The sequence below is a fragment of the Sphingopyxis sp. genome (assembly GCF_035686825.1).
Taxonomy (GTDB): Bacteria; Pseudomonadota; Alphaproteobacteria; order Sphingomonadales; family Sphingomonadaceae; genus Sphingopyxis.
The window spans coordinates 56158-166213 of the sequence record NZ_DASRYZ010000003.1; the positions used below are offsets into that span (position 1 = coordinate 56158).

Sequence of the window (110056 nt, forward strand, 5' to 3'; positions counted from 1 at the left end):
ATGGGCTTCGCTGCCCTTGCCGCCATGGTTGCCATCCTCGATATATTTCTTCGCATTGTCCCACGCGCCGCCGCCCGAGGTCATCGAGATGGCGACGAACAGCCCGCCGACGATCACGCCGAGTAGCAGCGCGCCCAGCGCTTCGAGCGCGGCCGCCGGACCGGCAACCGCGCGGATCACGAAGAACACCAGGATCGGCGCAAGCACCGGCAGCAGGCTGGGCACGATCATTTCCTTGATCGCCGCCTTGGTGACGAGGTCGACGGTTCGGGCATAGTCGGGGCGGCTGGTGCCGTCCATGATGCCCTTGTTGTTCGCGAACTGGTCGCGAACATCCTTCACCACGTCGCCCGCCGCGCGGCCGACCGCGGTCATGCCCATCGCACCGAACAGATACGGCAGGAGCGCGCCAAGCAGCAGCCCGACGATGACGTAGGGCGACGACAGCGAGAAGGTTAGCGGGGCGTCGAGCCCGAGCACCGCCGAATATTCGGTGATGTCGGCGGTGTAGGTGCCGAACAGCACCAGCGCCGCAAGGCCTGCCGAACCGATGGCATAGCCCTTGGTTACCGCCTTGGTCGTGTTGCCCACCGCGTCGAGCAGGTCGGTCTTTTCGCGCACGCTGTCGTCGAGGCCCGCCATTTCGGCGATGCCGCCGGCGTTGTCGGTGACGGGGCCATAGGCGTCGAGCGCGACGACCATGCCCGCGAGCGCGAGCATCGCGGTGGCGCCGAAGGCGATGCCGATGATGCCCGCGGTCTGATAGGCGACGATGATGCCGACGCAGATGACGAGCGTCGGCAGTGCGGTCGATTCAAGGCTGATGGCGAGGCCCTGGATCACATTGGTGCCATGGCCCGTTTCCGAAGCCTTGGCGATCGAACGAACCGGCCGATAGTTGGTGCCGGTATAATATTCGGTGATCCAGATGATCAGCCCGGTGATGACGAGACCGAGCAGCGAGCAATAGAAGAGGTCGCTACCGTTGAAGTCAGTGCCCGCGATATTGGTGTTCATGTCGCCGCCCAGCGCATAGCTGGTCGAGAACCAGATCGCCGGGATCGAGAGGACCGCCGTGACGAGGAAGCCCTTGTACATAGCGCCCATGACGTTCGTCCCGCTGCCGAGACGCACGAAGTAGGTGCCGATAATCGAGGTGACGATGCAGACGCCGCCCATCAGCAGCGGCAGCGTCATCAGCGGCAACAGCATGTCGCCGGTGCCCTTTAGCAGCAACGCGATCAGCACCATTGTCGCGCCGACCGTGACGACATAGGTTTCGAACAGGTCGGCCGCCATTCCCGCGCAGTCGCCGACATTGTCGCCGACGTTATCGGCAATCACCGCCGGGTTGCGCGGATCGTCCTCGGGAATTCCAGCCTCGACCTTGCCGACGAGGTCGGCGCCGACGTCGGCGGCCTTGGTGAAGATGCCGCCACCGAGGCGCGCGAAGATCGAGATCAGCGAGGCGCCGAACGCGAGCGCGACAAGCGCGTCGACGACGGTGCGATCCTCACCGCCGACGGTGAAACCGCCGGGGCCGATCAGATACCAGAAGAAGACCGAGATCGCGAGCAGCGCGAGGCCGGCCACGAGCATGCCGGTGATCGCGCCGGCGCGGAACGCCATGGTGAGGCCCGCCTGCAGCCCGGTCTGCGCCGCCGCCGCGGTGCGGACGTTGGCTTTCACCGAGATGTTCATGCCGACGAAGCCGGCGACGCCCGACAGGACGGCGCCGATCACGAAGCCGGTCGCCGAGATCGGGCCGAGGAACAGCCCGACCAGAATGGCGACGACGACGCCGACGATGGCGATGGTGCGATATTGGCGGCCCAGATAGGCCTTGGCGCCTTCCTGGATGGCGCCGGCGATTTCCTGCATCTTCTCATTACCCGCCGATGCACTGAGCACCTGCCGCGAGGTAATGAACCCATAGAGCACAGCCAAAAGGCCGCACGCTATCGCGATCAAAACCGGATTCATGCGTGTTGCTTCCTTCCCATGAGAAGGGCGACGCAGAAGATAGCAGTCGAGCACGTCCGACTTATTGATGCCGGTTCGCTCTCTCCCCTGATGCGACCGCCCCAAATTTGGACGCCGAGTTATGGGAAGAAAGAATGCGGCGCGCAACCCCGGTTATTCGGTGCTTTTGCGCGCTTTCGGATCAGTGCATGAAGCCCAGGTGCTCGGGCGGTGCGATGCGTTGGGCGCGGTGGGTCAGCATGATTCCCTCGCCGACGCCGGCGTGACCGAGCGGGGTCACCGCCACATTCAGCCCCGCCGCAACCTCGCGGATCGTCCCCGCCACGCCCGGATCGGCCGCGAACAGGAGCTGATAGTCGTCGCCCGCCGTCGCGGCCGCGAGCCTTGTGTCGAGTACGTCGGGCCGGACTGCGAGCAGCGCCGCCGAGAGCGGGATCGATTCGAGCATGATGCCGATCTCGCACCCGCTCGCCTCCGCCATGCGCTGCGCGTCGATCAGCAAGCCGTCGGACACGTCCATCATCGCATGGACATGATTGGCAACCGCCCGTCCGAACGCCAGTTGCGGCTGCGGCCGATTATAGGCTTCGAGGCAGGTCTCGTTCGGATCGACCTGCCCCAGCCGCATCGCAAGGCCGAGCCCCGCGTTGCCGATCGTGCCGGTGACCCAGATCTGGTCGCCGGGGCGAACACCGCTCCGCATCGGCGCGCCCGTCGCGGGAGCTTTGCCGATGGCGGTCAGCCCGAAGCTGCGCGGCGCGCCGGCGGGAATGCCGACCGTATCGCCGCCGAGCAGCGGCACCTCGTAACGGCGCAGCACTTCGCCCAGGCCGCGCACGAAGGCCGCGTCCCAATGTTCGTCGCCGGTCAGGCTGTAGCCGACCAGCACGCCGAGCGGCGCCGCGCCCTTCGCAGCGAGATCGGAGAGGTTGACCGCGACGAGCTTCCACGCGACATCCTGCGGCCGTTCGTCGGGAAGGAAATGAATGCCCTCGACGATCATGTCGTGGGTGAGGACGAGGTCGCCCAGCACGGCCGCATCGTCGGCAAGCCCGCGCGCGGCGGGGTCGGTCGCGATGGCGCGCAGGCGGGCGATGAAATCGGCTTCGCTCATACGGAAATCGTAGCGAATACCGTTGCGGTATAAAAGATACCGATCCTCTCTGTCGCGAAGCGATGGGGAGGTGGCAGCGCGAAGCGCTGACGGAGGGGCGATAACGCGGCCCCTCCACCATCCGCTTCGCGGACGGTCCCCCTCCCCACCGCTTCGCGGCAGAGAGGATTTAGTTATTTCGCCCGCACATCCTTGCCGATCGCATCGAGCAGGCCGTTCGCGAACCCCGCCTCGCGCGCGTCGAAGAAAGCCTTCGCGACATCGACATATTCGCTGACCACCGCGCCGATCGGGACATCGCCGCGCGCGATCAGCTCATAAGTCCCGGCCCGCAGGATCGCCTTCATCGTGCGGTCTAGCCGCTCCATCGACCAGCCGCTTGCAAGCCGCGCGACGATCGCGGCGTCGATCTCTTCGCTCCGCGCGAGCGTACCCTTTACGATATCGTCGAAAAAGGCGGTGTCGGCGTCGGCATATTCGGCGTCCTCGATCGTCGCGCCGATGCGGTGCTGGTGAAATTCGTGGATCAGCCTGGCGACCGGCGTCGCCTCCATCTCGTGCTGATAGAGCGCCTGGACGGCAGCGAGACGGGCGGCGGAGCGGGATTGGGCGCGTTTGTTCATCGTTCTTTTCTTAGCTGAGACGCTGGCTGACCGAAAGCGCATGCGCGGGAAGCCCCTCGGCGCCCGCAAGCGCGACCGCGGCGGGGCCGATCGCGGCGAGGCTCGCTTCGTCGAGCGCGAGGAAGCTGGTGCGCTTCATGAAGTCGGTGACCGACAGCCCGCTCGAAAAACGCGCGCGGCGGCCGGTCGGCAGCACATGGTTGGGGCCGGCGACATAATCGCCGATGGCTTCGGGGGTCTGGCGGCCGAGGAAGACCGAGCCCGCATGACGCACCTTGGCAAAGAGCGCGTCGGCCTCGGCGGCATCGACCGCGAGTTCGAGATGTTCGGGTGCGAGCCGGTCGCAGAGCGGGATCGCGTCGGCGAGGCGCGGCACGACGATCACGGCGCCATTGTCGGCCCAACTCGCCTGCATCGTCGGCGCCGTCGACAGCGTCGGAATGACATGCGCAACCGCCGCGGCCACCGCATCGGCGAAATCGCCGTCGTCGGTGAACAGGATCGACTGGCTGGTCGGGTCATGCTCGGCCTGGCTGAGCAGGTCGGCCGCAATGATGGGCGGTTCGTTCTTCGCGTCGGCGACGACGACAATCTCGCTCGGCCCCGCGACCATGTCGATCCCGACGACACCGTAAAGCTGGCGCTTCGCCTCCGCGACCCACGCATTGCCCGGACCGGTGACGACATCGACCGGCGCGATGCGGGCCGTGCCGTAGGCGAGCGCCGCGACCGCCTGCGCGCCGCCGACGCGCCAGATCTCGTCGACCCCGCCGATATGCGCCGCCGCCATCACCACCGGATTGGTCTCGCCGCCCGGGGTCGGGGTCATCATCACGATCCGTTCGACCCCCGCGACCTTGGCGGGGATGATGTTCATCAGCACCGACGAGGGATAGGCCGCGCGCCCGCCGGGCACATAGACTCCCGCGGCATCGACCCCGCGCCAGCGCGCGCCGAGGCGGGCGCCGGTGCTGTCACGATAGTCGCGGTCTTCGGGAAGCTGCGCCGCGTGATAGGCGCGGATGCGGTCGGCGGCGAGGTTCAACGCATCGCGGAGCTCGGGCGCCAGCGCATCATAGGCCGCGGCGCATTCCTCTTTCGAGATGCTCCACCCGCTCGCATCGAGATCGAAGCGGTCGAATTTTGCCGTATAATCGGCGAGCGCCGTATCGCCCTCGGCCTTCACCCGCGCGATGATCGCCGCGACGTCGGCCGAGACGTCGGACGCGCTCTCGCGCCGATCATTGACCAGCGTGTCGAACTCGGCCGCAAAGCCGGGCGCGGAAGCGTCAAGCCGCCGCATCGCCAACCGCCTGCCGGAATTTCTCGACCAGCGCCGGCACTTCGGCCGAACGCAGCTTGAACGCGGCGCGGTTGACGATCAGCCGCGCCGACACCTCGCTGATGACCGTCTGCTCGGCGAGCGCATTTTCGACGAGCGTGCGCCCGGTCGAGACGAGGTCGACGATGTGCGAGGCAAGCCCGAGCTTCGGTGCGATTTCCATCGCACCATTGAGCTTGATGCATTCGGCCTGGATACCCTGCGCCTCGAACCAGCGGCGCGTCGTGCCGGGATATTTGGTCGCGACGCGGATGTGGCTTTCGCCCCCAAGTTCATTGGCGCCCGGCGGCGCGCTGCCCTCCGGTCCGGCGAGCGACAGCCGGCAATGGCCGATGCCGAGGTCGACGGGCGCGTAAAGTTCGCTGTAGTCGAATTCGTCGACGACGTCCGAACCGACGATGCCGAGTTGCGCCGCGCCGTGCGCGACGAAGGTCGCGACGTCGAATGCGCGCACGCGGATCAGCGAGATATGCGGCTGGTTGGTCCCGAACACCAGCGCGCGGCTCTTCTTGTCGAAGAAATCCGCCGCGGGCTCGATGCCGACGCGGGCAAGCAGCGGCAGCGCCTCGTCGAGAATGCGTCCCTTGGGGATGGCAAAGATGATCGGTTCGGGCATAAGCGCGCCAGCCCATAAGCGGCGACGGGAGAAAGGGCAATGAGCGAGCGCTATCAACAGGTCGACATGGCGCAGACCGGTCCGCGCGCCGTGCGCACCGCCTTTTCGAACCAGATCGCCTATTGCCGTGCCAACGATGCCCGCGTCACCGCGCGCGTCGTCGCCGCGCTCGCCACACTGCTCGATAAACCGGAAAGCGAATTCGCACGCCGCATCGCCGGCTGGGGCGGCGCGCCGCTCGCCGATGCCCTGCCGCTGCGCGCCGCGGGCGGCATCCATGCGCTTCACCTGTCGGGGACGGCGCACGAACTCGCGCCCATCTACGCCGATGCCGAGGATATCAACGACAATGCGGTCATCGCGGGAGTCGTGGCGCGGCACGAAGCGGCGCTGCTGCCCTGGCTCGACGGCCCGCCGCAGACCAATGAGGCGGGGCGTTCGTCGAACTTCATCGCCGCGATGCTGTGGCTGGCCGATCAGGGCCTGCCCCCGCGTTTCGACTGCCTCGAGATCGGCTCGAGCGCGGGAATCAACCTGATGATCGACCGCTATCATTATGACCTTGGCGGAGTGCATGTCGGTCCGCAGCCGGGCGCGATGACCTTTACCCCCGAATGGCGCGGCCGCCATCCCCCGATGCACGCCATCGAGATCGCGAGCCCCAAGGGCTGCGACGTCGCGCCGGTCGATCTGACCGACGCCGCGCAGGCATTGCGGCTCAAGGCCTATATCTGGCCCGAGCATGAAATCCGCTTCGCGCGCATCGAGGCCGCGATCGCCGAGGCGCATGAGGCAAAGCCGAATCTGGTGCGCGCCAACGCCGCCGATTTCGTCGAGGCCGAACTCGCGAAGCCGCAGGCCGCGGGCACGACCCGTCTGCTGATGCACTCGATCGTCTGGCAATATGTCCCCGCCGACCAGCAGGCGCGCGTCACCGCCGCGATGGAGGCGGCGGCCGCGCGGGCGACCGCCGAGCGTCCTCTGGCGTGGGTCGCGCTGGAGGCGAACCGGACGGTGCACCATCATGAGTTGGTGGTGCGCTATTGGCCGGGTGGAGAGACGCCAAAGAAGCTGGCGCACGCGCATGCGCATGGCGCGTGGGTGGAGTGGCTGGGGTAGGCCGATACCTTCCGCCCTATGCGATCAAAGCCGCGCTTCCAGCCGCGCGAGCAGCGCCTGCACCGGCGTAACCGCCGGCGCTGCCCAGCCCGCCTCAAGCACCGCGACCCGCTCGAACAGCCGCTCGCTCGCGGCGATGATCCGCCGGATCGACGCGTCGAACCCTTCGCAGACATTCCAGTCGGCAGCGACCGGCGCCCCGATCCGCGCCGCGCTGTCGTTCGGCCCGGCGCCCGGATCGCCCGCGAACATCGCGCGGCGGTGAAGCAGCCAGGCGATGACGTGCATCAGCCGCGTCGTCGTCTTCAGCGATTCGCAGGCGAGACCGATCTGCGCCGCGGCATTGCCGCGAACGCTGCCGAGGTCGCGCTGCGCGGCAAAGGCCGCATGCGCCTCGTCGGCGAGCAGCATCGCCTCGACATAGAGATTTTCGACCTGCGCACGCTGCACCGGCACATCGATCGCCATCATGTTTATGTCCCCGCCGACCATGACCGAAGCGATGCCACGCAACGCGCCGGGTCCGCAATCGCGGTAACCATCATTTGCCGTGGCTGTCCCGTTTTGATTCAGACGGTTGGTTCAGGCGATGATCTCGGGCAGCAGCTGATCCTCACACCATGCGATCTCGTCGCGCAGCTTGAGCTTGCGCTTTTTCAGTCGCGCGATCTGCAACTGGTCGGTCGTCGTCCCTTCGCCGAGCGCGATGATCGCGGCGTCGAGGTCGCGATGCTCGATGCGAAGCAGTTCCAGGCGCTGGGTAATTTCCTCGGGGCTCACACGGCCTCCCTGCCACGTTCACCATTGGTCCGCAACGGGGACCGGCTGAGCGAATCGTCACGACATCGGGGCGGTTTCATGTTTTACTTCGCCTTGCCCATCGAGTCGAAAAGGAGAATGCCAATGAGCACGTCGCACCTTTCCACCCTGAAGTCCCGCCACGCGGACCTCGATGCGAAAATTGCGAATGAAGAGCGCCGTCCCGCCCCCGATACCGGAGTCGTCGCGCAGCTCAAGAAGCAGAAACTGAAACTCAAGGAAGAGATGCTCGCGATCGGCTGATCGCTAGCGCTATCGCCCCGCTGATGCAGCCCTACAGGGCCATCAGCGCCGGCGGTAGAGGGGGCCCTTCTCAAGGCCCGTGCGCCGCAGATGCGGCGGCAAATCGGACTGCGAAACCACCTTACGACGAACCGCCTGCGGATCGATCGCGCGGTCGAAGGCGATACCGAACTTGCCTTCACCGACCCAGATCACGCGCCCCGCGACCGACCCGACGTTGCGCAGGTCGACCTCGACCGCCGCCCCTTGCGCGACCGTCACCTTCGCTTCTGCGAGCATGCCGCCGGGCGACAGGTTGCGCACGCGCACGGTGACGGACCCGCCGCCGGGCAGCGCCAACTGCGCCTGCATGAACAGGCTGTCGCGATCGGCACCGCGCGACAGTGCCGCGACTTCCTCGTCCACCGATGTCGGTCTTTGCGAATCCATTTGCGCCCCGTTTCTTTCGTATCGAGGCGTGGAATCTAGGGTCCAGCGGTTGCCGAATCGTAAATGGGCGCGGGCGCCCCGCGATCAATCTTCGCGTGAAATCCGTTCGTTACGCTCGTGGCGCTCCTGCGCCTCCAGCGTCATCGTCGCGATCGGTCGCGCCTGCAACCGCGCAAGCGAGATCGGCTCGCCGGTCACCGCGCAATAGCCATATTCGCCCTCTTCGATGCGACGGATCGCCGAATCGATCTTGGCGATCAACTTCCGCTGACGATCGCGCGTGCGGAGCTCGATCGCCCAGTCGGTCTCGCTCGACGCGCGGTCGGCGAGGTCGGGTTCGCGCAGCGGGCCATCCTGAAGATGTGCGAGCGTCGATTCCGATTCGGACAGGATCGATTTTTTCCAGGCCAGGAGCAGACCGCGGAAATAATCCTGCTGTCGGTCATTCATGAACTCTTCGTCGTCGCTGGGGACATAATCCGAATCGAGATTGGATTTGGCTTCGCGAAGCGCGTCTGCGCCAACATCGGCAATCTTGGTCGGCATGAGGGGCTCTCGCGTCCTTTCCTGTCACCCGGCGGGCCGCAAGCGGCTCGGGGAGTGGCGCGCCTATACCCAGCCACCGGCCGCGACACAAGCGCCGAAGCTGCCGATAGCGGCCGGGCGTGAAGCGGCGATGAACCGTCCGCACCTTGAGGGCGATTCCGATGCCCCGTCCGGTCGCATCGACCTCCGCAAGGAGACGGCAATTTAGGTCCGAAGGTTAACCAATCGCATAGAATTGCTGCATAATCCGTTCTGTTTTGGGACATATATGGCGTTTTTTGTTGATTCCGCGGTCCTTTTCCCGCTCTCGGACAGGCAAACGCGGTTAACAGAATTGCCGCGTTCACAAAGCTTTGCCCTTTTGGGTTATAGCGAAGGTGAATGGGGGGTGTCGGTCGATGGCGCTTCGCACCTGCAATGGGAAAGAAAGAGAAGCCTATGTCTGTCCGAATGGCTCTTGCGAAGCTTTGCGCGTGCACCTGTGGCGGGGCGATCATCGGTAGCGGCGCGATGCAGATCACGGACGTTCCAAAAGCGCGGGCGCAGGTCCAGTCTTGCTCGCCGTGCGTCGCCAAGAAAAAGGTCGTGCGCAAACGCCACGCGGCGCGCAAGCCGGTGAAGCGCGTCCGCCGCGTGGTCACGACGAAGAAGGTGATCCGCACCGCGACCCCGCAGACGCAGGTGGTGACGCAGACGATTCCCCTGCCCCCGATCCCCTACGCGCCCTTCCCGCAATCGGGCTGGGAAGGCGGCGGCGGCAGCGGCGGCGGCGTGACGGTCGTCGGAGGCGGCTTTGGCGGCGGGTTCGGCGGCGGCTTCTTTGGCGGTTTCTTCGGCGGCAGCTCGGGCGGCGGCAGCAGCGGCAGCATCGTCGTTACCTCGACGACGACGGGAGGCGTGTCGACCTCGTCCAGCACCTCGTCGGGGGTCTCGACCTCGACGGGCAGCGTTTCGACCTCGACCGGCGGCGTGTCGACTTCCACCGGCGGCGTGTCGACATCGACCGGCAGCGTCAGCACCTCCTCGGGCAACGTCTCGACCTCGACGGGCAGCGTCAGCACCTCGACTTCGTCGGGCAATGTGTCGACCTCGACGGGCAGCGTCAGCACATCCTCGTCGAGCAGCAGTTCGTCGTCGAGTTCCTCTTCGTCGTCCTCATCCTCCTCGTCGAGCTCCTCTTCGTCGGGCGGCTCGTCAAAGGGCAGCTCGGGCTGGGGCGGCTCATCGCACGGCACGTCGGGGGGGTCGGGCGGTTCGGGCAGCAGCTCGTCGTCGAGCAGTTCCTCGTCGTCCTCCTCGTCGAGCAGCAGCACGTCGAGCGGCGCGACCGGCGGCAGCAGCAGCTTCGGCTCGACCGGCAGCACCAGTTCCTCGTCTTCTTCGTCGAGCAGCAGTTCGTCGTCGAGCTCCTCGTCGAGCTCGGGCGGCAGCACCAGCAGCTCGTCGGGCGATCCGACCCCTGTTCCTGCGCCGCCGATGATGCTATTGTTCGGTGCAGCAGCAGCCGCGCTTGTCGCGCGCCGCCGCGCGGCGAATCGCAACGACGACGACGCTAACGCGGCTTGAGAGATCCACTGGCGGTCAGGGGGGCTATCCCGGACCACCGAACTAAGGGCTGCCCCCTCGGGGCGGCCCTTTTTTGGGCCTACGCAAATCAGTTTGCCAAATAGAGAACCATCTCTATAGTTCACCATATGGCGAACCAACAAACAGCCCTCGATACCGTTTTCCATGCGCTTGCCGACCCGACGCGCCGCGCCGTCGTCAGCCGGCTGCTCAAAGGCGCCGCCCCGGTAAAGCGGCTGTCCGAACCGTTCGAGATGGGCCTTCCGGCCTTCATGAAACATCTCTCCGTTCTTGAGGCGTCGGGGCTGATCCGCACCGAAAAGCAGGGCCGCGTCCGCACCTGCCGCGTCGATGCCGCGCGGCTCGCGGCGGCCGAGGGCTGGCTCGCGGAGCAACGCGCCATCTGGCAGGGACGCGCCGACCGCCTCGCCGCTTTCGTCGAATCGCAAAATCCTTCGGAGGAAAAATCATGAGCAAAAGCGAACTCACCATCGCGCGCCACATCACCGCGCCGCCGTCGGCCGTGTGGGACGCGTGGAGCGACCCGGCAAAGCTGGCGCAATGGTGGATACCGGCGCCGATCGAATGCCGCGTCGACAAGCTCGACCTGTGCCCCGGCGGTGGTTTCGTGACGCGGATGCGCGAGGGCGACGGCGATTTCGGGCCGCATGTCGACGGCTGTTTCCTCGAAGCGGTGCCGAACGAACGCCTCGTCTTTACGACGGTGCTGACCGAAGGTTGGCAGCCCGTCGATCCGTGGCTCGCGTTGACCGCGATCCTGACCTTCGAGGCGAAGGACGGCGGCACGCTCTATTCCGCCCGCGTGCTGCACAAGACGCCCGAAGACAGCGCGAAGCACGAAGAAATGGGTTTTTACGAAGGCTGGCGCACGGCGATCGGCCAACTCGCGGCGATGCTGGAGCGGTAAGACGGGCTTGCACCGCGCGGGCGGCAACGCCATAGCGCCGCCATGCACGATATCCGCCTGATCCGAGATGACCCGCAAGCCTTCGACGCCGGCCTCGCGCGCCGCGGTCTCGAACCCTTGTCCGCCGAGATTCTTGCCGCCGACGCATCGCTCCGTGCGCTCCAGACCGAGATCCAGGCCGCGCTCGCGCGCCGCAACGAGGCGTCGAAGCTGATCGGCCAGGCGATGGCCGGGGGCGACAAGGACAAGGCCGAGGCGCTGAAGGCCGAAGTCGCCGAATTGAAGACCGCGCTTCCCGCGAAAGAAGAGGCCGAGCGCGAGCAGCTCGCCGCGCTGCAGGACAGACTCGCCGCGCTGCCCAATCTGCCCGCCGCCGACGTTCCCGATGGCGAGGACGAGGAGAGCAATGTCGAAATATCGCGCTGGGGCACGCCGCGCAGCTTCGATTTCGCGCCGCAGGAACATGCCGATTTCGCCCCCGCGCTCGGCCTCGATTTCGAGACCGCGGCGAAGATGTCGGGCGCGCGCTTCGCCTTCCTGAAAGGCCAGATGGCGCGGCTCGAACGCGCGCTCGGCCAGTTCATGATCGACCGGCAGACGAACGAGGCGGGCTATACCGAATGCGCAACCCCGCTGATGGTGCGCGACGAGGCGGCGTTCGGCACGACGCAGCTCCCGAAGTTCCGCGAGGATCTGTTCCAGACCACCGACGGCCGCTGGCTGATCTCGACCTCCGAAATGAGCCTCACCAACGCGGTGCGCGAGGAAATCCTGCCCGAGGCCGACCTACCGGTCCGCATGACCGCCCTCACCCCCTGCTTCCGCTCCGAGGCGGGATCGGCGGGACGCGACACGCGCGGCTATATTCGTCAGCATCAGTTCTGGAAGGTCGAACTCGTCTCGATCGTCCGCCCCGAGGACAGCGACGCGGAACTCGAACGCAAGACGCGCGCCGCCGAGGAAATCCTCGAGGCGCTCGAACTGCCGTATCGCAAGATGCTGCTGTGCAGCGGCGACATGGGCTTCGCGGCACGCAAGACCTACGACCTCGAAGTGTGGCTGCCAGGGCAGGACAGCTACCGCGAGATTTCGAGCTGCTCGAACTGCGGCGATTTCCAGGCGCGCCGCATGAATACGCGCTTCCGCCGCGAGGACGTGAAGGGCAACGAGTTCGTCCATACCCTCAACGGCTCGGGTCTTGCGGTCGGCCGGACGCTCGTTGCGATCCTCGAAAATTATCAGCAGGCCGACGGCAGCGTCGATATTCCGGAGGCGTTGCTGCCCTATATGGGCGGGATCACCCGCCTGACCCCCTAAACCCGTTTGTGCTGAGCTTGTCGAAGCACCGTCCTTCTCTTGCTTGAAGAAAAGAACGGCCCCTTCGACAAGCTCAGGGGAACGGGAATCAAAGGATAATATTGTGCGCATCCTCCTCACCAACGACGACGGCTATCACGCGCCCGGCATGGCGGTGCTCGAAGCGATCGCGCGCCAGCTTTCGGACGATATCTGGGTCTGCGCGCCCGCCGAGGAACAGTCGGGCGCGGGCCACTCGCTCACCCTCTCGCGCCCGGTGCGCATCCGCGAACATGACGAACGGCGCTGGTCGTGCAGCGGCACCCCGACCGATTCGGTAATGATGGCGATCGGCAAGCTGATGCCCGAAAAGCCCGACCTGATCCTGTCCGGCGTCAATCGCGGCGCGAACCTCGGCGACGACGTCACCTATTCGGGCACCGTATCGGCGGCGATCGAGGGCGCGCTGGCGGGTATTCCGGCGATCGCGCTCAGCCAGGTTTATGCGCGCGAGGGCATGGGCGACAGCGTGCCGTTCGAGGCGGCCGAAGTCTGGGGCGCAAAGGTTCTGCGCCCGCTGCTCGATTTCGACATGGCGCCGCGCACGCTGATCAATGTCAACTTCCCCGCGATTCCCGCGGCGGAGGTCAAGGGCATTCGCGTTACAAGGCAGGGTTTCCACGATTACGGCCGCGGTTCGATCGTCGAGGGCACGGACCCGCGCGGCTATCGCTATTACTGGTTCGGCCTCCACGGCATCGAACACAGCCTCGGCCACGACAGCGATCTCGAGGCGATCGACGACCTGTATATTTCGGTCACGCCGCTCCAGCTCGACCTGACCCACGACGCCTCGCTCGCCGCGCTGCGCGGCGCTTATGGCGGCTAGCGTTACGCGCGCCGCTTTGGCACAAGGGCCGCGATGAGCAAGCGCCCCGCGTCCAAGCTGAAGCTCCAGCACCGGTTCCAGCCGCTCCGCCGCATGAGCCGATGGCCGATCTGGGCCGACGTCATCACGCGCCTCGGCGTGGCCTTTCTGCTCATCGCCATCGTCGTGCTCGTCCACTGGATCGATCGCGCCGGGCTCAAGGACAGCCACGACGGCCAGATCAGCTTTCTCGACGTCGTCTATTTCACGATGATCTCGGTCACCACCACCGGATTCGGCGACATCACCCCGGTATCCGACCGCTCGCGATTGATCGAGGCGGTGATCGTCACCCCGATCCGCATCGCGGTGCTCTTCATCTTCATCGGCACCGCCTATCAGTTCGCGATCAAGCAAATATGGGAAAAATGGCGTATGGCCCGCATCCAGGAAAAGCTCACCGACCATATCGTCGTCCTCGGCTTCGGCGTCAGCGGCAGCGAGGCGGTTCGCGAACTGATCGCGCGCGGCACCGACCCCGCGTGCATCGTCGTGATCGACAGCAACCGCGGCCGCGTCAACGCCGCCGAGGCGATGGGCTGCAACGTGCTCGAAGGCGACGCATCGAGCGACGAGACGCTGATCGACGTCCGGATCGCGCAGGCACAGTCGGTGCTCGTCTCGGCGGGCCGCGACGACACGTCGATCCTGATGGTCCTCACCGTCCGCCACCTCGCGCCGCGCGTGCCGATCAGCGTCGTCATCCGGACCCAGGACAATGAGTTGCTCGCGCGGCAGGCGGGCGCGAACAACGTCATCAACCCGGTCAGCTTCACCGGCCTGCTGCTCGCGGGATCGGCGCAGGGTGCGCATGTCGCCGACTATATGGCCGACCTCGCGAGCGTCGGCGGGCGTGTTCAGCTCCGCGAGCGCCCCGTCGCCGCCGAGGAAGTCGGCCGCAGCATCGACACGCTTGCCAGCGCCGGCCGCGGCCTGCGCATCTATCGCGGCGGCAAACCCTATGGCTTTTGGGAAGACGAGGCGCAGAGCCTCCAGCACGGCGACCTGATCGTCGAGGTCATCCGCTGCGAGGAAGCCGAAGCGAGCGTGCCGGGCGGCTGACCGCAGCGGCTAGCCCCGCCAGTAGAGCCAGCCGGCCCAGAGCCAGCCGATGATCAGCAAGCCGCCGCCGATCGGCGTCACCGCGCCGAGCCAGCGCGGCGCCCCCAGCGCCATCGCATAGAGGGTAATCGCAAAGATCGCCGCGCCGCCGAGCAGCATGATCGCCGGTCCGCGCGCGAACCCCATGATAGCGAGCGCCGCGACCGCATGGACCAGTTGATAGACGCCGCCGGTGCGCAGCCACTCGGCCTCCTGCGGCCCCGAAGCGCCATGCGCGCCGAACGCGCCCGCCGCGACCGCCATCGCCGCCGAAATCGCCGCAAATGCACCGATCGCCATATGCTCTGCCCTTTCATCTCGAACCGCGCCGTCCATGCCCGCGTGCGCGGCGCGTGACAAGGGCCACGAAATCGACTATGGGCGCCGCCAATCATGACAGTCAAAACGCTCCCCACCCAGCCGAAGGTCGGCATGGTTTCGCTCGGCTGCCCCAAGGCGCTCGTCGACAGCGAACGGATTCTGACCAAGCTCCGCGCCGACGGTTACGGCTTGTCGCCCGACTATGCGGGCGCCGACGTCGTGCTGGTCAACACCTGCGGCTTCCTCGATTCGGCGAAGGAAGAAAGCCTCGAGGCGATCGGCGAAGCGATGGCAGAGAACGGCCGCGTCATCGTCACCGGCTGCATGGGCAACGAGGCCGAAGTCATCCGCGCGCGTTTCCCCAAGGTGCTCGCAGTCACCGGCGCGCATCAATATGAGCAGGTGGTCGACGCGGTCCACGACGCCGCGCCGCCGACGCAGGGCCCCTTCATCGATCTGGTACCCGAAGGCGGGCTGAAGCTGACCCCGCGGCACTATAGCTATCTGAAGATTTCCGAAGGCTGCAACCACAGCTGCTCCTTCTGCATCATCCCCGATCTTCGTGGCAAACTCGTCAGCCGCCGCATCGACGCGGTGCTGCGCGAGGCCGAAAAGCTTGTCGCGGCGGGGACGAAAGAGCTGCTGGTCATCAGCCAGGACACCTCGGCTTACGGCGTCGACATCCGCCACGATCCGCGCCAATGGCACGGCCGCGAAGTGCGCGCGCACATGACCGACCTCGCGCGCGAACTCGGCCAGCTTCGCACCAGCGAAGGCAACGCCCCATGGGTGCGCCTCCACTATGTCTATCCCTATCCGCACGTCGACGCGGTCATCCCGCTGATGGCCGAAGGGCTGCTGACGCCCTATCTGGACATCCCCTTCCAGCACGCGGCGCCGAGCGTGCTCAAGCGGATGAAGCGCCCCGCGAACGAGGCGAAGGTGCTCGAGCGCCTGAAGGCGTGGCGCGCGATCGCCCCCGACATCTCGATCCGGTCGAGCTTTGTCGTCGGCTTCCCCGGCGAGACCGAGGCCGATTTCCAGTATCTCCTCGACTGGCTCGACGAAGCGCAGCTCGACCGCGTCGGCGCCTTCCGCTTCGAACCCGTCGCGGGCGCGCAGGCGAACGCGCTCGACGATCCGGTGCCCGAAGAGGTCAAGGAAGAGCGCTACCAGCGCATCATGGCCAAGACCGCCGCGATCAGCGCCGCGAAGCTCGAAGCCAAGATCGGCCGCACGCTTCCCGTGATCATCGACGAAGTCGGCGAGGCCGATGAAGACGGCAGCATCGGCGCGACGGGCCGCAGCCAAGCCGACGCACCCGAAATCGACGGCCATGTCTATCTCCGCGACGTCGCGGCGGCGCTCAAGCCCGGCGACATCGTCGACGTCGTCATCGAAGATGCCGACGAGCATGATCTGTTCGGGGCGACCGCCGGCTAACGGATAATATTGGAACGGCTTTACTTGTTCGATGTTACCTATGCGACATCGAACAGGGGCCGCACCATGCATGCCAAGGCGTTTGCCGCACTGCTATTGATCGGGTCGCTCACCGGCTGCGACCGCGAGACAGCGGTCGAACCGCCGCCCCGCGCGACCGATAAAGCCCCCTCCCCGAAGCAGACATCGCTGATCGCGGTGCCGATCGACGCCAGCACCGCGTCGCTCAGGCAGGCGCTCGAACGCGCTGTGCCGAAGACGCTATGGACGATCAACCAGCGCGAGCCCGCGTGCGTCAAACCGCAGCGGGTCAAGCTCTTCGGGAAGAAGGTCAAGGTCACGCCGCCGATCGCCTGCACGATCGTCGGACAGGTAACGCGCGGGGCCCTGCGGCTGCGCGGCGAAGGCAAGGAGTTCGTGGTCGACGTGCCGCTCCATGCCCGGATCAGCGCGCGCGACGTCGGCGGGGTGCTGAAGGGCGAGACCGCGACCGGCGCGGCGATGGCGCATGCGCGCGTCCGCATCGACCTGACCCCCGACTGGCGCATGCAGGGCAAGGCGCGAATCACCTATGGGTGGACCAAGGCGCCGGGGATCGATTTCCTTGGGCGTCGCATCATTTTCACCGACGAAGCCGACGCGAAGCTCAAACCCGTGGTGGCGAGCGTCGAGCGCGAAGTGAATCGCGAGGTCGCGAAAATCGATATTCGCAAACAGGCGGCCGAGATCTGGCGGCAGACCTTTACCTCGCTCGAACTCAACCGCGAAAACCCGCCGGTGTGGATGCGCGTCACGCCGCAGCGCATTCTCTATGGCGGCTACCGGCTCGACGGGCAGCGGATCAACCTCAATCTCGGACTCGAGGCCATCACCGAAAGCTTTGTTTCGGGACGCCCGGCCGATCCCGCGCCGACGCCGCTCCCCCGCCTCGTGCGCGAAACGCCGAAACCACATTTCGACGTGCGCGTGCCCGTGATCGCCGACTATGCGCAGTTGCAGCCGGTCGTCGACCGCGCGCTCGCCAAGCGGGCGGCGCGGCCTTTCGTGCTGCCGAAAGTCGGTCCGATGATGGTCGAATTCGGCAAGTCGACGATCTATGGCGCGCCCGGCGGACGGATCGCGGTCGGCGTCGACGTCGATGCAAAGCTGGAAGCGCGGACCGGCGCGCCGACGCGCGGCCGCATCTGGATGACCGCGATTCCCGTCAACGAGCCGGGTTCGGCCGAGGTTCGCCTCACCGGCCTCGTGATCAACGGCGACACCGACGGGGTCGGCGGCGACCTGCTCATCCTGCTCGGCCGCAGCCCCGAATTCGCGCCGCTGATCGCCGCGGCGCTGACGCAGAACTTCACGCACGATCTGGAAGAGGTGCAGGGAAAGATCAAACGCGCGGTCGATCAGCGCCGCGAGGGCGCCTTCGTCATTCGCACGCGCGTCGACCGCTTCGAAACCGGCGCGATCAAGGCCTATGGCAACGGGCTGTACCTGCCGGTGCGGATGGTCGGCGGCGCGAGCGTCGATTACCGTCCGGCGAAATGATCAGAAAAGGCGCGTGATCGCATAGAAAACCGCGGCCACCGCCGCGCTTGCGGGAATGGTGATGAACCACGCCGCGACGACATTACCCGCGACGCCCCAGCGCACCGCGCTCGCGCGGCGCGCGACGCCCGCGCCGATGATGCTGCCGGTGATCGTGTGCGTCGTCGACACCGGAATGCCGAGCAAGCTCGCGGTGAACACCATGATCGAACCGCCGGTCGAGGCGGCGAAACCCTGATGATGCGACAGCTTGGTGATGCGGCCGCCCATCGTTTCGATGATCTTCCACCCGCCCGACAGCGTGCCCAATGCGATCGCCACATAGCAGCTGAACGCCACCCAGTGCGGGATGTGGAACTCCCCGCCCAGATAGCCGGTCGAATAGAGGAGCACGGTGATGATCCCCATCGTCTTTTGCGCATCGTTGAGCCCGTGGCTGATCGAATAGGCGGCCGAAGACAGAAGGTGGAGACGGCGGAAGGTCTTTTCCGCGAAACTGGCGGTCGACCGCCTTAGCGCCCAGCTGCTGACGAGCATCACCAGCATGGCGAGGAGCATGCCGAGCAGCGGCGAAAGGAAGATCGCGATGACGGTCTTGTTGAGCCCCGTCCACTCGATGCCCTCGAACCCCGCATGCGCGACGCCCGCGCCGACGATGCCGCCGACGAGCGCGTGGCTCGACGAGGAGGGGATGCCCTTCAGCCAGGTCACGACGTTCCAGAACATCGCGCCGACGAGCGCGCCGAACACGACGGCGGGCGTCACCAGATCCTTGTCGATGATCCCCTTGCCGATCGTCTCGGCGACCTTGTGCAGCTCCGGAAAGATGATCGACAGGAAATAAGCGGCGAAGTTGAAGAAGGCGGCGAACAGCACCGCCTGCACCGGCCGCAAGAGCCGCGTCGCGACGACGGTCGCGATGCTGTTCGCGGCGTCGTGCAGGCCGTTCAGAAAGTCGAACGCCAGCGCAAGGATGACGAGGCCGACAAGAAGGGGGAAAGCGAGTTCGTGCATAGTTAGTCTTTGTTTCCGGCTGCGCCGGAACGCGCCGCGCCGGCCCGCTCCCCCACCCAGCCTCCGATTTCAGGATAGGCTGTTGGGAGGCTGGGTGGGGGAGCGGGCTGGTGCGGCGCCATCGACATCACGCGTGGTCGATGACCAAGCCGTCGATTTCGTTCGCAACATCCTCGAAACTGTCGGTGACGCGTTCGAGATGACGGTAGAGTTCGCGCCCGATCAGGAAACGGACGCTATTCGACTGCCCATGCTCCTTGAAGAGGCGTTTGAGGCCCGCAGCGTGGATTTCGTCGGCATGACCTTCCATCCGCACGAGCCGTTCGGTCAGCTCATGAAGGCGCACGGCATTGGCCGAAATGTTGCGGAGCAGCGGCAGTGCTTCCGCCGTCAGCCGCGCGGCGTCGACGATGATGCCGGCGATGTCGCGCATTTCGGGCTCGAACTCGGTGACATCGTAGAGGTCGACGGCGCCCGCGGTCTTCTGCATCTCGTCGATCGCATCGTCCATCGAGGCGATGAGGTCGGTGATCGCGCTGCGATCGAACGGTGTCAGGAAGGTACGACGGACGGTCTGCAGCACTTCGCGGGTGATCGCGTCGGCGTCATGCTCGCGCTCGATGATTTCCTGGACATGGTCGGCCATGCCCTCGCCGCCCTGCAGCATCCGCGACAGCGCGTTGGCGCCGGCGACGAGCGTCGCGGCGTGGCTTTCGAACAATTCGAAGAAATTTCCCTGTCGCGGCAGCAAACGCTGAAACCATGCGAACATCCGGCTTACCCCTGTCCTGTCACTTATATTCTGGACCACGTCGCGCGGCTGCGCGACGGCGCGGAAACCGCCGTCGCCGAACGACCGGATCAGCGCCTGCAGATCGGTCTCGTCGACCGCCGATGCCGCATCGCGGAACGAGAACCATTTGCGTTCCCGCTCGTCCATTTCCTTCCATTCGTCGAGTTCATTGGTCACCGCGAGCGGAAAGACCTCGACATTATACATGATCGACGCGCCGTTCGCCCGGCGCTTACGATATTCATAGCTGCCGATCGGCGTCGGGCAGACCGCGCCAATGACGCCCGCCTCTTCCTCGGCCTCGACCGCGGCGGCGGCGTGGCGCGTCATCCCGTTCAGCGGATTGCCCTTCGGCACCACCCAGCGCTTCGTCTCGCGCGAGGTGATGAGCAGGATTTCGGTTGGACCATCCTGCGCGGGGCCACCGAATCGATAGGGAAGGACCGCGATCTGACGCATTTAGATCAATCCTTTCCTGTAGTTGATACGGCGCGATGCCAAAATGATGACAATTGGGTTTCGCCCCTATGACAATAATGTGACAGCCACAAGGGACGGCGCCTCCCGCTCCCCTACTTTCAGGCCTGTCAATTCGATTGCAAAATGCAACGCGGTGCGTAAGCTGCCACCCAAAAGCAGACGGGAGACGAGATGATGGCAGGCACGGCGACGATGGAACGCCCCGTGGACGCAAAGGCTGCACCGGTCGATCAGGATGTGCTGATCGTCGGCGCCGGCATTTCGGGCATCGGCATGGCCGTGCATCTGCAGATGAATTGCCCCGACCGCAGCTTCGCGCTCGTCGAACGCCGCGAACAGCTTGGCGGCACCTGGGATCTCTTCCGCTATCCCGGCATCCGTTCGGACAGCGACATGCACACCCTCGGCTTCATCTTCGAGCCGTGGAAGCATGAAAAGTCGATCGCCGACGGCCCGGCGATCCTCGAATATCTCAACCGCATCGTCGACGAGCGCCATATCCGCGAGCGCATCCGCTTCGACCGCAAGGTGATCGGCGCCGATTGGGACAGCGCCGCCGCGCGCTGGACGGTGACGATGGAAGACGGCAAGGGCGCGACCTCGACGACGACGGCGCGCTGGCTCTACCTCGGGTCGGGCTATTACGACTATGACGAGCCCTTCGACGCGCAGTTCGCGGGGCGCGAGGATTTCCAGGGTCAGATCATCCACCCCCAATTCTGGCCGAAGGATCTCGATTACCAAGGCAAGAAGGTCGTCGTGATCGGGTCGGGGGCGACCGCGGTGACGATCGTCCCCTCGATGAAGGGCGCGGCGCACGTCACGATGCTCCAGCGCACGCCGACCTGGTATTTCATCCGCCCCGCCAAGGACGGCTTTGCCAACTTCCTGCGCAAATTCCTGCCCGAAAAGCTCGCCTACAAGATCACGCGCTTCAAGAATGTCCGGCTGCAGGACATCGCCTTCCGCCGCGCGCGCGAAAAGCCCGAAAAGGTCAAGGAGTTCCTGACCAAGAAGCTGAAGGCGAGCCTCGGCGATCATTATGACGCCGAGGCGTTCACCCCACCCTACAACCCTTGGGAACAGCGGCTGTGCCTCGTCCCCGACGCCGATTTTTTCGAAGCGATGAAGGCGGGCGAGGCATCGGTCGTGACCGATCATATCGAGAAGTTCGACGCGGCGGGTATCCAGCTCAAGTCGGGCAAGCACCTCGATGCCGACATCATCATCACCGCGACGGGCCTGAAGCTTGCCGTCGCGGGCAAAATTCCGGTGCGGGTCGACGGCGCGCCCGTCGATTGGCACGATCATTATTATTACAAGGCGTGCATGTTCTCGAACGTCCCGAATTTCTCGGCGGTGTTCGGCTATCTGAACGCGAGTTGGACGCTGCGCGCCGACATCGTGTCAGAATATGTCTGCCGCGTGCTCAACCATATGCGCGATACCGGAACGACGGTCGCGACCCCCGCCCTCGCCGATCCGGCAAGCCTCGAAGAGGAAAATGTCTTCGACTTCTCGTCGGGCTATATCCAGCGTTCGCTGCACATCATGCCCAAGAGCACGGCCACGCTGCCGTGGCGGCTCAGCCAGAATTATGTGCAGGACCGCATCGACATGCGCACCGGCGCGATTGCCGATGGCGTGCTGACCTTCAGCAACGCCAACGCAAAGGTGGCGGCTGCTCCCGCGGAGCTCGAAGCCGCCGAATAATCGCTAGTCGGCGTGCTCGGGCTTGCCCTTGGTCGAGCCCTTGGCGAAATCCTCGAGCTGTTTTTCGGTCATACTGTCGGCCATCTGCTTCGACGCGCCCTTGAGTTTCGATTTGGGCGTATCGCCGCGCTTGGCGCTCAATGCGGCGCCGGCGGCTTTCTGCTGGGCTTTCGATTTGGCTGGCATGGTGTTTCTCCTTGCCCGCCCCGCTAACCATTAACGATCGTGCCGCCGTTGGGATGCAGCACCTGACCCGACATATAGCTGCTGTCGTCGCAGGCGAGGAACAGGAAGCAGGGCGCGACCTCATTGGGTTCGCCCGGCCGTTTCATCGGCGTGCTCTCGCCAAAGGTGGCGACCTTTTCGGCCGGCGCACCGCCGCGCGGGTTGAGCGGGGTCCAGATCGGGCCGGGCGCGACGCCGTTCACGCGAATGCCCTTTTCGATCAGATTTTCGCTCAAGGAACGGGTGAAGGCGGTGATCGCGCCCTTGGTGGCGCTGTAGTCGAGCAACCCCTTCGACCCCTGATACATCGTCACGCTGGTGCAATTGACGATCGCCGCGCCCTTCCTGAGGTGCGGCAGCGCCGCCTGCACGAGATAGAACATGCCGAAGATATTGGTCGCGAAGGTCTGTTGCAGCTGATCCTCGCTGATGTCGCGGATATCCGCCGCCGGATGCTGTTCGCCCGCGTTGTTGACGAGGATGTCGAGACGGCCGAGTTTTTCGACCGTCTGCGCGACGATCTTCTCGCCCGCCTTCGGCTTGCCGACGTCGGCCTTGATCGCGATCGCGCGGCGCCCCTCGGCCTCGATGATCGCGGCGGTTTCGACGGCATCGGCCCGATTCTCGAGATAGACGACCGCGATGTCGGCGCCCTCACGCGCAAAGAGCGCGCAAACCGCGCGGCCGATACCGCTGTCGCCGCCCGTCACGATCGCCACCTTGCCTTCGAGGCGGCCCGACCCCGCATAGCGCGGCTGCCATTTCGGCGCGCGATCGAGGTCGGCTTCGCGGTCGGACGGCGGCTTGGCGATCGTCTTGCCGCCCCCCACTTCGCTGCGCAGCTTGGCCGCCGCGCTGCGCTTGCCCTTCTTTTCCTTCGCGCTTTCGCCGACCTTGCCGGCTTTGGGCAGCTTCGCCATGACCTGTCCTTGCTCAGTTGATGGGAAGAAAGTCGCGCGCGAATTCGCGCCTAACGACCTTGACGAGCGCGCCGGTCATCGGGAGGTTGATCTTGTAGCTTCCCTCGGCGTAAGCGCCGATCTCATAAGGCGCGATGGCGATCGTGAGGCGGTCGAGATAGCGCCCGTCCGACGAGCCGAGCCACACCGTCTGCGCCGACGCCGGCGGGCATTCGGCAAAGACGCTGTCGGGCGCTTCCTCGATCCCCTTTGCCGCCTTGGCGCGCTTGATCCCGGCGCAGAAGGCGTCGCGGATCGCCGCGTCGAACGCCGCGCTGCTCTCGAACAGGTCGACCGGCTTCATCCGCTTGCGCCGGTTGCGGTCCCAGATCAGCGTATCGAAGGTCTGCATGCCGTGCGCGCCGCCCGAATAGGTCCCGATCTCCGCCGACAGGCTCAGGAAGCGCGGGGTGCTGGTGACGCGCTGCCACGTCTGGCGGTGGCTGTGCTTGCGATAGGGGAAACCCTCATTCTCCGCCGCGTCCTTGTCGCGCTGCGCCGCCGCGATCAAAGCCTCGCGCTTCGTCGCCCGATCCTCGTCGAGCGCCTTCGCAAGCTCGGCGATCCGCGCGGCGTCGGCAGGATAGCTATAGGCGAACTCGATCAGTCCGTTGTTTTCGCTGACATTCGACGCGGGCGCCTGCTTTGCGGCTTCATCGGCGGCGCCCTCGGGCGGCGCGCCGGGCACCGAGGCCGCGGCGACTTTTTCCGCCTTGGTCGGCTTGTCTTCGGAACAGCCCGCCAGCAACAGCGCGCCGGCAAGGATCGGGATGGCATTTCGCCAGTGGGTGTCGATCATCATGCGGACATAACGCCGGGAATCGACAAAATATCCCGGGCGGCCTAGCTACCACCGCATGACCGACTATTCCGACCTGATCCAGCCCGACAAGGGGCAGGACGCCCGCCCCATTCATCTCGTGGACAAAAAGGGCTATGACGAATGGCTGAAGGGCCGCAGCGCACGCGAACGCGCGCATCTGGCGGCGGTCGGTTTCAAGCCCGACGCCTTCGTCCACGCGATCCTGCCGGGCGACGATCCCGAAAAATGGGCGGTCGTCACCACGGTTGCCAAGGTCGACAGCTTGTCGGCCTGGTGCCTCGCCAAGCTGGGGCAGATTTTGCCCGAGGGCCGCTACCGGCTCGAAGGCCAGCAGCCCGGCAAGGCACTGTTCGGCTGGATGAGCGCGCAATATCGCTTCGACGCCTATAAATCGAACGCGCCCACCAAAGGTCCGCGCGTCCTGCTGACGACCGACGTCGGCACGATCGCGCCGATGGTCGCCGAAATGCGCGCGGTCGCGCTCGTCCGCGACCTCGTCAACACGCCCGCCGCCGACATGGGGCCCGGCGCGATCGAGAAAGCGGCCGAGCGCATCGCCAAAGCGCATGGCGGCAAGCTCACCGTCACCAAGGGCGAGGCGCTCGAACAGGGCTATCCGATGATCCACGCGGTCGGCCGCGCTGCGGCGAAGCATCACGCGCCGCGGCTGATCGAAATCGAGTGGGGCAAGGAGGATCATCCCCGCATCGCGCTTGTCGGCAAGGGGATCAGCTTCGACAGCGGCGGGCTCGACATCAAGCCCGCGGCGGGAATGCGGCTGATGAAGAAGGATATGGGCGGCGCCGCGCATGTGCTCGCGCTCGCCGAACTGGTGATGGCGAGCGGGCTGCCGGTGCGCCTCCACTGCCTCGTCGCGGCCGCCGAAAATGCGATCTCGTCCGACGCCTTCCGCCCGGGCGACGTGCTGAAGAGCCGCCTTGGCCTGACGGTCGAGATCGGCAACACCGATGCCGAAGGCCGGTTGGTGCTCGGCGATGCACTCGCGAAGGCGGGCGAAGCCAAGCCCGAACTGATCGTCGATTTCGCGACGCTGACCGGCGCCGCGCGCGTCGCGCTCGGCCCCGACCTGCCGCCACTGTTCGCCAACGACGATAATCTTGCCGAAGCGATGCTCGCGGGCGGGATCGAGCGCGACGATCCCCTGTGGCGCATGCCGCTCTGGGACGGCTATGCCGACCTGCTCGAAACCGACATCGCCGACTTGGGTAATGCGGGCAGTTCGCCGTTCGCGGGGTCGATCACTGCGGCGCTGTTCCTCAAACGCTTCGTCCCCGAGAGTGTTCTATGGGCGCATCTCGACACCTTCGCCTGGCGCCCCTTGGCCAAGCCCGGCCGGCCCAAGGGCGGCGCGGCGCTGGGATTGCGTGCGGCGTGGGCAATGTTGCAGGCGCGCTACGACCGGCGTGCGAAAAGCTGATCATTCTTGATAATGCAGCCCCTGCTGGTCTAATGGCCCGCGATTGTCCGCGCCCGGCGGACCCCGGGTTTCAACAGGACGGCAAGTGACAGCAGACAGCGGCGAACATTCAGCGGCCAATCGCGTGCGTATGGGACGTCCCGGCGCCGCCGGCGCAGGCCGTGATCGGTTCGGCTTGACCGGAACGTCGCAGGATTTCGATCCGCGCGTCGTCGCGATCCGTCCCGACCTAGCCGATATTGCGGTCGCCGGCACGCATTTCGCCCCGCATTATGCCGCGCCGATGATGCGCAGCGGCGTCCTCCCGGCGGCGGCGCTGCGCGCATCGCCGTCGGTCGACGCTGACCAGACGAGCGAACTGCTGTTCGGCGAGGGTTTTGCCCTGCTCGACCTCACCGGCGGCTGGGCGTGGGGTTATTGCCTCGCTGACCATTATGTCGGCTATCTCGCCGCCGAAGCGCTTGCCGCGCCGATCGCTCCGACGCACCGCGTCGAAATGATCGAAGCGATGCTCCACAGTGCCCCCGATGCCGCGAGCGGCGGCCCCGCCGTGCTGCCGCGCGGGGCGCTGGTGATGGGCGACGTCGAGGGCGAATGGCTCGCGACCTCGCACGGCTATCTGCCGCTCGCCGCGCTCGCCGACGTATCGACCGCGGACAGCGACCCCGCCGAACTGGCGGAGCAAATGATCGGCACCCCCTATCTTTGGGGCGGACGCACCGCGAAGGGAATCGACTGCTCGGGTCTCGTCCAGCTCGTGTGGGGCGCGGCGGGAGTGCAATTGCCGCGCGACAGCGACCTTCAGCTTGCCGCGCTCGGTGCCGACAAAGATGTCGATCCGGCAGCACTCGCGCGCGGCGACCTCGTCTTCTTTCCCGGCCATGTCGGCATCATGGCCGACGAAAAGAATATCATCCATGCCAGCCGACGATGGATGGCGGTAAAGGCCGAGCCGCTGGCCGACGTCATCACGCGTTCGGCCGCGAAGGATCATGATCCGCCGGTGAGCGGATATAAAAGACTGCGATAATCATCATGACACAGACGGTTTTCATCGACGGCGCGGCGGGAACGACGGGCCTCGAAATCGCCGAGCGCCTCGCCGGGCGGAGCGAGTTTTCGCTGATCACGCTGAACGAGGCGCGCCGCAAGGATGCCGCGGCGCGGCGCGAGGCGCTGAACGATGCCGATTTTGTCATCCTCTGCCTGCCCGACGACGCGGCGCGCGACGCGGTCGCGATGATTGGCAATGATCGCACGCGCGTCATCGATGCCTCGACCGCGCATCGCGTCGCGCCGGGCTGGGTCTATGGCTTCCCCGAAGTCAGCGGCCATGACGCCGTCGCGGACGCGGCGCGCGTGTCGAACCCCGGCTGCTATTCCACCGGCTTCATCGCGCTCGTCGCGCCGCTGGTGCGCGCGGGACTGCTGCCCGCCGACTGGCCCTATATCTGCCACGCGGTCAGCGGCTATTCGGGCGGCGGCAAGGCGCTGATCGAACGGTTCGAGCGGGATCCCGACATCGCATGGCGCGGCTATGCGCTGGCGCTCGGTCATAAGCATGTTCCCGAAATGCAGATGCGTTGCGGCCTGTCGATCGGACCGCTTTTCTCGCCGGCCGTGATCGCGGCGCATCGCGGCATGATCGTAGAGGTGCCGTTGCCGCTGAACGCGATGCCGACCGCCGCTTCGCCCGACAAGCTGCGCGCCGCGCTCGCGGACTTTTACGCGGGCAGCCCGATCGTGGTGATGGACGAAGCGCCGGCGGACGGCGAAATATTGCTCCGCGCTTCGGACGCGGGCGACGACCGGATCGCGCTGTCGGTGTTCGCCAATGCTGAAGCCAGCCAGGCACGCCTCGTCGCGCGGCTCGACAATCTGGGCAAGGGCGCGAGCGGCGCCTGCGTCCAGAACCTCAACATCATGGCGGGACTGCCCGAAACCGCGGGCTTGCGTCTGTAGCGCCTAGTGCACGGTGTCGAGAACATCCTCGACCGACAAATAGGTGATCAGCCGCTCGATCTGGCGCCAGCGCGCGAAATGGAGATGATTGCCGAGCGCGCGATATTGTTCGGCGCGCGCGGCGGCCGCGAACCCGGCTTCCTCGCCATGCAAAGTGATCAGCGCATGGGCATCCTCGACCGCGGCGCGATCGGCAAGAAAGGGGGCTGGCAGGTGCATCGGTTCCTGGTCCGTTACTCGGAACACTCCCCTATGCCCCCGCGTCTCACCGCGCCGTTCCCAACCGTGATAAACGGGCAGGTAAGGTTAATTGCAAGACCTTGCCGGTTAACCCTTCGTCCACGCTCGCTATCCCTTTGACGCCGCGCGCCGCCCGTGTAGACAAGACGCCATGCGCAAGATCCTGAAATATGCCGCCCTCGCCCTGCTGGTCCTGCTGATCGCCGGCGGCATCACGCTCTATGTCATGTCGCGGCCCGATGTGGCGCGCTTCTCGACCGCCGAACTCAGCGGCCGGGTGCCGGTGATGGCGTCGCAGCGCACCGAGACATTTCCGACGGTGAATGTGCCCGAGGCGACGAGCTGGCCCGCGGGCCAGGCCCCCCGCGCCGCGCAGGGGCTGACCGTCGCGCGCTTTGCCGAGGGTCTCGACCATCCGCGCACCCTGTTCGTGCTGCCCAATGGCGATGTGCTCGCCGCCGAATCGCAGAGCCCGCCGCGCAAGGACGGCGGCGTGCAGGGCGCGGTGATGAAAAGCCTGATGGGCAAGGGCGGCGCGGGGCGCCGTCCGTCGGCGAACCGCATCACCTTGCTCCGCGATGCCGACGGCGACGGCAAGGCCGAGGTGAAGACCCCTTATATTACCGGCCTCAACTCGCCCTATGGCATGGCGCTGGTCGGCGATACGCTCTACGTCGCCAACACCGACGCTCTGCTCGCATTCCCCTATGTCGAGGGCGAAACCAAGATGAGCGGCAACCCGGTGAAGGTCGTCGATCTGCCCGCGAAGGGCACCAACCGCCACTGGACCAAGAGCCTCGTCGCCGCGCCCAATGGCTGGCTCTATATCGGCGTCGGCGCCGACTCGAACATCGGCGAGGCGGGCATGAACCGCGAGTTCCGCCGCGCGAGCGTGCTCGAGGTGCGGCCCGAGAATAAATATATGCGCACCTTCGCCGCGGGCATCCGCAACCCCGTCGGCCTCGCCTTCTACCCCGGCTCCGACCGGCTGTGGACGGTCGTCAACGAACGCGACATGCTCGGCAGCGACCTCGTCCCGGACTATCTGACCGACCTCGACGAGGGCGATTTCTATGGTTGGCCCTGGTATTATTGGGGCGGCTTCATCGACCCGCGCGTCGAGCCCGAGGCCGAAGATCGCCGGCAATATGTGAAGCGTCCCGAATATGGCCTCGGCGCGCACACCGCGCCGCTCGGTTTCACCTTTACCGACGGTCTCGACCTCGGCGAACGCTGGGCTAACGGCGCGCTGATCGCGCGCCACGGGTCGTGGAACCGCGAGCCCGTCACAGGCTATGACGTGGTGTTCGTCAAGTTCGGCGCGAATGGCAAGCCGGTCAACGCTCTGCCGGTCACCCTGCTCGACCAGTTCCTCGGCAAGGAGGGCGAGACCACCCGTGGCCGCCCGGCCGATGTCAAGGTCGCAAAGGATGGCAGCGCGCTCGTCGCCGACGACACCGGCGGCGTGATCTGGCGGATCGCGAAGGCCGGATAAGAAAAGGCCCCGCAGTCGCGGGGCCTTATTCGTTTCACGCGATGGCGGGCCGTCAGACCCGCATCGGCATCAGCACATAGAGCGCCGGGCTCTTTTCACTCTCGCGGATCAGCGTTGGCGCGTTGGCGTCGGCGAGGTGGAGTTCGACGCTGTCGCCGTCGACCTGACCCAATATGTCGCTGAGATAGCGGGCGTTGAAGCCGATCTCCATCGCGTCGCTGTCATAACCCGCCGCCAGTTCCTCGGCGGCGGTGCCGTTTTCGGGGCTGGTCACCGACAGGGTGATGCGATCCTTGTCGAGCCCGACCTTGACCGCGCGCGTCTTTTCGCTCGCGATCGTCGACACGCGGTCGACGCCCTGGAACAGGCTCTTCGGATCGACCTTCAGCAGCTTGTCGTTCGCGGTCGGGATCACGCGGCTGTAATCGGGGAAGGTGCCGTCGATCAGCTTCGAAGTCAGCACCGCATGGCCGAGCTGGAACCGGATCTTGCTGGCCGAGAGGCTGATTTCGACATTGCCCTCGGCCTCGTCGAGCAGCTTGCGGATCTCACCGACGCATTTGCGCGGCACGATGACGTCGGGCATCGACGCGGCGCCGTCGGGGCGCGTGACGGTATAGCGCGCGAGGCGGTGGCCGTCGGTCGCCGCGGCCTTCAGCACCGGCCCCGTCGCATCCTCGGCGACGTGGAAGAAGATGCCGTTCAGATAATAGCGCGTTTCCTCGGTCGAGATGGCGAAGCGCGTCTTGTCGATGATCTGGATGAGCTCGGCGACCGGCAGTTCGAAATTCGTCGGCAGGTCGCCCTCGGCGATCACCGGGAAATCGTCGCGCGGCAGCGTCGGCAGATTGAAGTTCGAACGGCCCGCCTTGATCTGCATCTTGCCCTCGGCAGCGGCGAGGCTGACTTCCGACCCTTCGGGCAGCTTGCGCGCGATTTCGAACAGCGTGTGCGCCGACACGGTCGTCGTGCCCGGCGTTTCGACCTTCGCCGCGATCGTTTCGACCACCTGCAGGTCGAGATCCGTCGCCATCAGTTTCAATTGGCCCGACGCGTCGGCTTCGATCAGGACGTTCGAGAGGATCGGAATCGTGTTGCGCCGTTCGACCACCGACTGGACGTGGCCGAGGCTCTTCAACAACACTGCGCGTTCGATCGTCGCTTTCATTCTAAATCGCCATCCCTGTGCTTTCCGCGGGAAAAGTCCCTGAGGGACAGACCATCGGAGGCGATTCGCGCCCCGATTCTGGCCCCTGAAAATGTCCACCTTCCTTAACGCACGCGTCGGCGGGCGCAAGCCATGCTTGCAAAGCGGCCCCAATCGCGCGAACGAAGCGCGATGCGGCGGTGGGGCATTCTTTTCCTGATGGCGATGGCGACGCCCGTCGCGGCGCTCGCCGCGCCCCCGGTCGCGCTCGGCATTTTCGACGGCTGGGGCGCGTTTCGTGATCCCGCAACGCCGCGCTGCTATGCCCTCGCCGCGCCCGCCGCGACGATCGGCACGCCGCGCGTGAAACCCTATGCCAGCGTCGGTTACTGGCCCAAGTCGCGCATCCGCGGCCAATTCTATGTCCGCCTGTCGAAAGCGCGCGCGCCCGATCGCGAGTTGCGGCTGACGATCGGCAGCCGCCGTTTCATCCTGACCGGCAACGGCGCGCACGGCTGGGCAAGCGACGCGCGCATGGACGCCGCGATCGTCGCGGCGATGCGGTCGGCGCCGAGCATGAGCGTTGAGAGCGGCACGCCCGACGGCCGCGCGATCGCCGACACCTATCGCCTGCGCGGCGCCGCGACCGCGATCGACGCGGCGGCGCTGGGATGCGCGCGGCTACGCTGAGGCGCCCTAGGCCCGCCCCAGCTTCGCGAGTTCGGTTGCAAGAAAGTCGAGGACCAGCCGCACCCGCGGGACGTGGCGCAGCCGTTCGTGGGTCAGCAGCCACAGCCCCGTGGTGTCCTCGCTTTTCGGCGGAATGCAGCGGATCAGGTCGGGTTCGCGGTCGGCGAGGAAGGCGGGCAAAATGGTCAGCCCCATTCCCGCCCGCGCCCCCGCAAGCAACCCCGAGCCGCTATCATATTGCATGACCACCGACTCCTCGAGCCGATATTGCTTGAGCCATGCCTGATAGGGCTCCCACACCGACCCGCCGCCGCCGATGAAGGGGTGCGTCGCCAGCTGTTCGCGGCTGTGCGGGACGCCGTGACGGTCGGCATAGTCGCGGCTGCAATAGAGCGTCCACGGATTGTCAGCGATGCGCCGGCCGACGAGGCCCGCGCCGGTCGGCTGCTTGCTGCTGCGGATCGCGATGTCGGCGGCCCCGGCGGCGAGATCGCGCGGCTCGTCCGAGGTGTCGAGATGGATATGGATGGCGGGATGCGCGGCGCGCAGGTCGCGGAGGATCGGCGGCAGGATCGTCACCGCAAAGATCTCCATCGTCGTCACGCTGACCGTCCCGCCCGCATCGCGCGACCGCGCGCCCGCCGCTTCGCCGAAGCGGTTGGCGGCATCGCGCACGGCGATCGCGCTCGCCAGCATCGCCTCGCCGACAGGGGTCAGCGCGTAACCCGCCTGCCGCCGCTCGAACAGGTTGAGGTTCGTCGCCGCCTCCAGCGCGGCGATGCGCCGGGCCACGGTCGTCTGGCTGACGCGCAGCGCCTGCGCGGCGGACAGGGTGCTGCCCGTTTCCGCCACCGCCAGAAAGGCCTTGAGGTCGTTCCAATCATACATGACGCCTTGTGCGTCATAACCGCCCCGGCCTCATTCTGCAATTTTGCAGAATGCCCCGGCAACATCGTTGCTCCTGCCGCGCGGCGCGATCGCTTATTTTCGCCTCACCGGCTTACTCCCCTCCTCCCCGAGCCGGACGATGGAGATACAAGATGCAAAAGCTTCTGATCCTCGCCGCCCTCGCTGCCGTATCGGCGGGCCAGCCCGTAGCGGCGCAAACCACCCCTGCGAACCCCAGCGTCGCCGTGGCGCACCGCGACCTCGACCTCAGGACCGAGGCGGGCGCCAAGGCGCTCGACCGCCGCATCTGGCGCGCCGTGGTGACGGTGTGCGGCAGCGCGCCCGATTATGACATCGAAGGAAAGAATGAGGTGCGCGAATGCCGCCGCGACACCCGCCGCATCGCCTCCGCGCAGGCCGATCTGGCGATCGTCGGCGCTTCGCGCGACCAGAAAATCCAGGTCAGTTCGATCCGCAAATAGCTGCGAGCCCCTGTTGCAGGGTTCGTAAGAGCCGGGGCGGCGATCCGGGCACGATCGCCGTCCCAGTGTGCTGTCCGGTTCAGCGGCGGCGCCCGCGCCCGCGCGGACAGCATGGCTGCTTTGGGGTGGAAAGCGGAAGTTGGCCTCGTAGTTGGCCCGTGAGCATGATGACCAGGTATTGCGCGCGAGCGAACGCTTAGTCTTCAGTTCGACGTTCTCAGTGCCACCGGATAAGGTCCCTGCCAGCTGAAATTGCTGATCTCGACCAATCCGTTTCTCACTCGCAAAACCGCTGCGGCTCCTTCGAGCGGAGAACCCTCGGTTTCATCGCGATATTTGCACCACCAGTTAACTGTATAGTTAAGCGACCCAACGCCGCGCATTACTGCCCCTACATCACAATCCTTCGTTTTCTCTATGACCGCATTAGCGGTGGTTTCTAACCGTCCCGGCGTGTGCCGAGCGCGAAATTCGGCATCGTATCGCAACTCAACATGCGCTTTCTTTTCAAGATAGACCGAATTGCCAGCGACAAGTGCGGCGAGGAAAGTACGCATCACCGCTTCGTCGTCATGGCGTTCCGAAACTGGAACCACCGTCGCCACAGCGGCCACTAGAATTGAACCAATCATCGGTCACACACTCCAAATCTGCATTGAGTCGAAGTTGGCACGTTGTTTGGATGTCGGCAATCGGTCGTTTCCCGTCGCTCCCAAACCCGTTCAAACCACTTGACTCATAATCTCTTATATCCGATATTTCTGTTATGACAGAAATTCAAGAATATGCTTTAAAACCATCCCCCGCCGCGACGGAGTTCATTCTCCACTGGGGCAATCTCGGCGGGCAATGGGGCGTCAACCGCTCGGTGGCGCAGATTCATGCGCTGCTCTTCATTTCCGACCGTCCGCTCCACGCCGAGGAGATTGCCGAGATGCTTGGGCTCGCACGCTCGAACGTCTCCAATTCGATCAAGGAACTCATCGGCTGGCGGCTGATCGAGCGCGTCCCGCTGCTCGGCGACCGGCGCGACCATTTCACGGCCGAGAAGGACATATGGGAAATGGTCACGCGCATCGCCGCGGGGCGCAAGGCGCGCGAGGTCGATCCCGCCGAGGCGGCGCTCAAGGCCTGCGTCACGCGCGCCGCACACGACCCGCAATTGAGCAGCGATGCCAAGGCGCGGCTCGCGGACATGCTCGATTTCGTGACGACGATGAGCCGCTGGCACGACCAGATGCTGGAGGTGCCCAAACCGGCGCTGATGCGGCTGATCAAATTGGGCGCGGGCGTGACGAAGCTGATCAACTGGCGTCCGGGCAAGGGCAAGGACGCCGGGTAGGAGGCAGACGATGCGGGGCACAGCGAAAAGACCCGTCGAAGCGCCTGCCGTGCGCGACGAGAACGATGCGCTCTACGACTACCGCTTCCGCCGCCTCGTCCCGCGCGCCGCATGGGACGCGCTCCCCGAGGACGTTCGCCGCCGTTTCAGCAAGCGCCTGACGGGCGCCGCGGCCGCGACCTACAGCGGCGAGATCGTCTGGACGCGCCTCTCGCGCGCCGGCTGGCTGCTCGCCCAGCTCTGCCGCCCGATCGGCGCGCCGCTGCCGCTCGCACCGAGCGGCCCCGCTCCCGCAGCGGTCGCGGTGAGCGAGGACCGGGGGAACGGCGGCCAATGCTGGTCGCGCCTCTATGGCCGCGCGAGCGGGCATCCGCAGGTGATCCACAGCGCCAAAAGCTTCGCCGGGCCGACGGGGCTCGAGGAGCATATTGGCGGCGGTTTCGGCATGGCGCTGACCGTGCGTGCCGAGGCCGACGCGTTGATCTTCACTTCCGACCATTATTTCTGGCAGCTCGGCCGCGTCCGTTTCCGCCTTCCGCGCTGGTTGACGCCGGGGACCACGATCGTGACGCACCAGCATCTGGGCGCCGGCCGCTTCGCCTTCGACCTCAGGGTCACCCACCCGCGCCTGGGTGAACTCGTCAATCAGCACGCCTTGTTTCGCGATGGCTGACGGTCCGGTCATCCTGTTCGACGCCGAATGCGTCCTCTGCTCGGCGAATGCCCGCTTCATCCTGCGCCGCGACAGGGCGGCGTATTTCCGGCTCGCTTCGATCCAGAGCGTCGCCGGCGCCGCGACCTGCCGCCGCCACGGCGTCGACCCCGAGGATCCGTCGACGCTCCTCCTCGTCGAAGGCGCACGGGTACGGCGCGACAGCGACGCCATCCTCGCCATCTATCAGGGGCTCGGCTTTCCATGGGCGCTCGCCGGCGTCTTCCGCCTGATCCCCGCCGCGCTGCGCGATCCCGTCTATCGCTGGATCGCGCGCAACCGATACCGCTTCTTCGGCAAGCGCGAGAGCTGCTGGGTCGCCCCGCCCGAATATAGGGACCGCATCTTGTGACGATGAGGATATTGATTCTCGGCGGCTATGGCGTTTTCGGCGGACGGCTGGCCGAATTGCTGGCCGATCTCCCCGACCTCGAACTGCTGATCTGCGGCCGCGACCTCGCCCGCGCCGAGGCCTTCTGCGCCCGCTACCAAGGCAAGCCGCGCGCGGTTCCTTGCGCACTTGACCGGCGCGACATCGCCGACGCCCTGCGACGCTTGAAACCCGATCTCGTCGTCGACGCCTCGGGCCCGTTTCAGGATTATGGCGCCGGTCGCTACCATGTCGTCGAAGCGTGCATCGCGGCGGGTATCGACTATCTCGACTTTGCCGATGGTGCCGATTTCGTCTTCGGCATCGATCGCTTCGACGCCGCGGCCAGGGCGGCGGGCGTCTTTGTTCTGTCGGGGGTCAGCAGCTTCCCCGCGCTGACCGGCGCGGTGCTGCGCGAAATGGCGCGGACGATGGACATTCGCAGCATCGAGGGCGGCATCGCGCCTTCCCCCTTTGCCGGCATCGGCCTCAACGTCATGCGCGCGGTCGTCGGCTACGCCGGCGCGCCGGTGAAGCTGCGGCGCGGCGGAGCGGATTCGCACGGCATCGGCCTCGCGGAAAGCATGCGCTTCACCGTCGCGGTGCCCGGCCGTTTGCCGCTGCACAATATTCACTTCTCGCTCGTCGATGTTCCCGACCTCCAGCTTTTGCCGCGCGCCTATCCGGCGATGACCGACATCTGGATGGGCGCGGGGCCCGTGCCCGAGATTCTGCATCGCATTCTCAACCTGCTCGCCAAGGCCCGCAGGCGCTTCCGCCTGCCGTCGTTCGAGCCATTCTCGCGCCTCTTCTATGCCGTGCTCAACCGGATGCGCTTCGGCGAGCATCGCGGCGGCATGTTCGTTCGCGCACGCGGGCTGGCCGACGGCCGGACGGTCGAGCGAAGCTGGCATCTTTTGGCCGAGGGCGATGACGGCCCCTATATTCCGTCGATGGCGATCGAGGCGATCGTCCGCAAATCGCTCGCCGGCGACCCTCCCCCCGCCGGCGCGCGGTCGAGCGTCGATGCGCTGACCTTGGCGGATTATGACGCGCTGTTCGAGGGCCGCTCGATCCACACCGGCTTTCGCGGCGAAGAGCCCGACGCCCCGCTCTATCGCCGGATTCTCGGCTCCGCCTTCGACACGCTACCGCCGCGACTGAAGAAGCTTCACGGCGACAAGGCCGCGCGCCGGTGGCGGGGTCATGCCGAAGTCCGCCGCGGCCCGGGCCTGCTCGCACGGATCGCGGCCGCGACGATGCGCTTTCCGAAAGCGGCCGAGCGCGCGCCCCTCAGCGTCGCGTTCGACCCCGAATGCGGCGGCGAACGCTGGACCCGCGATTTCGCCGGCAAGCGTTTCTCGTCGCACCAATCGCGCGGCGTCGGCCGGAACGAATATCTGCTGGTCGAACAGTTCGGGGTGCTGTCGTTTGCGATGGCGCTGGTCGTCGAGCGGGACCGGCTCCATCTGATCCCGCGGCGCTGGTCGGCTTTCGGCCTCCCGATGCCGCGCTGGCTGATGCCCTATGGGGCGAGCTTCGAAACCGAGACCGGCGGCCGGTTTCATTTCGATGTCGAAATCGCCACGCCGCTCACCGGGTTGATCGTCGCCTATCGCGGATCGCTCGAACCGGCGTGACGCGCACTTAATTCCTTGCTCGCCCCTTGCCGATCCTTACATACAGGCGCACGATAATTTCCTTAAACGCAATGAGGTCGCCTTGCCATGTCCCGTAAAACTCTTTCCGCACCGCTCGCTCTCGCGGCTCTCGCGATGACCCCGGCGGCGGCACAGGCAGCCGAGGCGGCGGCAGCGGCGGCCCCCGCTCCGGCGCTCGCCTATCCCGACACCTTGCGCGGCGATACGGTCGACCCGCAGTTCGGCGTCGACGTCGCCGACCCCTATCGCTGGCTCGAGGATGACGTCCGCGTCAATCCGAAGGTCGCCGACTGGGTCGCGGCGCAGAACGAGGTGACCGACGCCTATCTCGACACGCTGCCCGGCCGCGACGCGTTCAAGGCGCGGATGACCGAGCTTTACAATTATGAACGCTTCGGCCTGCCGACCAAGGCGGGGACGCGCTATTTCTACAGCCGCAACGACGGGCTCCAGCCGCAGTCGGTGCTCTATGTCCGCGAGGGGTTGAAGGGCGAAGGCCGCATCCTCATCGATCCCAACCTCTGGGCCAAGGACGGCGCAACCGCGCTCGCCGAATGGAATCCGTCTGAGGACGGCAAGCATCTCCTCTATTCGGTGCAGGACGGCGGCACCGACTGGCGCATCGTGCGCGTCAAGGACGTCGCGACCGGACAGGACCTGTCCGACGAGGTGCGCTGGGTCAAATTCTCCGCGCTCGATTGGGCCAAGGACGGCAGCGGTTTTTATTATTCGCGCTTCCCCGAACCCGAAGCCGGCGAGGCCTTCCAGTCCTTGAACGAAAATCATAGCGTCTATTTCCACAAGCTCGGCACGCCGCAGAGCGAGGACGTGCTGATCCACGCGACCCCCGACAAGCCCAAGCTCAACAACAGCGCGATCGTCACCGACGACGGCAAATATCTGCTCGTCGTCTCGTCCGAAGGGACCGACGAACGCTATGGCCTTACGCTTCACCCCATCGGCAAGCCCGGCGCAAAGCCGATCACCCTCGTCGACGATTATGCGAATAACTGGGAATATGTGACCAACGCGGGCACGCGCTTCACCTTCCTCACCAACAAGGGCGCGCCGCGCGCGCGGATCGTGTCGTTCGACATCAAGAAGCCCGGCGAGCTGACCCAGATCGTCGGCGAAAATGACGCAACGCTGGTCGGCGCGTCGCGCGTCGGCAATCGCATCATCCTCTCCTACCTCGGCGATGCGAAGTCGGAGGCGCGGATGGTCGCGCTCGACGGCAAGCCGGTCGCCAACATCAACCTCGCCGACATCGGTTCGGCATCGGGCTTCGGCGGCAAGTCGAGCGATCCCGAAACCTTCTATGCCTTTTCAAGCTATGCGCGGCCGACGACGATCTACCGCTTCGACACGCAGACCGGAAAGAGCGAGATTTTCGCCGAGCCCAAGCTGACCTTCAAGCCCGCCGATTTCACCGTCGAGCAGCGTTTCTACAAGTCGAAGGACGGCACCGAGGTGCCGATGTTCGTCGTGATGAAAAAGGGGCTCGACCGCAGCAAGGGATCGCCGACGCTTCTTTATGGCTATGGCGGCTTCAACGTGTCGATGACCCCCGCCTTCTCGCCGACGCGGCTCGCCTGGGTCGACAAGGGCGGCGTGCTCGCGATCGCGAACCTGCGCGGCGGCGGCGAATATGGCAAGGCCTGGCACGACGCCGGCCGCCTCGACAAGAAGCAGAATGTCTTCGACGACTTCATCGCCGCGGGCGAATATCTGATCGCGCAGGGCATCGCGGGCAAGGGCCAGATCGCGATCGAGGGCGGGTCGAACGGCGGCCTGCTCGTCGGCGCGGTGACCAACCAGCGCCCCGACCTGTTCGCCGCGGCGCTGCCCGCGGTCGGGGTGATGGACATGCTGCGCTTCGACCGCTTCACCGCCGGCCGCTATTGGGTCGACGATTATGGCTATCCGTCGAAGGAAGGTGATTTCAAGAATCTGCTCGCCTATTCGCCCTATCACAATATCAAGGACGGCGTGTCCTACCCTGCGGTGCTGGTGACGACCGCCGACACCGACGACCGCGTGGTTCCGGGGCACAGCTTCAAATATACCGCCGCACTCCAGCATGCCGACGCGGGCGACAAGCCGCATCTGATCCGCGTCGAAACCCGCGCCGGCCATGGCAGCGGCAAGCCGACCGACAAGATCATCGCCGAAGCCGCCGACAAATATGCCTTCGCGGCGAAGTGGACCGGGCTGAACGTCGAATAATGTCCTACGCCCTCACCTTCTCGGCGACCGATCCCGCCGAATTATGGGCCGAGGCGGGCGACGCCGCCGCGGCGCTCGTCGCGGGCGAGCGCGACGGCATCGCCAATATGGCGAACGTCGCGGCGCTGATCTGGCAGGCGATTCCCGACCTCAACTGGGCGGGCTTCTACCGCTTCGACGGGAGCGAGCTCGTGCTCGGTCCGTTTCAGGGCAAGGCGGCGTGCATCCGCATCGCGCTCGACAAGGGCGTGTGCGGTGCCGCCGCGCGGCTGCGCGCCACGCAGCGGGTCGACGACGTCCACGCCTTCCCCGGCCATATCGCGTGCGACGCCGACAGCCGCAGCGAGCTCGTCGTCCCGGTGATCGCGAACGACCGGCTGGTCGGCGTGCTCGATCTCGACAGCCCGCGCCCCGCGCGCTTCGCCGCAGCCGACCAGGCGGGCGCCGAGGCTCTGGTCGCGCGCATCGCGGCTTCGCTCGCCTCCTGATGTGCGTCAAATCGGGACATAAACTTCACGGTTAACGGAATCGCGAACGAGCGCTAATTTTGCTAACAAACTGTTAACCAATCGGTTCGGGCCGAGGGAGCAGGGAGCTAGTCATGCGCACGTTCGTGTTGTTGGGGATGGCCGCAGGGTCGTTGTTGCTGGCGGGCCATGCGCGCGCCGAACAGCCTGCGCTCGATTATGGCGTTCCCGCTGATCCCGATACGCGCGTCTACACCGGCTATCCCGACCGCGTGCCGAGCGAGGTCGACTATCGCACCGTGGACGGCACCTACGACGCCGAGGGCCGCTGGACCGGCACGTGGGACGGTACATATGAAGCGCCCGACGGCCGCGTCTACGAAGGCCGCTACGAGGGCACGGTCGAGGGCCATGGCGCCGGCTATCCGCCGCCGCCCGCCTATGATCCATATTATAGCGGCGGGTACGACCCGCGTTACGAAGCGGAAATGGAACGCCGCTGTGGCCGGGGGGGCACAGTGGGCGGCGCGGTTGTCGGCGGGCTCGTGGGGGGTATCGCCGGCAACCGCATTGCCGGCCGCGGCGACCGCACCGCGGGCACGCTGATCGGCGCCGGGGTGGGCGCGCTCGCTGGCTCGGCGATCGGCAGCGCCGCGGACAGGCGGAAATGCGAACAATGGTGGTCGAGCCGTAGCACCCGCTATCAGGGTGGCTATTATCAGGGCGGTTATTACCCCGGCGGCACTTCGACGACCTATCATCATGGCGGTTATGGCTATGGCTACGGCTATTACACGCCCGGCGTCGTCGTCACGACGATCATCAACGGCGCCCCGGTCGTGACCGAGACGGTCGAGACGTCGACGCGCACCTATTATGAAAATGTGCCGGTGCGGAAACGCTATGTCGCGAAGAAGAAATGGAAACCGAAACGCAAGCCTGTGCCGCGCTGCGTCTGCTGAAGCGTCGTGAGATAGGTCTGGTCACCTATTATCTGGTCTCAAGGCCCGTCATCGATCCGATGGCGGGCCTTTCCTTTTACCGCCCGCGCTTTGTCACTCCGCGCAAAGGCTCGCCAGATGAACGCCAGCAAAACCAAGGCTGAACGCCAGATAAGCGCCGGGTTCAGCGCCGCGTCACGGCCGGCCCGCTAAACCATCCTCAACAGGCCGCCGCATGCCGCCTGCGCTTGTTTGAGGAGACCGAACCATGGCTATCAAGACCAACCTGACCAGGGCCGCAATTGGTGCGGCCACCGCCGGCGCGATGCTGATGAGCGCCGCCCCCGCCGCCGCGCGCGACCGCTATGACCGCGACGGGATCAGCGCGGGCGAAATCATCGCCGGCGCCGTCGTCCTCGGCGGTCTCGCCGCGATCCTGTCGAGCGGCGACAACGACCGCTACGACCGTTATGACGACCGCTATCGTTATGACGATCCGCGCTACGGCTATGGCTATAATTACAACCGCTATGGCAACAGCCGCAGCGCGATCAGTCAGTGCGTCAACGCCGTCGAACGCGGCAGCCGCCGTTACGGCCGCACCGACGTCACCGAAGTGACCGACATCGACCGCAAGCGCGACGGATACAAGGTGAAGGGCCGTGTCGTCGTGCGCGACGGCTACGGCGGTCGCTGGGGTCGCGGCGGCTATTATGATCGCGGCAAGTTCAGCTGCGACGTCCGCTATGGCCGTGTCCGAGACATCGACTTTTCGGGCCTGCGCTAAGCCCTGAACCTATCACCTTCCGGCCCGCCCGTGCTCCGCATGCGGCGGGCCTTTTGTTACCCCCGACACCCGCTTTACCGTATCGGATACCGATTCCGGCCTTGCCATTGCGGGTATATCCCGCAAAATCGGGCTTTTCCTGAGGGGGATCCGAAACCCATGCGCCGCCGTACACTCCTTGCCGCCGTCCCCGCCGCCGCGCTGTTGCCGACAGCGGGCCTCGCAGAGGGTCCGAAGCCCAAGGCCGCGCCCGCCGCGCCAAAGTCGGACGCCGCGACGCCGCCGGTCTGGGAAGAAGGCGCCGACCGGTTCGTGCGCCCCGACGTCCACAGCGGCGACCGCCCCGTCGGCGCGAGCTTCGCGTCGCGCACAGCGGCTTATGGTCTCAGCGGCGCGGCGGGCACCGCGCATCCGCTCGCGACGCAGGCGGGGATCGACATTCTGAAGCGCGGCGGGTCGGCGGTCGATGCCGCGATCGCGATCAACGCGTGCCTCGGCCTGCTCGAGCCGACCGCGAACGGCATCGGCGGCGACGTCTATGCGATGATCTGGGACCCGAAAACCAAGAAGCTCGCGGGGCTCGCGGGATCGGGGAAGAGCCCGCGCGGGCTCGACCTCGCGACCGTGCGCAGCCGCGCCAAGGGCGGCACCCTGCCCGCCTATGGTGCGATCAGCGTGTCGGTACCGGGCACGGTCGACGGCTGGTGGACGATGCACCAGCGTTACGGCAAGCTGCCGTGGAAGGACCTCTTCGAGCCCGTCATCGCGCACGCCGAGGCGGGGGCGCCGGTCCCCGACATGATCGCTTATTATATCCGCCGCAGCCTCGCCGGTTTCCGCCAGCCAAGCCGTGGGATCGAGGAGGTCGACAATGCGCTGCGGACCTATGGGCTGAACGACGGCAAGGGGCCGGCAGCGGGGCAGGTTTTCCGCAACCCCGACCTTGCGCGCACCTTCCGCCTGATCGCCGAAGGCGGGCGCGACGTCTTTTACGAAGGCGAGATCGCGCGTACGATCGACGCCTATTTCAAGCGGATCGGCGGCTGGCTGCGCTACGAGGATCTCGCCGCGCACAAGTCCGAATGGATCGAGCCGCACAAGACCGGCTATCGCGGCACCGACGTCTATGCGCTCGGCGCGAACACGCAGGGGATCGCGACCCTGCAAATGCTCAATATCCTCGAGCATTTCGACCTGAAGGGCGCGGGCTTCCAGTCGGCGCTGTCGATCCATCTGCAGGCCGAGGCGAAGCGCCTCGCCTATGAGGATCGCGCGCGCTATTATGCCGATCCGCATTTTTCGAACGTGCCGGTCGAATGGCTGATTTCAAAGGAATATGCGGCCGAACGCGCGAAGCTGATCCGCCCCGACCGCCTGCTGTCGCCCGTGCATCCGGGGCAGGCGCCGAGCCACGGCGACACGACCTATTTCAGCTGCGCCGACAAGGACGGGATGATGGTGTCGATGATCCAGTCGAACTTCCGCGGCATGGGGTCGGGGCTGGTCGCCGACGGACTGGGCTTCATGTTCCAGGATCGCGGGCAGTTGTTCAGTCTGCAGGACGGGCATCCGAACATCTATGCGCCGGGCAAGCGGCCGTTCCAGACGATCATCCCGGGCTTTGCGGCGCGTGGGCAGGTGCCGTGGATGAGCTTCGGCGTGATGGGCGGCGACATGCAGCCGCAGGGACAGGCGCAGATCATCATCAATCGCGTCGACTATGGGCTCGAAATCCAGTCGGCGGGCGACTCGCCGCGCTGGCATCATGAGGGATCGTCCGAAACGATGGGCGAGGATTCGCCGGACCTCAGCCCGAACGGCATGTTGCGGCTCGAAAGCGGCGTGCCCGAGGCGACCCGCCGGAAACTCGCCGATATCGGCTGGACGCTGGGCGAACCCGATGGCGGGTTCGGTCGCTATCAATGCGTCGAGCATCGCATGGACGGCGACACGCGGGTCTATGCCGCGGCGAGCGAGATGCGTGCCGACGGGTGTGCGCTGGCCTATTGAGGCGCGCCGACAGCAATATAATTCTGCATAATTATCAAACACGATATACGAAAATTTACCTTCCCTGTTTAGGACTGGCGCCCGGGACCAAATGGATAACCGTCCGAGGTGGGAATCGGGCGGCAAATACTGAGTCGCGCATGTCGAATTCCGAGGCCTCCCCTGCCTCATCAACCCCGGAGGAAAAGCGCCAGCCGCGGCAGTCGCGGCTGGTCAAGGCGGCGCTCGCCTGCCAGCGGCTGGGCCGGTTCGACGTCACGCTTCGCAACGTCTCGCTGACCGGAATCGGCGGTCAGGGGCCCCATATCCTGCAGATCGGGGAGCGCATGACGGTGTTCATGCCTGGTCACGAACCGATGCTGGGGACGGTGCGCTGGGTCGCGGGCACGCGCTTCGGCATCCAGACCGACCGCGAGATCGAAACCATGCGCCTGCGCGCTGCGCACAACGACCAGATCGCCGCCGCCGACAGCATGGCCGAGTTCCAGATCATCCCCCCGCCGCGCGTCGACACTTGGCGCCCCGGCCTCACCCGCGCCACCGGCGTGCCGGGGCAATTCGGGCGGAAACGATAAGGCCCTACCCCCGCGCGTCGAAGGCCGATCGCGCCTTTTCGATCCGGTCGAGATTGGTCTCGGCCCAAATCCAGACCCCGCAAAAGGCTTCGCCCAGACTGTGGCCCAGATCGGTCAGGCAATATTCGACCTTGGGCGGAACCACCGGATGCACCGTCCGCACCAGCAGACCATCGCGCTCCATCGCGCGCAACGTCTGGGTCAGCATCTTCTGGCTGATCCCGGGAACGAGCCGCGACAACTCGGTGAAGCGGCAGGTTCCATGATCCTCCAGTTCCTCGAGAACGAGCAGCGTCCATTTGTCGGCGACTCGGCCGATGAGTTCGTTGACGAGCATTTCGACGCGCGGATCGATGGGCGCATGCGGATCATATGAAATTTTTTCGGCGGCGGGCATGGTAGAAATTCCAATTCTCTCTTTTTGGTAACTATGGCACTTTCAGGTGCCTTCTTTCCTTTGGAGAGTGTAGGAATATTTAAGCCTTCTCACCACCCCCAAAAGGAGAAGCGCCATGAAGACCAGCGGCAACACCATCCTCGTCACCGGCGGCGGCTCGGGCATCGGGCTTGCGCTCGCCCAGCGCTGGCACGACGCGGGCAACAAGGTCATCGTCACCGGACGCAACGCCGCCAAACTCGACGCGGCGATCGCCGGACGCCCGAACATGTCGGCCATGTCGTTCGACGTCACCGACGCCGATGCCATCGCGGCCTTCGCGAAGGAAATCGTCGCGAAGCATCCCGACCTCAACATCCTCGTCAACAATGCCGGCATCATGAGCGCCGAGGATGCGAGCGCGAAGCGCGACCTGGCGCATGCCGAAACGACGGTCGTCACCAATATCCTCGGCCCGATCCGGCTGATCGACGCGCTCGTCGACCATCTGGCGGCACAGGCGGACAGCGCGATCGTCAACGTCACCTCGGGCCTCGCCTTCGTGCCCTTCCCCAAGGCGCCGACCTATTCGGCGACCAAAGCGGCGATGCACAGCTATTCGGTCGCGCTGCGCGTCCAGCTCGAGGGCCAGGTCGAGGTGATCGAACTCGCGCCGCCCGCGGTGCGCACCGACCTGACTCCCGGCCAGTCGACGCGCGAGCATTATATGCCGCTCGATGACTTTGCCGACGAGGTGATGGCGCTGTTCGCGCAGGAACCGACGCCCGAGGAAATCCTCGTCCAGAACGTCCTGCCGCTTCGCACCGCCGAGGCGAACGGCACCGTGCCGCAGATGCTGGCGATGCTGAAGTCGCTGTAATCGGCCAAAAAGGGCCGTTTGTCGCCGGGACTGGCGCAAACGGCCCTTTGCCACTATATGGCCGCGCATCATGCAGATTCCCGGCCATATCGATCCCGTCACGACGGGCACCGTTCCGCTGCGCGGCGGCAACCGCATCGACCTTGTCGGGCTGACGCGCGACGCGATCGGCGGCGTGCTCGTCGATGCCGGTCTCGACGCGAAGGCGGCGAAGCTGCGCGCGAAGCAAATCTGGCACTGGATCTATCACCGCGGCGTCACCGATTTCGAAGCGATGACCGACATCGCCAAGACGATGCGCCCTTGGCTGACCGACCGTTTCATCATCGGCCGCCCGACGGTGCGCGAGGCGCAGGTGTCGAGCGACGGCACGCGCAAATGGCTGCTCGCCGCCGCCGACGGCCAGGAATATGAGATGGTCTTCATCCCCGACGCCGATCGGGGAACCCTGTGCGTTTCGAGTCAGGTCGGCTGCACGCTCAACTGCCGTTTCTGCCACACCGGCACGATGCGGCTCGTACGCAACCTCGCCGCGGGCGAGATCGTCGGGCAGGTGCTGCTCGCACGCGACGCACTCGGCGAATGGCCGAAGGGGACGATGGCCGGCTTTGGCGCCGATCCCGAAGATGACGATGCCGACGAGGATGCCGCCGGACACTACACCGCCGACGGCCGGATGCTCACCAACATCGTGATGATGGGCATGGGCGAGCCGCTCTATAATTTCGACGAGGTCAAGGGCGCGCTCAAGATCGTGATGGACGGCGACGGACTCGCGCTGTCGAAGCGCCGCATCACGCTGTCGACGAGCGGCGTCGTGCCGATGATGGCGCGCGCGGGCGAAGAGATCGGGGTCAATCTCGCGGTGTCGCTCCACGCGGTGAACAAGGAAATCCGCGACGAGATCGTGCCCTTGAACCGCAAATATGGCATCGAGGAATTGCTGCAGGCGTGCGCCGACTATCCGGGTGCGAACAACGCGCGGCGCATCACTTTTGAATATGTGATGCTGAAGGACAAGAACGACAGCGACGCGGACGCTCGCGAGCTCGTCCGGCTGATCAAGCATTATGGTCTGCCGGCGAAGGTCAACCTGATCCCGTTCAACCCCTGGCCCGGCGCGCCTTATGAATGTTCGACGCCCGAGCGGGTGCGCGCGTTCAGCAGCCTGATTTTCAAGGCCGGCATCTCCGCCCCGGTGCGCACCCCGCGCGGGCGCGATATCATGGCGGCGTGCGGACAGCTCAAGAGCGCCGCGACCAAGCCAACACGCGCCGAACTCGACCGCATTGCCGAGGAAAAGCAGGTCGCGCTCGGTTAAACCAAGCGCATTCCGCCCCGCTGGGCAACGATCACCCGACAGTACAACCGCAGTTACCCGCCAATTTTCGCGGATCGCGATCGCATACCTATTCTATACCGTGTGGTAAAAATAACACAGGTAAGAAAATTGTCATATTCTGAACGATCCATTCATTGAAGCGACAGGCGCGAACGCCATTTAGGGGGCCGGTCGCGACCCAAAGGGCGTGACCCGATTGAAAGCAGAAGGAAAACAACATGAAGAAATTCGCAGTTGCAGCCGCTCTCCTGACGGCCATCGTTGCAACCCCCGCCATGGCTGCCGAAGGCGGCGAAGCCCGCGTCGAAGTGCGCGGCGGCTACATCACCGGCAGCGGTTTCGACGACGCGACGCTCGGCATCGCCGGCGGCTATGATTTCGACCTCGGCTCGACCGCGTTCGGCGGCGCCGAAATCGCCGGCGACAAGGTGCTGGTCGACGGCGCCGATGTCCAGTTCTCGGCTGGCGGCCGTCTCGGTGCCAAGGTCGGCGCCGCGGGCAAGCTCTATGCCAACGCCGGCTACACCTTCGGCCAGATCGACGATCCGTATGTCGGTGCCGGTTACCAGCACAAGCTGACCCAGAATGTCTACGCCAAGGCCGAATATCGTCATCAGTTCATCGAGAACTTCAGCGACTTCGACACCTTCGCGGTCGGCGTCGGCCTCGCTTTCTGATCCGTTCGGAACAGCGAAACGAAACAAGAAGGGGCGGCCCGCCGGGTCGCCCCTTTTCTTTTGTCCGCGATCCGGCCACGGTGCAGCGATGACCGCATTGGCATATATCGGCGCGGCGCTCGCGGAGATCGCGGGCTGCTTCGCCTTCTGGGCGTGGCTGCGGCTCGACAAGTCGGTGTGGTGGGTCGTGCCCGGAATGGCGTCGCTCGCGCTGTTCGCCTGGCTGCTCACGCTCGTCGATGCCGAACATGCCGGGCGCACCTATGCCGCCTATGGCGGGGTCTATATCGTCTCGGCGCTGCTGTGGCTGTGGGCGGTCGAAGGGGCGAAACCCGACCGCTGGGACCTGATCGGCGCCGCCATATGCCTCGGCGGCGCGGCGATCATCCTGTTCGGGCCGCGGGGAAGCTAGCCCGCGTCGGGCAGCGCCTGTTCGACGAGCGGCGCCAGCCCCTCGGCCACCACCGTCACCCCCTTGGCATTGGGATGGAGATTGTCGCCGAGCATCAGCGCCTTGTCGGTGATCACATTGTCGAGGATGAAGGGATAGAAGCTCGCATCATATTTCGACGCGAGTTCGGGATAGATCGGGTTGAACTTGTCCGCATAGTCGCTGCCGAGGTTCGGCGCCGCCATCATGCCGGTGAGCAGCACCGGGATTTCGCGCTTCTTCAGCTCGGCGAGCATCGCGTCGAGATTGGCCCGCGTCTGGTCGGGGCCGATGCCGCGCAGCATGTCGTTGCCGCCGAGCCCCAGCACGACGAGCGCGGGCTCCGCCTTTGCATTGTCGAGCACATAGGTCAGCCGCTGGCGTCCTGCGGCGGTCGTGTCGCCCGAAACCCCCGCATTCTGGACGCGCACGACGACGCCGTCGTCGGCAAGCGCCGCCTGCAATTGCGGCGCCAGCCCTTCCTTCGGACCAAGCTGATAGCCGGCGTAAAGGCTGTCGCCGAACGCGATCACGAGCGGCGCGTCGGCCGGGATTGCAGGCGCCGTCTTCACCGCGCCCTTGTCGTTGGTCGAAGCCGGCGGCTTCTCCGCCGATCCGCACGCGGCGAGCGGTTGGCAAAGCGCGATTGCGCAACCATATATCGCGAAAGAGCGCCATCCGGCCGTTCTCATTTCAAAGGGTCCTCTCCTTGCCCGACGCCCAACGACAATCGCCGAACGCGGCGATCGCCGCCCATAATGTGACGCTCACGCTTGGAAGCGACAAGGCCCCCGTCGAAATTTTGCGCGGCGTCGACCTCGAGGTCGCGGCGGGCACTTCGGTCGCGCTGCTAGGGCCGTCGGGATCGGGCAAAAGCTCGCTGATGGCGGTGCTCGCGGGGCTCGAGCGTGCAAACGGCGGCAGCATCCATGTCGCGGGGCTCGATTTCGCGGCGATGGACGAGGACGACCTCGCGCGCGCGCGGCGCGGCCGGATCGGCATCGTGCTCCAGGCATTCCACCTGCTCCCGACGATGACCGCGCTCGAAAATGTCGCGGTGCCGCTCGAGCTCGCAGGCATCGCCGATCCGTTCGGCCGCGCCGCCGCCGAATTGGAAGCCGTCGGGCTGGGTCACCGCCTGACCCATTATCCCGCGCAGCTTTCGGGCGGCGAGCAGCAGCGCGTCGCGATCGCGCGCGCGATGGCAAGCTCGCCCGCGATCATCTTCGCCGACGAGCCGACGGGCAATCTCGACACCGCGACCGGCCAGTCGATCATCGAGCTGATCTTCGCGCGCCGCGCCGCGCTCGGTGCGACGCTGCTGATCATCACCCACGACCCCGAACTCGCCGAACATTGCGACCGCGTCGTCGTGATGCACGACGGCAAGATCGAAGAGCGGGTCGCCTAGATGCTCCCCCTCGCCTCGCTCTGGCGGATCGCGCGGCGCGACCTTGCGACGCGCATCCGCGGGCTGCGCCTGCTCGCGGTCTGCCTCTTCCTCGGCGTCGCGACGCTCGCCGCGATCGGCAGCCTGACGCGCGGCATCACCTCCGAACTCGAAGTACGCGGGCAGACGATCCTCGGCGGCGACATCGAATTCAGCCTGCCGCAGCGCGAAGCGACGGCGGGGGAGATGGCGGGCTTCCGCCGCGTCGGCGTGCCGTCGGCCACCGTGCGCTTGCGCGCGATGGCGAACGATCGCGATGGCGAGGCTTTGCTGTCCGAACTGAAGGCGGTCGACGGCGCCTATCCGCTCTATGGCACGATGCGGCTCGAGAGCGGCGCGCGCAAAGGCCCGCCGCCATCGGGCGCAATCTGGATCGGCAAGGACCTCGCCACGCGGCTCGACCTCAAAGTCGGCGAACGCGTGAAGTTCGGCGAAAAAGCGTTCTTGATAGACGGGATCATCGCCGAAGAGCCCGACCGGCTCGGCGAGGGCTTTACGCTCGGCCCCGTCGCGGTCATCGGCCTCGCCGACCTCCCGTCGACGCAGTTGATCCAGCCCGGCAGCCTTTACGAGAGCAAATATCGCGTCCGCCTGCAGGGCAGCGCGGACCCCGAAGCGGTCGGCAAGGCGCTCACCGCCGAATTCCCCGATGCGGGCTGGGACATCACCGACAGCAGCAACGGCGCGCCCGGCACGCGGCGTTTCATCGAGCGGATGGGGCAGTTCCTGTCGCTGGTCGGGCTGGCCGCGCTGGTGATCGCGGGGATCGGCGTCGGCAATGGCGTCGCGAGCTATCTCGCGGGCAAGCGCCCGGGGCTTGCAACGCTGAAAGTGCTCGGCGCCGACAGCGGCACGGTCGCACGCATCTATGGATTGCAGATTCTGGCAGTCGCCGCCGTCTCGATCGTCGCCGGCTTGATCGTCGGGGCGCTCGCGCCCGCGATCATCGGCGCGATCGCGGGCGATGTGCTGCCGGTCAAGCCGGGCGTCGCCATCTATCCGCTGCCGCTCGCGGTCAGCGCGGCCTATGGCCTGCTCATCGCGATCGCTTTCGCCCTGCCCCCGCTCGCCGCGACACGCCACGTTCCCGCCGCCGGCCTCTATCGCGCGACGGTGAGCGGCGCGGCGCGCATCGACCGGCGCACGGTGATCGCGGTCGCGGCCGCGCTCGCGGCGATCATCGCGCTCGCCGTCGGCACCGCGCGCGAGCCTTTGTTCGCGCTCGGTTTCGTCGGTGCCGCGATCGGGCTGCTCCTCATCCTCGTCGGGCTCGGCTGGCTCGTGCGCCGCACCGCGAGCCGCCTGCCGCGCCCCAAGCGCCCGCTCTTCCGCCTCGCCCTCGCGAACCTGCACCGTCCCGGCGCGGCGACCGGTGCGCTCGTCGTCGCGCTTGGGCTCGGCCTGACGCTGTTCGTGACGCTCGCGGCGATCCAGACGAGCATCACGTCCGAAATCCGCTCGACGGTGCCGCAGCGCGCGCCGAGCTTTTTCGTGCTCGACGTGCCGCGCAGCGACGCCGCGGCCTTCCGCACGATGGTCACCAAGGCCGATCCCAAGGCCGAAATCAACATGATCCCCGCGCTGCGCGGCAGCGTCACCGAATTTCGCGGCCAGCGCGTCGACGAACTCGCCGAATTGCCCGAGGGCGCATGGGTGCTGCGCGGCGATCGCGGGCTGACCTACAGCCCCGTCCTGCCCAACGGCAGCGAATTGGTCGGCGGCCAATGGTGGGCGGCCGATTACAAGGGCCCGCCGCTGGTCAGCGTCGAGCAGGAAGTCGCGACCTCGCTAGGTCTGGGGCTCGGCGACACGCTCTCGGTCAATGTGCTGGGGGTCGAGGTGCAGGCGAAGGTCGCCTCTTTCCGCACCGTCAACTGGGACAATTTCGGCCTCAACTATGTGCTCGTCTTTTCGCCCGGCACCTTCGACGCCGCACCGCACAATATGGTCGCGACCGTCGCCGTCGGCCCCGAAGCCGAAACCGCGCTGTCGCGCAGCATCCCGCGCGCTTTTCCGTCGGCGTCGCTGATCGCGGTGCGCGATGTCGTGTCGCAGGTAACGACATTGCTCACGCAGATGAGCCAGGCGATCGCCGCGGCGGCGAGCATCGCGATCCTCGCCGGTATCGCGGTGCTGATCGGCGCGATCGCCGCGAGCCGCGAGCGGCGCGTCTATGACAGCGTGATCCTGAAGCTGCTCGGCGCGACGCGCGGCCAGATATTGGGCGCACAGGGCATGGAATATGCGGTGCTCGCGGCGATCCTCGCGGTCCTCGCGCTGGGATTGGGGCTCGCGGGCGCCTGGTATGTCGTGACGCAGCTGTTCGAATTCGACTTCGCGCCCGATCCGCTGATCGTCGGGCTGACCTTGCTCGGCGGCGCGGGCCTGTCCTTCCTGATCGGGATCGCGGGAAGCTGGCCGCTGCTCTCGGCGAAGCCCGCGCAGGCTCTGCGCAGCCTCTAGTTCAGCAGGCGCACCACCGCCGACACCGCGGCGACGCCGAGCACGACCGCGACCATCGCCTGCCAGATATGCGGCGGCACGCGGCCGAAATGCCGCGCGCCGACATGGTTGCCGAGCCACATCGGCACGAACAGCAGCACCGCCATCAGGAACAGCCGCCAGGTCGCGATGCCGAGCCACAGCGACGCGAGCGTTCCCGCGATCGCGGTCATGAAAAAAATCATCAGCATCGACGCGCGCGCGACCTTCGGGTCGATCCGGCGTCGCAGGTAAAAGGGCACGACGGGCGGGCCGGGCATCGCGGCGAAGCCGGTGAGGATGCCCGACGTGATGCCGGTCCCCGCGACGGCAAGCCGCCCCGGGCGATGCCCTTCGGGCTTTTTCGGCAGCAGCACGGCGACGAAGGCGCCGACGGCGGCGAGCGTGATCAGCAGCCGGGCAATGTCGGCGGGCGTCAGGTCGAGCACATACATTCCGACCGGGGTCGTCGCCATCGCCGCGAGCCCGATCGGCAGCGCGGTCTCGCGGTCGGCGTCGGCGATGATATGCCCGATTCCGACGGGGCCGATCAGCAGTTGCAACAATATCCCCATCACCACCGCCTCGCCCGGCGGTATCAGGATGCCGAGCAGCGGCACGAGGATGATCGCCATACCGAACCCGGTCAGCCCGCGCACATAGGCGGCGCCAAAGGTCATCGCGGCCGCGCCGGCGAGCGTCAGCGGCGCGATGCCGACGAGGTGCTGGGTATCGATCATGGGCGCGGATCCTTCGGTTTCAGCGTGATCAACCACGCGTCGGGCGGCGTCAGGTAGCGGAGCGGCAAGAGGCTGGTCCCGAGCCCCGCACCGACGAAGACGCGCTGGCCCCCGTCGCTTATGTCGCCGCAGGCGAAGCGGTCGCCATAGCGCGACACATAGGTCAGCGCGCCGATGAAGGGGAAGCGTATCTGGCCGCAATGCGTATGCCCGGCCAGAATCGCCGCGACCGGGCGCTTCACCGCCGGCACAATGTCGGGGCTATGCGACAGGATGAGCGGGATGCCGGGGCCCAGCCGGTCCATCGCGGCGAGCGTCGCGGGCACGTCATCATGTCCCGAATGTTCGTCATCGACCCCGCCGACGATCAGCGGCCCGAGCTTGACCGCCTCATTCTGCAAAACGCGAAGCCCATGCCGTTCAAGCGCGCCGCGCAATGCATCGGGTTCGAACCAGTGATCGTGATTGCCCGGCGCGACCACGACGCCGAGCGGTGCTTTCAGTCCGCCGAGCGGCGCCACCACCTCGTCGGCGGTGTATATGTGGGTCGCGATCCGCTTCTCGCTAACGAGATCGCCGGCGACGAGCACAACGTAAGCCTTCAGCCGGTTGAGGTCGCCGACGATGCGCGACAGCCGTTCGGGCGGCATGTCGGGGCCGGCGACGTGCGTGTCCGAAATCAGCAAGAGCTTCAGCGGCGCCTGACCCGCAGGCCAGTCGGCGACCGCGACCGTCGCGGTGCGGACCACCGGGTCGCGCGTCGCGTTCCAATAACCCTTGGCGAGCAACAGAAGGCCGAGCAGCGCCAACAGTGCTGCCCAGCGCAGCCATCGCCGCCGCGGCTTGGTGCTCAATCCTTGAGGTCCGGCGGGGTCGCTTCGCCCTTCAGCATCGCGATCGCGTCTGCGAGCGGCATGATGCGCTGGCCGTCCTGTCCGAGCGTGCGGATCGCGACTGTGCCCTCGTCGGCTTCGCGCTTTCCGACGACGAGCAGATACGGAACCTTCGCAAGGCTGTGCTCGCGGACCTTGTAATTGATCTTCTCGTTGCGCAGGTCGCTGTCGGCACGGATGCCCGCCGCGGCGAGCTGCGCCACCGCGTCCTTGGCATAATCGTCGGCGTCGCTGACGATCGTCGCGACCACCGCCTGCACCGGCGCGAGCCAGGTTGGAAAGCGGCCGGCGAAATGTTCGATCAAAATGCCGATGAAACGCTCATAGGTGCCGAGGATCGCGCGATGCAGCATCACCGGGCGGTGGCGCTCGCCATCCTCGCCGATATAGCTCGCGTCGAGGCGTTCGGGCATCACGCGGTCGGACTGGATCGTCCCGCACTGCCACGTGCGGCCGATCGCGTCGGTCAGGTGGAATTCGAGCTTGGGCGCATAGAAAGCCCCCTCGCCCGGCAGTTCTTCCCAGCCATAATCCTCGGTCGCCATGCCCGCGCGTTCGACGGCTTCGCGAAGCTCGGCCTCGGCCTTGTCCCACATTTCCTCGGTGCCGAAACGCTTTTCGGGACGCAGCGCGAGCTTGACCGCATATTTTTCGAACCCGAGCTGGCGATAGACGCGGTCGAGCAACATGCAGAAATCGCGCACCTCGTCGACGATCTGGTCCTCGCGGCAGAAAATATGGCCGTCGTCCTGCGTGAACTGGCGCACGCGCATAATGCCGTGCAGCGCGCCGTGCGGCTCGTTGCGATGGCAGCAGCCCATTTCGGCCATGCGCAGCGGCAGGTCGCGATAGGACTTCATCCCCTGACGGAAGATCAGGACATGCGCCGGGCAGTTCATCGGCTTCAACGCCATCCACTCGGCATCGTCGGAGACGATCGGGCCTTCATCCTCGATATTCGGGATTTCGTCGGGGATGACGAACATATTCTCGCGATATTTACCCCAGTGGCCCGACTGTTCCCACTGCTTGGCGTCCATCACCTGCGGGGTCTTGACCTCCTGATAGCCCGAGCCGTCGATCGCGCGGCGCATATAGGCTTCGAGCTCGCGATAGATGCGATAGCCCTTGGGGTGCCAGAAGACGCTGCCATGCGCCTCTTCCTGCAGGTGGAACAGGTCCATCTCGCGGCCGATCTTGCGGTGGTCGCGCTTCGCGGCCTCTTCAAGCCGGACGAGATGTTCGGCGAGCTGCTTCTTGTTGAGCCAGCCGGTGCCATAGATACGGCTCAGTTGCGCATTCTTCTGGTCGCCGCGCCAATAGGCGCCCGAGACGCGCGTCAGCTTGAACGCCGCCGGGTCGAGCTTGCCCGTCGAGGCGAGGTGCGGGCCGCGGCACATGTCCATCCAGCCATCACCGCTACGATAGACGGTGAGCTCCTCGCCCTGCGGCAATTCGGCCGCCCATTCGGCCTTGAAGCTCTCGCCCTCGGCGGCCCATTTGGCGATGAGCTTGTCGCGCTCCCACACTTCCCTCGTCAGCGGCAGATCGGCGGCGATGATCCTGCGCATCTCCTCCTCGATTCTTGGCAGTTCGTCGTCGCGGAACGGGCCATGTTCGGCGGTCGGCGCGAAGTCGTAATAGAAGCCGTCGCCCGTCGACGGGCCGAAGGTGATCTGCGTGCCCGGGAAGAGGTTCTGCACCGCCTCGGCGAGCACATGCGCATAGTCGTGGCGCACCAGTTCGAGCGCGTCGGCTTCGTCGCGGCTCGTGACCAGTGCGAGCTCGGTATCGCCTTCGAACGGGCGCATGATGTCGCGAAGCTCGCCGTTGACGCGCGCCGCGAGCGCCGCCTTCGCGAGGCCGGGGCCGATCGCCGCCGCGACATCCGCCGGGGTCGAACCCGCGGGCATGTCGCGCACCGAACCGTCGGGAAGGCTGATTTTCAGCATCTCACTCATCGAAATCCGTCTTTCATCGCTTTGGTCCGCGCCATGGCACAAGGCGGCGCGCACCGGAAGGGGCCGCGTCCAGCTTTCGAAAATTCGGGTGGAAGGACGCCGCGCCACCCGAACCCGGGTGGCAGCAGGCGCGCGTTCAGGCCGCGGCCGACCGCCCCCGGCATGCGGGGGTAGTGGTGGTACGGGTCGTGATCGGCGTCCGCGTCATTCTGTCCACATAGGCGGCGCGAAAGCTTTTGTCATCATCCCCCCGCAATCTATGCTGACCACCTGACTTCAGGAGTTCGACCATGTCCGACACACCGACGCACAGCATCGCCGCTATCCTTCCGTGCAGCGACCTCGACGCCAGCACCGCATTCTATGAAATGCTTGGCCTGAAAGTCGTGAGCGACCATGGCACCTATCGCCTGCTCGCGGACGGCAAGGGCTGGCAGCTGCATCTGACGAACGAATCCGGCCCGACCTGGCCCGAACGCGACCAGAATCCCTTCGGCCTCTACCTCTACACCGAACGCGTCGCCGAACTCGCCGAACGCGTCCGCGATCGCATCCTCGAACGCGAAAAGGCGGCGACGCACAAGCCGTGGGGCATGTATGAATTCGCGCTGTCGGACCCCGACGAAACGCTGGTGCGCATCGGCTGGCCGAGCCCGATTATCGACTGAACCGCGCCGCGCCCTTGCGGCGCATGGGCTCTCCCGCTAGGGCGACGGCAGCCGGAAAGGAGCCGTCCGCCATGTTCAAGCGCCTGTTCGTCGACCACCCGAAGAGCGTCGATGAAAATTACATCGAGCATTTCGGCGTCGCGTCGAAATTCGGGGTGACGATGATCTATGGCGGCCTCTGCGCGCTCGTCCATGCGATCGTCCCCGGCTGGTGCATCACCACCGGCAGCGACACGATCCAGCGGCTCAACCACATCATGGTCGAAAAGCGGCGCGCCAAGGGGCAGGCCGTGACGCAGATGAGCACGATCGACTGGGTGATCTGATCCCGGTGGACGCCGCCCCCGATTATCTCGAACGCTCCGGCCGCCCGCGGCTCGCCTTCCGCCACACGCCGGGCGCGGGCCCCACGATCGTCTTTCTGCCCGGCTATATGTCCGACATGGCGGGCGGAAAGGCCACCGCATTATTCGATTGGGCGGCAGCCGAAGGCCATGCCTGCCTGCTGATCGATTATGCCGGATGCGGGCTGTCGGACGGGATGTTCGCCGACCAGACGCTGCTCGACTGGCGGGGCGATGTGCTCGACCTGATCGATGCGACGGTCGAGGGGCCGGTAGTCATCGTCGGATCGTCGATGGGCGGCTGGCTGATGCTGCTCACCGCGCTCGCGCTGGTGCAGCGCGACGGGCCGGCGCGGGTCGCCGGGCTCGTCGGGATCGCGGCGGCGCCCGATTTCACCGACTGGGGCTTCAGTGACGCCGAAAAGGCCATCATCCAGGCCGAGGGCGCACTGGTCGAGGAAACGCCCTACAGCGACCAGCCCTATGTGACGACGCGCGGCTTTTTCCAGTCGGGCGAGGCGAACCGCCTGCTCGACGCCGAAATCCCCCTCGCCTGCCCCGTGCGCCTGCTCCACGGACAGGAAGACGGCGACGTGCCGCCCGACATCAGCCTGCGCCTGTCGGCCGCGCTAGCGAGCGAGGACGTGCAGGTGACGCTGGTTAAGGGCGGCGACCACCGCCTGTCGCGCGATACCGACATCGCGCTGTTGATCGACACCGTCGCGCGGATCGCGACAAACTAGAAACCGTCGCGCGGCTCGCCACGCAAATCTAGAAGAGGATTCCCATGGCCCGCAGCGACTTCCGGTTCCACGTCACCAAGCGCGTCCGCTATGCCGAGATCGACGCGCAGCGCGTCGTGTTCAACAGCCGTTACCTCGAATATTTCGACATCGGGATCACCGAATATTGGCGCGCCGCGGGCGTTTACGACCGCTGGCCCGACCACAACATTCCCGAATTCCACGTCGCGCGCGCCGAGCTCGATTACAAGGTTCCGATCCTGCTCGACGAAGAGATCGACATCTGCGTGCGCGCGTCGCGCGTCGGGAAAAGTTCGATGACTTTCCTGTTCGAACTGCACGGCGCGGGCCAGGACGATCTGCGCGCCACCGGACAGCTCGTCAACGTCCATGTCGCCGAGGCGCAGGGCGCGCCGGCGCCGGTGCCGGACGAATTCCTATTCCTGTTCGAAGCGTTTGAAGCGCGGCCCCTTCGCGCCTAATATAGGCGGATGACCAAATATCTTCACACGATGATCCGCGTGTCGGATCCCGATGCCACCGTCGATTTCTTCAAGCTGATCGGGCTGGAGGAAACGCGCCGTTTCGACAATGAGGGCGGGCGCTTCACGCTGATCTTCCTCGCCGCGCCGGAACAGGGCGATGTAGCCGAGGTCGAGCTAACCTATAATTGGCCGCCCGCCGACGGCAGCGCCCCCGAAGACTATACGGGCGGCCGCAATTTCGGCCATCTCGCCTATCGGGTCGACGACATCTATGCGACGTGCCAGCGGCTGATGGACGCCGGGGTGACGATCAACCGCCCGCCGCGCGACGGCCATATGGCCTTCGTGCGCTCGCCTGACGGCATTTCGGTCGAGCTGCTCCAGGAAGGATATCTCGATCCCGCCGAGCCCTGGGCGTCGATGCCCAACACGGGTAGCTGGTAGGAAGCGCGCGATGCCGGGCCTGTTGATCAACATCGACGTGCCCGACCTCGCCGCCGCCGAGCTTTTCTACACCGCGGCGCTTGGCCTGTCCGCCGCCCGCCGGTTGGGTGACGACATCGTCGAACTGACGGGATGCGAAATCCCGATCTATCTGATCGCCAAGCCCGCCGGGTCGACGATCGGTCCCGACGACGGCGACTTTCGCCGCTACAACCGGCACTGGACGCCGGTGCACCCCGATTTCACCGTCGACGACTTGCGCGATGCGATCACGCGCACCCTTGCCGCCGGCGCGGTGCAGGAGGGCGAGACATTGGACCTGCCCTATGGCAGACAGGCGATGTTCGCCGATCCGTTCGGCAACGGATTCTGCCTGATCGAGTTCAACGAGCAGGGCTATGATGCCCTTGCGACCTGAGCAGGAGAACCAAGGCCCGCCCGCGCTCGCTCCGTCTTGAAAGGGCGAGACGCTGGAAAGGAGATACAATGGCTGCGCTGGACATCGTCCGAATTCCCGTCCTCAGCGACAATTATGTCTGGCTGGTCCATGATCCCGCCAGCGCGGCGACGATGGTCGTCGATCCCGCGGTCGCCGAGCCCGTGCTCGAAGCCGCGGCGGCCCGCGGCTGGACGATCACCGACATCTGGAACACCCACTGGCATCCCGATCACACCGGCGGCAACGCCGCGATCAAGGAGGCTACCGGCTGCACGATCACGGGCCCCGCGGCGGAATATGCGCGCATCCCGACGCTCGATGTCCAGGTGAAGGGCGGCGACAAGGTCCGGCTGGGCGACCATGTCGCCGACGTCTGGGACGTGCCGGCGCACACCGCGGGGCACATCGCCTATCATTTCGCGGACGACGCCGCGATCTTCGTCGGCGACACGATGTTCGCGATGGGATGCGGCCGGCTGTTCGAGGGCACCGCCGAGCAGATGTTCGCCAATATGCGCAAGCTCGGCGCGCTCGACGACGCGACGCGCGTCTACTGCGCCCACGAATATACGCTGTCGAACGCACGCTTCGCGGTGACGGTCGATCCCGGCAACGAAGCCCTCGCCGCGCGATTGGCGGCGGTCGAAGCCGCGCGCGCGGCGGGCGAGGCGACGGTGCCGACCAGCATCGGCGAAGAACGCGCGACCAACCCCTTTTTCCGCGCGCCCGACGCGGCCGAACTCGCGCGTATCCGCGCACTGAAGGATGCCGCCTGATGCCGCCGCTTCAGCACCCATTCATCTGCAACGACCATATTGGCCGATCTCAAGGAGCAATTTCATGGCGAAGCTGAACCTGATGGCTGCCGCGCTGTTGACCGCGGCCGTGCCGCTGGTCGCCAGCTGCGCGCCCGCCGGATCGGGCGAGCCGGGCGCCGCGGCGCTTACGCCGAAACAGGCCGAACGGCTCGACAAGCAGCTTGCGGGCAAGATTCCGGGCGAACCGATGCGATGCCTGCCGAGCTACCGCACCAATGAAACGATCCGCGTGTCGGACAATATCCTGCTCTATCGCTCGGGCGGCAACCTCGTGTATCGCAACGATCTCAAAAGCAGTTGCCCGGGTCTCGCGCGCGACAGCGACATCATGGTGGTGCGCCAGTTCGGGTCGTCGACCTGCGAAGGCGATTTCTTCCATCTGGTCGACCGGTCGAGCGGCATTCGCGGGCCGACATGCGTTTTCGGCGAGTTCGTCCCCTATCGCAAACCGGAGGGGGACAAAGGCTGAGCCGCTGGTTCAGTCGCAGGCGGGGCCCGGTTTGCGCCGAGCTCTTCGGGTCGCACCCCCGCCTGCTCATTTAAGGCGTCGCCCCCGCGAAGGCGGGGGCCGCTTACAGTTTACGCAGCGCCTAATGTGCAAGCACGACTACGGCCCCCGCCTTCGCCGGGGCAACGGCTATGCCTTATACAGCGCCGCGATCTTGTCCTCTATACAGCGCGGCGATCTTGTCCTCATAGACTTGCCTCAGCACATGGCGCCGGATCTTCATCGACGGCGTCATCTGCTCATTCTCGATGCTGAACGGCTCATCGGCGAAGTCGAACTTGCGCACCTTTTCGATCACCGAAAGCTGGCCGTTGACGCGGTCGATCGCGGTGCGGATCGCGGCGCGGAATTTCTCATGCTCGCGCAGCAGCGTCAGTTCCTTGGGCAGTCCTTCCGCCTCGGCCCATTCGGCCGCCCATTCGGGGTCGGGGACGAGGATGCCGACGAGGTGCGGGCGCTTGTCGCCATAGACCATCGCCTGCAGGATTTCGGGCTGGAGCGTCAGCATGCCCTCCACCCGCTGCGGCGAGACATTGTCGCCCTTGTCGTTGACGATCAGATCCTTCTTGCGGTCGGTGATGACGATCCGGCCCTTGTCGTCGATATGGCCGATGTCGCCGGTGTGGAGCCACGGCCCGGCGTCGGGGTCGGCGGCGTCGGCGATCAGCACACGCTCGGTCTCCGCGTCGTTGCGCCAATAGCCCTTCATGACGAGTTCGCCGCGAACGCAGATTTCGCCGTCGTCGGCGATGCGCACCTCGGTGTTCATCAGCGGCGGGCCGACGGTGTCCATCTTGATCCCCGCACTCGGGCGGTTGCAACTGATCACCGGCCCCGCCTCGGTCTGTCCATAGCCCTGAAGCAAGGTCAGCCCGATCGAGTGGAAGAAGACGCCGATTTCGGGATTGAGCGGCGCGCCGCCTGACACCAGCGCCTTCATCCGGCCGCCGAAACGCTTGCCGATCTTAGGACGGAATAATTTGTCGAGGATCAGGTCGACCGGCCGGTCGAGCAGCCCCATGCGCCGCTCATAATCCTTCTCGCCGACGCGCAGCGCCTGACCCAGCATCCAGTTGGCAAGCTTGCCCTGCTTTTCGACCGCCTTGATCATCCGCGCGCGGATCACCTCGAACAGGCGCGGCACGACGACCATGATCGTCGGGCGCGTCTCCTCGATGTTCGAGACGAGCTTTTCGAGCCCCTCGCTATAATAGATTTGCGCGCCGACCATGATCGGCAGGAACTGGCCGCCCGAATGTTCATAAGCGTGGCTGAGCGGCAGGAACGACAGGAACACCTCTTCGTCGCCGATCCCGAAGTCGTTGACCAGTACTTCGGCCGCGCCCGCGGCATTGTGCAGGATCGCGCCATGATGCTGCATCACCCCGCGCGGCGCTCCGCCGGTGCCGCTGGTGTAGATCAGGCAGGCGGTATCCTCGCGCTTGACGCCAAGTCCCCGCGCCTTGATTTCCTCGACATATGTCTCGCCGCCTTCGACGAGCGGCGCCCAGTCGTGGACCGACACCTCGCCCTGCTGACCGACGCGCAGGCTTTCCATCGTGATGACGATATGCGCCTCGGACCGCATGACCGCGGGCATCAGCGTCCGCGCGAGCTTCGCGGTCGACACGATCACCGCCTTCGCGCCGCTGTTGTCGAGGATGTGCTGGTGATCGCGTTCGGTGTTGGTCGTATAGGTGGGCACGGTGATGCAGCCCGCCGCCATGATCCCCAAGTCGGCGATGCACCATTCGGGCCGGTTCTCGCTGACCAGCACCACCCGGTCGCCTTCCTTGAGGCCGAGTTCGCGCAGATTATGCGCGAGCGCCGCGACCTGATTGGCGACCTGCCGCCAGCTCAGCGGCTGCCACGCGCGGTCGGCCTTGCGCCACAGGAAGGGATCTTCGCCGCCACGCCCCGCGCGGTCGAAGAACATCGCGACCAGACTTGGAAAATGGTCGAGATGGGGATTTGCAAGCTTCATTCTGCCTCTCTCCAGGGAGATTTATTGCGTCTGTTATATTATCATTGGGTCAATTCTGTGCCGGCGCGCCGTCGATCGACGAGCTGCCGGGGCCGCGCGGATCGGCGGCGCCCCGATAGCCCGCCGCGGTGTATTCGACGGCGTTGAGTTTCGACCCGAGCCCGGTGGCGGTGAAGCTGTAGCCGAACGGCTCCATCTTCGCCGCGATCGCTTGCCCGGCGGCATTATTCTCGATCAGCACGCCGCCCTTGCCGAAGAAGAGATTGGGCAGCTCCATCGCCGATTTCGCATCGAGCCCCCAGTCGAGCACGCCGATGAGCACCTTGGTCACGTGCATGATGATGCGTTTGCCGCCCGCCGAGCCCACCGCGAGCACGACCTTGCCGTCGGGGCCGTAAACGATCGTCGGCGACATCGACGACAGCGGACGCTTGCCCGCCTGCACGCGGTTCGCGGTCGGCACGCCGTCCTTGGTCGGCGCGAGATCGAAATCGGTGAGTTCGTTGTTGAGGAAATAGCCGTTGGCGATGAGCTGGCTGCCGAAGATGCTCTCGACGGTCGAGGTCATCGAGACGACATTGCCCGCGGCATCGACGGTCACGAAATGCGTCGTGCCCTGTTCGGGGATCGCGGGCGCGGCGGCGCGCGGCTTCACGCCCGGCGGCGTTCCGGGCTCGTAGCGGCCCGCGGCGCGATAGGGCGATATGAGCTGGCGGCGTTCCGCGAGATAAGCCTTGTCGAGTAGGCCCTTCACCGGAACATCGAAGAAATCACCGTCGCCGAGATAGGCGGCGCGATCGGCGTAGCTGAGCTGCATCGCCTCGGCGAGCAGGTGCCAGCTCATCGGATTGTCCTTGCCCATCGCCTTCATATCCCAGCCCTCGACCATGCCGAGAATGCCGAAGACGGTGGTCGCGCCCGATGACGGCGGGCCCATGCCGCAGACCTTGTAGATGCGATAGCTGGTGCAGACCGCGGGGCGCTCCTTCGCCTGATAGGCGGCGAGATCCTTCGCGGTGAGCACCGCCGCGTTGCGCGGCGCCTTCGCGACGGCCTCGCTGATCGCCTTGGCGTTGGCGCCCGAATAAAAAGCGTCGGGACCGCGCGCGGCGATGTCGCGCAGGATCGCGGCATAGGCGGGGTTCTTGAGCCGGGTGCCGACCGGCGCGGGCTTGCCGTCCACATAATAGATCGCGCGCGCGTCGGGGAAATCCTTCCACATCGGCTCGAACTCGACGAGCCAATTGTTGAGCGCGGGGGTGACCAGAAAGCCTTCCTCGGCGAGCTTGATCGCGGGCTGGAACAGCGCCTTCCATTCGAGCTTGCCCCATTTTTTGTGCGCCATTTCCATCAGGCGCATATTGCCCGGCACGCCGACCGACAGCCCGCCGGGAATGACTTCCATATAGGGACGCGGCTTGCCGTCGGGACCGAGGAAGCGGTCGGGCTTCGCCGATGCCGGCGCCATTTCGCGGCCGTCGATCGTCGAGATGCCGTCCTTCGCACTGTGATGCAGCATGAAGCCGCCGCCGCCGATGCCGCTCGATTGCGGCTCGACCAGCGTCAGCACCGCGACCATTGCGACGGCGGCATCGGCGGCGGTGCCGCCCTGATGCAAAATCTCGCGCCCCGCCTCGGTCGCGCGCGGATCGGCCGACGAGGTTACGCCCTGCGCGGTGGCGAGCGACGGGAGGGTGAAGGTGACGAGCGCGGCGAGCGCGAGGAATCTTTTCAACATGGCCGCGACATTGGCGTGGCCCTCGGGCCAACGCAACCCCGTCAGTGTGCCGTTCCCACCGCGTCCGAAACGCGCGCATAACCTTCGCGCACCGCCAGTCCTTCGAGGCCTCTTGCGATCCGCGCCGCGAGCCCCGGGCCTTCATAGACCATCGCCGAATAGATCTGGACCAGCCCGGCGCCGGCGCGAATGCGCTCCCACGCATCGTCCGCCGATGCGATCCCGCCCGCCGCGACGAGCGGCAACTTGCCGCCGCTCGCAACGTGGAAATCCTTGACGCGCCGCAGCGCCAGTTCGGCGAGCGGAGCGCCCGACAGGCCGCCCGCTTCGCCCGCGTGGCGCGAGGCGAGCGACGGCCGCTCGATCGTGGTGTTCGAGACGATGACGGCGGCCAGCCCCTTGTCGAAAGCGACCGCGACGATGTCGTCGATGTCGGCGGGTTCGAGGTCGGGGGCGACTTTCAGGAACACGGGTTTCGCCGCCCCGGCGGGCTGCGCCGCCGCGACGCCGTCGAGCAGGGCTTCGAGCGCACCCCTGTCCTGCAGCGCGCGCAGGCCGGGCGTGTTCGGCGACGAGATGTTGACCGTCAGATAGTCGGCAAGCGGCGCCATCGCCGCGGTGCCCTTCGCATAATCCGCGATGCGGTCGGCGCTGTCCTTGTTCGCGCCGATATTGATGCCGAGCGGCACCGGCAGGCCGTAGCGGCGCAGACAGCGGATGCGGTCGGCCGCCGCCGCCTGCCCGCCATTGTTGAAGCCCATGCGGTTGATCACCGCGCGGTCCTCGACCAGCCGGAACAGCCGCGGGCGCGGATTGCCCTCCTGCGGCAACGGAGTCAGCGTGCCGACCTCGACGAAGCCGAAGCCGAAGTGCGGCATCGCGTGCGCGACGCGCGCATCCTTGTCGAAGCCGGGCGCGACGCCGACGGGATTGGGAAAGTGGAGCCCCGCGAATTCGGTCGCCAGCACCGGGCTCGTCAGCGCACGCCGCGCGCGCGGCAAAGGCTGGAGTGCGTTCAGCGTCAGATTGTGCGCCGCCTCGCCGTCGGTGGCGTGGACGATCGGGCGGACGAGCGCATAGGCGGCATCGGTGAGCGAGGCGAAGAGCGACATGGCCCGCCATTGCGCCGAGCCGGGCGCTATGGCAAGCCCCCCGCGGGCCAGCATGAATGCTTGGAAAAACCGGGAGAAAATCGTGTCGCACCTTCGCCTTGCCGCCAAAATGTCCACCGGTCTGCTGCTGCTCGCCGTGGCGGGCTGCGCGCCCGCCGCGATCGATCAGGCACCCGCGACCGCCTCGACACCCGCCGCGACGACGCCCCTGGACGTGCCCGCCGGCGCCCCGCTCGCCGAATTCTTCCAGAAATATGACGAGGCGCAGCTATCGCTGTCCCCGCAGACCAAGGCCTATCGCGGGATCCGCGACGGCGATTATGGCAAATGGGACGATGTGAGCGACGAGGCCGAGGTTGCCCGGAACAAGCTGCAGCAGGCGACCGCCGCCGCGATGCGCGCGAGTTACGACCCCGCCAATCTGTCGCCCGACGACGCGCTGTCGTTCGAGCTGTTCAACGCGCAGGCCGCGCGCGAGGAAAGCCTCTTCCCCTATCGCCACCATGTTTATCTGTTCAACCAGATGCGCGGTGCGCAGAGCCAGATGCCGGCGTTCCTGATCAACATCCACCGCGTATCGAACGCCGCCGAGGCCGAGGCCTATGTCGAGCGCATCCGCGGCATGGGTCCGGTGATCGACGCGCTGACCGCGCAGTCGGCCGAGCGCGTGAAGATGGGCATCCAGCCGCCCAAATGGGTCTATGCCTATGTCATCTCGGACATTCAGAATCTGCTGAAACCCGACAATGCGCTGATCGAGGATATCACCGCCAAGGTCGGCAAGCTCGACATCGCGGCCGCGGAAAAAAACCGGCTCGTCGATGCCGCGAAGGCGGCGTGGTCGGCGAGCGCCGGCCCCGCCTACACGCGCCTGCTCGCCGAAATGAAGCGCCAGCAGCCCGGCGCACCGACCGCCGATGGCGTCTGGCGGCTGCCCGACGGCAAGGCCTATTATGAGGCGCTGCTCGCCAATTACACGACGACCGACATGACCGCGGCCCAAATCCACAACCTCGGCCTGTCCGAAGTTGCGCGCATCCACGGCGAGATGGAGGCGATCATGGCGAAGGTCGGCTTCAAGGGCACGCTGCAGCAGTTCTTCGTGCATCTGCGCACCAGCCCGCAATATTTCCATACGACGCGCGAAGCTTATCTCGCCGAGGTCGATGCGCATGTGAAAGCGATGGAAGCGCGCCTGCCCGCCTTCTTCAACACGCTCCCCAAGGCGCCGCTGCAAGTGAAGGCGGTCGAGGCGTTCCGCGAGAAGTCGGCGGGCAAAGCCTTTTACCAATCGCCCTCGCCCGACGGCTCGCGGCCGGGCACCTATTATGTGAACCTCTACGACCTTCGCGACATGTCGAAGACCGAGCTCGAGGCGCTCGCCTATCATGAAGGCATTCCGGGGCATCACCTCCAGCGCGCGGTGCAGACCGAACTCGCGGGCCTGCCGCCCTTCCGCCGCTTCGGCGGCTTCACCGCTTATACCGAGGGCTGGGGCCTTTATACCGAGGAACTCGCCAAGGACATGGGCTTCTACACCGATCCCTACAGCGATTTCGGGCGTCTCGGCATGGAGTTGTGGCGCGCGTGCAGGCTCGTCGTCGACACCGGCATCCACGACAAAAGGTGGAGCCGCGAACAGGCGATCCAGTATCTGAAGGACAACACGCCCAATCCCGACGGCGACATCGAAAAGGCGATCGAGCGCTATATCGTCTATCCCGGACAGGCGACCGCCTATCTGATCGGCAAGCTCAAGATCATGGAATTGCGCGGCCGCGCGCAGGCGGCGCTCGGCGAAAAATTTGATTTCCGCACCTTCCACGACGTCGTGCTCGAATCGGGCCCGGTGCCGCTCGACATCCTCGAACGGCGCGTCGATTTGTGGATCGCCGCGCAGCAGGGTTAAGGAAATTGACGATTGGCGCTTGACGCGCGGGGATGAAAGGCAAATGATTTACCCAGAAAAGAAAGCAGCCACCAAAAGGCTGCGAAGGTCTGGGTCTCATGTCGCAAACTTCATCCTCGCCGATGGGCGTGGACGGCAGCGCGCCGTTCGAACTGCATTATTTTCCGCCCGATCCCGATCTGGCGGAAATGGTGTCGAGTTTCTATTTCGCGCGAAGCCGCTTGCAGCGTTTCGACGAATATGAGCGCGCCGACCGTCCCCAATTCCGTTTCGTGAGCGACGCGACGGGCGAGTATATTTTTGCGGACGGTCATCAATCGCCGGTCTGCCGCGCCAATATCATCGGCCCAACCAGCGGGCGCGTCCGCATGATCATCAACGGCCCCGGGCAGCTTTTCGGTTTCGGCCTGCTGCCGGCCGGCTGGGCCGCCTTGATCGGCGACGGCACCGAAAAGCTCACCGATCGCGCCATCGACGCCGCCGACCTGTTCGGTCCGTGGATCGACGAGGTTGCGGTGGCGCTCGAAAAAGCCGCGACGGTCGAAGAAAAACTGGTCATCGGTAATAATTTCGCACGCGAGGTGCTGACCCGGAATGAAAATCCCCCAATGTGGTTCATCCGCACCGTCGACGGCTGGCTGACCGCGTCGGCCTCGCCGCAGGTGCCCGAACTGGTCGAGGCGACGGGCATGTCGATCCGCTCGGTCGAGCGGATGACGAAACATTATTACGGCCTCTCACCACGGATGCTCGCGCGCAAATATCGCGCGGTGCGCGCCGCATCGGCGCTCGCGCGCGGCGAAGGGCTCGACGCGGCGCAGCTCGGCGACGCCTTCTACGACCAGTCGCACCTGATCCGCGAGATCAAGCGTTTTGCCGGCGCGACGCCCGGCCAGCTCGGCAAGCCGACGACCTACACCGAAGCGACGACCAAGGGCCGCAAGCAGCTCGCCGGCCGCGTCAGCCCACTCGTGTCCGAGACGTGAGCCGTTAACCTTCAAAAATTGCGCGCCCTGTCGTTTTGGCGTTTCCATACAATCACGAATCGGGTGCGGGGCATAATTCCCCCTTGCGACCCAGAAGAGCTCATCCTCTGACGAGGACTTGAGACCTTCATCTTGGCACTCATTTGGCTTCGGCCGGATGGGTGCCTTTTTTTTGGCCGCAAAGCTATGCGCGGGCGACCTTGCGCCGCATGCGCCGACCACCTATGTAAGTGGAGTAATTTACTCCAGTTAAGAATCGTTCGCAATTGCGACGGAAAAGAACATGCGCCTGTCCAACCTTGCCGATTATGCCGTGGTGCTGATGAGCGCCGCCGCCCGCCAATGCGGGTCGGTGCCGATTCACGCCGGCATGCTCGCCGAGCAGACGGGCATCCCGGGGCCGACCGCGCAAAAGCTGGTCAGCCAGCTCGCGCGCGCCGGGCTGCTCGTCGCGTCGCGCGGCAGCGGCGGCGGGGTGCGGCTCGCGCGGCCCGCGGCGGCGATCAATGTCGCCGACATCATCGAAGCCGTCGAAGGGCCGATCGCGCTCACCTCCTGCGTCGCCGAAGGACGCCATGATTGCTCGCTCGAAGGCAGCTGCAAGGTGCAGCCGCACTGGGGCGTCGTCAACGGCGCGGTGCGCGGCGCTTTGGCGGAGATCAGTTTGGCGAGCCTCACCGTGACACCCCGCAAATCAAACCCGCTCGTGTCGAGCGAAGTCGAGATACCCCTCGGCAGCGCACAACCGATGGGCCTCTCGACTTCGCTCGAGGCGAACGGAATTCTTCTATGACCGACAACACCGAACTTCCCGTCAAGGACCAGGCCGCGCACGACGCCGCCGCAAAAGTCGCCGATTATGAGCATGGCTGGTCCTCCAGCATCGAGACCGACTTCGCGCCCAAGGGGCTGACCGAGGACACGGTCCGTTTCATCAGCGCGAAGAAGAACGAGCCCGAATGGATGCTCGACTGGCGGCTGAAGGCGTTCCGCCACTGGCAGACGATGGAAACGCCCGACTGGGCGAAGCTCAACGTCCCGCCGATCGACTATCAGGACGCTTATTATTACGCGGCGCCCAAGGCGAAGCCGAAGCTTTCGAGCCTCGACGAGGTCGATCCCGAAATCCTCGAAGTCTACAAGAAACTCGGCATCCCGATCGAGGAGCAGAAAGTGCTCGCGGGGGTCGAGGGCGCGCGCAAGGTCGCGGTCGACGCGGTGTTCGACAGCGTCAGCGTCGCGACGACCTTCCGCGAGGAACTGAAGCGCGCGGGCGTGATCTTCCTCGCCATCTCCGAAGCGATCCGCGAATATCCCGAGCTGGTGAAGAAGTGGCTCGGCAAGGTCGTGCCGATGCATGACAATTATTTCGCCACATTGAACTGCGCGGTCTTCTCGGACGGGACGTTTGTTTACGTGCCCGAGGGCGTCCGTTGCCCGATGGAACTCAGCACCTATTTCCGCATCAATGCCGAGAATACGGGGCAGTTCGAGCGCACGTTGATCGTCGCCGACAAGGGCGCCTATGTCTCCTATCTCGAAGGCTGCACCGCGCCGATGCGCGACGAGAACCAGCTCCACGCCGCGGTGGTCGAACTGGTCGCATTGGACGATGCCGAGATCAAATATTCGACCGTGCAGAACTGGTATCCCGGCAACGCCGAGGGCCTCGGCGGCATCTATAATTTCGTGACCAAGCGCGCGCTCTGCCAGGGCAAGCGCAGCAAGGTGTCGTGGACGCAGGTCGAGACGGGCAGCGCGATCACCTGGAAATATCCGAGCTGCGTGCTCAACGGCGACGACAGCGTCGGCGAATTCTATTCGGTCGCGGTCACCAACAATTTCCAGCAGGCCGACACGGGCACCAAGATGATCCACAACGGCAAGCGCACGCGCTCGACCATCGTCAGCAAGGGGATCAGCGCGGGCAAGTCGAACAACACCTATCGCGGCATCGTCCGCGTCGCGCCGAATGCCGAGGGCGTGCGCAACTTCACCCAGTGCGACAGTTTGCTTTTGGGCAGTAGCTGCGGCGCGCATACCGTGCCCTATATCGAAGTCCGCAACCCGAGCGCGACCGTCGAGCACGAAGCGACGACGAGCAAGATCAGCGACGACCAGCTCTTCTACGCGATGCAGCGCGGGCTGGGGCAGGAGGAAGCGGTGGCGCTGATCGTCAACGGGTTTGCGAAGGAAGTGCTGCAGCAACTGCCGATGGAATTCGCGGTCGAGGCGCAAAAGCTGCTGGGGATCAGCCTTGAGGGGAGCGTCGGATGAGCGTCGAAGTTCGTTCCGCCACCTCGAACGACGCGCCCGAACTGACCGCGCTGCTCAACGCGATTATCGCGCGCGGCGGCACGACCGCTCTGGAGACGCCCTTCACGCCCGATCGCCTCGACGCCGCCTATCTCACCGGCCCGGACGTGTGGAGTTGTTTCGTCGCAGTGGGCCCGGACGGTCGGCTGGAAGGATTTCAGACGCTGATCCGCGAGGACCGCTATCCGAAGGATTGGGGCGACATCGGCACCTTCACGCGGGTCGATGGCATCCAGAAGGGGGTGGGCACTGTCTTGTTCGCCGCAACGCGCGCGCGGGCTGGCCAACTCGGTCTCGCTGTGATCAACGCGACGATCCGCGCCGACAACATCGGAGGTCTCGCCTTCTATTCGAAGATGGGACTCGAAGATTATGCCGTCGACCGAGCCGAGCCGCTTGCCGACGGTACGCCGGTCGACCGCATCCATAAACGCTATCTTCTCAACATCGATGGACATGATGCTCAAAATTGAAAACCTCCACGCCACCGTCGCCGACAAACCGATCCTGAAGGGCCTGTCGCTCGCCATCAATGCGGGCGAAATCCATGCGATCATGGGGCCGAACGGCGCGGGCAAGTCGACGCTGTCCTATGTGCTTGGCGGACGGCCGGGTTATGAGGTCACCGAAGGATCGGCCAGCTTCACGCCCGAGGTCATGTTCCCCGGCGCGAGCACATCCGACGAGGCGGGCTCCGGCTTTCAGCGCGGAACGGGAACCACCGAAACGCTCGACCTTCTCGCCCTCGACCCGCACGAGCGCGCCGCGGCGGGCCTGTTCCTTGGCTTCCAATATCCGGTCGAAATCCCCGGCGTGTCGAACGTCCAGTTCCTGCGCGAAAGCCTCAACGCCCAGCGCAAGGCGCGCGGCGAGGAGCCTTTATCGGGCGGCGATTTCCTGAAGCTGGCGCGCGAGAAGGCGGGGCTGCTCAAGCTCGACATGGATATGCTCAAGCGCCCGGTGAACGTCGGCTTTTCGGGCGGCGAGAAGAAGCGCAACGAGATGGTGCAGATGGGCATCCTCGACCCCAAGCTCGCGATCCTCGACGAAACGGACTCAGGGCTGGACATCGACGCGCTGCGCGTCGTCGGCGATGGCATCAATGCGATCATGCGCCGCCCCGACAAGGCGGTGCTGCTGATCACCCATTATCAGCGCCTGCTCGACTATGTGCAGCCCGATTTCGTCCACGTCCTCGCCGGCGGGCGCATCGTCAAGTCGGGCGGTCCCGAACTGGCGCGCGAACTGGAAGCGCATGGCTATGCGGAGGTTACGGCTTGAACACCGCCGCCCTCCCCTCGCGCCGCGATGAGGCGTGGCGTTACGCCGACATCGACGCGGTAACCGCGGCGTGGCCGCTGCCCGCGCCGGAGAGCATCATCGTGCCCGCGGGCGGCGACTTCAAACGCGCGATCATTCAGGATGAAGGCGCGATCCGGCAGATCGAAATGAGCATCGGCAAGGGCGCGACCGCGTCGCTGCATATCCTCAACATCGGCGGCGCCTATGGCCGCATCGAACTGAACGTCACGCTGCACGAGGGCGCCGATTTCACCCTCGGCGCGGCGCAGATCGGCGGGGGCGAGCAGACTCTCGAGATTATTACCACCGTCACCCATGCCGAACCCGGTGCGACCTCGCGGCAGATGGTGCGCTCGGTGCTCGGTGGCACCGCCACCGGCACCTATCTCGGCAAGGTCGCGGTCGCGCGCGACGCGCAGCAGACCGATAGCGAGCAGGATGTGAAGGCGATGTTGCTCGAACGCAGCGCGACCGCCAACGCCAAGCCCGAACTCGAAATCTTCGCCGACGACGTCAAATGCGCGCACGGCTGCGCGATCGGCGAGCTCGACGCCATGGCGCTCTATTATCTCCAGTCGCGAGGGCTGCCGCCCGCCGAAGCGAAGAAGCTGCTGCTGCAGGCCTTCGTCGCGGGGGTATTCGACGGCGCCGAGGACGAAGAGCGGCTGCAGGCGCTCGCGCTCGCGAAGCTGGGAGAGCTGGTGTGACCACCACGACCGCCCTCCGCACCTTCCCCGACGTCCGCGCCGACTTCCCCGGCCTCACCCCCGGCTGGCACTATCTCGACACCGCGGCGACCGCGCAGAAGCCGCAGGCGGTGATCGACGCGATGGTGAACGCGATGGGCCGCGACTATGCGACCGTCCACCGCGGCGTCTATGCGCGCTCGGCCGACATGACGCTCGCCTATGAAGCGGCGCGGCGGCGGATCGCGGGCTTTATCGGCGCGAAGGAAGAGCAGGTCGCGTTCGTGCGCGGCGCGACCGAGGCGATCAACCTCGTCGCTCATTCGCACCCCCGCAAAGGCCGCATACTGCTGTCGATGCTCGAACATCACAGCAATATCGTGCCATGGCAGCTCGCGGGTTGGCAGGTTGACGTCTGCCCGCTGACCGAAGACGGCCGCATCGACCTCGACGCCGCCGCGAAAATCCTGACCCCCGAACACAGGATGGTCGCCTTCGCCCACGTCTCGAACGTGCTCGGCAGCCCGCTCGATGTCGCGCGCGCCGCCGAACTCGCGCACCGCGTCGGCGCCGAATTGCTCATCGACGGCTGTCAGGCCGTGCCGCGCCTGCCGGTTGATGTCGCGGCATTGGGCTGCGACTATTACGCCTTTTCGGGACACAAGCTGTACGGCCCCACCGGCATCGGCGTGCTGTGGAGCGACAAGCTCAGCGCGTTGCCGCCCTGGCAGGGCGGCGGATCGATGATCGACCGCGTGACCTTCGAGCGGACGACCTATGCCCCCGCCCCCACCCGCTTCGAGGCGGGCACGCCCGCGATCGTCGAGGCGCTGGGGCTCGCGGCGGCGGTCGATTATGTCGAAAGCATCGGGATCGAGGCGATCCACGCGCACGAATGCGCGCTGGTCGGCAGCTTGCGCGAGGCCCTCGCACGCAAGAACAGCATCGCCCTCTATGGTCCTGTAAACAGTGCAGGAATCGTCAGCTTTTCGATGGCGGGGGTTCATCCGCACGATATCGGCACTATCTTGGACGAAAGCGGGGTCGCGATCCGCGCCGGGCACCATTGCGCGCAACCGCTGATGGAGCATCTGGGCGTACCCGCGACCGCGCGCGCCAGTTTTGGCGTTTACAACAATGACGACGATGTGGCGGCGCTGATCGACGGCCTCGCCCGCGTCGAAAGGATTTTCGGATGAGCGAGAACGGCACAATCAAGGTTGAGGAAGTGGAAAGCGTCGCGGCGCCGCCGAAGGCGCGCGTCGAGGACGTCGAGACCGCACCCGAGAAACTCGAACGCAAGCGCGACTATCTCGAAGGCTTCCTCGCCGCCAAGCCGGCGGCGGTCGAGCCCGGCGCGGTCGGCGGCGACCTCTACGAAGCCGTCATCGACGCGCTCAAGGAGATTTTCGACCCCGAGATTCCGGTGAACATCTACGACCTCGGCCTCATCTACAATGTCGAGATCGACGAAGGGCATGTGCTCGTCACGATGACCCTGACGACGCCGCACTGCCCGGTGGCGGAATCGATGCCCGCCGAGGTCGAACTGCGCGTCGGCGCGGTGCCCGGGGTTGGCGATGCCGAGGTCAATCTCGTCTGGGACCCGCCCTGGTCGCCGCAGAATATGAGCGACGAGGCGCGGCTCGAACTGGGGATGTTGTGATGACCGAGACCAAAACCCGCGCTCGCCCCGCCGCCGTCACGCTGACGCCGAACGCCGAGGCGCGCATCGCCAAGCTGATGGCGTCGGCGCCCGAGGGCGCGATCGGCGTGCGCCTGTCGACCCCGCGCCGCGGTTGCTCGGGGCTCGCCTACTCGGTCGACTATGTGACCGAAGAGGTGAAGTTCGACGAGAAGATCGAGACGCCGGGCGGCGTCTTCTACATCGATGGCGCGTCGGTGCTCTACCTGATCGGCAGCGTGATGGACTGGGTCGAGGACGACTTCGCCGCGGGCTTCGTCTTCGAGAATCCGAACGCCAAGGGCGCGTGCGGCTGCGGCGAGAGCTTCACCGTCTAAGGCGCGCTTTTCCGCGAAAAACATGCTATGATGGCTCCTCCAAAAGAAGGGGCAGCACCATGGTTCGTGCCTTCTATCTGGCCTATGCGGCCATCTGCTACGCGATATTCTTCGCGACATTTCTTTATCTTATCGCCTTTGTCGGCAACTTTTCTTTCGTCCAGCCGACCGTCGATTTCGCGCGCGAGGCACCGCCCGGGCGAACGCTGCTGATCGATGTCGCGCTGATCGCCCTGTTCGGTGTCCAGCATAGCGCGATGGCGCGGCCGGGGTTCAAGGCGGCGTGGACGCGCATCGTGCCCGCGCCGATCGAGCGCAGCACCTATGTGCTGCTCGCCAGCCTGGCGCTGATCATATTGATGCTGTTCTGGCACGAATGGGCGACGCCGGTCTGGACGGTGAGCAATCCTGTCGGCGCCGCGATCCTGTGGGGGCTCTTCGGCCTTGGATGGCTGATCGTGCTGACCAGCACTTTCCTGATCAACCATTTCGAGCTGTTCGGGCTGCAGCAGGCGTGGTTCGCGTTGCGCGAACGGGCGGCCGCGCCGCCGGTGCTGCGGCAGCCACTCTTTTATCGGTTCGTCCGCCATCCGCTCTATGCCGGATTCTTCATCGCCTTCTGGGCGACGCCCATGATGACCGCGGGGCATCTGCTGCTCGCAGCCGGATTCTCGCTCTATATGCTGATCGCGATCCGGCTCGAAGAGCGCGACCTGATCGACGTCTTCGGCGAGGCCTATGCCGGCTATCGCCGACGCGTCGGCATGCTCGTTCCGCGCGTCGGCAGCCGCCGTTAGCGGCAGACCGACCAGCCCGCAGTGCGCGCCGCCATGTCGAGATGAAAATGATTGGCATGCGCCGCATTATGGTCGGGTGACAGCACCGTGCCGAACAGGTCGCACGCTCCGTCGCGGACGTCGTGGAGAAATTCGCTGCGCGTGTCGCCGGGCTCCCAGTCGTTGATCAGCGAAATGCGCGTGCCGTCGGCAAGGACAAATGCCGAAATGTCGATCGCATTGGCGGTAGAATGCTCGCTCTGCGCTTCGCGCCCGGCGATTTTGCGGCAGTTATAGCTTCCGAGATTTTCGACCTCGACGACCCTCTGCCCGAAATATCGCTCGGCCGCCGGCTGAACGACGTCACGATCCCATAGCGCCATCGCCGCGGTCACCGCGCAGCCGGGCGCCGCTCCCGCGGGCCGCATCGTCGGCACGAACCGGTTGCCGGTCAGGATCATGCGCTGGCTCGCGCGGCATATCCCGTTGCCGACGGGCGGCCGCCGCAGATAGCCCGCGCCCGCACGGTCGAACGCGGCGAAGCAGGCGGCATCGTCGCCGGCGAGCGCGACCAGCTTGCCCTGCGTCGCCCATCCCGGCGGGTGCGCGAGCTCGAAGCGCGCGCCGGGGAAATGCTCGGGATGATCGCGCACCCACTGCATGCCGAAGATCGCGCCGATCGTCAGCAGCACCGCTACGGCGAACCAGATCAGATAGGGGCGGAGAGTCTTCATGGTTTCGCTTACCCGGTGCCGCAAATTACCGCTTGGCGAAAGCAATTTGCGGCTCGATAGCGTTATCAATGACGAAACGCTCGATCCTGATCGTCGGCGGCGGCACCGCGGGTTGGCTGACTGCCGCCTATCTCGCGCGCTTTTTCGACCTGCCGCGCAATCCGCGCCTGTCGATCACGCTGCTGGCGTCGGACGAGATCGGCAGCATCGGCGTCGGCGAAGGCGCATTTCCGACGATCCGTAATACGCTGCGCTTCATCGGCATCGACGAAAGCGCGTTCGTGCGCGCGACGTCGGCGACCTTCAAACAGGGCATTCGTTTCAACGATTGGGTGCACACCCCCGAAGCCGGCCGGTCGAGCCATTTTCTCCATCCCTTCGAGCCGCCGTTCGATGGCGACGGCCCCAGCCTCGTCGCCTATTGGCTGCTTCAGGACGAAAAGACGCGGCGGCCGTTCGCCGAGGCGATGACGATCCAGAACCGCGTCGCCGAGGCGCAGCGCGCGCCCAAGCGCCCCGGCGAGGGCGAATTCAGCGGCCCCCTCACCTACGCCTATCATTTCGATGCCGCGCGGCTGGCCGAAACCCTGTCGGCAGAGGCGCGCGCGATGGGGGTCGCGCATCTTGGCGGCACGCTCACGGAGGTCGCGCTCGATCCCGAAAGCGGCGCGATCGATCATGTCGTCACCGCCGAGCATGGCGCGCTCGCGGCCGACCTTTACATCGACTGTTCGGGTTTCCGCGCCGAACTGATCGGCGGCGCGCTGCAATCGCCGTTCCGGGGCGTGAAGCACCAGCTGTTCACCGACCGCGCGCTCGCGTGCAAGCTGCCCTATGACCGCCCCGACGTGCCGATCGAAAGCTATACGATCGCCGCTGCGCACGAGGCGGGGTGGACGTGGGACATCGGCCTGGCCGGCGCGCGGGGGGTCGGCTGCGTCTATTCGAGCGAGCATCTGAGCGATGCGCGCGCCGCGGAGATACTGGCGGACTACACCGGCGGCCGCAGCCATGACGTCACGCTCCGGTCGATTCCGTTCGAGGCCGGCTATCGCCCCGCTTCCTGGGTGAAGAATTGCGTCGCGGTCGGGCTGTCGGGCGGGTTCCTCGAGCCGCTCGAGTCGACGGGACTCGTGATGATCGAGACGGCGGCCGCGATGATCGCCGAGATGCTACCGCTCAGCGGGCCGGTCGCCGCCCCGGCGCGGCGGTTCAACGAACTGATGGCGGCGCGCTACGACAACATCATCAATTTCCTGAAGCTTCACTATTGCCTGAGCCGGCGCCGCGAAGGCTTTTGGCGCGACAATCGCGACCCGGCCTCGATCCCCGACCGGCTGAAACAATTGCTGGAGGAGTGGCGCTATCGCCCGCCGAGCCGCTTCGATTTCATCCTCGACCTCGAAAGCTTCGCGCCCTTCAATTATCAATATATCCTCTATGGCATGGAATTTCGCACCGACCTTTCGCCGGTGCGCGAGGATTTCCCCGACGTGGCCGAGGCCGAACGCATCTTTGCCCGGATCAGGAACTTCGGCGACCGCGCGGCGAGCGAACTGCCGGCGCACCGCGCGATGATCGATCAGATCAACGCGGGTGCAACGACGGCCTGATCTCAGGCGGGTTTGGCGGCAAGCTGGGCGTCGGCCCGTGGTTCGTCGGGACCGTCGGTGCCGAGTTGGCCAAGTTCACCCGTCTCGCGCGCCTTGCGCCCATAGACGATTTCGAACAACGGACCCGCCATCACCGTGGTGATGATCGCCATCAGCACCATCATCGAAAAGAGCGTCGGACCGATGATCCCTTTCTGAAGCCCGATGTTGATGATGATCAGCTCCATCAGCCCGCGCGCGTTCATCAGCGCGCCGATGCCCATCGCGGTACGATTGTCCTCGCCCGCGAGCCGTGCGGCGAGCCAGCAAGCGCCGAACTTCGCCGCGATCGAGACGAGCAATATGCCGAGCGCGAGCGCGAGCAGCATCAGGCTGTTCACCGTGTCGAGCCGGGTGTTGAGCCCCGAGTAAGTGAAGAAGACGGGGACGAGCAGGATCGTGATCGGACTGATCTTGCGCTTGATCTCTTCGGTCAGCTTGCCGCGCGGCATGCAGGCGCCGAGGATGAAGCCGCCGAACACCGCGTGGATGCCCGCGGCGTCCATGACGAAGGCGCAGAGCGCGAAAAGCATCAGGACGATCGACAGCATCGTGTCGCTCATCTCGCCGCGTTCCTCGATGATGCGGCGGAGCGGGACGAGCAGGCGGCGTCCGATGGAGAACATGAACAGCGCGAAGCTGAGCCCGCCGACGATCGCGATCAGCGCCACGCCGGGGCCGCCGCCAAAGGTCGCGAGCACGATCGCGAGCACGCACCATGACACGGCGTCGTCGAATGCGCCCGCCGTCAGCGAAAGCGTGCCGAGCGCGGTATCGGCGAGGCCGCGTTCATTGATAATGCGCGCGAGCATCGGGAACGCGGTCAGCGCGATGCACGCGCCCATGAACAAAGTCGCGCTGCCCTGGCTCAGCCCCTCGGTAAAGAGGCCCGGGACGTCGAGCAGGAAAGGCGTGATCAGCGCGGCGAACAGGAAGGGCGCGATAATGCCCGCTGCCGACACGCCCATCGCGCTTTTCGCCTTCGACTGGAAATGGTCGAGGCGCAGCGTGGTGCCGACGAGGAACATATAAAGGCCCACGCCAACCTGCGCGCAGACGTAGAGGATGCTGCGCGTTTCCTTCGGGAAAAGCGCTGCCTGAAATTCGGGGAAGAAGAGGCCGAAGAGCGAGGGGCCGATGAGGACGCCGGCGATCATTTCCCCCACGACCTGCGGCTGCCCGAGGAATTTCTTCGCGGCCCAGCCGACGGCGCGGCAAACGAGCAGAATCACGGCGATCTGAAGGAAGAAATGGATGCTGAAGTCGGTCGGGGTATAGCTTGCCGGGGAATTGATCGCCGGGCCGTGTGCGCCGAGCACATCGCCGATCGCCTCGACCAGCTCATGGAACATATTTGATACCAATTTATCTCTCCCCACCATAGCGACGACGATCTCGATTGCACCGTCTTCCGCTTTTTCCCGGCATCAGGAGGCATGAAAGCGCCGCGGATGCAATGGCGACTTCGCAATTGGGCGGCCCGCAACGGTCGATTTCCGGTACCGCGATCATTTTTGTTGCCGAGCCGCCACAGTGTAGTAACATACCTACATGTGAACGATCACAATATGCTATGATTTTGCATAGCGAGGGGTGGTGATGAAGCGCGTCACAAGCCGCGAACTCAATCAGGATGTCAGCCGCGCTAAGCGATTCGCGCTTGTGGAACCGGTGTTCGTCACCGATCGCGGGCGTCCCACGCATGTGCTGATCAGCATCGACGCATGGCGGCAGCTCAGCGGCGAACGCGAGACTATGGCGCAGTTGCTCGCCGCGCCGCCCGGCGAAGCCGCGCTCGACCGTGCGTATCTGCGCAAGGCGCTGGAGGGGCGCGGCTGATGTTTCTGCTCGACGCAGGAATCCTGTTCGATCTGCGCCACGCCCGCGCCGATGGCGAAGGCGCGGCGCTTGCGGGATGGGCGCAGCGCACGTCGCGCCAATCGATGTTCCTGTCGGCGCTGTCGCTCGTCGAGCTGGAAAATGCCGCCGCGCTGGCGACGGAACAGGGCAAGGCGGCGGGCACGGCGTGGCGCGACTGGATCGACGGCCAATTGCTGCCGGCGTTCGAAGGCCGTGTCCTGCCGGTCGATCTGCCGATTGCGCGCCGGCGGGCGGCACTCACGCTCGGCAACGACCGCGACGCGCTGCTCGCCGCAACCGCGCTCGAACATGGACTGGCGTTCGTCACCTATCGCACGGCGGCGTTTCGCGGGACACGGGTCAAGCTGCTCGACCCCAGCCGCGCCGCGCCCGATGCCGCCGACGATGGCGACTGGCGCGCGGCAGCGCGCGGCCGGTCGCCGTGGATCCGGAACCTGTTTATTCGGGGGTGAAGACCGGCGGTATATGTGGCGGGGAGAGGGGCAGTTAGCGACCGGTTGCAGACCCATATTCCGTCGTCATTGTCCGCTTCCCCCCCTAAGCCGACGTCGGCCACCTACAACGGGACAAAGCTCACCGTCAGCCCGTCCTTGGGCCGTGGTATCGGCAGCACCTGCCATTCGGGCGCATAGCCGTCGGCGACGGTGATGCGGTGCGTCGTGACGACATGATGGAAGAAGATTTTCGCCTGCATATAGGCGAAGTGCAGCCCCAGGCACATGTGCGCGCCGCCCCCGAAGGGCACCCACGCATATTTGTGCCGCTCGCGCGCGACTTCGGGCGAAAAGCGCATCGGGTCGAACTTGTGCGGCTCGGGCCAATGCTCCTCCATCATATGCGTATAGGCCGGGCTGACGCCGACCGAGGTGCCGGCAGGGATGCGATAGCCGCCATATTCGAAATCCTTCAATGCCCGGCGCGGGAAGCTCGGCACCGGGGGCACGAGCCGCAGCGCCTCCTTGAACGCCCATTCGGTCATTTCGAGCTCGCCGAGGCTGTTGTGCCCGACCCCCTCGCCCGCCGGTGCGACGCTCAGCATCTCCTCGCGCAGCCGGTCCTGCCATTCAGGGTTGCGCGCAAGCTGCCAGACGAGCGTTGTGATCGAACTGGTGATCGTGTCGTGCGCCGCCATCATCAGGAAGTTCATATGATCGACGATCGCCTCGACCGACATATATTCGCCGTCGTCGTCGCGCGTGCGGCAGATCTGGCTGAACATGTCCTCGCCGCTGCCCTCGCGTCGCTCGGGGACCATCTTGCCGAAATAGTCGACCAGATAGGCGCGCCCCTTCGCGCCGCGTCCCATCGCGGTAAAGGGCAAGGGCACGCGCACGACGCCGATCGACGCCTGCACCATGTCGACGAACGCCTTGTTGACCCTGTCCGCCTCCGGCCCCCAGGGGATGCCGAGAAAGCTCGTCGCGGCGAGGTCGAGCGTCAGCTCCTTGATTGCCGGATAGAATTTGAAGGTCTTTCCGCTCCACTGGCCGATGCGGTCCTTGATCCCCTCGTTCAGCGAATCGGCATAGTGGCGCATCGGTTCGGGCTTGAAGGCCACCGACAGCACCTTGCGATCGGCGCGATGCTTTTCGAAGTCCATCAGCATCAGCCCGCGCGGGAAAAGCAGGTTGAGCACGGGTCCCCAGCCCTGTTCGGAGGAGAAGATTTTCTCGCGGTCGAACATGACGAGTTCGTTCGCCTCGGGCCCGTGCAGCGCGACGCTGCGCCCGCCGAAGCTGTTATTGCGATAGACGCGGCCATATTTGGCAACCATGCGGTTCGCGAAGGCCGGATAGTCACGAAGCTGTTCGAGCGTGTTGCCGAGCACGGGCATGCCGTCCTCACCCGGGATATGGTCGATCGCGCTGTCGGGATTGCGCGGCAGCCAGTGCCGCGTCTCAGGACCGAAACGCGTTTCGGACCATTCACTCTTCGCAGGCTGGATATTCGTCGGCGCGTTCATCGGTCGATCCTCGTCCATCATGTTCCGACGACCGGCGTAACCAACTACTGACATCGATGCAAGTAACGCCTTGCGGGGCGCGGGACACCATTCACCGCAAATTCAACTCGACTCGGGCAATTTGCTGAACAAGGTGACGGGTCGCAACCGTTGGACCCTAAAGGACAAAGCCCATGGCGAAGAGTTTGAAGCGTCCCCTTTCCCTTGCGCTCGGCGCGCTCGCTGCGACGACGCTCAGCGGCTGCTATTATGGCGACGTCTATGGCGCGAGCTACGCGTCGGGCGGCGATTGCGCCGCGCGCTATGGCGACGCCTATTACGACTATGACGGCTATGCCTATGACGATGGCTATGGCTACGACTGCTACGACGCGTCGGATTATGGCAACGGCTTCGTCAATATCGGTTTCGGCGGCGGCTGGTACGACGATTATTATTATCCCGGCTATGGCATGTGGATGTTCGACAATTACCGCAACCGCTATCCGCTGCGCGATCGCTATCTCAACTATTGGGGCGGGCGCCGCGCCTGGTGGAAGCATCATGGCGGGCGCAAGGACTGGAAGCCTGGCCGTCCCGGCTGGCATCGCGGCGACCGCGACGACGACGGCCCGCGCGGAACGCGACCGGGCCGTCCGGGCAAGCCCCCGGCAACCGGCAATCATGGACGCCCCGGCTGGAATCATGGCGACCGCGACGGCCGCCCGGGCGATGGCCGGCCAAGCCGTCCGGGTGGATGGAACCGCGGCGACCGCGACAATGACGGCCCGCGCGGTACGCGGCCCGGTCGTCCGGAGAGGCCGCCGGTCGCGGGCAATCCGGGACGTCCCGATCGCGGTCCCGGCGCGGTTCGTCCGCGCCCGGGCCGCGACATTTCCTCGCCGTCGCGCCCGCCTTCGGCCCGGCCCGACCGCGGCCCGCGTCCCGCACCGGCGGTGCGCAGCGCGCCCGCGCCGCGCGCAACACCGCCCGCCGGCCGCGCGCGCAGCGATCGGGCGAACAAGACCCGTCCGGACTGATCGTCAAGCGGGCGGGGCGGCCTTTGCCGTCGTCCCGTCCTTCACGCCCGCCGATACCACCGTCGCCGCGACCAGATCGCCGATAACGTTGAGCGTCGTGCGGCACATGTCGAGGAAGCGGTCGACGCCGAGGATCAACCCGATCCCTTCGGGCGGCACGCCGACCGAGGCGAGGATCAGCGCGATCACCGGCAGCGAACCCGCGGGCACACCCGCCGTCCCGATCCCGCCGAGGATGCAGACGAGCATCACGACGATCTGCTGCTGAAGCGTCAGGTCGATGCCGAAGAATTGGGCGAGAAAGATCACCGTCACCCCCTCGAACATCGCGGTGCCGTTCTGGTTCGCCGTCGCCCCGATCGTCAGCACGAAGCGCGCGACGCGGTCGGGCAGGCGCAGGCGGTCGTGCGCGACGCGCAGCGCGGTCGGCAGCGTCGCGTTCGACGAGGCGGTCGCAAAGGCCATGACGAAGGCCTCCTGCGTCTCTTGGAAGAAGGCGACGGGCGATTTTCGCGCGAGCGTCTTGAGCAGCACCGGAAAGACCACGAACATCTGGAGCGCGAGCGCGAGCAGCACGACCCCGACGAAGGCCGACAGGCGGATGATGAGGTCCCAGCCGAACTGCGCGGCGAGGTTGAACATGAAGCAGAAGACGGCAATTGGCGCGAGCTGGATGACGAGGCCGATCAGCTTCATCACCACCTCGAAAATGCCCTCGATCGCGGTCTTCAGCGTCTCGGTCCGCGGGGTGCTCACCAGCATCAGTCCGATGCCGAAGAAAAGCGCGAAGAACATCACCGCGAGCACATCGTTCGCGCCCATCGCGGCGAAGATATTGTCGGGGACGATCGCGACCACCGCGTCCATCCCGGATTTCGATTCGCCCGCGCGATCGGCGATCGCCTGCGCGCCGGCGGCGCCTTCGGCCATCAACGAGCGCGCCAGCGCCGGATCGACCCCGGCGCCCGGCTGGAGCAGGTTGACGACGAGAAGGCTGATGACGACCGAGATCGTCGACACCGCGATCGTATAGACAAGCGTGCGCAGGCCGACCGATTTCAGCGCGCGCATTTCTCCCATTTCGGCGACCCCGACGATCAGCGCCGAAACGAGCAGGGGGATGACGAGCATGAAGAGCAGGCGCAGGAATATCTGCCCGAGCGGCCCCGTCACATAGGTGGTGACCGTTTCGACCCACGCCGCATCCGGCGCGCCGTAATGAACCGCAAGACCGATGGCGAGCCCGGCGAGAAAGCCGACGAGCATTCGCCAGCGCAGCCGCCGGGCGCGCGCCTCGTCGCGTTCGGCTTCGTCGATTGCGGCCGCTTCGGCCATGGCTCAGCTCCTTGCTCGCCCCCGATGGAGCGGCCGGCAGCTCGCGCGCTAGGCGTTATCGGCCGCTGGCTTATTATCCCCCGCCGCATCACTATCACGAAGATCGAGCCCGCGGGTTCCATGATGCGCCGTATGCGCCGGCGCGTGCGGCCGTTCGGCGTCGGCGGGTTCGGGCACTTCGAGCATGCCTTCCCACTTCGTGATGACGCTGGTCGCCACCGCATTGCCGACGACATTGGTCGCGGTGCGGCCCATGTCGAGGAAATGGTCGATCGCGAAGACGAGCGCGACGCCCTCGACCGGCAGGTCGAACATCGCGAGCGTCGCGGTGATGACGACGAGGCTCGCGCGCGGTACCGCGGCGATCCCCTTCGACGATACCATCAGCGTGAGCAGGATCAGGATCTGGGTGCCGATCGACAGCTCGATGCCATAGGCCTGCGCGATGAAGATAGTCGCAAAGCTCGCATACATCATCGACCCGTCGAGGTTGAAGCTGTAGCCCAGCGGCAGGACGAAGCCCGAGATGCGGCGCGGCACGCCGAAGCGGTCGAGCTGTTCGAAGAGCTTCGGCATCGCGGCTTCGGAGGAGGCGGTCGAAAAGGCGATGAGCAGCGGTTCGCGGATGTAGCGGATGAGCTGGATGATGCGTCCGCGCAGAAAGATCGCGCCGGCGGCGAGCAGCAGCACCCAGAGCAGCACGAGCGCGATGTAGAATTCGGTGAGCAGCTCGGCATAGGTCGCGAGGATGCCGAGACCCTGCTCTGCGACGACCTTGGCCAGCGCCCCGAAAACCGCGAGCGGCGCGAGACGCATGACATAGCCGGTGATCTGCAGCATCAGTTCGGCGAGCGCTTCGGCGCCGCGCACCAGCGGCTTGCCCTTTTCGCCAATCGCGGTCAGCCCGACGCCGGCGAAAAGCGCGAAGACGAGGATCTGGAGGACGTTGTTCTCCGCCATCGCCGCGATGACGTTCTTCGGGAAGATATGTTCGATGAATTCGAACATATCGAGCTTTTTCACCTCTCCCACCGACTGGGCGGAAGCGGTCATGTCGACCCCGACACCGGGCTGGAGCAGGTTGACCATGATCAGGCCGAGGCTGATCGAGATCAGGCTGGCGATGATGAACCAGGCGATCGCGCGCGTGCCGATGCGGCCGAGGGCCGAGCTGTCGCCCATATGCGCGATACCCGAGATGAGCGTGCCGAGGATCAGCGGCGCGACGAGCATCTTGATGAGGTTGAGGAAGATGGTGGCGAGCGTGCCGAAGCTGCGCAGCCAATATTCGAACGCCTGGCTGTCGGCGGGCACGGCGACGCGGACCGCATATCCCACCACGATCCCGAGCACCATGCCCGCGAGAATATATAATGTAAGCTTGCGGTCCATGCGGCCGTCCCCCGAATAATCATTATGGCGCGCCGTGACCGGCCAGAATCTTGCCCCTTTGACCCGCCGCAAGCCGCAGCGTCAAGGGGCTGGCGGTTCGTCCGTTATGCGATCAGGTTATGAAGAAGGCGATCGCGAGACAGGTCGAAACCCCTGTAATGATGTTGAGCGGCACCCCGATCTTCACGAAATCGACGAAGCGATAGTCGCCCGCGGCATAGACGATCGTGTTCGTCTGATAACCGATCGGGGTCGCGAAACACGCCGACGCCCCAATCATCAGCGCGATCACCAGCGGGCGCGGATCGACCCCCAGTTCGGCGGCGATCGCGAGCGTCACCGGCGTCATCAGCGCCGCGACCGCATTGTTGCTGAGCAGTTCGGAGAGGATCAGCGCAAAGAAGTAGATGCCGAAGATCAGCACCCACATCGGCTGGTCCGCGAGCAACGGCTCGACCCAGCCGACCATCATCGCGACCGCGCCGCTCTGTTCGAGCGCCAGCCCGACCGCCAGCATCGCGAAGATCAGGATCAGCACGTCGCCGTCGATCGTCCCCCACGCTTCCTCGCTGTCGATGCAGCGGGTCACGAGGATCACGCCGATCGCGATGATCGCGGCGACCCCGATCGACATGATATCGAGCGCGGCGAGCGCGACGACCGCGATCATGCACAGGATCGCGATCCACGCCTTGCCGCGGCGAAACGCGCGAACCTTGGCGAGATCGGCGCCGATCAGGTGCGGATTGTCGCGCAGCGCCTCGACCTCGCGCTGCCCGCCGGCGACGAGCAGGCGGTCGGCGGGGCGGATGCGGACGCTCGCGAGATCGGGGCCGGGCTCGTGCGCGGGGCGATCGACGCCGATGATGCGCGCGCGGACCTTTTGCAGGAAGGGAATATCGATCAGCCGCTGGCCGATCGCCGGATGGTTCGACGCGATCATCGTTTCGACGACCACGTCGCCCTCGGCTGGCTCGCCGCCACCGATCCCAAGGCGAAACCGGCCCTGCTCGCGCCACGTCATCAGAGTCGCGCCATCGACGCGGAGGATCAGCCGATCGCCCGCCGCCAGCGTCCAATGTTCCAGATCGGCGCTATGCACGACCACCGAGCCGCGGCGCACCCCGACGATGCGGCCCGAGCGCGGCAGATCGCGAAAAGCCTCGACCGTCATGCCGACCAGATCATCGTCGTCGCCGAGCACCAGTTCGGTCAGATACTGGTGCGCGTCGTGCGTCCCCGCCGGCCCTTTCACGGGCTTGTCCGACGGCAGAAGCCACCACATCAGCGCGAGACCGATCATCCCCGACGCGGCGGTGACGAGGCCGACGGGGGTGATTTCGAAAATGCCGAAACGCTCCATCCCGGCCTGACGCACGATGCCGTCGACGACCAGGTTGGTCGAGGTTCCGATGAGGGTCAGCGTGCCGCCAAGCACCGCCGCGATCGACAGCGGCATCAACAGCTTCTTGGCGCTGACCCCCGTCACTTCGGCGAGCTTCAACATGATCGGCAACAGCACCACCACCACGGGCGTGTTGTTCAGGAAAGCCGATGCGAAAAGCGCGCCCACAAGCACTTCGACGATCGCGAGCCGCGGGTGCTTCTCCGCGCGCTTCATGATCGTGTCTGCGACGCGCTGAATGACGCCGGTGCGGATAAGCGCGCCCGACAGCACGAACATCGCGCCGATGACGATCGGCGCCGAGTTGGAAAAGACCGAATAGAGACCCTTGGCATCGAGGATGCCGAGCGCGAGATAGGTGCAAGCGCCAAGGATCGCGATGACGGTCGCGGGGAGCCGCTCCATCAGGAAGCCGACGAACATCGCGGCGAGAATGAACAGCGACAGGACCGCCTGATGCGCCTCGATGAAAGCCCGGATCGCTTCGATCATGTCAGCCGTTCTGCGCGCGATGCAGCAGTTTATGATCGGCGAGCACCAGCGCCATCATCGCTTCGACCACCGGCGCGCCGCGAATACCCACACAAGGGTCGTGGCGGCCCTTGGTGACGATGTCGGCCGCCTCGCCCGCCTTGTTGACGGTCGGCACCGGGGTCAGGATCGAACTGGTCGGCTTGAAGGCGACGCGCACGACGACCGGCTGGCCGGTCGAAATGCCGCCGGCGATACCGCCGGCGTTGTTCGAGAGGAAATCGGGACGGTTGCTGCCATCACTCGCGGGGCGCATCGGATCGGCATTTTCTTCGCCGCGGAGGCGCGCCGCATGGAAGCCGGCGCCGATCTCGACGCCCTTCACCGCGTTGATCCCCATCATCGCCGCGGCGAGGTCGCTGTCGAGCTTGGCATAGATCGGCGCGCCCCAGCCGGCGGGAACGCCGCTCGCGGCGCATTCGATGACGGCGCCGAGCGAGCTGCCCGCCTTGCGCGCGGCGTCCATCAGCCCTTCCCAGCGCTGCGCCGCTGCGGGGTCGGGACAGAAAAAGGGATTGCGATCAATTTCTTCGAGGTCGAAGTTCGCAGGATCGATCGCATCGCCGCCGATTTCGGCGACCCAGGCGTGGATCTGCACTTCAGGGATCACCAGCCGCGCGACCCCGCCCGCCGCAACGCGCGCTGCGGTCTCGCGCGCGCTCGACCGGCCGCCGCCGCGATAGTCTCGGATGCCATATTTGGCGTCATAGGCGTAATCGGCGTGGCCGGGGCGATAGGCCTGCGCTATCTCGCCATAATCCTTCGACCGCTGGTCGACATTCTCGATCATCAGGCTGATCGGCGTGCCCGTCGTCTTGCCCTCGAAGGTCCCCGACAGGATGCGGACCTGGTCGGGTTCCTGCCGCTGCGTGGTATGGCGCGACTGGCCGGGGCGGCGTTTGTCGAGAAAGGGCTGGATGTCGGCTTCGGACAGCGACAGGCGCGGCGGACAGCCGTCGACGACCGCTCCAAGTGCGGGACCATGGCTTTCTCCCCACGTCGTGAAGCGAAGGACGCGTCCGAAGCTGTTGAAACTCATTGCCCTATCCCATCCGGCCAAATGCGGGCGCATAGTCCGCGCGCCCGCCTAGCGGCCAAGGCGCGTCCGAGTCCAGCATCATCGCCATGAAATGCGGCCCGCCGAAGGGTGAGGCGAAACGCGCCGCGAGTTCGGGTGAATAGCCGAAGCGCGGATAATAGTCCGCATGGCCGAGAACGAAGCTGATCGCCACGCCCTGTACGCGCAGTTCTTCCAGCCCGGCGCGGATCAGCGCGCCGCCGATCCCCTGCCCCTGCCCTTCGGGCGCGACCGATACGGGCGCGAGGCCGGCGGCCGTCAGCAGCGCTCCGTCGGCTTCGACGTCCATCCGGCTGAACAGCACATGCCCGATGATCGCGCCGTCCGCTTCGGCGACGAGCGAGACTAACGCATCGCCGTCGGCTTCGATCATCCGCACCAGATCCGCTTCGCCCTGATGGCCGAATTCGGTGCCAACGAAGGCCGCGCGAATGGCGCTGTCGATAGCCGCTTCATCCGCCGCCCGTGCGGGACGGATGACAAGGCCGTCAGGCAAGCGCGATGTCCGGGGCGTCTTCCTGCTTCATGCCGACCGTGTGATAACCGGCGTCGACATGGTGCGTTTCGCCCGTCACCCCGCTCGCGAGGTCGCTCAGCAGATAGAGCGCCGAGCCGCCGACATCGTCGATCGTGACGTTGCGGCGCAGCGGGGCGTTAAATTCATTCCATTTGAGGATCAGGCGGAAATCGCCGATTCCCGACGCCGCGAGCGTCTTGATCGGGCCAGCCGAGATCGCGTTCACGCGCACGCCCTGCGGGCCATAGTCGTTGGCGAGATATTTGACGCTCGTCTCCAGCGCCGACTTGGCGACGCCCATGACGTTGTAGTGCGGGATGACCTTTTCGGCGCCATAATAGCTCAGGGTCAGCAGCGAACCGCCGCCCTCACCCGTTTCGGGGTCGAAGGGCGTCATCATCGCCGCCGCCCGCTTGGCGACTGCGGTGAAGCTATAGACGCTGATGTTCATCGTCATCAGAAAATCTTCGAGGGTCACATCGGCATAGTGGCCGCGCAGCGCTTCCTTGTTGGTATAGCCGATCGCATGGACGACGAAGTCGATCGTCGGCCAGCGCGCGCCAAGCGTCGCGAATGCCGCGTCGAGATTGTCCATGTCGGCAACGTCGCAGTCGATCAGGAAATCGCAGCCAAGCTCGTCGGCGAGCGGCTTGACGCGCTTCAGCATGACGTCGCCCTGATAGGAGATCGCCAGTTCGGCGCCATGCGCGTGCAGCGCCTTGGCAATGCCCCAAGCAAGCGATTTATCATTGGCGAGGCCCATGATCAGCCCGCGCTTGCCCTTCATCAGACCCGTCATTTTTCTTCTCCGGCCTTTGCAATAATTACGTCGTCGACGCGCCCAATAGCGTCGTGGCCCAAATCCTCAACCTCGACGAGCGCGGCATTGAGTTCGGCGCCCATCACCATACCCAATCCGACGAGGTAGAAAAAGAAAAGCGCGACCATCACACCCGCCAAGCTGCCATAGGTTGCGTCATAGCTGAGCAGGCTGGCGAGCAGCGGCGGCAGCGCGAGGGTGACGCCGATCCACCACAAGGTCGTGAAAAGCGCGCCCGGCCATTTGGGACATTTCTTGAGCCGCCGGTATTTCGACGGGGTCAGGCTGTAAAAGAGCATATAGATGGCGAGGAACAGCCCCGCCCCCGACACCCCGCGCGAGATCAGGACGACGCCCCACGCCTGATATTGTTCGGGCAGGAAGCGGGTAACGAATTGTTCGATACCAACGATCAGCACCTGCATGCTGAACGACAGCAGCATCAACACGACCGCGCCGGTGATGATGCCGATCGACAGCAGCCGGTAGTGGAAAAAGCCCTTGGAAAAATGCGTGCCATAGGCGCGGCGAAGGATGTCGCGCACGGTTTCGATCAGGCTGCCCACCGTCCACAGCGCGACAAGCGCGCCGAGCCACAGGAAGATGCCGGTGCGCGCGGTCATCACCTCGCGGATCGGGCCCGACAGGGCCTTCGCGACCGTCGGCGGCATGGTGGAGAACACCGCCTCGACCGCGCGTTCGCCGCCGACGCTGCCGCCGAAGATCGACAGCGCAGCGGCGAGCAGGATAAAAAAGGGGAAGAGCGCGATCAGCGCGAGATAGGCGAGATTGCCCGCGTGGATGAAGCCGTCGGTGTAGGTGCCGACGATGACGCGGCGAACGACATGATAGGCGCGCGTGCCGGGGCCGAGCTGTTCGCGTCCGCGCTCGATCAGCCCCTCGGCGCGCGCGCGCAAATGCACACGCTTGGCGCGCTCGGCGCGGGCCTCAGGCGAATGCGGCGAATGGCCTTCAGCAAGAAACTCCTTGCCGACCTCGTCGGCGACCTCGCGTTCGAGTGCGGCGACGATCTTTTTTTCGCTGGTATCAGCCACGCATCACACGCCGAGATCCGCCCGCACGTTGCGCGGATCGGTCCATTCGCTGAGCAGCTTGATCAGCGCATCGTCGTCGGCGGGCAGGTCAACCATCAGCCGCACGAGTTGGTCGCCGCGTCCGCCGCTTTTCTGGCTGAAGCCCTTGCCTTTCAGGCGCATGACCTTTCCCGAAGAGGAGCCTGCGGGGATCGACAGCATCACCGGGCCGTCGACCGTCGGCACCTTGACCTTCGCGCCCTTGACCGCCTCGTTCAGCGTCACCGGCAGGTCGAGCCGGATATTGGCGCCCTCGCGCTCGTAGAAGGGATGGTCCTTGACGGTGATCGTGACGATGCCGTCGCCGGTGCCGCCGGGCCCCGCCTGCCCCTTGCCGGCGAGGCGCATCTGCGTTCCCGTTTCGACCCCGGCGGGCAATTTCAGGTCGATCGTGCCCCCGTCGGCGAGCGTGATGCGCTGCGGCGCCTGCGTCGCGGCGTCGATGAAGGAGACCGACAGGCGATAGGCGACATTGGCGCCCTTGGGCGGCGGGGCGCTGCGTCCGCCGAAGCCGCCGAACGGTCCGCCGCCGCCGCGCCCGCCGAACAGCCCTTCGAAAATGTCGCCGAAATCGGCACCGTCGTTGCCAAAACCGCCCTGCCCGCGCGGATCCCCGCGGAACCCCCCGCCACCGCCATAGCCGAACGGCATGGCGGGATTGCCGTCGCCGTCGATCTCGCCGCGGTCATATTGCGCGCGCTTGGTCTTGTCGGACAGGAGGTCATAGGCCTTGGTAACGTCGGAGAATTTCTCCGACGCCTTGGGATTGTCCTTGTTCTTGTCGGGATGCAGTTCCTTGGCGAGCTTGCGATAGGCGGACTTGATCTCCGCTTCGCTTGCAGTCTTCGCAACGCCCAGGGTGGAATAGGGATCGGCCATTTTGCTCCTGTAACCCGATAAGTGACTGGCCGTGAAGGCCCATTGGTGCGCCATGTGGTAATGTGCCGGGGCCGGTCAAGTTCCACATAGATCCCGCTCGACCGCGAAGGCGGGGCGCATTATGACCGCGCGCATGACGGACGATCCCTTTGCGCTGTTCGACGGCTGGTTCGCCGAGGCGCGCGCTAGCGAACCCAATGACGCCAACGCGATGGCGCTCGCGACGACGACGCCCGACGGCCGGCCGTCGCTGCGCATGGTGCTTTTGAAAGGGCATGGCCCCGACGGCTTCGTCTTCTATACCAACCTCGACAGCCGCAAGGGCGGCGAACTCGCTGCAAACGCGCATGTCGCCTTGCTCTTTCACTGGAAGTCGCTGCGCCGGCAGATTCGTATCGAGGGCATGGTGACCCCGGTCGACGATGCCACCGCCGACGCCTATTTCGCCACCCGCAGCCGCGACAGCCAGCTCGGCGCCTGGGCGAGCGACCAGTCGCGCCCGCTCGACAGCCGCGAAACCTTCGAGGCGCGCTTCGCCGAGATGCAGGCGCGGTTCGACGGGCAGGACGTGCCGCGCCCACCGCGCTGGTCGGGCTGGCGCGTTAATCCTTCGGCTATCGAATTCTGGCAGGACCGGGCGCACCGGCTGCACGAACGCACGCTGTTCCGGCGCGCCGGCGACCGCTGGACGAGAGGATTTCTATATCCATGAGCGCAGCCCGCCGCCTTCCGATCACCCAGGTCGACGCCTTTGCCGACCGTCCCTTCACCGGCAATCCCGCGGCGGTGATGCCGCTTGAGGAATGGCTCGACGACGCGACCCTCCAGGCGATCGCCGCCGAGAATAATCTCGCCGAAACCGCCTTCCTCGTCCCCGACGAAAGCGACGAGGCCGATTATGAACTGCGCTGGTTCACGCCGACGATCGAGGTCGCGCTGTGCGGCCATGCGACGCTGGCGAGCGGGCATGTGCTGCTATCGGCGGCGCAGTGGCGCAACGAGATGCGCTTTCGCACGCGCAAGGCCGGCATCTTGCAGGTCACGCGGATTGTCGGAGAAGGAGACGAGGACGAAGGCTATCGCATGAAGCTGCCCGCCTATCGCGCGGAGGCAAAGCCGATGCCCGACATCGCGCGCGCGATGGGCGGCGACGTCGTCGAAACGCTGTGGCACGAGGGCGGCTATGCGCTGATCGTCTATCATGACGCCGAAGAAGTCCGGGCACTGGCCCCCGACCTCGCCGCGCTGAGCAAGGGCGACATTCTCTATATCGCGACCGCGCCGGGGGCGGGCGACTCGTCGGGCGCCGACGTCGTCAGCCGCGCCTTCGCGCCCGGTGCCGGCATCCCCGAGGATCCGGTCACCGGTTCGGCGCACAGCGTGCTCACCCCCTATTGGACGACGCGCCTTAGCCGCAACGCGTTCGCCGCCTATCAGGCGAGCGCGCGCGGCGGCCATATCGGCTGCCGCCTCGACGGCGACATGGTCGAGCTTACCGGCACTTGCGTCACGACGGTCGTGGGCGACTTCCTGCTATAAGCTTTCGGTCAGGTCGGCGAGATGGCGGCGCAACGCGGGGAACTGATCATCCCGCGTGATGCCGAGCCGCACGATCGTCACCCGTTGCGACGGCGAGACGATGATATATTGCCCTTGGTGGCCGATGCAGGCGAAGAGGTCGTTCGGACCGCGATCGGGCCATAGCGCCGGCGTGACGCCGGCGGGACGTTTGCGGTTCAGCCAGATATGGCCGCCATAGCCCGCATCATTCCGCGATGGCGTCAGCATGAAGCGCATCCAGGTTTCGGGGAGCAGCCGCTGGCCGTTCACGACGCCGCGATTGCGCAGAAATTCGCCGAACCGCGCGTAATCGCGCGCGGTCGCGTGCATGATCGATCCGCCGATCATCGTGCCGTGCGCGTCGAACTCGGGTGTCAGGCTGGCCATACCGAGCGGCTCGATCAGCCGTCCGCCGATGAAGTCGCGCATCGCATCGCGCCGCGCGTCGGGGTTCGGCGACGGCGTCAGCGTGTCGGCGAGGATGTCCGACAGGATGACGCTGGTCGCCGAGCTGTAGTTGAAGACCTCGCCCGGCTGCGCCGCCGCGGGCTTGGCTTCGGCAAAACCGGCCATGTCGCCCGCACCGTCGCCGAACAGCATCGCGACCGTATCGCCCTGCCAGATCGGATCGCCATTTTCGACATGCTCGAGCCCCGCCGACATGTGCAGCAGGTTGCGCAGCGTGATCGCACCGCGCGGATCGCCGCTGCGCTGCCACGCCGCCACGGGCGCCGGCCCGTCGAGCGACAATTGTCCGTCGGCGACGAGGAAGCCGGTGAGCACCGCGGTGATGCTTTTCGCCATCGACCAGCTGATCAGCTTGGTTTGGCGACCGAAACCCGCGCCATAGCGTTCGTAAATCAGCTCGCCGTCGCGCAGTACGAGCAGCGCGCGCGTCTGCCCGACATCGTCGGCATCGGTAAACAGCGCGTCGGCGCGCGTCCTGATCGCGGCGGGCAAGGCGGGCAGCGCACGCGGCGTCCGGGCCGCCTCGACGCTGTCGAGCGACGCGCCGAATTTCGGCGCCGGCGACGCGGGCGCCATCATCCCCTGCCCCGCCGCCTGGGTCAGCGTCCACGCCCCCAGCACCGCGAGGGCGGCACTTGCCAGTAGCCGTTTTTTCGTGATCATGGGCCAAGTGAATAACATCAATCCGACCGGCCCTACAACGGGCGAGGCGCCCCCTGCCACCCCGTCACCCGCCGCGCCGCCCGCCGATGCGGCGCTGTTGCGGAAGAAACGGGGCCGCTGGGGCGGCTGCCTGCCGTGGGCGATCATTGGCGTGGTGCTCTTCACGGTCTTCGCGGTCTGGAAATTCCCGTCGTTCAAGGCGCAGGCCGAGCTGGGGTCGGCCTATGCCGCGCGCGTCGGCTGTTCGTGCCGCTATGTCCAGGGCCGCAGCCTCGAAAGCTGTCAGAGCGATTTCGAACCCGGGATGGAGATGGTGTCGCTGAGCGAGGATCCGGCGACCAGGACAATCACCGGCAGCGTCCCGCTGCTCGCATCGCGCAGCGCACGCTACGCGGGTGCCAGCGGCTGCCTGCTGCGGCCTGGGGACTAGGGTCGGGACTGCATCGAGCGGAACATTCCCTGATCTCGAGGGTTTGCACCTGATATCGCTCGTCTGGCTTTTAAACGGGGAGCCCGAAAATGAAGCACCCTCTCCTTTTTGCGACATTGGCCGGTTCGTCATTGCTCTTCGCCGACGTCGCCGCGGCGCAGTGGCTGGAGCCTCAACTCGACTCCCAACGCTGGGCGAATCTTCGCAAGCACCAGCAGGAGCAGGCGAAGAAGGCGGCCGAGCAGCGCAAGCGCGGCCGACCCGACGATACGAAGCCCGTCACGCTCGCCGAACGACAGGCCGCCTGGTCGCGAAACAAACGCGAATATCGCCAACGGCTGCTGCGCGACGGGCAGACAAGCGCCGATCGCTGGCTCGACAGCATCGTTCGCGCCAATCGGTAAGGGGCCCGCGCCCTGTTATTTTCGCGCGCGACCCGCCGTCCGCCACTTTTTCACGATCAATAGAAGCTGTGCCATCAACTTTGGGCGAGGAACGCGTCCATTGCGTGATTGACCGCGTCGGGCGCTTCCCACGGCACGAAATGCCCGCAACCCGAAACCTCGACGATCGACACGCCGGGAACGAGGCCGTCCATTCCATCGAGATTGCACGGCGGCAGCGCGACATCGTCGAGCGCCCAGATCACCAGCGTCGGGACGGCGAGTTTGGGAAAGGGCACCGCGGGCGGCTCGGCATAGGGTTCGTCCATCGCGGGCACGTCGATCGTCGAGGCGCGGTACCAGTTGATCATCGCGCGGCACGCGTCGCGATCCTCCCAATCCTTGAGCAGGCGGCCGATCTCATCGGCGGGCTGGAGGCCGCCGCTCGGCACCCGGTCCGCAAAGGCATGGGCGAGGATGCCCGCAATGCCATGCTCTCCGATGATCGCGTCGCTCGCAGGGTCGCGGAAGGCACGGATATACTGGCTGGCCGCGCGCTGCGCTTCGTTCGTCGCGAGCAGGCGCTGGAAAATGCCGGGGTGCGGCGCGTTGGCGATCACCGCGCGCGTCACGCGCCCCGCCCATGCCGGGTGCAGCCCGCCCCGCTGCCCGGCGAGCGCGACGCCCCAGGCGATCGCGCCGCCCCAGTCGTGCCCGACGATGGTGAATTTATCGACGCCCAGCGCATCGGCGAGCGCGAAAATGTCGGCTATCAGCTTGTCGGGGGTATAAGCTTCGACATCCTGCGGCTTCGACGAACCGCGATAGCCGCGCTGGTCGGGGGCGATACAGCGGAAGCGGTCCGCGAAATGCGGCAGTTGGTAACGCCAGGTACGGTGCGATTCGGGAAAGCCGTGGAGGAAGATCAGCGCGGGGGCATCCTTCGGTCCCATGTCGACGACGTCGAGTTCGACCCCGGTCGAAAGCTTCACCCGCTGCTGTTCGAAATCGCCGATCATTCGCCCTGCCTCCTTTGGTTTCGTTTCGAAACCAATCTGGCGGGGATTGGTGTGGCTGGCAAGCTGCTACAGAAGGGAGGCCATCCCGAAGGCGACGGAGATCGCCGCACCATCTGTTTCGGGGTGGAGAGCTGCCACTGCTTTCTCCAGCTTCGTCATCCCGGGCTTGACCCGGGACCCGCCTTTTCTTCCTGGCGACGGCGAAAAGGCAAGGCAGGCCCCGGGTCAAGTCCGGGATGACGATGAAGGGACGTCCGCTCCCGGTCGGTAGCCGACGTTTACGGATAGCTCACCGTCTTCGGCACCTCGGGTATCGGGATGAACTCTTCGCTGTCGCCGGGGACGAGGGGGAATTTGCGTTCCTTCCATTCCTGCTTGGCTTCGTTGATACGGTCGCGCGACGAGCTGACGAAATTCCACCACACATGGCGCGGCGTCGTGAAGGCCTCGCCGCCCATCAGCATTACCCGCGCGTCACTCTCGGCGCGCAGCGTCATCGCCTGCCCGGGTTTCAGAATATAGAGGCTGTAGCGTTCGAGAACTTCGCCATCGAGGCTCGCATCGCCGAGCGCCACCAGCACCGCGCGCTCGTCGGCTTCGGCATCGATCGGCAGCGTCGCCCCGGCGTTCATCACGATGTCGGCATAAATGGTGGCGCTGTGCTGCGTCGTCGGCGCGGTCGCGCCCCACAGGCTACCCATGATCACGCGCGCCGACACATGACCGTCCTCGACCAGCGGCAGGTCGCCGGCGGCGATATGCTCGAACGCCGGGTCGATCTCTTCCTTGCCGTCGGGCAGCGCGAGCCAGGTCTGCATGCCCGAAATGCCCGAACCCGTCGCGCGTTCGGCCGGCGGGGTGCGCTCCGAATGGACGATGCCCCGGCCCGCCGTCATCAAATTGCACGCGCCGGGGCGGATCGTCGCGAAGGTGCCGAGGCTGTCGCGATGGTCGATCGCGCCTTCGAACAGATAGGTCAAAGTCGACAGGTTGATATGCGGGTGCGGGCGGACGTCCATCCCCTGTCCGATGTCGAAATGCGCGGGGCCGAACTGGTCGACGAAGATGAAGGGGCCGACCATCGTCCGCGCCTTGTTGGGCAGTGTGCGTCGCACGTCGAAGGCGCCGATATCGTGGGTCGAAGGGGTGATGACGGTCGTGGACATCAGCCGAGCCTTTCCAGTGTTTTCTTCGTCTTTTCGGTTTCGACATTGCCGGTGTTCAGCGTCGAAGTTGGTTCGAGCAACAGCACATGGCATTCGCCGTCCAGCGCCTCGGGGCAATGTTCGGTGCCGTGCGGCACGATGATGAATTCGCCGGGCTCGACGATCACGTCGCGGTCTCGAAACGCCATTTTCATCCGTCCGGCGACCACCAGGAAAAGCTCGTCCTCTGCCTCATGATGATGCCAGTCGAACTTGCCGGCGAGCTTGACCAGCTTGACCTGAAAATCATTGATGTTGCCCGCGACGCGCGGGTTCCACGCGTCGGGGATTTTGGCGAAGGCGTCGGCGAGATTGACCTTGTCGGGCATCCTCATTCCCCCGGCGCGACGGCCTTGATCGCGAGCGCATGGACGCGCTGTCCCGGCAGGTCGCCGAGCGCCTTGTTCACCGTGCGCTGGCGCGCGACGCGGTTCATCCCGGCGAAGCCCGCCCATATGATGGTGAGGCTGAAATGCGACTCGCCGCTGCCATCGTCGCCCATATGGCCGTGATGGCTGGCGCTGTCGTTGCTGAGGGTGAAATTCGCGTCGGGAAAGGCTGCGGCGAGCAGGCTTTCCATCTCTTGCTGCACGGGGCCTTTGTTGCTCATGGGGTTGACCATAGGCCCTCCATCGCCAAATTATAAGGCCTCCCGGAGACCAACGTCCCACCCCGATTCCGAAAGCCCGTTTTGCCGTCTTCCGCCCGCCCTTCCCGATTCCATGGCCGCGTCCCGCGCGAGGAACGCTGCGCCGCGCCCGGATGCTCCGAGGCGGGCGAATTTCGTGCGCCCGTCTCGTCGCACCGCTCGCCCGACGGGCCGCCGCCGTACCGCTGGCTCTGCCTCGATCATGTGCGCGAGTTCAACGCGGGCTATAATTTCTTCGAAGGCATGAGCGCCGACCAGATCATGGCGGCGCAGTCACCCACCGCCGGCTGGGAAACCGAAAGCCGCGCCTTCCGCCCCGCGGGCAGCGCCGACCTGCCGCCGCGCTGGGCCGATTTCCGCGACCCGATGGATGCGCTCGGCGCGCGCTTTCGCCAGCGGATGGACGAGGCACGGCGCGAGGCCGCCAATCCCCGCCTGTCGCGCGAGGAACATGACGCGATGCAGTTGCTCGGCCTCCCCGCCGACGCCGACCGCGCGGCGCTCCGCCGCCGCTACAGCGAGCTGGTGCGCAAATATCATCCCGACCGCAATGGCGGCGATCGCAGTTTCGAAATGCGGTTGGGTGCGGTAGTCGAGGCTTATCAGCTACTGAGAAAGAGCAAGGCATTCGCATAGGAGAGGCGCGATGACCGACCTGAACGAAGCACGGATCGAGGTGGTGCGCCGCCATATGGCGCTCGAGATCACGCACGACTGGGACGGCGTCCTCGCGACCTTCGACCATCCGCGTTACGAATTGATGGGGCCCGGCACGATCTTCGACGGGGAGGCGGCGGTCCGATCCTATTTCGCCGCATCGCGCGAACCCTTTCCCGATCAGGCGAACGAAGTCATCGCGATCGCCGCCGATGAGGACACGAACACGGTGCTTGTCGAATTCTGGCTGACCGGCACGCACACCGGCCCGCTGAAGCTCGGCCTTCGCACGATCGAGCCCACTGGCAAGGCCTTCCGCATCCGCATGGCGGCGAGCTTCGAATTCGCGCCGGGCAGCGACAAGATCGTCTGCGAGCGCCCCTATTACGATCAGTCGGCGGTGATGAAGGCGCTCGGGCTCTTCTGAAAAGGCGTTGCAAGGCGCAACCCGTCGCTATACCGCGACAGCCGATGCGCCGCCCGGCGGCGACTCTCCCCTGTTTGCTTGCTGGACTTTTGCCATGACCGATATTCCGAACAGCCTTCCCGATCACCACGGCTCGACGCTGCTTGCGGCGCCCGATGTCGAGGTCGACGCGCGCGAAATGTTCGGGGTCGATATCGACATGAAGGTGCCGGCGTTCAGCGAGGCCGACGAACGCGTCCCCGACCTCGACCCCGCCTATGTCTTCGACGGCGACACGACGCTCGCGATCCTCGCGGGCTTCAAATACAACCGCCGCGTCATGGTGCAGGGCTATCACGGCACCGGCAAGTCGACGCACATCGAACAGGTCGCGGCGCGCCTGAAATGGCCGTGTATCCGCGTCAACCTCGACGCGCATATCAGCCGCATCGATCTGGTCGGACGCGACGCGATCGTGCTGCGCGACGGCCAGCAGGTCACCGAATTCCGCGAAGGCCTGCTCCCCTGGGCGCTGCAGACGCCCACGGCATTGGTCTTCGACGAATATGACGCGGGGCGTCCCGACGTGATGTTCGTGATCCAGCGCGTGCTCGAAACCGAAGGCAAGCTGACCCTGCTCGACCAGAACCGCGTGATCCGTCCGAACCCGCATTTCCGCCTCTTCTCGACCGCGAACACCGTCGGGCTCGGCGACACGAGCGGGCTCTATCACGGGACGCAGCAGATCAACCAGGGCCAGATGGACCGCTGGAACATCGTCGTCACGCTGAACTATCTGCCCGCCGCGACCGAAAGCGCGATCATTCTCGCCAAGGTGCCCGATACCGACGACACCACCGTCGCCAATATGGTGAAGGTCGCGGATCTGACGCGGCAGGGCTTCATCAACGGCGACATCTCGACCGTCATGTCGCCCCGCACCGTGATCAGCTGGGCGCAGAACACCGCGATCTTCAACAATATCGGCTTCGCCTTCCGCCTTACTTTCCTCAACAAATGCGACGAGGCCGAACGGATGATCGTCGCCGAATATTACCAGCGCGTGTTCGGTGAAGATTTGGTGGAATCCGTAATCGGAAAGGCGTAGCGCCTGACCTGTTGTAAAACAGGGGGGTGCTTTATGAACAGATATATCGCGGCATTACCGCTTGCACTGCTGATCGCGGGTTGTTCGGGGCCGCACTACGGCATCGACTTGACCAGCAAGGCTTTTTTGCCCGGTAAGGGAAATATTCAGCCGCTCGGACCCGCCGAATTCGCGCCCGACGCCACCATGTTTGAAACCCCTTTGGGTTTCCGCAAGGCCGCGCATCTGAACAGCCCGGTCAAGCTGACGCTCGCAGGCAAGGATTTTACTTTCGCCGCCGGCGACCAATTCGCCGGAGCCAATATTTACGGAAAATCCGCAAGTCTTATTCCCCGATCCGCGGCGATATTCTGCGGAAACGAACGAATGAATGCTTTCAAGGCGCTGACGGCATTTTCTACCCTCGGCATGTCCTCCCTGCTTAATCGCACGGGCAATTCAACGCAGGTCTGCCTGATCGACAGCGAGAATGACGCAAGCTTCGACAAGGCTATCCTGTCGGGCGCGAAAAGAGCCGAAGACGTCGCTCCCGTCGCGATTTCGCCGGTGGGCTATGACACCGCGTTCAACGACGTGATGGCCGGCGAAAGCATCGGGCGCATCATCTATCGCGGGAAAACCGGCATGATCGGCGGCCATATCAGCTTCGATCTGCATGTCATCGAAAGCGGAACCCCGCTCGTTTTCGACAATGTCCGCAGAAAAGTGGACATCAAATCGCTGCCACAGGAAGTATTGCTGATGGGAGCCAATTTCACGGTCCAAAGCTATGATCCGGCGACCGGCAAGATCAAGGTGAATATCGCGAATGGTTTCCGCGAAGGCGATTATGGCCTGACGACGGCCACCCGGACGTCCTATATCCCCATTTACATACCGCGCTGAGCATCGACGACCAGGCCGTTATGGCGCCTTCGCAAGACCGATTTCATCTTCCAAAGCCGCGCATCCTCTGTCAGCGTCGCGGAATGTGTCAGGCTTTTCAAAGGGGCGGTCCGCCGTGCGAATGACGCGCCTGCTCGCCGCGCTCGTTCTTGTCCCGCTGTCGGGGTGTAGCATCGCGGCGGTCGATTATGGCAAGATCCGCCATGCCGAATATGTCGCCGACCCGCGCTGCACAGCGCAGCCGGGGGCGGTCGTCGATGACGAGGCGCTGCCTTTTTTCTTTGCGACGAGCCGCCTCCCCGATTGCCGCAACAGCGAGATCGAACTGCTCCACCACCGCGGCGACCGCATCCGTTATGGCCGCTTCAACGCGCCGCGCGATGTCGAGGTCGGCAAGAAGGAACGCTTCCTTACGCCGCTCGCCTTCCAGACGCCGGCCGACTGGTGGCGCGCGCTGCAGGCCGAGACCGATCGCCGACAGGGCCGCGTGCTGCTCTATGTCCACGGCTATCGCGAGAATTTCAACACGACGTCGAAGGACGCGGCGCAGATCGCGCGCATGACAGGCTTCGATGGGCCGATCATCGAATATAGCTGGCCGTCGCAGGGCAAGATCCTGAGCTATGTCGTCGACGAGACGAACATGTACCACGACGTCCGCAACTTCCGCGATTTCCTGAAATCGCTCGCCGAGCAGAGCTGGGTCAAGGAGATCGTCGTCGTCTCGCACTCGCTCGGCGCGCGGCTGGTGATCCCCGCCATCGCCTATGTCGACCGCACTTCAAGCAGCGCCGACAGCAGCAATATCTCGAACGTCGTCCTCGCCTCGCCCGACATCGACCGCGAAACCTTCGAGCGCGATATCGAGGAGGAGGTGCTTTCGGCGCGGCGCGTCGCGGTGGGCCGCCGGATCACCGCCTATGTCTCGCGCGCCGACAAGGCGCTCGCCGCGTCGCGCGCGATCCACGGCTATCCGCGTCTCGGTTCGCCCTATTGCTTCAACCCGTTCGAGGCGGCCGAGCTGAAAGCCAAAGGGCTGCCCGAACGCTGCTATCCGGCATCGCGTCCGGGATTCACCGTGATCGATACAACCGACGTATCGCGCGGATCGACGGGGCACAGCAATTTCCTGCGCAGCGCGGTCGTGTGCCGCGATTTCATCGACGTCGTCGCGAACAAGCAGACGCGGCCCGAGCGGGTCCCGACGCATCTCGCGCATGTGTTTCGCCTGGCTCCCGATCCCGCCGTGCCGAAGGATGGCGACGACGCGATCTGTCACCGGACACCCGAAGCCGAGACGCCCGAATAGCGGCTAGAAACCGCACATGATCGCGAAATTGGTCAGCCAGACGACCGGCCCCTCACCGGTCCAGAGCCACAGCCCGCCGAGCCCGACAACCACGAACAGCGCGAGCGCGATCCAGTCCTGCCGCGCGAGCTTCATGCCGATTGCAGCCGCTTGACCGGTGCGTCGGCGATCGGCAGGTGGACGAGCCCCGCGAGCAGCCCGAGCGCGATGGAGAATCCCCAGGCGATATTGTAGCTGCCGGTGGCATCGAAGATCAGCCCCGCCATCCACGCGCCAAAGAAGCTCCCGAGCTGATGGCTCAAAAAGACAATGCCATAGAGCATCGAGAGATAGCGGATGCCGAAGATGCGCCCGACGATGCCGCTGGTAAGCGGCACGGTGCCGAGCCAGAGGAAACCCATCGCCCCCGCGAACACCAGCGCGCTCGCGTGGCTCAATGGCAGGAAAAGGAAGAGCGCGATCACCGCCGAACGCGCTGTGTAAAGCGCCGAGAGCACATATTTCTGGCGCAGCAAGTCGCCCGCGCGGCCGAAGACGTAGGAGCCGAGGATGTTGAACAGGCCGACGAGCGCGAGCACCTGCGCGCCGATCTCGATCCCCAGCCCCTTGTCGTCGAGATAGGCGGGGAGATGCGTCGCGATGAAGGCGATGTGGAAACCGCAGACGAAGAAGCCCGCGTTGAGTAGCCAATAGCCGCGGTGGGTCGACGCTTCGCGGAGCGCATCGCGCGCCGTCTGCTCTTCGGCCTGTATCGTTCCCGGCGTGTCGGTGCGCCCCGCGACGCCGATCGCGAGCAGCCCGCACAGCGCGACGAGTCCCGCCATGATCCACAGCGTCTGATGATAGCCGACGTCGCCGAGCAGCATCGACGCGAGCGGCACGACGAGGAACTGGCCGAGCGACCCGCCCGCGGTGACGATGCCGAAGGCGCCGCTGCGCTTTTCGGGGCTGACGACGCGGCCGACCGCGCCGAGCACGACAACGAAAGTGGTCGCCGACTGCGCCATGCCGATGAAGATACCGAAGCTGATATGCAACCCGATCGCATCGGTCGCGAAGGCGGCGCCGATCAGCCCGAGCGCATAGAGCAGCGCGCCGAAAAAGACGACACGTCCCGCGCCATGCTTGTCGGCGAGCGCGCCGACAAAGGGCTGGACGAGGCCGAAGAGCAGGTTCTGGAGCGCCATCGCGAGGCCGAAGTCGGAGCGGCTGATACCGATATCGACGCTCATCTGCGGCAGGAACAGCCCGAACGACTGACGCACGCCCATCGCCAGCGTGACGATGAAGGCGGCACAGGCGATCACGATCCACGGGCGCTTCATGGGGGAGAGTTGGGGGGAGCTCATGTCGCGGCGATGCGCCTGTGCCCGTGCGAGGTCAAGCGAGCATAGCTATGGCCGCATTCACCCCCTCTTCGTCACCCCGGACTTGATCCGGGGTCCAGCTTTTCGACGTTGCTGAGCGGGACCCCGGATCAAGTCCGGGGTGACGATTGGAGTAGCCCTTTCTTCATTCCGAAAAGCTGGTTAGAGCCGACTCGATGACCGCCTCCTCTCCCCTCGACGATTTCAAGGCCGCGCTGTCGAGCGTCGCGCGCGCGGTGACGCGTGATGCCGAGGTCGAGGTCGGCTTCACCGCCGACGCGCCCGCGCAGATCGGCAAGGCGATCAAGGTGCCGACGCCGTCGCGCACGCTGCCCGCCGATCAGGTCGCCGAAGCGCGCGGCTTTGCCGACGCTTATGCTTTGCGGATGAAGCACCACAGCGACAAGATCCACAATGCCGCGCGCCCCGCCGAACCGGTCGCCGCCGCGGCGTTCGACGCGATGGAGCGCGCGCGGATCGAAGCCTTGGGCGCGCGCCATATGAACGGGATGCGCACCAACCTGGCTGCCAGCCTGGCAATGCGGATGCGCGGCGACCCGATCAGCCGCGCGCAAAATCGCGAGGATGTGCCGATCTCGAGCGCGCTCGAACTGATGCTGCGCGAGGCGCTGACCGGCGAGCAGGCGCCGCAGGGGACCGAGACCGGCCTGTCGCTGGTGCGCGAATGGATCAGCAGCGAAGCCGGCGGCGACCTCACCGCGCTGTCGATGCAGCTCGACGATCAGGCCGCCTTCGCAGAAACCGCGAAGCTCGCGCTCCGCCACCTCAATCTGCTCCACAGCGACGAGCCGCTGGAAGAAGGCAGCGAGGACGGCGGCGAACAGGACGAGAGCGAGGCCGAAGAGAGCCAGGAAGAACAGGAAAGCGAAGACGGTGGTGCCGGCGAAAGCCAGGTCGACGCGCGCGCCGAAATGGCGGGCGATCAGGCCGACGACGGCGACAGCGACCCCGACGCGCAGGAAATGGAAGCCGACGGCGAACCCGAGATGGGCGGCGAAGGCGACGAGGGCATGCTTCCCGTGCGCCCCAACCGCCTGCCGAGCGACATTCCCGATTTCAACTATCTGCGCTTCACCGAAAAGCATGACGAGATCATCCTCGCTACCGAGCTGTGCGATGCCGACGAACTGACGCGGCTGCGCGCCTATCTCGACCAGCAGATGACGCATTTGCAGGGCGCGGTGACCAAGCTCGCGAACCGCCTCCAGCGCCGGTTGATGGCGCAGCAGAACCGCGCGTGGGATTTCGATCAGGAGGAAGGCCAGCTCGACGCCGCGCGGCTCGCGCGCGTCATCGTCTCGCCCGGCCAGTCGCTCTCTTACAAGATCGAGCGCGACACCGACTTCCGCGATACCGTCGTCACCTTGCTGATCGACAATTCGGGCTCGATGCGCGGCCGCCCGATCAGCATCGCCGCGATCAGCGCCGACATCCTCGCGCGCACGCTCGAACGCTGCGGCGTGAAGACCGAAATCCTCGGCTTCACGACGCGGACGTGGAAGGGCGGCCAGAGCCGCGAGGACTGGCTCGCCGCGGGCCGCCCCGCGCACCCCGGCCGCCTCAACGACCTCCGCCACATCATCTACAAGCCCGCCGACGAACCCTATCGCCGCGCGCGCAAGTCGCTGGGGCTGATGATGCGCGAAGGGCTGCTCAAGGAAAATATCGACGGCGAGGCGCTGATGTGGGCGCATCAGCGCATCATCAATCGTCCCGAGGAACGCCGCATCCTGATGGTGATCAGCGACGGCGCGCCGGTCGACGATTCGACGCTGTCTGTGAATCACGGCGCCTATCTCGACCAGCATCTGCGCCAGGTGATCGAATGGATCGAGAACCGCTCGCCGGTCGAACTGTGCGCGATCGGCATCGGCCACGACGTCACGCGCTATTACAGCCGCGCGGTGACGATCATGGACGCCGAGCAATTGGGCGGGACGATGGTCGAGCAGCTCGCGGGATTGTTCGACATCGATTGAGCCCGGCGGGGTCGGGGTGACAACCCCTTTGCCCCTCGTTACAAACCCTTCCCGATGCAGCAGGGACTCGCGGCCTGAGACGAGCCCCGTTGCAACGACATAGTGCTGAAGGGTCGCCGGCATGACTTGGGGCCGCATCGTCGTGATGCGTGGCTGAGGGGGCGACTGACGCATGAAAAAAGCATCCGACCTGTTCATCGATTGCCTGGAGGAAGAAGGCGTCGAGTATATTTTCGGCGTTCCGGGCGAGGAGAATCTCGATTTTCTCGACAGCCTGTCGCGCTCGAAGACAATCAAGCTGATCCTGACGCGGCACGAACAGGGCGCGGGCTTCATGGCCGCGACCTATGGCCGCCACACCGGCAAGACGGGCGTGTGTCTGGCGACGCTCGGCCCGGGCGCGACCAATTTCGTCACGGCGGCCGCTTACGCCCAGCTCGGCGGCATGCCGATGATGATGATCACCGGGCAAAAGCCGATCAAGAAGTCGAAACAGGGCCGCTTCCAGATCCTCGACGTCGTCGCGATGATGGGGCCGATCACCAAATATACGCACCAGATGGCCTCGTCGGACAATATTCCGAGCCGCGTGCGCGAAGCCTTCCGCCTCGCCGAAGAGGAAAAACCCGGCGCGGTGCATATCGAACTGCCCGAGGATATCGCCGACGAGCATACCGATTCGACGCCGCTGAAGCGCAGCCATTCGCGCCGTCCCAACGCCGATAGCAAGTCGATCCGCGAGGCGGTGAAGGCCCTCGAAAAGGCGAAGTCGCCCGTGCTGGTAATCGGCGCGGGCGCGAACCGCACGATGACCAGCCGCATGCTGCTGCAGTTCATCGAAAAGACCGGCATTCCCTTCCTCACGACCCAGCTCGGCAAGGGCGTGATCGACGAGCGGCATCCAAAATTCCTCGGCTGCGCCGCGCTGTCGTCGGGCGATTTCGTCCACCGCGCGGTCGAGGCGTCGGATTGCATCGTCAACCTCGGCCACGACGTGATCGAAAAGCCGCCTTTCTTCATGCAGCGCGGCGGGCCGACCGTCATCCATGTGTCGACCAAGACCGCCGAGGTCGATCCGGTCTATTTCCCCGACATCGAGGTGATCGGCGACATCGCCAATGCGGTGTGGCAGATCAAGGAGGATATCGTCCCCAACGGTGGCTGGAAATTCGATCATCTGCTCGCCTATCGCAAGGCCGAGGTCGAGCACACCGCGTCGCTCGCGAAGGACGAGCGCTTCCCGATCTTCCCGCCGCATCTGGTGCAGTCGGTCCGCGATGCGATGCCCGACGACGGGATCATCTGCCTCGACAATGGCGTCTACAAGATCTGGTTTGCGCGCGGCTATACCGCGTGCAAACCGAACACGGTGCTGCTCGACAATGCGCTCGCGACGATGGGCGCGGGGCTGCCGTCGGCGATGATGTCGGCGATGCTCTATCCGGACCGCAAAGTCATGGCGATCTGCGGCGACGGCGGCTTCATGATGAACAGCCAGGAGATGGAGACCGCGGTGCGCCTCGGGCTCAACATCACCGTGCTGATCCTCAACGACAACAGCTATGGCATGATCCGCTGGAAACAGGCGAACATGGGGTTCAAGGATTGGGGGCTGACCTATGGCAACCCCGATTTCGTCAAATATGCCGAAAGCTATGGCGCCCATGGGCACCGTGTCGAGAGCGCGGCGCACCTCAAGGAACTTCTCGCCCACACGCGCGATACCCCGGGCGTCCACCTGATAGATTGTCCAGTGGACTATTCCGAGAATGATCAGATTTTGAACAACGACATCAAGAAGCTGTCGAAGGAACTGTAAGAATGAACTCCCCTCCCGCCTGCGGGAGGGGCAGCGAGACTTGCGGGCTTGCCCGCTAGTCGCAGCGGGGTGGGCAATCCGCACCGTTGCTGGCCCACCCGCGTTCAGAGTCACGTGCCTCTGAACGCCCCTCCCGCCAACGGGAGGACGGAGTAAGCGAATGAAACTCAAGGACGTCTACCCGCTCTATCTCAACAACAAGGCGGCGCAGCCCAACACCGACCTCATCGTGACCGACAAGTTCACCGGCGAGGTCGCGTTCCGCACCGCGCTCGCGACGCCCGACGTGATCGACGAAGCGATCGCGGGCGCGGTGCGCGCGGCCGAGCCGATGGCGCGGCTGGCGAGTTTCGAGAAGCGCGACGTTCTCACGCATTGCGTCGCGCGCTTCCAGGAGCGGTTCGACGAACTCGCCTATGCGCTGTGCGTCGAGGCGGGCAAGCCGATTGCGGATTCGGAGGGCGAGGTCACGCGCCTGATCGACACATTCCGCATCGCCGCCGAAGAAGCGGTGCGCAACTATGGCGAGGTCCAGCCGCTCGACATTTCGGCGCGCGCCAAGGGCTATATGGGGATGTGGAAGCGCGTACCGATCGGGCCGTGCAGCTTCATCTCGCCGTTCAACTTCCCATTGAACCTCGCCGCGCACAAGATCGCGCCGGCGATCGCGATGGGCTGCCCCTTTGTGATGAAGCCTGCGTCCATGACGCCATTGGGCGCGATCATCATGGGCGAGGTGCTCGCCGAATGCGACATATTGCCCGAGGGTGCGTTCAGCATCCTCCCCGCGACGCGCGACGGCGCCGACCTGTTCACCACCGACGAGCGGCTGAAATTGCTGAGCTTCACCGGCTCGCCGGGGGTCGGCTGGGATTTGAAGGCCAAGGCGGGCAAGAAGAAGGTCGTGCTCGAACTCGGCGGCAATGCGGCGGTGATCGTCGACAAGGACGCCGACCTCGACCATGCGCTCGCACGCATCATCTTCGGCGCTTTCTATCAGTCGGGCCAGTCGTGCATCGGCGTCCAACGCATCATCATCCATGCCGAAATCTATGACAAGTTCCGCGACATGCTCGTCGCAAAGACCAAGAAGCTGGTCGCGGGGGACCCCAAGGAGCGCGATACGTTCATCGGCCCGATGATTTCCGAAAAGGAAGCCGCGCGATTGGGCGACTGGATCCAGGCCGCGGTCGCGGGCGGCGCGAAACTGCTCGTCGGCGGCAAGCGCGAGGGCGCGATGCTGCAGGCGACCTTGCTCGAAAATGTCGACCGCGGCGCCGATGCCTATCGCGAGGAAGCCTTCGGCCCGCTCGCCATATTGTCGAGCTTCACCGACTGGGACGCCGCGCTCGCCGAGATCAACGACAGCAAGTTCGGACTGCAGGCCGGCCTGTTCACCCGCGACTTGCACAAGGTGCTGGAGGCGTGGGATCATCTCGACGTCGGCGGCATCGTCGTCAACGATGTTTCCTCCTACCGCGTCGACAATATGCCCTATGGCGGGGTCAAGGACAGCGGACTGGGCCGCGAGGGGATCCGCTTTGCGATGGAAGATATGAGCGAAATCAGGAATTTGGTGATCCGGCGAACCTGATTGGATCATGGTTAACCGCGTATGTGTCAAATAGGCAACGTCACCAAAGCGCCTTCAAACTTTCTTCAAACTGTCGCCAGTTTGAATCGCGCGCTGTAACAAAACTCCTGTCTAGGCCGTGGGCAGCCAAAAGCTGTTTACGGAGCACGACATGGCCTCGATTTCGACCTTGCCGATCCCCGCCCGGTTTCCCGATCCCTTCACCACCGATCCCCATATTCCCGAGCGCGTGATCGGCGAACGCCGCAGCTATCGCACCATATGGGTCAGCGACATCCATCTCGGTACACGCGGCTGCAACGCGCCGCTGCTGATCGACTTCTTCGACCATGTCGACTGCGAGACGCTCTATCTCGTCGGCGATATCATCGACGGCTGGCGTCTCAAGAAGCGTCACTTCTGGCCGCCCGAACATAATGACGTCGTGTGGCGCGTGCTCAAGCGCGCGAAGCGCGGCACGCGCGTCGTCTATGTCCCCGGCAACCACGACGAAATGTGCAAGCCCTTCGACGGCTTCGATTTCGGCGGGGTCGAGATCCGCCGCGAGGCGATCCACGAGACCGCCGACGGACGCAAATTGCTGGTCGTCCATGGCGACGAATTCGACGCGGTGATGCTCGCGCACCGCTGGCTCGCCTTCGTCGGCGATGCCGCCTACACCGCGCTGATGAAATGCAATGTGGTCGTGAACCGCATCCGCAGCGCGTTCGGCCTGCCCTATTGGTCCTTGTCGATGGTCGCCAAGCACAAGGTCAAGAACGCGGTCCAGTTCATCGGTCGCTACGAGGAGGTCGTCGCACATGCGGCGCGCTCGCGCGGGGTCGATGGCGTCGTGTGCGGCCACATCCACAGCGCCGAGATGCGCGAGATCGAGGGCACCGAATATTATAACGACGGCGACTGGGTCGAGGGCTGCACCGCGCTGGTCGAACATCATGACGGCCGCATGGAAATCCTGCACTGGGCCGAGGAGGTCGCGGCGCGGAGCGCCCCGACGAAGCTCGCGCTGCCCGCCGCCGCATGAGAATCCTGATCGTCACCGACGCGTGGGAGCCGCAGGTCAACGGCGTCGTCCGCACGCTGCAGGCGACGATCGGAGAATTGCGCGCCGCGGGGCATGAGGTGGGTGTCATCTCGCCCGACCTCTTTCGCTCGATCCCCTGCCCCTCCTACGCCGAAATTCGCCTTGCCTTCGCCGGGCGGCGCGCGGTGGGGCGCCGCATTCGCGCCTTTGCTCCGCAGGCGATCCATATTTCGACCGAAGGGCCGCTCGGGCTCGCTGCGCGGCGCTGGTGCCTGCAGAACGACTTTCCCTTCACCACCGCCTATCACACGCGTTTTCCCGAATATGTCGCGGCCCGCCTGCCCGTCTCGCCCGCCTTCGTCTGGCGCTTCATCCGCTGGTTCCATCGCCCCGCGCAACACATCATGGTCGCGACGCGCAGTCTTGCGCGCGAACTTGCCGGGCAGGGTCTCGCGCAGACGATGATGTGGGAACGCGGTGTCGATCATGCGCTGTTCCGCCCCGGCCGCGCGCCGCATCCAGCCTATGCCGGGTTGGCGCGGCCGATCCAGCTCTATGTCGGCCGCGTCGCGGTGGAAAAGAATATCGGCGCTTTCCTCGACTGCGAGCGGCCCGGCACCAAGGTCGTCGTCGGCGAAGGTCCCGCGCTCGCCGAACTGAAGGCGCGGCACCCGGATGCGCTGTTCCTGGGCAAGCTGGGCGGTGAAGCGCTCGCGGCAGCCTATGCCGGCGCCGACGTCTTCGTCTTTCCCAGCCGCACCGACACCTTCGGGCTGGTGGTCATCGAGGCGCTAAGCTGCGCCACGCCCGTCGCCGCCTATCCCGTGCCCGGCCCCGGCGACATCATACGCGAAGGGGCCGGCGCGCTCGACGAGGATCTGGGCCGCGCGATCGACGCCGCGCTGCTATGCGACCGGGGCGACGCGGCCGCGCTGGGCGCACGCTATAGCTGGCCCAATTGCACCGCGCAGTTCGTGAAGGCACTGACGTTCCTGCCAGCGGAGCCCGCGGTCGACGCCGCAGCCGCAGTGCCGCGGCTGGCTTAGGTCGCGGACGGCCGGTTTCGGCCGAGAAGCGGACCTGTCCTTCATCGTCACCCCGGACTTGATCCGGGGTCCGGCTTGAACCGAGAAGCTAGAAAAGCGGGACCCCGGGTCAAGACGGAGTAGATTGAGCTGACATCCGCTCTCTACCCCAAGCCGACATCCTCGCCTGCTCCCAAAGCCTAAAACGCTTTGCGCCACTCCAGCTCGACATAGCGGCCGAGCGGATCGGTATAGCCCGGCTGATAGTTCAGCGGCACC

Annotated in this window: 117 protein-coding genes (2 of these 117 running past the window's edge); 70 read left to right on the top strand and 47 right to left on the bottom strand. The window is 65.6% G+C overall.

What is annotated here, in order from left to right; translation table 11 throughout:
- The 5 genes from VFG17_RS04930 to hisG form a co-directional block, all read right to left on the bottom strand.
- Window positions 1-1983: the 5' portion of a sodium-translocating pyrophosphatase gene (locus tag VFG17_RS04930; protein ID WP_325028351.1), read on the bottom strand. It extends 135 nt beyond the left edge of the window; 1983 of the gene's 2118 nt are visible here — the first part of the coding sequence; its start codon is at window positions 1981-1983; the stop codon falls past the left edge of the window.
- A 181-nt stretch (window positions 1984-2164) separates the two neighbouring features.
- Window positions 2165-3097 (bottom strand): thiamine-phosphate kinase, encoded by a 933-nt coding sequence (gene thiL, locus VFG17_RS04935; protein ID WP_325028352.1) that lies wholly within the window; start codon window positions 3095-3097, stop codon window positions 2165-2167.
- A 173-nt stretch (window positions 3098-3270) separates the two neighbouring features.
- Window positions 3271-3720 carry a transcription antitermination factor NusB gene (gene nusB, locus VFG17_RS04940; RefSeq protein ID WP_325028353.1) on the bottom strand — a complete coding sequence of 150 codons (450 nt, stop codon included), beginning with the start codon at window positions 3718-3720 and terminating at the stop codon, window positions 3271-3273.
- Window positions 3721-3730: 10 nt separating this feature from the next.
- Window positions 3731-5023, bottom strand: a complete 1293-nt coding sequence (gene hisD, locus VFG17_RS04945) for a histidinol dehydrogenase (protein WP_325028354.1) — start codon at window positions 5021-5023, stop codon at window positions 3731-3733.
- Window positions 5010-5678, bottom strand: coding sequence for an ATP phosphoribosyltransferase (gene hisG, locus VFG17_RS04950; protein WP_325028355.1), 669 nt, complete (start codon window positions 5676-5678; stop codon window positions 5010-5012). Before hisG ends, hisD begins: the two co-directional genes overlap by 14 nt.
- Window positions 5679-5717: 39 nt before the next feature.
- Between hisG and VFG17_RS04955 the strand changes: the two genes are divergently transcribed.
- The gene (locus tag VFG17_RS04955; protein ID WP_325028356.1) at window positions 5718-6797 is read left to right on the top strand and encodes a DUF2332 domain-containing protein; all 1080 of its coding nucleotides are present in this window, start codon (window positions 5718-5720) and stop codon (window positions 6795-6797) included.
- 24 nt (window positions 6798-6821) lie between these two features.
- On the opposite strand, the gene VFG17_RS04960 is transcribed toward VFG17_RS04955, so the two are convergent.
- On the bottom strand, window positions 6822-7268 hold the full coding sequence (locus VFG17_RS04960) for a DUF1465 family protein (protein WP_325028357.1): 447 nt from the start codon (window positions 7266-7268) through the stop codon (window positions 6822-6824).
- 111 nt (window positions 7269-7379) lie between these two features.
- Window positions 7380-7577, bottom strand: coding sequence for a YdcH family protein (locus VFG17_RS04965; protein ID WP_325028358.1), 198 nt, complete (start codon window positions 7575-7577; stop codon window positions 7380-7382).
- A gap of 123 nt (window positions 7578-7700) precedes the next feature.
- On the opposite strand from VFG17_RS04965, the gene VFG17_RS04970 reads away from it, so the two are divergent.
- The gene (locus VFG17_RS04970) at window positions 7701-7859 is read left to right on the top strand and encodes a DUF465 domain-containing protein (protein ID WP_081933159.1); all 159 of its coding nucleotides are present in this window, start codon (window positions 7701-7703) and stop codon (window positions 7857-7859) included.
- A 42-nt stretch (window positions 7860-7901) separates the two neighbouring features.
- Here VFG17_RS04970 and VFG17_RS04975 read toward each other — a convergent pair whose 3' ends face one another.
- The 3 genes from VFG17_RS04975 to VFG17_RS04985 all read right to left on the bottom strand — a co-directional run bounded on the left by VFG17_RS04975 (window position 7902) and on the right by VFG17_RS04985 (window position 10375).
- Window positions 7902-8264 carry a PilZ domain-containing protein gene (locus VFG17_RS04975; protein WP_325028359.1) on the bottom strand — a complete coding sequence of 121 codons (363 nt, stop codon included), beginning with the start codon at window positions 8262-8264 and terminating at the stop codon, window positions 7902-7904.
- Window positions 8265-8372: 108 nt separating this feature from the next.
- Window positions 8373-8834, bottom strand: a complete 462-nt coding sequence (gene dksA, locus VFG17_RS04980) for an RNA polymerase-binding protein DksA (protein WP_325028360.1) — start codon at window positions 8832-8834, stop codon at window positions 8373-8375.
- 716 nt (window positions 8835-9550) lie between these two features.
- A complete protein-coding gene (locus VFG17_RS04985; RefSeq protein ID WP_325028361.1) occupies window positions 9551-10375 on the bottom strand; it encodes a hypothetical protein in 825 nt (274 codons plus the stop codon).
- 153 nt (window positions 10376-10528) lie between these two features.
- Between VFG17_RS04985 and VFG17_RS04990 the strand changes: the two genes are divergently transcribed.
- The 5 genes from VFG17_RS04990 (at window position 10529) to VFG17_RS05010 (ending at window position 14614) form a co-directional block, all read left to right on the top strand.
- Entirely contained in the window at window positions 10529-10873 is a 345-nt protein-coding gene (locus VFG17_RS04990) for a metalloregulator ArsR/SmtB family transcription factor (RefSeq protein ID WP_325028362.1), read from the top strand.
- Window positions 10870-11328, top strand: coding sequence for an SRPBCC domain-containing protein (locus tag VFG17_RS04995; protein WP_325028363.1), 459 nt, complete (start codon window positions 10870-10872; stop codon window positions 11326-11328). The genes VFG17_RS04990 and VFG17_RS04995 overlap by 4 nt, the downstream gene beginning before the upstream one ends.
- Window positions 11329-11370: 42 nt before the next feature.
- A complete protein-coding gene (gene serS, locus VFG17_RS05000; RefSeq protein ID WP_325028364.1) occupies window positions 11371-12645 on the top strand; it encodes a serine--tRNA ligase in 1275 nt (424 codons plus the stop codon).
- A 103-nt stretch (window positions 12646-12748) separates the two neighbouring features.
- Complete coding sequence (gene surE, locus VFG17_RS05005) at window positions 12749-13513, top strand: 5'/3'-nucleotidase SurE (RefSeq protein WP_325028365.1); 765 nt, start codon at window positions 12749-12751, stop codon at window positions 13511-13513.
- Between the two features lie 33 nt (window positions 13514-13546).
- On the top strand, window positions 13547-14614 hold the full coding sequence (locus tag VFG17_RS05010) for a potassium channel family protein (RefSeq protein ID WP_325028366.1): 1068 nt from the start codon (window positions 13547-13549) through the stop codon (window positions 14612-14614).
- A 9-nt stretch (window positions 14615-14623) separates the two neighbouring features.
- Here VFG17_RS05010 and VFG17_RS05015 read toward each other — a convergent pair whose 3' ends face one another.
- Window positions 14624-14953, bottom strand: a complete 330-nt coding sequence (locus VFG17_RS05015; RefSeq protein ID WP_325028367.1) for a DUF423 domain-containing protein — start codon at window positions 14951-14953, stop codon at window positions 14624-14626.
- A 93-nt stretch (window positions 14954-15046) separates the two neighbouring features.
- Here VFG17_RS05015 and rimO point away from each other — a divergent pair, with 93 nt between their 5' ends.
- Both rimO and VFG17_RS05025 read left to right on the top strand, forming a co-directional pair.
- Window positions 15047-16417 (top strand): 30S ribosomal protein S12 methylthiotransferase RimO, encoded by a 1371-nt coding sequence (gene rimO / locus VFG17_RS05020; RefSeq protein WP_325028368.1) that lies wholly within the window; start codon window positions 15047-15049, stop codon window positions 16415-16417.
- Between the two features lie 66 nt (window positions 16418-16483).
- Entirely contained in the window at window positions 16484-17956 is a 1473-nt protein-coding gene (locus VFG17_RS05025) for a DUF4403 family protein (protein ID WP_325028369.1), read from the top strand.
- On the opposite strand, the gene VFG17_RS05030 is transcribed toward VFG17_RS05025, so the two are convergent.
- Both VFG17_RS05030 and VFG17_RS05035 read right to left on the bottom strand, forming a co-directional pair.
- Window positions 17957-18970: an inorganic phosphate transporter gene (locus VFG17_RS05030; protein ID WP_325028370.1), complete on the bottom strand. Its 1014-nt coding sequence runs from the start codon at window positions 18968-18970 to the stop codon at window positions 17957-17959.
- A gap of 127 nt (window positions 18971-19097) precedes the next feature.
- Window positions 19098-20222 (bottom strand): DUF47 family protein, encoded by a 1125-nt coding sequence (locus VFG17_RS05035; RefSeq protein WP_325028371.1) that lies wholly within the window; start codon window positions 20220-20222, stop codon window positions 19098-19100.
- Window positions 20223-20417: 195 nt separating this feature from the next.
- Here VFG17_RS05035 and VFG17_RS05040 point away from each other — a divergent pair, with 195 nt between their 5' ends.
- Entirely contained in the window at window positions 20418-21956 is a 1539-nt protein-coding gene (locus VFG17_RS05040) for an NAD(P)/FAD-dependent oxidoreductase (RefSeq protein ID WP_325029078.1), read from the top strand.
- A gap of 3 nt (window positions 21957-21959) precedes the next feature.
- Here VFG17_RS05040 and VFG17_RS05045 read toward each other — a convergent pair whose 3' ends face one another.
- From VFG17_RS05045 to VFG17_RS05055, 3 genes are read right to left on the bottom strand one after another with little or no spacing between them, the layout of a single operon-like run.
- A complete protein-coding gene (locus VFG17_RS05045; RefSeq protein WP_325028372.1) occupies window positions 21960-22142 on the bottom strand; it encodes a DUF3008 family protein in 183 nt (60 codons plus the stop codon).
- A gap of 23 nt (window positions 22143-22165) precedes the next feature.
- Window positions 22166-23101, bottom strand: a complete 936-nt coding sequence (locus VFG17_RS05050) for an SDR family oxidoreductase (protein ID WP_325028373.1) — start codon at window positions 23099-23101, stop codon at window positions 22166-22168.
- Window positions 23102-23114: 13 nt separating this feature from the next.
- Entirely contained in the window at window positions 23115-23942 is an 828-nt protein-coding gene (locus VFG17_RS05055; protein WP_325028374.1) for a DUF4163 domain-containing protein, read from the bottom strand.
- A gap of 55 nt (window positions 23943-23997) precedes the next feature.
- On the opposite strand from VFG17_RS05055, the gene VFG17_RS05060 reads away from it, so the two are divergent.
- The 3 genes from VFG17_RS05060 to argC all read left to right on the top strand — a co-directional run bounded on the left by VFG17_RS05060 (window position 23998) and on the right by argC (window position 27363).
- A complete protein-coding gene (locus tag VFG17_RS05060; protein ID WP_325028375.1) occupies window positions 23998-25401 on the top strand; it encodes a leucyl aminopeptidase family protein in 1404 nt (467 codons plus the stop codon).
- A gap of 85 nt (window positions 25402-25486) precedes the next feature.
- Complete coding sequence (locus VFG17_RS05065; RefSeq protein WP_325028376.1) at window positions 25487-26431, top strand: C40 family peptidase; 945 nt, start codon at window positions 25487-25489, stop codon at window positions 26429-26431.
- 5 nt (window positions 26432-26436) lie between these two features.
- On the top strand, window positions 26437-27363 hold the full coding sequence (argC, locus tag VFG17_RS05070; protein WP_325028377.1) for an N-acetyl-gamma-glutamyl-phosphate reductase: 927 nt from the start codon (window positions 26437-26439) through the stop codon (window positions 27361-27363).
- A gap of 3 nt (window positions 27364-27366) precedes the next feature.
- Here the strand turns inward: argC and VFG17_RS05075 are convergent, their stop codons facing one another.
- Window positions 27367-27582, bottom strand: a complete 216-nt coding sequence (locus VFG17_RS05075; protein WP_209023732.1) for a hypothetical protein — start codon at window positions 27580-27582, stop codon at window positions 27367-27369.
- A gap of 172 nt (window positions 27583-27754) precedes the next feature.
- On the opposite strand from VFG17_RS05075, the gene VFG17_RS05080 reads away from it, so the two are divergent.
- Window positions 27755-29098 carry a sorbosone dehydrogenase family protein gene (locus VFG17_RS05080; protein ID WP_325028378.1) on the top strand — a complete coding sequence of 448 codons (1344 nt, stop codon included), beginning with the start codon at window positions 27755-27757 and terminating at the stop codon, window positions 29096-29098.
- Window positions 29099-29150: 52 nt separating this feature from the next.
- Here VFG17_RS05080 and dnaN read toward each other — a convergent pair whose 3' ends face one another.
- The gene (dnaN, locus tag VFG17_RS05085) at window positions 29151-30266 is read right to left on the bottom strand and encodes a DNA polymerase III subunit beta (protein ID WP_325028379.1); all 1116 of its coding nucleotides are present in this window, start codon (window positions 30264-30266) and stop codon (window positions 29151-29153) included.
- 171 nt (window positions 30267-30437) lie between these two features.
- Here dnaN and VFG17_RS05090 point away from each other — a divergent pair, with 171 nt between their 5' ends.
- Entirely contained in the window at window positions 30438-30935 is a 498-nt protein-coding gene (locus VFG17_RS05090) for a hypothetical protein (protein ID WP_325028380.1), read from the top strand.
- Between the two features lie 6 nt (window positions 30936-30941).
- Here the strand turns inward: VFG17_RS05090 and VFG17_RS05095 are convergent, their stop codons facing one another.
- Complete coding sequence (locus VFG17_RS05095; RefSeq protein ID WP_325028381.1) at window positions 30942-31823, bottom strand: LysR family transcriptional regulator; 882 nt, start codon at window positions 31821-31823, stop codon at window positions 30942-30944.
- Window positions 31824-31975: 152 nt separating this feature from the next.
- On the opposite strand from VFG17_RS05095, the gene VFG17_RS05100 reads away from it, so the two are divergent.
- Window positions 31976-32305 (top strand): UrcA family protein, encoded by a 330-nt coding sequence (locus VFG17_RS05100; protein WP_325028382.1) that lies wholly within the window; start codon window positions 31976-31978, stop codon window positions 32303-32305.
- 203 nt (window positions 32306-32508) lie between these two features.
- Here VFG17_RS05100 and VFG17_RS05105 read toward each other — a convergent pair whose 3' ends face one another.
- The gene (locus VFG17_RS05105; RefSeq protein ID WP_325028383.1) at window positions 32509-32937 is read right to left on the bottom strand and encodes a hypothetical protein; all 429 of its coding nucleotides are present in this window, start codon (window positions 32935-32937) and stop codon (window positions 32509-32511) included.
- Between the two features lie 134 nt (window positions 32938-33071).
- On the opposite strand from VFG17_RS05105, the gene VFG17_RS05110 reads away from it, so the two are divergent.
- From VFG17_RS05110 to VFG17_RS05160, 11 genes are all read left to right on the top strand, one after another.
- On the top strand, window positions 33072-33647 hold the full coding sequence (locus tag VFG17_RS05110; protein ID WP_325028384.1) for a GbsR/MarR family transcriptional regulator: 576 nt from the start codon (window positions 33072-33074) through the stop codon (window positions 33645-33647).
- Between the two features lie 10 nt (window positions 33648-33657).
- A complete protein-coding gene (locus VFG17_RS05115; RefSeq protein ID WP_325028385.1) occupies window positions 33658-34320 on the top strand; it encodes a DUF4166 domain-containing protein in 663 nt (220 codons plus the stop codon).
- Window positions 34313-34711: a thiol-disulfide oxidoreductase DCC family protein gene (locus VFG17_RS05120; RefSeq protein ID WP_325028386.1), complete on the top strand. Its 399-nt coding sequence runs from the start codon at window positions 34313-34315 to the stop codon at window positions 34709-34711. The genes VFG17_RS05115 and VFG17_RS05120 overlap by 8 nt, the downstream gene beginning before the upstream one ends.
- Window positions 34712-34713: 2 nt before the next feature.
- On the top strand, window positions 34714-36369 hold the full coding sequence (locus VFG17_RS05125; protein WP_325028387.1) for a DUF4166 domain-containing protein: 1656 nt from the start codon (window positions 34714-34716) through the stop codon (window positions 36367-36369).
- Window positions 36370-36456: 87 nt separating this feature from the next.
- Window positions 36457-38616, top strand: a complete 2160-nt coding sequence (locus VFG17_RS05130) for a prolyl oligopeptidase family serine peptidase (protein WP_325028388.1) — start codon at window positions 36457-36459, stop codon at window positions 38614-38616.
- Window positions 38616-39104, top strand: a complete 489-nt coding sequence (locus VFG17_RS05135) for a GAF domain-containing protein (protein WP_325028389.1) — start codon at window positions 38616-38618, stop codon at window positions 39102-39104. The genes VFG17_RS05130 and VFG17_RS05135 overlap by 1 nt, the downstream gene beginning before the upstream one ends.
- A gap of 113 nt (window positions 39105-39217) precedes the next feature.
- On the top strand, window positions 39218-40045 hold the full coding sequence (locus VFG17_RS05140) for a glycine zipper 2TM domain-containing protein (RefSeq protein WP_325028390.1): 828 nt from the start codon (window positions 39218-39220) through the stop codon (window positions 40043-40045).
- Window positions 40003-40188, top strand: coding sequence for a hypothetical protein (locus tag VFG17_RS05145; RefSeq protein ID WP_325028391.1), 186 nt, complete (start codon window positions 40003-40005; stop codon window positions 40186-40188). Before VFG17_RS05140 ends, VFG17_RS05145 begins: the two co-directional genes overlap by 43 nt.
- A gap of 104 nt (window positions 40189-40292) precedes the next feature.
- Window positions 40293-40811: a hypothetical protein gene (locus tag VFG17_RS05150; protein ID WP_325028392.1), complete on the top strand. Its 519-nt coding sequence runs from the start codon at window positions 40293-40295 to the stop codon at window positions 40809-40811.
- 159 nt (window positions 40812-40970) lie between these two features.
- A complete protein-coding gene (locus VFG17_RS05155) occupies window positions 40971-42821 on the top strand; it encodes a gamma-glutamyltransferase family protein (protein ID WP_325028393.1) in 1851 nt (616 codons plus the stop codon).
- A gap of 140 nt (window positions 42822-42961) precedes the next feature.
- Window positions 42962-43396: a PilZ domain-containing protein gene (locus tag VFG17_RS05160; RefSeq protein WP_325028394.1), complete on the top strand. Its 435-nt coding sequence runs from the start codon at window positions 42962-42964 to the stop codon at window positions 43394-43396.
- Window positions 43397-43400: 4 nt separating this feature from the next.
- On the opposite strand, the gene VFG17_RS05165 is transcribed toward VFG17_RS05160, so the two are convergent.
- Window positions 43401-43793, bottom strand: coding sequence for a helix-turn-helix domain-containing protein (locus VFG17_RS05165; RefSeq protein WP_325028395.1), 393 nt, complete (start codon window positions 43791-43793; stop codon window positions 43401-43403).
- A 115-nt stretch (window positions 43794-43908) separates the two neighbouring features.
- On the opposite strand from VFG17_RS05165, the gene VFG17_RS05170 reads away from it, so the two are divergent.
- From VFG17_RS05170 to VFG17_RS05185, 4 genes are all read left to right on the top strand, one after another.
- On the top strand, window positions 43909-44652 hold the full coding sequence (locus tag VFG17_RS05170) for an SDR family oxidoreductase (RefSeq protein WP_325028396.1): 744 nt from the start codon (window positions 43909-43911) through the stop codon (window positions 44650-44652).
- Window positions 44653-44722: 70 nt separating this feature from the next.
- Window positions 44723-45973, top strand: coding sequence for a 23S rRNA (adenine(2503)-C(2))-methyltransferase RlmN (gene rlmN, locus VFG17_RS05175; protein ID WP_325028397.1), 1251 nt, complete (start codon window positions 44723-44725; stop codon window positions 45971-45973).
- A gap of 239 nt (window positions 45974-46212) precedes the next feature.
- Entirely contained in the window at window positions 46213-46671 is a 459-nt protein-coding gene (locus VFG17_RS05180) for an outer membrane protein (protein WP_325028398.1), read from the top strand.
- Window positions 46672-46759: 88 nt separating this feature from the next.
- Window positions 46760-47083, top strand: coding sequence for a YnfA family protein (locus VFG17_RS05185; protein ID WP_325028399.1), 324 nt, complete (start codon window positions 46760-46762; stop codon window positions 47081-47083).
- Here the strand turns inward: VFG17_RS05185 and VFG17_RS05190 are convergent.
- The gene (locus tag VFG17_RS05190) at window positions 47080-47793 is read right to left on the bottom strand and encodes an arylesterase (RefSeq protein ID WP_325028400.1); all 714 of its coding nucleotides are present in this window, start codon (window positions 47791-47793) and stop codon (window positions 47080-47082) included. The genes VFG17_RS05185 and VFG17_RS05190 overlap by 4 nt on opposite strands.
- Window positions 47794-47810: 17 nt before the next feature.
- Here VFG17_RS05190 and VFG17_RS05195 point away from each other — a divergent pair, with 17 nt between their 5' ends.
- Both VFG17_RS05195 and VFG17_RS05200 read left to right on the top strand, forming a co-directional pair.
- On the top strand, window positions 47811-48512 hold the full coding sequence (locus VFG17_RS05195; protein ID WP_325028401.1) for an ABC transporter ATP-binding protein: 702 nt from the start codon (window positions 47811-47813) through the stop codon (window positions 48510-48512).
- A complete protein-coding gene (locus tag VFG17_RS05200) occupies window positions 48513-51014 on the top strand; it encodes an ABC transporter permease (protein WP_325028402.1) in 2502 nt (833 codons plus the stop codon). It begins immediately after the preceding gene.
- On the opposite strand, the gene VFG17_RS05205 is transcribed toward VFG17_RS05200, so the two are convergent.
- The 3 genes from VFG17_RS05205 to thrS are packed head-to-tail and all read right to left on the bottom strand — an operon-like array spanning window position 51011 to window position 54626.
- Window positions 51011-51772, bottom strand: a complete 762-nt coding sequence (locus VFG17_RS05205; RefSeq protein WP_325028403.1) for a sulfite exporter TauE/SafE family protein — start codon at window positions 51770-51772, stop codon at window positions 51011-51013. The two genes, VFG17_RS05200 and VFG17_RS05205, sit on opposite strands and share 4 nt — an antisense overlap.
- The gene (locus tag VFG17_RS05210; protein WP_325028404.1) at window positions 51769-52626 is read right to left on the bottom strand and encodes a metallophosphoesterase; all 858 of its coding nucleotides are present in this window, start codon (window positions 52624-52626) and stop codon (window positions 51769-51771) included. The genes VFG17_RS05205 and VFG17_RS05210 overlap by 4 nt, the downstream gene beginning before the upstream one ends.
- Window positions 52623-54626 (bottom strand): threonine--tRNA ligase, encoded by a 2004-nt coding sequence (thrS, locus tag VFG17_RS05215; protein WP_325028405.1) that lies wholly within the window; start codon window positions 54624-54626, stop codon window positions 52623-52625. The genes VFG17_RS05210 and thrS overlap by 4 nt, the downstream gene beginning before the upstream one ends.
- 290 nt (window positions 54627-54916) lie before the next feature.
- Here thrS and VFG17_RS05220 point away from each other — a divergent pair, with 290 nt between their 5' ends.
- The 8 genes from VFG17_RS05220 (at window position 54917) to VFG17_RS05255 (ending at window position 59036) form a co-directional block, all read left to right on the top strand.
- On the top strand, window positions 54917-55294 hold the full coding sequence (locus VFG17_RS05220) for a VOC family protein (RefSeq protein WP_325028406.1): 378 nt from the start codon (window positions 54917-54919) through the stop codon (window positions 55292-55294).
- A 71-nt stretch (window positions 55295-55365) separates the two neighbouring features.
- Window positions 55366-55620, top strand: coding sequence for a DUF6356 family protein (locus VFG17_RS05225; RefSeq protein ID WP_325028407.1), 255 nt, complete (start codon window positions 55366-55368; stop codon window positions 55618-55620).
- Window positions 55617-56381 (top strand): alpha/beta hydrolase, encoded by a 765-nt coding sequence (locus VFG17_RS05230; protein ID WP_325029079.1) that lies wholly within the window; start codon window positions 55617-55619, stop codon window positions 56379-56381. Before VFG17_RS05225 ends, VFG17_RS05230 begins: the two co-directional genes overlap by 4 nt.
- 44 nt (window positions 56382-56425) lie before the next feature.
- On the top strand, window positions 56426-56863 hold the full coding sequence (locus VFG17_RS05235; protein ID WP_325028408.1) for a thioesterase family protein: 438 nt from the start codon (window positions 56426-56428) through the stop codon (window positions 56861-56863).
- A gap of 9 nt (window positions 56864-56872) precedes the next feature.
- Window positions 56873-57310, top strand: a complete 438-nt coding sequence (locus VFG17_RS05240) for a VOC family protein (protein WP_325028409.1) — start codon at window positions 56873-56875, stop codon at window positions 57308-57310.
- Window positions 57311-57320: 10 nt separating this feature from the next.
- A complete protein-coding gene (locus VFG17_RS05245; RefSeq protein WP_325028410.1) occupies window positions 57321-57728 on the top strand; it encodes a VOC family protein in 408 nt (135 codons plus the stop codon).
- A gap of 68 nt (window positions 57729-57796) precedes the next feature.
- The gene (gene gloB, locus VFG17_RS05250) at window positions 57797-58525 is read left to right on the top strand and encodes a hydroxyacylglutathione hydrolase (protein WP_325028411.1); all 729 of its coding nucleotides are present in this window, start codon (window positions 57797-57799) and stop codon (window positions 58523-58525) included.
- A 64-nt stretch (window positions 58526-58589) separates the two neighbouring features.
- Entirely contained in the window at window positions 58590-59036 is a 447-nt protein-coding gene (locus VFG17_RS05255) for a hypothetical protein (protein ID WP_325028412.1), read from the top strand.
- A 175-nt stretch (window positions 59037-59211) separates the two neighbouring features.
- Here the strand turns inward: VFG17_RS05255 and VFG17_RS05260 are convergent, their stop codons facing one another.
- The 3 genes from VFG17_RS05260 to VFG17_RS05270 are packed head-to-tail and all read right to left on the bottom strand — an operon-like array spanning window position 59212 to window position 63909.
- Window positions 59212-61059, bottom strand: coding sequence for an AMP-dependent synthetase/ligase (locus tag VFG17_RS05260; RefSeq protein ID WP_325028413.1), 1848 nt, complete (start codon window positions 61057-61059; stop codon window positions 59212-59214).
- A gap of 49 nt (window positions 61060-61108) precedes the next feature.
- Window positions 61109-62797, bottom strand: coding sequence for a gamma-glutamyltransferase (ggt, locus tag VFG17_RS05265; RefSeq protein WP_325028414.1), 1689 nt, complete (start codon window positions 62795-62797; stop codon window positions 61109-61111).
- Between the two features lie 41 nt (window positions 62798-62838).
- Complete coding sequence (locus tag VFG17_RS05270) at window positions 62839-63909, bottom strand: quinone-dependent dihydroorotate dehydrogenase (RefSeq protein WP_325028415.1); 1071 nt, start codon at window positions 63907-63909, stop codon at window positions 62839-62841.
- 82 nt (window positions 63910-63991) lie between these two features.
- Here VFG17_RS05270 and VFG17_RS05275 point away from each other — a divergent pair, with 82 nt between their 5' ends.
- The 11 genes from VFG17_RS05275 (at window position 63992) to mddA (ending at window position 73927) form a co-directional block, all read left to right on the top strand.
- The gene (locus tag VFG17_RS05275) at window positions 63992-65818 is read left to right on the top strand and encodes a DUF885 domain-containing protein (RefSeq protein WP_325028416.1); all 1827 of its coding nucleotides are present in this window, start codon (window positions 63992-63994) and stop codon (window positions 65816-65818) included.
- Window positions 65819-65916: 98 nt separating this feature from the next.
- A complete protein-coding gene (locus VFG17_RS05280; protein WP_325028417.1) occupies window positions 65917-66804 on the top strand; it encodes a helix-turn-helix domain-containing protein in 888 nt (295 codons plus the stop codon).
- Between the two features lie 283 nt (window positions 66805-67087).
- Window positions 67088-67597 carry an SUF system Fe-S cluster assembly regulator gene (locus tag VFG17_RS05285; RefSeq protein WP_325028418.1) on the top strand — a complete coding sequence of 170 codons (510 nt, stop codon included), beginning with the start codon at window positions 67088-67090 and terminating at the stop codon, window positions 67595-67597.
- A complete protein-coding gene (gene sufB / locus VFG17_RS05290; RefSeq protein ID WP_325028419.1) occupies window positions 67594-69081 on the top strand; it encodes a Fe-S cluster assembly protein SufB in 1488 nt (495 codons plus the stop codon). The genes VFG17_RS05285 and sufB overlap by 4 nt, the downstream gene beginning before the upstream one ends.
- The gene (locus tag VFG17_RS05295; RefSeq protein ID WP_325028420.1) at window positions 69078-69593 is read left to right on the top strand and encodes a GNAT family N-acetyltransferase; all 516 of its coding nucleotides are present in this window, start codon (window positions 69078-69080) and stop codon (window positions 69591-69593) included. The genes sufB and VFG17_RS05295 overlap by 4 nt, the downstream gene beginning before the upstream one ends.
- Window positions 69580-70401, top strand: coding sequence for a Fe-S cluster assembly ATPase SufC (gene sufC, locus VFG17_RS05300; protein WP_325028421.1), 822 nt, complete (start codon window positions 69580-69582; stop codon window positions 70399-70401). The genes VFG17_RS05295 and sufC overlap by 14 nt, the downstream gene beginning before the upstream one ends.
- The gene (locus tag VFG17_RS05305; protein ID WP_325028422.1) at window positions 70398-71129 is read left to right on the top strand and encodes a SufD family Fe-S cluster assembly protein; all 732 of its coding nucleotides are present in this window, start codon (window positions 70398-70400) and stop codon (window positions 71127-71129) included. The genes sufC and VFG17_RS05305 overlap by 4 nt, the downstream gene beginning before the upstream one ends.
- Window positions 71126-72307 carry a cysteine desulfurase gene (locus VFG17_RS05310; protein ID WP_325028423.1) on the top strand — a complete coding sequence of 394 codons (1182 nt, stop codon included), beginning with the start codon at window positions 71126-71128 and terminating at the stop codon, window positions 72305-72307. The genes VFG17_RS05305 and VFG17_RS05310 overlap by 4 nt, the downstream gene beginning before the upstream one ends.
- A complete protein-coding gene (locus VFG17_RS05315; protein ID WP_325028424.1) occupies window positions 72304-72774 on the top strand; it encodes an SUF system Fe-S cluster assembly protein in 471 nt (156 codons plus the stop codon). The genes VFG17_RS05310 and VFG17_RS05315 overlap by 4 nt, the downstream gene beginning before the upstream one ends.
- Window positions 72774-73130 carry an iron-sulfur cluster assembly accessory protein gene (locus VFG17_RS05320; protein ID WP_325028425.1) on the top strand — a complete coding sequence of 119 codons (357 nt, stop codon included), beginning with the start codon at window positions 72774-72776 and terminating at the stop codon, window positions 73128-73130. The genes VFG17_RS05315 and VFG17_RS05320 overlap by 1 nt, the downstream gene beginning before the upstream one ends.
- 59 nt (window positions 73131-73189) lie before the next feature.
- Window positions 73190-73927 carry a methanethiol S-methyltransferase gene (mddA, locus tag VFG17_RS05325; RefSeq protein ID WP_325028426.1) on the top strand — a complete coding sequence of 246 codons (738 nt, stop codon included), beginning with the start codon at window positions 73190-73192 and terminating at the stop codon, window positions 73925-73927.
- On the opposite strand, the gene VFG17_RS05330 is transcribed toward mddA, so the two are convergent.
- Window positions 73924-74640, bottom strand: a complete 717-nt coding sequence (locus VFG17_RS05330; protein ID WP_325028427.1) for an extensin family protein — start codon at window positions 74638-74640, stop codon at window positions 73924-73926. The two genes, mddA and VFG17_RS05330, sit on opposite strands and share 4 nt — an antisense overlap.
- Window positions 74641-74708: 68 nt before the next feature.
- On the opposite strand from VFG17_RS05330, the gene VFG17_RS05335 reads away from it, so the two are divergent.
- Window positions 74709-76253 carry a tryptophan halogenase family protein gene (locus tag VFG17_RS05335; protein WP_325028428.1) on the top strand — a complete coding sequence of 515 codons (1545 nt, stop codon included), beginning with the start codon at window positions 74709-74711 and terminating at the stop codon, window positions 76251-76253.
- Between the two features lie 2 nt (window positions 76254-76255).
- On the opposite strand, the gene VFG17_RS05340 is transcribed toward VFG17_RS05335, so the two are convergent.
- Window positions 76256-77644: a cation:proton antiporter gene (locus VFG17_RS05340; RefSeq protein WP_325028429.1), complete on the bottom strand. Its 1389-nt coding sequence runs from the start codon at window positions 77642-77644 to the stop codon at window positions 76256-76258.
- A gap of 247 nt (window positions 77645-77891) precedes the next feature.
- On the opposite strand from VFG17_RS05340, the gene VFG17_RS05345 reads away from it, so the two are divergent.
- Together VFG17_RS05345 and VFG17_RS05350 are read left to right on the top strand one after the other, a co-directional pair.
- Window positions 77892-78131 carry a type II toxin-antitoxin system prevent-host-death family antitoxin gene (locus VFG17_RS05345; protein ID WP_325028430.1) on the top strand — a complete coding sequence of 80 codons (240 nt, stop codon included), beginning with the start codon at window positions 77892-77894 and terminating at the stop codon, window positions 78129-78131.
- Window positions 78131-78625: a PIN domain-containing protein gene (locus tag VFG17_RS05350; RefSeq protein ID WP_325028431.1), complete on the top strand. Its 495-nt coding sequence runs from the start codon at window positions 78131-78133 to the stop codon at window positions 78623-78625. The genes VFG17_RS05345 and VFG17_RS05350 overlap by 1 nt, the downstream gene beginning before the upstream one ends.
- A 104-nt stretch (window positions 78626-78729) precedes the next feature.
- On the opposite strand, the gene VFG17_RS05355 is transcribed toward VFG17_RS05350, so the two are convergent.
- Window positions 78730-80136: a cytochrome P450 gene (locus VFG17_RS05355; protein WP_325028432.1), complete on the bottom strand. Its 1407-nt coding sequence runs from the start codon at window positions 80134-80136 to the stop codon at window positions 78730-78732.
- A 173-nt stretch (window positions 80137-80309) separates the two neighbouring features.
- Between VFG17_RS05355 and VFG17_RS05360 the strand changes: the two genes are divergently transcribed.
- Window positions 80310-81155 (top strand): hypothetical protein, encoded by an 846-nt coding sequence (locus VFG17_RS05360; protein ID WP_325028433.1) that lies wholly within the window; start codon window positions 80310-80312, stop codon window positions 81153-81155.
- Between the two features lie 3 nt (window positions 81156-81158).
- Here VFG17_RS05360 and VFG17_RS05365 read toward each other — a convergent pair whose 3' ends face one another.
- The 8 genes from VFG17_RS05365 to VFG17_RS05400 all read right to left on the bottom strand — a co-directional run bounded on the left by VFG17_RS05365 (window position 81159) and on the right by VFG17_RS05400 (window position 90206).
- Window positions 81159-82490: a dicarboxylate/amino acid:cation symporter gene (locus VFG17_RS05365; protein ID WP_325028434.1), complete on the bottom strand. Its 1332-nt coding sequence runs from the start codon at window positions 82488-82490 to the stop codon at window positions 81159-81161.
- A gap of 48 nt (window positions 82491-82538) precedes the next feature.
- The gene (locus VFG17_RS05370; RefSeq protein WP_325028435.1) at window positions 82539-83882 is read right to left on the bottom strand and encodes a dicarboxylate/amino acid:cation symporter; all 1344 of its coding nucleotides are present in this window, start codon (window positions 83880-83882) and stop codon (window positions 82539-82541) included.
- Between the two features lie 112 nt (window positions 83883-83994).
- Window positions 83995-85779 (bottom strand): SLC13 family permease, encoded by a 1785-nt coding sequence (locus VFG17_RS05375; protein WP_325028436.1) that lies wholly within the window; start codon window positions 85777-85779, stop codon window positions 83995-83997.
- Between the two features lies 1 nt (window position 85780).
- Window positions 85781-86857 carry a chorismate synthase gene (gene aroC, locus VFG17_RS05380; protein ID WP_325028437.1) on the bottom strand — a complete coding sequence of 359 codons (1077 nt, stop codon included), beginning with the start codon at window positions 86855-86857 and terminating at the stop codon, window positions 85781-85783.
- Window positions 86858-86861: 4 nt separating this feature from the next.
- The gene (locus tag VFG17_RS05385; protein ID WP_325028438.1) at window positions 86862-87392 is read right to left on the bottom strand and encodes an N-acetyltransferase; all 531 of its coding nucleotides are present in this window, start codon (window positions 87390-87392) and stop codon (window positions 86862-86864) included.
- Entirely contained in the window at window positions 87385-88212 is an 828-nt protein-coding gene (gene fabI, locus VFG17_RS05390; RefSeq protein WP_325028439.1) for an enoyl-ACP reductase FabI, read from the bottom strand. The genes VFG17_RS05385 and fabI overlap by 8 nt, the downstream gene beginning before the upstream one ends.
- The gene (locus VFG17_RS05395) at window positions 88209-89288 is read right to left on the bottom strand and encodes a YihY/virulence factor BrkB family protein (protein WP_325028440.1); all 1080 of its coding nucleotides are present in this window, start codon (window positions 89286-89288) and stop codon (window positions 88209-88211) included. The genes fabI and VFG17_RS05395 overlap by 4 nt, the downstream gene beginning before the upstream one ends.
- A gap of 3 nt (window positions 89289-89291) precedes the next feature.
- Window positions 89292-90206 carry a J domain-containing protein gene (locus VFG17_RS05400; protein ID WP_325028441.1) on the bottom strand — a complete coding sequence of 305 codons (915 nt, stop codon included), beginning with the start codon at window positions 90204-90206 and terminating at the stop codon, window positions 89292-89294.
- Between the two features lie 133 nt (window positions 90207-90339).
- Here VFG17_RS05400 and pdxH point away from each other — a divergent pair, with 133 nt between their 5' ends.
- Together pdxH and VFG17_RS05410 are read left to right on the top strand one after the other, a co-directional pair.
- Window positions 90340-90918: a pyridoxamine 5'-phosphate oxidase gene (pdxH, locus tag VFG17_RS05405; protein WP_325029080.1), complete on the top strand. Its 579-nt coding sequence runs from the start codon at window positions 90340-90342 to the stop codon at window positions 90916-90918.
- Entirely contained in the window at window positions 90915-91745 is an 831-nt protein-coding gene (locus VFG17_RS05410; RefSeq protein WP_325028442.1) for a PhzF family phenazine biosynthesis protein, read from the top strand. The genes pdxH and VFG17_RS05410 overlap by 4 nt, the downstream gene beginning before the upstream one ends.
- On the opposite strand, the gene VFG17_RS05415 is transcribed toward VFG17_RS05410, so the two are convergent.
- Window positions 91740-92897 carry a serine hydrolase gene (locus VFG17_RS05415; RefSeq protein WP_325028443.1) on the bottom strand — a complete coding sequence of 386 codons (1158 nt, stop codon included), beginning with the start codon at window positions 92895-92897 and terminating at the stop codon, window positions 91740-91742. The two genes, VFG17_RS05410 and VFG17_RS05415, sit on opposite strands and share 6 nt — an antisense overlap.
- Here VFG17_RS05415 and VFG17_RS05420 point away from each other — a divergent pair.
- Entirely contained in the window at window positions 92896-93327 is a 432-nt protein-coding gene (locus VFG17_RS05420) for a hypothetical protein (protein ID WP_325029081.1), read from the top strand. The two genes, VFG17_RS05415 and VFG17_RS05420, sit on opposite strands and share 2 nt — an antisense overlap.
- An 89-nt stretch (window positions 93328-93416) precedes the next feature.
- Window positions 93417-93731 carry a hypothetical protein gene (locus tag VFG17_RS05425; protein ID WP_325028444.1) on the top strand — a complete coding sequence of 105 codons (315 nt, stop codon included), beginning with the start codon at window positions 93417-93419 and terminating at the stop codon, window positions 93729-93731.
- Between the two features lie 74 nt (window positions 93732-93805).
- Here VFG17_RS05425 and VFG17_RS05430 read toward each other — a convergent pair whose 3' ends face one another.
- The 4 genes from VFG17_RS05430 to VFG17_RS05445 all read right to left on the bottom strand — a co-directional run bounded on the left by VFG17_RS05430 (window position 93806) and on the right by VFG17_RS05445 (window position 96544).
- Entirely contained in the window at window positions 93806-94729 is a 924-nt protein-coding gene (locus VFG17_RS05430) for an alpha/beta hydrolase (protein WP_325028445.1), read from the bottom strand.
- Window positions 94730-95007: 278 nt separating this feature from the next.
- Window positions 95008-95895, bottom strand: coding sequence for a pirin family protein (locus VFG17_RS05435; protein WP_325028446.1), 888 nt, complete (start codon window positions 95893-95895; stop codon window positions 95008-95010).
- Window positions 95895-96263 (bottom strand): cupin domain-containing protein, encoded by a 369-nt coding sequence (locus VFG17_RS05440; protein ID WP_325028447.1) that lies wholly within the window; start codon window positions 96261-96263, stop codon window positions 95895-95897. The genes VFG17_RS05435 and VFG17_RS05440 overlap by 1 nt, the downstream gene beginning before the upstream one ends.
- A 2-nt stretch (window positions 96264-96265) precedes the next feature.
- Window positions 96266-96544, bottom strand: coding sequence for a BolA family protein (locus tag VFG17_RS05445; RefSeq protein ID WP_325028448.1), 279 nt, complete (start codon window positions 96542-96544; stop codon window positions 96266-96268).
- Between the two features lie 81 nt (window positions 96545-96625).
- Here VFG17_RS05445 and VFG17_RS05450 point away from each other — a divergent pair, with 81 nt between their 5' ends.
- From VFG17_RS05450 to VFG17_RS05470, 5 genes are all read left to right on the top strand, one after another.
- The gene (locus VFG17_RS05450) at window positions 96626-97219 is read left to right on the top strand and encodes a J domain-containing protein (RefSeq protein WP_325028449.1); all 594 of its coding nucleotides are present in this window, start codon (window positions 96626-96628) and stop codon (window positions 97217-97219) included.
- 10 nt (window positions 97220-97229) lie between these two features.
- Entirely contained in the window at window positions 97230-97667 is a 438-nt protein-coding gene (locus tag VFG17_RS05455; protein ID WP_325028450.1) for a nuclear transport factor 2 family protein, read from the top strand.
- Between the two features lie 94 nt (window positions 97668-97761).
- Window positions 97762-98754, top strand: a complete 993-nt coding sequence (gene cobS / locus VFG17_RS05460; RefSeq protein ID WP_325028451.1) for a cobaltochelatase subunit CobS — start codon at window positions 97762-97764, stop codon at window positions 98752-98754.
- Window positions 98755-98787: 33 nt separating this feature from the next.
- Window positions 98788-99639, top strand: a complete 852-nt coding sequence (locus tag VFG17_RS05465) for a hypothetical protein (RefSeq protein WP_325028452.1) — start codon at window positions 98788-98790, stop codon at window positions 99637-99639.
- 121 nt (window positions 99640-99760) lie between these two features.
- Complete coding sequence (locus VFG17_RS05470) at window positions 99761-100948, top strand: alpha/beta hydrolase (RefSeq protein WP_325029082.1); 1188 nt, start codon at window positions 99761-99763, stop codon at window positions 100946-100948.
- 3 nt (window positions 100949-100951) lie between these two features.
- Here the strand turns inward: VFG17_RS05470 and VFG17_RS05475 are convergent, their stop codons facing one another.
- Complete coding sequence (locus VFG17_RS05475) at window positions 100952-101083, bottom strand: hypothetical protein (protein ID WP_325028453.1); 132 nt, start codon at window positions 101081-101083, stop codon at window positions 100952-100954.
- Window positions 101080-102297: an MFS transporter gene (locus VFG17_RS05480; RefSeq protein ID WP_325028454.1), complete on the bottom strand. Its 1218-nt coding sequence runs from the start codon at window positions 102295-102297 to the stop codon at window positions 101080-101082. Before VFG17_RS05480 ends, VFG17_RS05475 begins: the two co-directional genes overlap by 4 nt.
- Window positions 102298-102491: 194 nt before the next feature.
- On the opposite strand from VFG17_RS05480, the gene cobT reads away from it, so the two are divergent.
- From cobT to VFG17_RS05505, 5 genes are all read left to right on the top strand, one after another.
- The gene (cobT, locus tag VFG17_RS05485) at window positions 102492-104315 is read left to right on the top strand and encodes a cobaltochelatase subunit CobT (RefSeq protein ID WP_325028455.1); all 1824 of its coding nucleotides are present in this window, start codon (window positions 102492-102494) and stop codon (window positions 104313-104315) included.
- Between the two features lie 172 nt (window positions 104316-104487).
- Window positions 104488-106134: an acetolactate synthase large subunit gene (locus tag VFG17_RS05490; RefSeq protein WP_325028456.1), complete on the top strand. Its 1647-nt coding sequence runs from the start codon at window positions 104488-104490 to the stop codon at window positions 106132-106134.
- Between the two features lie 160 nt (window positions 106135-106294).
- On the top strand, window positions 106295-107728 hold the full coding sequence (locus tag VFG17_RS05495) for an aldehyde dehydrogenase family protein (protein WP_325028457.1): 1434 nt from the start codon (window positions 106295-106297) through the stop codon (window positions 107726-107728).
- Between the two features lie 151 nt (window positions 107729-107879).
- Window positions 107880-108752, top strand: a complete 873-nt coding sequence (locus tag VFG17_RS05500; RefSeq protein WP_325028458.1) for a UDP-2,3-diacylglucosamine diphosphatase — start codon at window positions 107880-107882, stop codon at window positions 108750-108752.
- A complete protein-coding gene (locus VFG17_RS05505; RefSeq protein WP_325028459.1) occupies window positions 108749-109798 on the top strand; it encodes a glycosyltransferase family 1 protein in 1050 nt (349 codons plus the stop codon). The genes VFG17_RS05500 and VFG17_RS05505 overlap by 4 nt, the downstream gene beginning before the upstream one ends.
- 179 nt (window positions 109799-109977) lie before the next feature.
- Here the strand turns inward: VFG17_RS05505 and VFG17_RS05510 are convergent, their stop codons facing one another.
- Window positions 109978-110056: the 3' end of an ABC transporter ATP-binding protein gene (locus tag VFG17_RS05510; RefSeq protein ID WP_325028460.1), read on the bottom strand. 2438 nt of this gene lie beyond the right edge of the window; 79 of the gene's 2517 nt are visible here — the last part of the coding sequence; its start codon lies beyond the right edge, outside the window — the gene reads right to left on this strand; its stop codon occupies window positions 109978-109980.

What these genes read in the sequence shown, in the direction of transcription:
- VFG17_RS05345 (WP_325028430.1), top strand. Translation starts at nt 77,892, where the DNA reads ATGAAGCGCGTCACAAGCCGCGAACTCAATCAGGATGTCAGCCGCGCT.
- VFG17_RS05330 (WP_325028427.1), bottom strand. Translation starts at nt 74,640, where the DNA reads ATGAAGACTCTCCGCCCCTATCTGATCTGGTTCGCCGTAGCGGTGCTG.
- VFG17_RS05375 (WP_325028436.1), bottom strand. Translation starts at nt 85,779, where the DNA reads ATGATCGAAGCGATCCGGGCTTTCATCGAGGCGCATCAGGCGGTCCTG.
- VFG17_RS05145 (WP_325028391.1), top strand. Translation starts at nt 40,003, where the DNA reads ATGGAAACCGAAACGCAAGCCTGTGCCGCGCTGCGTCTGCTGAAGCGT.
- VFG17_RS05155 (WP_325028393.1), top strand. Translation starts at nt 40,971, where the DNA reads ATGCGCCGCCGTACACTCCTTGCCGCCGTCCCCGCCGCCGCGCTGTTG.
- VFG17_RS05130 (WP_325028388.1), top strand. Translation starts at nt 36,457, where the DNA reads ATGTCCCGTAAAACTCTTTCCGCACCGCTCGCTCTCGCGGCTCTCGCG.
- VFG17_RS05025 (WP_325028369.1), top strand. Translation starts at nt 16,484, where the DNA reads ATGCATGCCAAGGCGTTTGCCGCACTGCTATTGATCGGGTCGCTCACC.
- VFG17_RS05185 (WP_325028399.1), top strand. Translation starts at nt 46,760, where the DNA reads ATGACCGCATTGGCATATATCGGCGCGGCGCTCGCGGAGATCGCGGGC.
- VFG17_RS05235 (WP_325028408.1), top strand. Translation starts at nt 56,426, where the DNA reads ATGGCCCGCAGCGACTTCCGGTTCCACGTCACCAAGCGCGTCCGCTAT.
- VFG17_RS05125 (WP_325028387.1), top strand. Translation starts at nt 34,714, where the DNA reads ATGAGGATATTGATTCTCGGCGGCTATGGCGTTTTCGGCGGACGGCTG.
- VFG17_RS05100 (WP_325028382.1), top strand. Translation starts at nt 31,976, where the DNA reads ATGCAAAAGCTTCTGATCCTCGCCGCCCTCGCTGCCGTATCGGCGGGC.
- VFG17_RS05280 (WP_325028417.1), top strand. Translation starts at nt 65,917, where the DNA reads ATGTCGCAAACTTCATCCTCGCCGATGGGCGTGGACGGCAGCGCGCCG.
- VFG17_RS05315 (WP_325028424.1), top strand. Translation starts at nt 72,304, where the DNA reads ATGAGCGAGAACGGCACAATCAAGGTTGAGGAAGTGGAAAGCGTCGCG.
- VFG17_RS05075 (WP_209023732.1), bottom strand. Translation starts at nt 27,582, where the DNA reads ATGCACCTGCCAGCCCCCTTTCTTGCCGATCGCGCCGCGGTCGAGGAT.
- VFG17_RS05140 (WP_325028390.1), top strand. Translation starts at nt 39,218, where the DNA reads ATGCGCACGTTCGTGTTGTTGGGGATGGCCGCAGGGTCGTTGTTGCTG.
- VFG17_RS05105 (WP_325028383.1), bottom strand. Translation starts at nt 32,937, where the DNA reads ATGATTGGTTCAATTCTAGTGGCCGCTGTGGCGACGGTGGTTCCAGTT.
- VFG17_RS05050 (WP_325028373.1), bottom strand. Translation starts at nt 23,101, where the DNA reads ATGGCGAAGCTGCCCAAAGCCGGCAAGGTCGGCGAAAGCGCGAAGGAA.
- VFG17_RS05150 (WP_325028392.1), top strand. Translation starts at nt 40,293, where the DNA reads ATGGCTATCAAGACCAACCTGACCAGGGCCGCAATTGGTGCGGCCACC.
- VFG17_RS05080 (WP_325028378.1), top strand. Translation starts at nt 27,755, where the DNA reads ATGCGCAAGATCCTGAAATATGCCGCCCTCGCCCTGCTGGTCCTGCTG.
- VFG17_RS05015 (WP_325028367.1), bottom strand. Translation starts at nt 14,953, where the DNA reads ATGGCGATCGGTGCATTTGCGGCGATTTCGGCGGCGATGGCGGTCGCG.
- VFG17_RS05415 (WP_325028443.1), bottom strand. Translation starts at nt 92,897, where the DNA reads ATGATCACGAAAAAACGGCTACTGGCAAGTGCCGCCCTCGCGGTGCTG.
- VFG17_RS04970 (WP_081933159.1), top strand. Translation starts at nt 7,701, where the DNA reads ATGAGCACGTCGCACCTTTCCACCCTGAAGTCCCGCCACGCGGACCTC.
- VFG17_RS05480 (WP_325028454.1), bottom strand. Translation starts at nt 102,297, where the DNA reads ATGAGCTCCCCCCAACTCTCCCCCATGAAGCGCCCGTGGATCGTGATC.
- VFG17_RS05475 (WP_325028453.1), bottom strand. Translation starts at nt 101,083, where the DNA reads ATGAAGCTCGCGCGGCAGGACTGGATCGCGCTCGCGCTGTTCGTGGTT.
- VFG17_RS05320 (WP_325028425.1), top strand. Translation starts at nt 72,774, where the DNA reads ATGACCGAGACCAAAACCCGCGCTCGCCCCGCCGCCGTCACGCTGACG.
- VFG17_RS05055 (WP_325028374.1), bottom strand. Translation starts at nt 23,942, where the DNA reads ATGATGATCGACACCCACTGGCGAAATGCCATCCCGATCCTTGCCGGC.
- cobT (WP_325028455.1), top strand. Translation starts at nt 102,492, where the DNA reads ATGACCGCCTCCTCTCCCCTCGACGATTTCAAGGCCGCGCTGTCGAGC.
- VFG17_RS05470 (WP_325029082.1), top strand. Translation starts at nt 99,761, where the DNA reads ATGACGCGCCTGCTCGCCGCGCTCGTTCTTGTCCCGCTGTCGGGGTGT.
- VFG17_RS05350 (WP_325028431.1), top strand. Translation starts at nt 78,131, where the DNA reads ATGTTTCTGCTCGACGCAGGAATCCTGTTCGATCTGCGCCACGCCCGC.
- VFG17_RS05260 (WP_325028413.1), bottom strand. Translation starts at nt 61,059, where the DNA reads ATGAAGCTTGCAAATCCCCATCTCGACCATTTTCCAAGTCTGGTCGCG.
- mddA (WP_325028426.1), top strand. Translation starts at nt 73,190, where the DNA reads ATGGTTCGTGCCTTCTATCTGGCCTATGCGGCCATCTGCTACGCGATA.
- hisG (WP_325028355.1), bottom strand. Translation starts at nt 5,678, where the DNA reads ATGCCCGAACCGATCATCTTTGCCATCCCCAAGGGACGCATTCTCGAC.
- VFG17_RS05240 (WP_325028409.1), top strand. Translation starts at nt 56,873, where the DNA reads ATGACCAAATATCTTCACACGATGATCCGCGTGTCGGATCCCGATGCC.
- VFG17_RS05095 (WP_325028381.1), bottom strand. Translation starts at nt 31,823, where the DNA reads ATGTATGATTGGAACGACCTCAAGGCCTTTCTGGCGGTGGCGGAAACG.
- sufB (WP_325028419.1), top strand. Translation starts at nt 67,594, where the DNA reads ATGACCGACAACACCGAACTTCCCGTCAAGGACCAGGCCGCGCACGAC.
- VFG17_RS05410 (WP_325028442.1), top strand. Translation starts at nt 90,915, where the DNA reads ATGAGCGCAGCCCGCCGCCTTCCGATCACCCAGGTCGACGCCTTTGCC.
- VFG17_RS05110 (WP_325028384.1), top strand. Translation starts at nt 33,072, where the DNA reads ATGACAGAAATTCAAGAATATGCTTTAAAACCATCCCCCGCCGCGACG.
- VFG17_RS05030 (WP_325028370.1), bottom strand. Translation starts at nt 18,970, where the DNA reads ATGCACGAACTCGCTTTCCCCCTTCTTGTCGGCCTCGTCATCCTTGCG.
- VFG17_RS05465 (WP_325028452.1), top strand. Translation starts at nt 98,788, where the DNA reads ATGAACAGATATATCGCGGCATTACCGCTTGCACTGCTGATCGCGGGT.
- rimO (WP_325028368.1), top strand. Translation starts at nt 15,047, where the DNA reads ATGACAGTCAAAACGCTCCCCACCCAGCCGAAGGTCGGCATGGTTTCG.
- VFG17_RS05170 (WP_325028396.1), top strand. Translation starts at nt 43,909, where the DNA reads ATGAAGACCAGCGGCAACACCATCCTCGTCACCGGCGGCGGCTCGGGC.
- VFG17_RS05365 (WP_325028434.1), bottom strand. Translation starts at nt 82,490, where the DNA reads ATGGCCGAAGCGGCCGCAATCGACGAAGCCGAACGCGACGAGGCGCGC.
- fabI (WP_325028439.1), bottom strand. Translation starts at nt 88,212, where the DNA reads ATGACGGGTCTGATGAAGGGCAAGCGCGGGCTGATCATGGGCCTCGCC.
- VFG17_RS05165 (WP_325028395.1), bottom strand. Translation starts at nt 43,793, where the DNA reads ATGCCCGCCGCCGAAAAAATTTCATATGATCCGCATGCGCCCATCGAT.
- sufC (WP_325028421.1), top strand. Translation starts at nt 69,580, where the DNA reads ATGCTCAAAATTGAAAACCTCCACGCCACCGTCGCCGACAAACCGATC.
- gloB (WP_325028411.1), top strand. Translation starts at nt 57,797, where the DNA reads ATGGCTGCGCTGGACATCGTCCGAATTCCCGTCCTCAGCGACAATTAT.
- VFG17_RS05445 (WP_325028448.1), bottom strand. Translation starts at nt 96,544, where the DNA reads ATGAGCAACAAAGGCCCCGTGCAGCAAGAGATGGAAAGCCTGCTCGCC.
- VFG17_RS05205 (WP_325028403.1), bottom strand. Translation starts at nt 51,772, where the DNA reads ATGATCGATACCCAGCACCTCGTCGGCATCGCGCCGCTGACGCTCGCC.
- hisD (WP_325028354.1), bottom strand. Translation starts at nt 5,023, where the DNA reads ATGCGGCGGCTTGACGCTTCCGCGCCCGGCTTTGCGGCCGAGTTCGAC.
- VFG17_RS05430 (WP_325028445.1), bottom strand. Translation starts at nt 94,729, where the DNA reads ATGATCGGCGATTTCGAACAGCAGCGGGTGAAGCTTTCGACCGGGGTC.
- VFG17_RS05220 (WP_325028406.1), top strand. Translation starts at nt 54,917, where the DNA reads ATGTCCGACACACCGACGCACAGCATCGCCGCTATCCTTCCGTGCAGC.
- VFG17_RS05160 (WP_325028394.1), top strand. Translation starts at nt 42,962, where the DNA reads ATGTCGAATTCCGAGGCCTCCCCTGCCTCATCAACCCCGGAGGAAAAG.
- VFG17_RS05495 (WP_325028457.1), top strand. Translation starts at nt 106,295, where the DNA reads ATGAAACTCAAGGACGTCTACCCGCTCTATCTCAACAACAAGGCGGCG.
- pdxH (WP_325029080.1), top strand. Translation starts at nt 90,340, where the DNA reads ATGACGGACGATCCCTTTGCGCTGTTCGACGGCTGGTTCGCCGAGGCG.
- thiL (WP_325028352.1), bottom strand. Translation starts at nt 3,097, where the DNA reads ATGAGCGAAGCCGATTTCATCGCCCGCCTGCGCGCCATCGCGACCGAC.
- VFG17_RS05225 (WP_325028407.1), top strand. Translation starts at nt 55,366, where the DNA reads ATGTTCAAGCGCCTGTTCGTCGACCACCCGAAGAGCGTCGATGAAAAT.
- VFG17_RS05135 (WP_325028389.1), top strand. Translation starts at nt 38,616, where the DNA reads ATGTCCTACGCCCTCACCTTCTCGGCGACCGATCCCGCCGAATTATGG.
- VFG17_RS05060 (WP_325028375.1), top strand. Translation starts at nt 23,998, where the DNA reads ATGACCGACTATTCCGACCTGATCCAGCCCGACAAGGGGCAGGACGCC.
- VFG17_RS05295 (WP_325028420.1), top strand. Translation starts at nt 69,078, where the DNA reads ATGAGCGTCGAAGTTCGTTCCGCCACCTCGAACGACGCGCCCGAACTG.
- VFG17_RS05285 (WP_325028418.1), top strand. Translation starts at nt 67,088, where the DNA reads ATGCGCCTGTCCAACCTTGCCGATTATGCCGTGGTGCTGATGAGCGCC.
- VFG17_RS05455 (WP_325028450.1), top strand. Translation starts at nt 97,230, where the DNA reads ATGACCGACCTGAACGAAGCACGGATCGAGGTGGTGCGCCGCCATATG.
- VFG17_RS05120 (WP_325028386.1), top strand. Translation starts at nt 34,313, where the DNA reads ATGGCTGACGGTCCGGTCATCCTGTTCGACGCCGAATGCGTCCTCTGC.
- nusB (WP_325028353.1), bottom strand. Translation starts at nt 3,720, where the DNA reads ATGAACAAACGCGCCCAATCCCGCTCCGCCGCCCGTCTCGCTGCCGTC.
- VFG17_RS05420 (WP_325029081.1), top strand. Translation starts at nt 92,896, where the DNA reads ATGGGCCAAGTGAATAACATCAATCCGACCGGCCCTACAACGGGCGAG.
- VFG17_RS05440 (WP_325028447.1), bottom strand. Translation starts at nt 96,263, where the DNA reads ATGCCCGACAAGGTCAATCTCGCCGACGCCTTCGCCAAAATCCCCGAC.
- VFG17_RS05490 (WP_325028456.1), top strand. Translation starts at nt 104,488, where the DNA reads ATGAAAAAAGCATCCGACCTGTTCATCGATTGCCTGGAGGAAGAAGGC.
- ggt (WP_325028414.1), bottom strand. Translation starts at nt 62,797, where the DNA reads ATGTTGAAAAGATTCCTCGCGCTCGCCGCGCTCGTCACCTTCACCCTC.
- VFG17_RS05200 (WP_325028402.1), top strand. Translation starts at nt 48,513, where the DNA reads ATGCTCCCCCTCGCCTCGCTCTGGCGGATCGCGCGGCGCGACCTTGCG.
- aroC (WP_325028437.1), bottom strand. Translation starts at nt 86,857, where the DNA reads ATGAGTTTCAACAGCTTCGGACGCGTCCTTCGCTTCACGACGTGGGGA.
- VFG17_RS05115 (WP_325028385.1), top strand. Translation starts at nt 33,658, where the DNA reads ATGCGGGGCACAGCGAAAAGACCCGTCGAAGCGCCTGCCGTGCGCGAC.
- VFG17_RS05435 (WP_325028446.1), bottom strand. Translation starts at nt 95,895, where the DNA reads ATGTCCACGACCGTCATCACCCCTTCGACCCACGATATCGGCGCCTTC.
- VFG17_RS05045 (WP_325028372.1), bottom strand. Translation starts at nt 22,142, where the DNA reads ATGCCAGCCAAATCGAAAGCCCAGCAGAAAGCCGCCGGCGCCGCATTG.
- VFG17_RS04995 (WP_325028363.1), top strand. Translation starts at nt 10,870, where the DNA reads ATGAGCAAAAGCGAACTCACCATCGCGCGCCACATCACCGCGCCGCCG.
- VFG17_RS05190 (WP_325028400.1), bottom strand. Translation starts at nt 47,793, where the DNA reads ATGAGAACGGCCGGATGGCGCTCTTTCGCGATATATGGTTGCGCAATC.
- VFG17_RS04960 (WP_325028357.1), bottom strand. Translation starts at nt 7,268, where the DNA reads ATGATGGCGATCGATGTGCCGGTGCAGCGTGCGCAGGTCGAAAATCTC.
- VFG17_RS05035 (WP_325028371.1), bottom strand. Translation starts at nt 20,222, where the DNA reads ATGCGTCAGATCGCGGTCCTTCCCTATCGATTCGGTGGCCCCGCGCAG.
- VFG17_RS05180 (WP_325028398.1), top strand. Translation starts at nt 46,213, where the DNA reads ATGAAGAAATTCGCAGTTGCAGCCGCTCTCCTGACGGCCATCGTTGCA.
- VFG17_RS05355 (WP_325028432.1), bottom strand. Translation starts at nt 80,136, where the DNA reads ATGAACGCGCCGACGAATATCCAGCCTGCGAAGAGTGAATGGTCCGAA.
- VFG17_RS05010 (WP_325028366.1), top strand. Translation starts at nt 13,547, where the DNA reads ATGAGCAAGCGCCCCGCGTCCAAGCTGAAGCTCCAGCACCGGTTCCAG.
- VFG17_RS05360 (WP_325028433.1), top strand. Translation starts at nt 80,310, where the DNA reads ATGGCGAAGAGTTTGAAGCGTCCCCTTTCCCTTGCGCTCGGCGCGCTC.
- VFG17_RS05340 (WP_325028429.1), bottom strand. Translation starts at nt 77,644, where the DNA reads ATGTTCCATGAGCTGGTCGAGGCGATCGGCGATGTGCTCGGCGCACAC.
- VFG17_RS05270 (WP_325028415.1), bottom strand. Translation starts at nt 63,909, where the DNA reads ATGTCGCTCTTCGCCTCGCTCACCGATGCCGCCTATGCGCTCGTCCGC.
- VFG17_RS05245 (WP_325028410.1), top strand. Translation starts at nt 57,321, where the DNA reads ATGCCGGGCCTGTTGATCAACATCGACGTGCCCGACCTCGCCGCCGCC.
- argC (WP_325028377.1), top strand. Translation starts at nt 26,437, where the DNA reads ATGACACAGACGGTTTTCATCGACGGCGCGGCGGGAACGACGGGCCTC.
- VFG17_RS05335 (WP_325028428.1), top strand. Translation starts at nt 74,709, where the DNA reads ATGACGAAACGCTCGATCCTGATCGTCGGCGGCGGCACCGCGGGTTGG.
- VFG17_RS05040 (WP_325029078.1), top strand. Translation starts at nt 20,418, where the DNA reads ATGGCAGGCACGGCGACGATGGAACGCCCCGTGGACGCAAAGGCTGCA.
- VFG17_RS05255 (WP_325028412.1), top strand. Translation starts at nt 58,590, where the DNA reads ATGGCGAAGCTGAACCTGATGGCTGCCGCGCTGTTGACCGCGGCCGTG.
- dnaN (WP_325028379.1), bottom strand. Translation starts at nt 30,266, where the DNA reads ATGAAAGCGACGATCGAACGCGCAGTGTTGTTGAAGAGCCTCGGCCAC.
- rlmN (WP_325028397.1), top strand. Translation starts at nt 44,723, where the DNA reads ATGCAGATTCCCGGCCATATCGATCCCGTCACGACGGGCACCGTTCCG.
- VFG17_RS05400 (WP_325028441.1), bottom strand. Translation starts at nt 90,206, where the DNA reads ATGGCCGATCCCTATTCCACCCTGGGCGTTGCGAAGACTGCAAGCGAA.
- serS (WP_325028364.1), top strand. Translation starts at nt 11,371, where the DNA reads ATGCACGATATCCGCCTGATCCGAGATGACCCGCAAGCCTTCGACGCC.
- VFG17_RS04955 (WP_325028356.1), top strand. Translation starts at nt 5,718, where the DNA reads ATGAGCGAGCGCTATCAACAGGTCGACATGGCGCAGACCGGTCCGCGC.
- VFG17_RS04990 (WP_325028362.1), top strand. Translation starts at nt 10,529, where the DNA reads ATGGCGAACCAACAAACAGCCCTCGATACCGTTTTCCATGCGCTTGCC.
- cobS (WP_325028451.1), top strand. Translation starts at nt 97,762, where the DNA reads ATGACCGATATTCCGAACAGCCTTCCCGATCACCACGGCTCGACGCTG.
- VFG17_RS05370 (WP_325028435.1), bottom strand. Translation starts at nt 83,882, where the DNA reads ATGGACCGCAAGCTTACATTATATATTCTCGCGGGCATGGTGCTCGGG.
- VFG17_RS05500 (WP_325028458.1), top strand. Translation starts at nt 107,880, where the DNA reads ATGGCCTCGATTTCGACCTTGCCGATCCCCGCCCGGTTTCCCGATCCC.
- VFG17_RS05425 (WP_325028444.1), top strand. Translation starts at nt 93,417, where the DNA reads ATGAAGCACCCTCTCCTTTTTGCGACATTGGCCGGTTCGTCATTGCTC.
- thrS (WP_325028405.1), bottom strand. Translation starts at nt 54,626, where the DNA reads ATGAGTGAGATGCTGAAAATCAGCCTTCCCGACGGTTCGGTGCGCGAC.
- VFG17_RS05505 (WP_325028459.1), top strand. Translation starts at nt 108,749, where the DNA reads ATGAGAATCCTGATCGTCACCGACGCGTGGGAGCCGCAGGTCAACGGC.
- VFG17_RS05090 (WP_325028380.1), top strand. Translation starts at nt 30,438, where the DNA reads ATGCGGCGGTGGGGCATTCTTTTCCTGATGGCGATGGCGACGCCCGTC.
- dksA (WP_325028360.1), bottom strand. Translation starts at nt 8,834, where the DNA reads ATGCCGACCAAGATTGCCGATGTTGGCGCAGACGCGCTTCGCGAAGCC.